Source organism: Nocardia sp. NPDC003963, from assembly GCF_053605105.1.
In genome coordinates this window covers 1-93,441 of the sequence record NZ_JBSGIP010000023.1, presented here as the reverse complement: position 1 = coordinate 93,441, position 93,441 = coordinate 1, and the positions used below count along the sequence as shown (strand labels likewise).

78 protein-coding genes and 1 pseudogene are annotated in these 93,441 nt (G+C 67.8%); 44 read left to right on the top strand and 35 right to left on the bottom strand.

Annotated elements, in window-relative coordinates:
* Nucleotides 1-567: 567 nt before the first annotated feature.
* The 3 genes from ACWEWT_RS26825 to ACWEWT_RS26815 form a co-directional block, all read right to left on the bottom strand.
* A complete protein-coding gene (locus tag ACWEWT_RS26825) occupies nt 568-1,338 on the bottom strand; it encodes an acyl-[acyl-carrier-protein] thioesterase (protein ID WP_452562986.1) in 771 nt (256 codons plus the stop codon).
* Between the two features lie 127 nt (nt 1,339-1,465).
* Complete coding sequence (locus ACWEWT_RS26820) at nt 1,466-2,599, bottom strand: transglycosylase SLT domain-containing protein (protein ID WP_452562984.1); 1,134 nt, start codon at nt 2,597-2,599, stop codon at nt 1,466-1,468.
* Nucleotides 2,596-2,928 carry a type VII secretion target gene (locus ACWEWT_RS26815; protein ID WP_452562983.1) on the bottom strand — a complete coding sequence of 111 codons (333 nt, stop codon included), beginning with the start codon at nt 2,926-2,928 and terminating at the stop codon, nt 2,596-2,598. Before ACWEWT_RS26815 ends, ACWEWT_RS26820 begins: the two co-directional genes overlap by 4 nt.
* Before the next feature lie 242 nt (nt 2,929-3,170).
* Between ACWEWT_RS26815 and ACWEWT_RS26810 the strand changes: the two genes are divergently transcribed.
* Nucleotides 3,171-4,145 carry an NADPH:quinone oxidoreductase family protein gene (locus ACWEWT_RS26810; protein ID WP_452562981.1) on the top strand — a complete coding sequence of 325 codons (975 nt, stop codon included), beginning with the start codon at nt 3,171-3,173 and terminating at the stop codon, nt 4,143-4,145.
* Between the two features lie 94 nt (nt 4,146-4,239).
* Here ACWEWT_RS26810 and ACWEWT_RS26805 read toward each other — a convergent pair whose 3' ends face one another.
* Nucleotides 4,240-4,491: a hypothetical protein gene (locus ACWEWT_RS26805; protein ID WP_452562980.1), complete on the bottom strand. Its 252-nt coding sequence runs from the start codon at nt 4,489-4,491 to the stop codon at nt 4,240-4,242.
* Between the two features lie 601 nt (nt 4,492-5,092).
* On the opposite strand from ACWEWT_RS26805, the gene ACWEWT_RS26800 reads away from it, so the two are divergent.
* The 7 genes from ACWEWT_RS26800 to ACWEWT_RS26770 all read left to right on the top strand — a co-directional run bounded on the left by ACWEWT_RS26800 (nt 5,093) and on the right by ACWEWT_RS26770 (nt 12,116).
* The gene (locus ACWEWT_RS26800; protein ID WP_452562978.1) at nt 5,093-5,623 is read left to right on the top strand and encodes a DUF3558 domain-containing protein; all 531 of its coding nucleotides are present in this window, start codon (nt 5,093-5,095) and stop codon (nt 5,621-5,623) included.
* 5 nt (nt 5,624-5,628) lie between these two features.
* Entirely contained in the window at nt 5,629-6,183 is a 555-nt protein-coding gene (locus ACWEWT_RS26795) for a DUF3558 domain-containing protein (protein ID WP_452562977.1), read from the top strand.
* Between the two features lie 448 nt (nt 6,184-6,631).
* On the top strand, nt 6,632-7,006 hold the full coding sequence (gene rpsL, locus ACWEWT_RS26790; RefSeq protein WP_030525247.1) for a 30S ribosomal protein S12: 375 nt from the start codon (nt 6,632-6,634) through the stop codon (nt 7,004-7,006).
* A 1-nt stretch (nt 7,007) separates the two neighbouring features.
* Complete coding sequence (gene rpsG, locus ACWEWT_RS26785; RefSeq protein WP_030525248.1) at nt 7,008-7,478, top strand: 30S ribosomal protein S7; 471 nt, start codon at nt 7,008-7,010, stop codon at nt 7,476-7,478.
* A 126-nt stretch (nt 7,479-7,604) separates the two neighbouring features.
* Nucleotides 7,605-9,707 (top strand): elongation factor G, encoded by a 2,103-nt coding sequence (gene fusA, locus ACWEWT_RS26780; protein WP_452562976.1) that lies wholly within the window; start codon nt 7,605-7,607, stop codon nt 9,705-9,707.
* Nucleotides 9,708-9,843: 136 nt separating this feature from the next.
* Nucleotides 9,844-11,034: an elongation factor Tu gene (gene tuf, locus ACWEWT_RS26775; RefSeq protein WP_452562974.1), complete on the top strand. Its 1,191-nt coding sequence runs from the start codon at nt 9,844-9,846 to the stop codon at nt 11,032-11,034.
* Between the two features lie 584 nt (nt 11,035-11,618).
* On the top strand, nt 11,619-12,116 hold the full coding sequence (locus ACWEWT_RS26770) for an LppP/LprE family lipoprotein (protein WP_452562993.1): 498 nt from the start codon (nt 11,619-11,621) through the stop codon (nt 12,114-12,116).
* A 196-nt stretch (nt 12,117-12,312) separates the two neighbouring features.
* On the opposite strand, the gene ACWEWT_RS26765 is transcribed toward ACWEWT_RS26770, so the two are convergent.
* The gene (locus ACWEWT_RS26765) at nt 12,313-13,557 is read right to left on the bottom strand and encodes an FAD-dependent oxidoreductase (RefSeq protein WP_452562972.1); all 1,245 of its coding nucleotides are present in this window, start codon (nt 13,555-13,557) and stop codon (nt 12,313-12,315) included.
* Between the two features lie 88 nt (nt 13,558-13,645).
* Here ACWEWT_RS26765 and ACWEWT_RS26760 point away from each other — a divergent pair, with 88 nt between their 5' ends.
* A complete protein-coding gene (locus tag ACWEWT_RS26760) occupies nt 13,646-14,707 on the top strand; it encodes a helix-turn-helix transcriptional regulator (RefSeq protein WP_452562971.1) in 1,062 nt (353 codons plus the stop codon).
* Nucleotides 14,708-14,859: 152 nt separating this feature from the next.
* Here the strand turns inward: ACWEWT_RS26760 and ACWEWT_RS26755 are convergent, their stop codons facing one another.
* Nucleotides 14,860-16,653, bottom strand: coding sequence for a hypothetical protein (locus ACWEWT_RS26755; protein ID WP_452562969.1), 1,794 nt, complete (start codon nt 16,651-16,653; stop codon nt 14,860-14,862).
* Nucleotides 16,654-17,248: 595 nt separating this feature from the next.
* Entirely contained in the window at nt 17,249-17,605 is a 357-nt protein-coding gene (locus ACWEWT_RS26750; protein ID WP_452562968.1) for an SPW repeat domain-containing protein, read from the bottom strand.
* Nucleotides 17,606-17,965: 360 nt separating this feature from the next.
* Here ACWEWT_RS26750 and ACWEWT_RS26745 point away from each other — a divergent pair, with 360 nt between their 5' ends.
* Both ACWEWT_RS26745 and ACWEWT_RS26740 read left to right on the top strand, forming a co-directional pair.
* Nucleotides 17,966-19,165: an NAD(P)/FAD-dependent oxidoreductase gene (locus ACWEWT_RS26745; RefSeq protein ID WP_452562967.1), complete on the top strand. Its 1,200-nt coding sequence runs from the start codon at nt 17,966-17,968 to the stop codon at nt 19,163-19,165.
* Between the two features lie 9 nt (nt 19,166-19,174).
* The gene (locus ACWEWT_RS26740; RefSeq protein ID WP_452562965.1) at nt 19,175-19,933 is read left to right on the top strand and encodes a glutamate racemase; all 759 of its coding nucleotides are present in this window, start codon (nt 19,175-19,177) and stop codon (nt 19,931-19,933) included.
* 7 nt (nt 19,934-19,940) lie between these two features.
* Here ACWEWT_RS26740 and ACWEWT_RS26735 read toward each other — a convergent pair whose 3' ends face one another.
* Nucleotides 19,941-20,834 carry a LysR family transcriptional regulator gene (locus ACWEWT_RS26735; RefSeq protein WP_452562964.1) on the bottom strand — a complete coding sequence of 298 codons (894 nt, stop codon included), beginning with the start codon at nt 20,832-20,834 and terminating at the stop codon, nt 19,941-19,943.
* Nucleotides 20,835-20,993: 159 nt separating this feature from the next.
* Between ACWEWT_RS26735 and ACWEWT_RS26730 the strand changes: the two genes are divergently transcribed.
* Together ACWEWT_RS26730 and ACWEWT_RS26725 are read left to right on the top strand one after the other, a co-directional pair.
* The gene (locus ACWEWT_RS26730) at nt 20,994-22,256 is read left to right on the top strand and encodes an MFS transporter (RefSeq protein WP_452562963.1); all 1,263 of its coding nucleotides are present in this window, start codon (nt 20,994-20,996) and stop codon (nt 22,254-22,256) included.
* Between the two features lie 7 nt (nt 22,257-22,263).
* Entirely contained in the window at nt 22,264-23,529 is a 1,266-nt protein-coding gene (locus ACWEWT_RS26725; protein WP_452562962.1) for an FAD-dependent oxidoreductase, read from the top strand.
* A gap of 98 nt (nt 23,530-23,627) precedes the next feature.
* Here the strand turns inward: ACWEWT_RS26725 and ACWEWT_RS26720 are convergent, their stop codons facing one another.
* Nucleotides 23,628-24,683, bottom strand: coding sequence for a 2Fe-2S iron-sulfur cluster-binding protein (locus ACWEWT_RS26720; RefSeq protein ID WP_452562961.1), 1,056 nt, complete (start codon nt 24,681-24,683; stop codon nt 23,628-23,630).
* Between the two features lie 67 nt (nt 24,684-24,750).
* A complete protein-coding gene (mftR2, locus tag ACWEWT_RS26715) occupies nt 24,751-25,401 on the bottom strand; it encodes a mycofactocin system transcriptional regulator MftR2 (protein ID WP_452562960.1) in 651 nt (216 codons plus the stop codon).
* 454 nt (nt 25,402-25,855) lie between these two features.
* Between mftR2 and mftA the strand changes: the two genes are divergently transcribed.
* The 4 genes from mftA to mftG all read left to right on the top strand — a co-directional run bounded on the left by mftA (nt 25,856) and on the right by mftG (nt 30,543).
* Nucleotides 25,856-25,954: a mycofactocin precursor MftA gene (gene mftA, locus ACWEWT_RS26710; protein WP_327152569.1), complete on the top strand. Its 99-nt coding sequence runs from the start codon at nt 25,856-25,858 to the stop codon at nt 25,952-25,954.
* Nucleotides 25,955-25,970: 16 nt separating this feature from the next.
* On the top strand, nt 25,971-27,476 hold the full coding sequence (gene mftC, locus ACWEWT_RS26705; protein ID WP_452562958.1) for a mycofactocin radical SAM maturase: 1,506 nt from the start codon (nt 25,971-25,973) through the stop codon (nt 27,474-27,476).
* A 193-nt stretch (nt 27,477-27,669) separates the two neighbouring features.
* The gene (mftF, locus tag ACWEWT_RS26700; RefSeq protein ID WP_452562957.1) at nt 27,670-29,070 is read left to right on the top strand and encodes a mycofactocin biosynthesis glycosyltransferase MftF; all 1,401 of its coding nucleotides are present in this window, start codon (nt 27,670-27,672) and stop codon (nt 29,068-29,070) included.
* A 15-nt stretch (nt 29,071-29,085) separates the two neighbouring features.
* The gene (gene mftG, locus ACWEWT_RS26695) at nt 29,086-30,543 is read left to right on the top strand and encodes a mycofactocin dehydrogenase MftG (RefSeq protein WP_452562955.1); all 1,458 of its coding nucleotides are present in this window, start codon (nt 29,086-29,088) and stop codon (nt 30,541-30,543) included.
* Between the two features lie 883 nt (nt 30,544-31,426).
* Here mftG and ACWEWT_RS26690 read toward each other — a convergent pair.
* From ACWEWT_RS26690 to ACWEWT_RS26670, 5 genes are all read right to left on the bottom strand, one after another.
* Nucleotides 31,427-32,278: a carbohydrate ABC transporter permease gene (locus ACWEWT_RS26690; RefSeq protein ID WP_452562953.1), complete on the bottom strand. Its 852-nt coding sequence runs from the start codon at nt 32,276-32,278 to the stop codon at nt 31,427-31,429.
* The gene (locus ACWEWT_RS26685) at nt 32,275-33,228 is read right to left on the bottom strand and encodes a carbohydrate ABC transporter permease (RefSeq protein WP_452562952.1); all 954 of its coding nucleotides are present in this window, start codon (nt 33,226-33,228) and stop codon (nt 32,275-32,277) included. The genes ACWEWT_RS26690 and ACWEWT_RS26685 overlap by 4 nt, the downstream gene beginning before the upstream one ends.
* Entirely contained in the window at nt 33,225-34,544 is a 1,320-nt protein-coding gene (locus ACWEWT_RS26680; protein ID WP_452562951.1) for an ABC transporter substrate-binding protein, read from the bottom strand. The genes ACWEWT_RS26685 and ACWEWT_RS26680 overlap by 4 nt, the downstream gene beginning before the upstream one ends.
* Nucleotides 34,545-35,014: 470 nt before the next feature.
* Nucleotides 35,015-36,229 (bottom strand): ATP-binding protein, encoded by a 1,215-nt coding sequence (locus ACWEWT_RS26675; RefSeq protein ID WP_452562949.1) that lies wholly within the window; start codon nt 36,227-36,229, stop codon nt 35,015-35,017.
* A gap of 293 nt (nt 36,230-36,522) precedes the next feature.
* On the bottom strand, nt 36,523-37,473 hold the full coding sequence (locus ACWEWT_RS26670) for an oxygenase MpaB family protein (protein ID WP_452562948.1): 951 nt from the start codon (nt 37,471-37,473) through the stop codon (nt 36,523-36,525).
* Nucleotides 37,474-37,749: 276 nt separating this feature from the next.
* Here ACWEWT_RS26670 and ACWEWT_RS26665 point away from each other — a divergent pair, with 276 nt between their 5' ends.
* From ACWEWT_RS26665 to ACWEWT_RS26615, 11 genes are read left to right on the top strand one after another with little or no spacing between them, the layout of a single operon-like run.
* Complete coding sequence (locus tag ACWEWT_RS26665; RefSeq protein WP_452562946.1) at nt 37,750-37,974, top strand: hypothetical protein; 225 nt, start codon at nt 37,750-37,752, stop codon at nt 37,972-37,974.
* Nucleotides 37,974-38,189: a hypothetical protein gene (locus tag ACWEWT_RS26660; RefSeq protein WP_452562945.1), complete on the top strand. Its 216-nt coding sequence runs from the start codon at nt 37,974-37,976 to the stop codon at nt 38,187-38,189. The genes ACWEWT_RS26665 and ACWEWT_RS26660 overlap by 1 nt, the downstream gene beginning before the upstream one ends.
* Nucleotides 38,183-39,043 carry an MlaE family ABC transporter permease gene (locus ACWEWT_RS26655; protein WP_452562944.1) on the top strand — a complete coding sequence of 287 codons (861 nt, stop codon included), beginning with the start codon at nt 38,183-38,185 and terminating at the stop codon, nt 39,041-39,043. The genes ACWEWT_RS26660 and ACWEWT_RS26655 overlap by 7 nt, the downstream gene beginning before the upstream one ends.
* Before the next feature lies 1 nt (nt 39,044).
* Entirely contained in the window at nt 39,045-39,908 is an 864-nt protein-coding gene (locus ACWEWT_RS26650; RefSeq protein ID WP_452562943.1) for an ABC transporter permease, read from the top strand.
* Nucleotides 39,909-39,915: 7 nt separating this feature from the next.
* Nucleotides 39,916-41,388 carry an MCE family protein gene (locus ACWEWT_RS26645; protein WP_452562942.1) on the top strand — a complete coding sequence of 491 codons (1,473 nt, stop codon included), beginning with the start codon at nt 39,916-39,918 and terminating at the stop codon, nt 41,386-41,388.
* Nucleotides 41,388-42,410 carry an MCE family protein gene (locus ACWEWT_RS26640; RefSeq protein ID WP_452562941.1) on the top strand — a complete coding sequence of 341 codons (1,023 nt, stop codon included), beginning with the start codon at nt 41,388-41,390 and terminating at the stop codon, nt 42,408-42,410. The genes ACWEWT_RS26645 and ACWEWT_RS26640 overlap by 1 nt, the downstream gene beginning before the upstream one ends.
* Complete coding sequence (locus ACWEWT_RS26635; protein WP_452562991.1) at nt 42,410-43,423, top strand: MCE family protein; 1,014 nt, start codon at nt 42,410-42,412, stop codon at nt 43,421-43,423. Before ACWEWT_RS26640 ends, ACWEWT_RS26635 begins: the two co-directional genes overlap by 1 nt.
* The gene (locus ACWEWT_RS26630) at nt 43,420-44,520 is read left to right on the top strand and encodes an MCE family protein (protein ID WP_452562939.1); all 1,101 of its coding nucleotides are present in this window, start codon (nt 43,420-43,422) and stop codon (nt 44,518-44,520) included. The genes ACWEWT_RS26635 and ACWEWT_RS26630 overlap by 4 nt, the downstream gene beginning before the upstream one ends.
* On the top strand, nt 44,517-45,644 hold the full coding sequence (locus ACWEWT_RS26625; RefSeq protein WP_452562938.1) for an MCE family protein: 1,128 nt from the start codon (nt 44,517-44,519) through the stop codon (nt 45,642-45,644). Before ACWEWT_RS26630 ends, ACWEWT_RS26625 begins: the two co-directional genes overlap by 4 nt.
* Complete coding sequence (locus tag ACWEWT_RS26620; protein WP_452562936.1) at nt 45,641-46,822, top strand: MCE family protein; 1,182 nt, start codon at nt 45,641-45,643, stop codon at nt 46,820-46,822. The genes ACWEWT_RS26625 and ACWEWT_RS26620 overlap by 4 nt, the downstream gene beginning before the upstream one ends.
* A 13-nt stretch (nt 46,823-46,835) precedes the next feature.
* A complete protein-coding gene (locus tag ACWEWT_RS26615) occupies nt 46,836-47,606 on the top strand; it encodes a hypothetical protein (RefSeq protein ID WP_452562935.1) in 771 nt (256 codons plus the stop codon).
* Nucleotides 47,607-47,646: 40 nt separating this feature from the next.
* On the opposite strand, the gene ACWEWT_RS26610 is transcribed toward ACWEWT_RS26615, so the two are convergent.
* Nucleotides 47,647-48,942 (bottom strand): TetR/AcrR family transcriptional regulator, encoded by a 1,296-nt coding sequence (locus ACWEWT_RS26610; RefSeq protein ID WP_452562934.1) that lies wholly within the window; start codon nt 48,940-48,942, stop codon nt 47,647-47,649.
* Between the two features lie 259 nt (nt 48,943-49,201).
* On the opposite strand from ACWEWT_RS26610, the gene ACWEWT_RS26605 reads away from it, so the two are divergent.
* The 4 genes from ACWEWT_RS26605 to ACWEWT_RS26590 all read left to right on the top strand — a co-directional run bounded on the left by ACWEWT_RS26605 (nt 49,202) and on the right by ACWEWT_RS26590 (nt 53,579).
* Complete coding sequence (locus ACWEWT_RS26605) at nt 49,202-50,377, top strand: Rieske 2Fe-2S domain-containing protein (RefSeq protein WP_452562933.1); 1,176 nt, start codon at nt 49,202-49,204, stop codon at nt 50,375-50,377.
* 63 nt (nt 50,378-50,440) lie between these two features.
* On the top strand, nt 50,441-51,619 hold the full coding sequence (locus ACWEWT_RS26600; protein ID WP_452562932.1) for an acyl-CoA dehydrogenase family protein: 1,179 nt from the start codon (nt 50,441-50,443) through the stop codon (nt 51,617-51,619).
* A gap of 31 nt (nt 51,620-51,650) precedes the next feature.
* Nucleotides 51,651-52,556, top strand: a complete 906-nt coding sequence (gene bphC / locus ACWEWT_RS26595) for a biphenyl-2,3-diol 1,2-dioxygenase (protein ID WP_452562930.1) — start codon at nt 51,651-51,653, stop codon at nt 52,554-52,556.
* A 183-nt stretch (nt 52,557-52,739) separates the two neighbouring features.
* On the top strand, nt 52,740-53,579 hold the full coding sequence (locus ACWEWT_RS26590) for an IclR family transcriptional regulator (protein WP_452562928.1): 840 nt from the start codon (nt 52,740-52,742) through the stop codon (nt 53,577-53,579).
* 45 nt (nt 53,580-53,624) lie between these two features.
* Here ACWEWT_RS26590 and ACWEWT_RS26585 read toward each other — a convergent pair whose 3' ends face one another.
* Nucleotides 53,625-54,416 carry an SDR family NAD(P)-dependent oxidoreductase gene (locus ACWEWT_RS26585; RefSeq protein ID WP_452562927.1) on the bottom strand — a complete coding sequence of 264 codons (792 nt, stop codon included), beginning with the start codon at nt 54,414-54,416 and terminating at the stop codon, nt 53,625-53,627.
* 252 nt (nt 54,417-54,668) lie between these two features.
* Complete coding sequence (locus tag ACWEWT_RS26580; RefSeq protein WP_452562926.1) at nt 54,669-55,625, bottom strand: alpha/beta hydrolase; 957 nt, start codon at nt 55,623-55,625, stop codon at nt 54,669-54,671.
* A 118-nt stretch (nt 55,626-55,743) separates the two neighbouring features.
* Here ACWEWT_RS26580 and ACWEWT_RS26575 point away from each other — a divergent pair.
* Nucleotides 55,744-55,878 (top strand): annotated as a pseudogene (locus tag ACWEWT_RS26575) (Dabb family protein); the annotation flags it as partial.
* A gap of 79 nt (nt 55,879-55,957) precedes the next feature.
* Here ACWEWT_RS26575 and ACWEWT_RS26570 read toward each other — a convergent pair.
* Both ACWEWT_RS26570 and ACWEWT_RS26565 read right to left on the bottom strand, forming a co-directional pair.
* On the bottom strand, nt 55,958-56,641 hold the full coding sequence (locus tag ACWEWT_RS26570) for a PadR family transcriptional regulator (RefSeq protein WP_452562925.1): 684 nt from the start codon (nt 56,639-56,641) through the stop codon (nt 55,958-55,960).
* A gap of 82 nt (nt 56,642-56,723) precedes the next feature.
* The gene (locus tag ACWEWT_RS26565; protein WP_452562924.1) at nt 56,724-58,346 is read right to left on the bottom strand and encodes a flavin-containing monooxygenase; all 1,623 of its coding nucleotides are present in this window, start codon (nt 58,344-58,346) and stop codon (nt 56,724-56,726) included.
* A 206-nt stretch (nt 58,347-58,552) separates the two neighbouring features.
* On the opposite strand from ACWEWT_RS26565, the gene ACWEWT_RS26560 reads away from it, so the two are divergent.
* The 5 genes from ACWEWT_RS26560 (at nt 58,553) to ACWEWT_RS26540 (ending at nt 63,430) form a co-directional block, all read left to right on the top strand.
* A complete protein-coding gene (locus ACWEWT_RS26560; protein WP_452562922.1) occupies nt 58,553-60,088 on the top strand; it encodes an FAD-binding protein in 1,536 nt (511 codons plus the stop codon).
* Nucleotides 60,089-60,144: 56 nt separating this feature from the next.
* A complete protein-coding gene (locus ACWEWT_RS26555; RefSeq protein WP_452562920.1) occupies nt 60,145-60,516 on the top strand; it encodes a nuclear transport factor 2 family protein in 372 nt (123 codons plus the stop codon).
* Nucleotides 60,517-60,545: 29 nt separating this feature from the next.
* Nucleotides 60,546-62,210 carry an FAD-dependent oxidoreductase gene (locus ACWEWT_RS26550; protein WP_452562918.1) on the top strand — a complete coding sequence of 555 codons (1,665 nt, stop codon included), beginning with the start codon at nt 60,546-60,548 and terminating at the stop codon, nt 62,208-62,210.
* A 2-nt stretch (nt 62,211-62,212) separates the two neighbouring features.
* On the top strand, nt 62,213-62,470 hold the full coding sequence (locus ACWEWT_RS26545) for a hypothetical protein (RefSeq protein ID WP_452562917.1): 258 nt from the start codon (nt 62,213-62,215) through the stop codon (nt 62,468-62,470).
* A gap of 96 nt (nt 62,471-62,566) precedes the next feature.
* Nucleotides 62,567-63,430 (top strand): alpha/beta fold hydrolase, encoded by an 864-nt coding sequence (locus tag ACWEWT_RS26540; RefSeq protein ID WP_452562916.1) that lies wholly within the window; start codon nt 62,567-62,569, stop codon nt 63,428-63,430.
* 70 nt (nt 63,431-63,500) lie between these two features.
* Here the strand turns inward: ACWEWT_RS26540 and ACWEWT_RS26535 are convergent, their stop codons facing one another.
* The 11 genes from ACWEWT_RS26535 to ACWEWT_RS26485 all read right to left on the bottom strand — a co-directional run bounded on the left by ACWEWT_RS26535 (nt 63,501) and on the right by ACWEWT_RS26485 (nt 77,117).
* On the bottom strand, nt 63,501-63,950 hold the full coding sequence (locus ACWEWT_RS26535; RefSeq protein WP_452562914.1) for a thioesterase family protein: 450 nt from the start codon (nt 63,948-63,950) through the stop codon (nt 63,501-63,503).
* Nucleotides 63,947-65,185, bottom strand: coding sequence for a methyltransferase domain-containing protein (locus ACWEWT_RS26530; protein ID WP_452562913.1), 1,239 nt, complete (start codon nt 65,183-65,185; stop codon nt 63,947-63,949). The genes ACWEWT_RS26535 and ACWEWT_RS26530 overlap by 4 nt, the downstream gene beginning before the upstream one ends.
* A 142-nt stretch (nt 65,186-65,327) precedes the next feature.
* Nucleotides 65,328-66,155, bottom strand: a complete 828-nt coding sequence (locus ACWEWT_RS26525) for a mycofactocin-coupled SDR family oxidoreductase (protein WP_452562912.1) — start codon at nt 66,153-66,155, stop codon at nt 65,328-65,330.
* A 1-nt stretch (nt 66,156) separates the two neighbouring features.
* Entirely contained in the window at nt 66,157-66,954 is a 798-nt protein-coding gene (locus ACWEWT_RS26520; protein WP_452562989.1) for a mycofactocin-coupled SDR family oxidoreductase, read from the bottom strand.
* 147 nt (nt 66,955-67,101) lie between these two features.
* Complete coding sequence (locus tag ACWEWT_RS26515; protein WP_452562911.1) at nt 67,102-68,142, bottom strand: NAD(P)-dependent alcohol dehydrogenase; 1,041 nt, start codon at nt 68,140-68,142, stop codon at nt 67,102-67,104.
* 266 nt (nt 68,143-68,408) lie between these two features.
* Nucleotides 68,409-70,355 (bottom strand): acetoacetate--CoA ligase, encoded by a 1,947-nt coding sequence (locus tag ACWEWT_RS26510; protein ID WP_452562910.1) that lies wholly within the window; start codon nt 70,353-70,355, stop codon nt 68,409-68,411.
* 445 nt (nt 70,356-70,800) lie between these two features.
* On the bottom strand, nt 70,801-71,634 hold the full coding sequence (locus tag ACWEWT_RS26505) for an HpcH/HpaI aldolase/citrate lyase family protein (RefSeq protein ID WP_452562909.1): 834 nt from the start codon (nt 71,632-71,634) through the stop codon (nt 70,801-70,803).
* Nucleotides 71,635-71,668: 34 nt separating this feature from the next.
* On the bottom strand, nt 71,669-72,151 hold the full coding sequence (locus ACWEWT_RS26500; protein ID WP_452562987.1) for a MaoC family dehydratase: 483 nt from the start codon (nt 72,149-72,151) through the stop codon (nt 71,669-71,671).
* Between the two features lie 44 nt (nt 72,152-72,195).
* The gene (locus ACWEWT_RS26495) at nt 72,196-73,356 is read right to left on the bottom strand and encodes an acyl-CoA dehydrogenase family protein (RefSeq protein ID WP_452562908.1); all 1,161 of its coding nucleotides are present in this window, start codon (nt 73,354-73,356) and stop codon (nt 72,196-72,198) included.
* Between the two features lie 51 nt (nt 73,357-73,407).
* On the bottom strand, nt 73,408-75,492 hold the full coding sequence (locus tag ACWEWT_RS26490) for an ATP-binding protein (RefSeq protein ID WP_452562907.1): 2,085 nt from the start codon (nt 75,490-75,492) through the stop codon (nt 73,408-73,410).
* Between the two features lie 5 nt (nt 75,493-75,497).
* On the bottom strand, nt 75,498-77,117 hold the full coding sequence (locus ACWEWT_RS26485) for a carboxyl transferase domain-containing protein (RefSeq protein WP_452562905.1): 1,620 nt from the start codon (nt 77,115-77,117) through the stop codon (nt 75,498-75,500).
* Between the two features lie 94 nt (nt 77,118-77,211).
* Between ACWEWT_RS26485 and ACWEWT_RS26480 the strand changes: the two genes are divergently transcribed.
* The 3 genes from ACWEWT_RS26480 to ACWEWT_RS26470 all read left to right on the top strand — a co-directional run bounded on the left by ACWEWT_RS26480 (nt 77,212) and on the right by ACWEWT_RS26470 (nt 79,353).
* Entirely contained in the window at nt 77,212-77,817 is a 606-nt protein-coding gene (locus tag ACWEWT_RS26480) for an SACE_7040 family transcriptional regulator (RefSeq protein ID WP_452562903.1), read from the top strand.
* A gap of 86 nt (nt 77,818-77,903) precedes the next feature.
* Nucleotides 77,904-78,911, top strand: coding sequence for an Rpn family recombination-promoting nuclease/putative transposase (locus tag ACWEWT_RS26475; protein WP_452562901.1), 1,008 nt, complete (start codon nt 77,904-77,906; stop codon nt 78,909-78,911).
* Nucleotides 78,912-79,131: 220 nt separating this feature from the next.
* Nucleotides 79,132-79,353, top strand: a complete 222-nt coding sequence (locus tag ACWEWT_RS26470) for a hypothetical protein (protein WP_452562899.1) — start codon at nt 79,132-79,134, stop codon at nt 79,351-79,353.
* Nucleotides 79,354-79,453: 100 nt separating this feature from the next.
* Here the strand turns inward: ACWEWT_RS26470 and ACWEWT_RS26465 are convergent, their stop codons facing one another.
* The 4 genes from ACWEWT_RS26465 to ACWEWT_RS26450 all read right to left on the bottom strand — a co-directional run bounded on the left by ACWEWT_RS26465 (nt 79,454) and on the right by ACWEWT_RS26450 (nt 83,739).
* Nucleotides 79,454-80,095 (bottom strand): HAD family hydrolase, encoded by a 642-nt coding sequence (locus ACWEWT_RS26465; RefSeq protein WP_452562898.1) that lies wholly within the window; start codon nt 80,093-80,095, stop codon nt 79,454-79,456.
* Nucleotides 80,089-81,279, bottom strand: a complete 1,191-nt coding sequence (locus ACWEWT_RS26460) for an MFS transporter (RefSeq protein WP_452562896.1) — start codon at nt 81,277-81,279, stop codon at nt 80,089-80,091. The genes ACWEWT_RS26465 and ACWEWT_RS26460 overlap by 7 nt, the downstream gene beginning before the upstream one ends.
* Nucleotides 81,280-81,758: 479 nt before the next feature.
* Nucleotides 81,759-83,138 (bottom strand): MFS transporter, encoded by a 1,380-nt coding sequence (locus tag ACWEWT_RS26455; RefSeq protein WP_452562894.1) that lies wholly within the window; start codon nt 83,136-83,138, stop codon nt 81,759-81,761.
* A gap of 253 nt (nt 83,139-83,391) precedes the next feature.
* Nucleotides 83,392-83,739: a DoxX family protein gene (locus ACWEWT_RS26450; RefSeq protein ID WP_452562892.1), complete on the bottom strand. Its 348-nt coding sequence runs from the start codon at nt 83,737-83,739 to the stop codon at nt 83,392-83,394.
* A 274-nt stretch (nt 83,740-84,013) separates the two neighbouring features.
* Between ACWEWT_RS26450 and ACWEWT_RS26445 the strand changes: the two genes are divergently transcribed.
* From ACWEWT_RS26445 to ACWEWT_RS26435, 3 genes are all read left to right on the top strand, one after another.
* A complete protein-coding gene (locus ACWEWT_RS26445; protein ID WP_452562891.1) occupies nt 84,014-84,439 on the top strand; it encodes a PPOX class F420-dependent oxidoreductase in 426 nt (141 codons plus the stop codon).
* Between the two features lie 37 nt (nt 84,440-84,476).
* A complete protein-coding gene (gene cobM, locus ACWEWT_RS26440; protein ID WP_452562890.1) occupies nt 84,477-85,235 on the top strand; it encodes a precorrin-4 C(11)-methyltransferase in 759 nt (252 codons plus the stop codon).
* A 350-nt stretch (nt 85,236-85,585) separates the two neighbouring features.
* Nucleotides 85,586-93,441: amino acid adenylation domain-containing protein (locus ACWEWT_RS26435; RefSeq protein WP_452562889.1), on the top strand; the 7,856-nt coding region annotated here is incomplete at its 3' end.

The following is a 93,441-nucleotide window of genomic DNA, read 5'->3' as shown; positions in this document are numbered from 1 at the left end:
TCGCGCTTCGCGCATGCGCTTCGAGGCCTGAACGGCGGGACGGGCCTCAACCCTTGGAGGTGTCTCGTAAGACTCGACTCGGGGGGTTGCGGGGGCATTGACGGCCTGGTCGGCATGCGGGCCTGCGGGTGGGGGTGTCGGCGTTCATGATCGAGGCTTGATTCATGATCGAGGCTCGCTCGTCCGCGAAGGTGGGGATGTGGGCCTGTTTGTGAAGGTGCTGTGTTTTTGGCGCGGTCTTCGGCGTCGCGGGGTTGGGGCCCCGTGGTGTCCCGCCGTTCAGGCCTCGAGACTCGCGTCTGCGGCGCATGCGATGTGCGGTGGGCCGTCCGCGGAAGGTGGCCTTTGAGCACCTTCGGCCAAGGGCGGGACGGGCCTCAACCCTTTGTGGGGTGTCTCGTAAGACTCGACTCGGGGGTGCGGGGCATTCGGGGCTGGTGACGGGTGTGGGCCGGTTCGGGTGCCCTCGTCGGACTCGACGCAGTGGGTTGCGGTGGTATTCGAGGTCCGTACCGGTTGTGGGTCGGTACGGCGGGGATCGAATAGAGGCGGCGGGACGGTTTTGTGCTACAGGGGTGCTACGCGGACGATGGTGGTGGTGATTCCGTCGACCACGAACCACAGTCGCAGCGTCGGCCGGCCGGTCGTCCGGTCGCCGGGTTCGTATCTGCTGCGCACACTGATGTGCTGGCGGGCCAGGACCGGGGCGACGTACTCGATGACCGCGCGATGCGGGCCGCTGACCAGTTTCGGGTAGTCGACCAGGTACTGCTCCACGGCCTGCCAGTAGCAGGTGTTGTTCACATGGTTGTACTGGTCGATATCGGTGGCCCGAAGCGGGAACGGCAGATCGGTATCGGATTCCGGTGGGGTGGAGTCGGTCAGCCAGGGGCGCCAGCGCAGGCGTTGTTCGGCTGTGGTCTGGGCGAGGTAGGCCAGGCCGGTATCGCTGATCCGGGCGGGCATATTGTTCGACTCGTTGATATTGATCCAGAAACCCTCGGTTTCGATCAGGCCGCCGCGGTCGCTGGTGATCCGGACCCGCATATTCGCCCAGCGGGTGGACATACTCGAACACCAGCGACGCAGGTGCACCTGATCGGGCCAGAGCACCGGCCGCACCACGTCGATGACCGTGCGCCGGATGATCCAGCTCGGGTCGCTGCGCTCCAGCACCGATTGATGGAGGTGTTCCCAGGCGATGTCCTGCAGGTAGCGGGCGACACCGTCGAGGCGTAGACGGTTGTACGGGTCCACGTCGCCGGCTCGCACCGGCCACGCCGTGACGAACCCCATGCCCTCCTGGGGAAGCGGGGCGAGCGGCTGATCGAGTGACACTTGTGCTCCTCGCGCGGCGGGCTGGGCCGCGGTACTTCTGCGTGTTTCCTGTGAGACGACTTTACGGGGCCTGTGTCACCGCGCCACGCCGAGCCGCCTGTTCGTGGTGTTCGGCGGGTGACGGTGGTCAGTATCCGACGTAACCGGAGCCGTCGGAGACGCCGACCACGCCGGGTACATTGCCGAGCGAACCGTATCGTTCGATGGCGTATCTCGTACCGGCGATGATGTTGTCCACCGGGTTCCAGATATCGCTGTGGCCGGGTAGCGAATAGGAGTCGAAGGTGGGGTCGATGGTCTGCATGAGACCCTTCGACGGGATCCCGGCCGCCGCGTTGCTGTCCCACAGGTTGATCGCGTTCGGATCGCCGCCGGATTCGCGTTCGATTATCAGCGCGATGGTGGCGGCTTCGGAATCGTCTATGTCGTAGCCGTTCTCGCGCAGCACCCGGATGGCTTCCTGGATCCATTCCGCCTGATCCCCGGTGGGCATGACGGTGGGGGCGGCGGTGCCGGTGGAGAGTGCGGGGCTGCCGGAGCCGGTGTCGGTGGAGGTGCCGCCCGTCAGGGAACTGGTCGGTGTGCCGCTGGTGACGGGATAACCGCTCGGTGGACTGTCGCCGGCCGCCGGTGCGCTGGTGACGGCGGGAGCCGGCGGCGCGGGGGCGGGGGCGGTGCCCGGATCACCCAGTCCGCCGTAGGCGCGCTCCAGTTCGGTGACCGCTCGCTGGACCTGGGTGGTCGCGCGGTTAGCCGTATCCTCCGCGGCTTGCAGGGCGTTGACGATATGCCACTGGTGGGAGGCCGCCACGAGTCGCTGGGCCAGTTCGATGCGCTGCATCTCGGGGGAGTCGGCGGTATCGCCGGCGGCCCGGCGCAGGTGGTCGATCCGTGCTCGGGCGCTGACGGTGCCGTCGTCGGCCACCTCGAAAGCGGGTAGCGGCGGTTGTGCGGTATCACGCGCGGTATCGCGCAGCAGCAGCACTCTGTTCTTCGCCTCGATCAGATCGGTGACTTCGGCGCGCAGCGCGGTATCGAGTTCCAGCAGGGCCGCGCTCACCGCTCCGGTCCGCGTGCGTTCGGTATCCATGCGGATGCCGGCTGCCGTACCGGCGGGCCCCGACCAGTTCATCGCCCGGGTATCGGTGACCGCGGTGCCGGTGAGTTGATCGAGACGGCCGGCCAGGGTGTTCGCGTGGGTGGCGGCCGCGGTCAGGTGGTCGGCCTGCCATTGTTCGACGTTGCCGATGGTGAGGGTCATACCGTGGGCTCCAGTCCGACGGTGGTGAGCGCTGCGGTGACCTCCGCTTCGGTCATTTCGTAGTCGCCCGCGCTCGTGCGCAGCGTATCCGCGACAGCGTTGAGACGGTCGGCGATACGGTGCAGGCAGGAGGCGGTGAGGTCGGCGGCGCGCTGGGCGGGCGGACCGAACCCGGTGCCGGGGAGCGCGGTGGTGACCGTGGCGAGAACCCCGGCGGTATCGAGCGCGGTGACCGCGTCCGCCTCGGTATCGAGCCGTCCGGCGAAACCGCGCAGCAGACCCGGGCCGACCCGTACCGTCGTACCCGGTGTGCTCGTTTCCTCGTTCATTCGTCCCCCATGGATTCCCACCCGTTCCCGATGTGGCCGAGCCTGACAAGATGGCGTATTTCCCGAGGTCGGCTCGACAGGCGCGAGCGATCGGAAGTCGGGCTCGTCCGGGCGGTCTCACCCCGCTCCGGGGATGGACTCGGACCGGTGGTGCCCATTAAGTTGGGGAAGACGGGTGGATTGGTACATGACGACTGGCACGTCTCTATAACCGCCGGTCGGCGAACACGAGAGGTCGGTATATGCGCGCAGCTCAGGTCAGCAAACTCGAGGGACCGGAAGCGATCGAGATCGTCGATATCCCGGAACCGAAGCCGCTGCCGGGAGGGGTGGTGATCGATGTACACGCCGCTGGTGTCGCCTTTCCCGACGTCCTGATGACCCGTGGGCTCTATCAGATGAAACCCCCGATGCCCTTCGTGGTCGGCGGCGAGGTCGCCGGGGTGGTGCGCGAGGCCCCCGAGGGATCGCATGTGAAACCCGGTGACCGCGTCTGCGCGTTGACCATGCTGGGTAATGCCATGGCGGAGGTCGCCACGACCACCGCCGAAATGGTCTTCCGGCTGCCGGACAACATCTCCTTCGAAGCCGGTGCCGGGATCCTGTTCAACGATCTCACCGTGCACTTCTGCCTGCGTAACCGCGGCCGCCTCGCCGAGGGGGAAACCGTGCTGGTGCACGGCGCGGCCGGCGGGATCGGCACCTCTACGCTGCGACTGGCGGGTGCGCTGGGCGCGGGCCGGGTTATCGCGGTGGTCAGCACCGAGGAGAAGGCCGAGATCGCCCGTGCGCACGGCGCCACCGATGTGGTGCTCACCGACGGATGGCTGGACCGGGTCAAGGAGCTCACCGACAACCGCGGTGTGGATATCGTGCTCGACCCGGTGGGCGGTGACCGTTTCACCGACAGCATCCGGTCGCTGGCCCGCGGCGGGCGTCTGCTGGTGGTCGGCTTCACCGGCGGTGATATCCCGACCGTGAAGGTGAACCGCCTGCTGCTGAAGAATGTCGAAGTCGTCGGTGCGGGCTGGGGTGAATGGGTGCTCTCGCATCCGGGTTATCTCCTCGAGCAGTGGGCCGAAGTGGAGCCGCTGTTCGCATCCGGGAAGATCGCCGCGCCGCAGGCGGTGCTTTTCCCGCTGGAACAGGCCGCGCAGGCGGTCGCTTCACTGGAGAACCGCGCCGCCACCGGCAAGGTCGTGGTGACACTGCGCTGAGGTGTGACACCGCGCTGAGGTAACGGAAGCGGGCCCGGCGGCCGGTGCACCGGCCCACCCGAACCGGGGTGAGACCGGTGCACCCCGGATCCGGCTACCGGCCGCGCCGTTGCCGATCGAGTGTGTTGACACCAGCGGGGTTGCGCCCATCGCGCGGGTAGCAGGCATAGACGCCGCGCACACCCTCCTGTTGTTCCATCGCTTCCAGCGCCTGCATGCACTCGGCGCCGCTGGGGAACACCTTGGGAAGGAGGGGTGCTTCGGACGCGGCGGCCGTACCGCCGGCGCCGAGCAGCGCGGCTCCGATGACTCCGGCGACGAATGCCGAACCGATAATGCGTTTCATGGCTTCTCCGTGAATTCGGTGGTGTGTGGATGCCCGGAGCCTGTGCGCCGGGCAGTTCGCAGGCGTCGCTGATCCGCGTGAAGGCGGACGCGAGCTCCTGCGTGATCTGTGTTCTCCGATGGACCGGTGACCCGGTCGCGCAACGGCGACTGCTACGAGGCGACGTGCCGGGCAGCCGTCCGGGGAAACCCCGGGAGTTGCTGCCACGCCCGGATATTCTCGATTGGAACCATCCCCCCTGTGAGCCCGTCGAACGAATCGGGAGCGCGACTCGCGCCGTCGGTCCCGAGAGGTTCGGTGATCGAGCAGGACTTCTGCCCGAAAACTGTTCTGTCACATCTACTGACGGGCCTCGGCCGGAAACGGTTCCACCGGATTCCACACTTCTGCGCGGATCGAATTCGCGGGGGCGGGCAACCCTTCCCGTCGAGGTATTCCGGCGCACTGCCGGGCCGACTGCCGACTCGGCCGCGCGACATTTCCCCGGCGATGGCGGAATACGGTGCCGCACGGGTTCGCCGGGCATATGCCCGCCGGTGCCGGAACCCCGGGCGACCTGCACCGCCGCCGGGCGCGATCTTTCGTCGGTATTGTGCACGGCATGCGGATCAGGTCGGCGATAGTCCTCGGGTTAACCGCGGCGTTTGCACTCACGGGGTGCGGGACCGACCAGGACGGCGAGGCCGCCGACGGACCGCGCGGCCCGGCTCCGAAGGTGGCTGCACTCGGTCCGTTCGTGGGGGAATGCGGGCATGTCACCGACGAGGAAGTCCGTGATCTCGGAGGTATCGGCCAGATCGCGCAGTCGTTCAAGAACGCGGTCGGCTGCAATTGGCAGGCCGGCGGGCTGGGCGGAACCTCGATAACCTTCGCCTCCTATCGCGGTAGCCCCTTGGAGCGAGAGAAGGCATGGGTCACCACGCGCGGCCGCCCGCCGGAACCGATCACCGTGGGTGGGCGCACCGGGTTCGCGGCACTGGATCCCACCGGGCGTGTCTGTGATCTGGCAGTGCAACTCGACGACGACTTCTTCGAATGGTCCACCGCGCTGGGTTCGTTCAGCGGTACCGGTACCAACCCGTGTGACAAGAGCCGCGCATTGGCCGAACTGACCGTCGAGCGGCTGGGGTGATGACGATGGCAGACCACCCGCGGGCCCGGCGCGGGCGGCGATTCCGCACCGCGGTCGCCGCCGCTGCGCTATCGGTGACGACGGTGCTCGGCGTCGGCTGCGGTAGCACCGTCGACGGGACCGCGCTGCCGGTCGGTGGCGGTGAATCGGTGAATACGGCCCAGATAGACAAACTGCTCCGCGAATGCGAGGTGGTCACCGAGCAGCAGATCGTCGATGTGCTCGGCGGCAACACCTATATCCGTGACTCCTTCTTCGGCGCGGTGTGCATGTGGGATATCGGCGGTGGCTCCGGAATGCTCACCTTGAACTGGTACGAGAACGGATCCCTGCGCAACGAGCAGGCGACGAACGACAAGCTGGGCTACATCACCACGAAGACCACGGTGCAGGGCACGATCGCCCTCGAGGTGCGGCGGCCCGGCGATCCGAATTCGTGCGGGATGACCGCGAGCGCCGCCGACTCCGGGGTGATCGGCTGGTGGGTGAACTCGGGGACACCCGATCCGTGCGCCGCCGCGAAGAAATTGCTCGAGCTCACCCTCAATATCGCTCGCTGACGGTTCGATACCCGCCGGGATCCCGGCGGGCGCACCGATGCCGGGTCGCCGGGCCCGGGATGGTCCGGGGAACAAGTCCGGGTCGGTGCCCGGAACAAGCGGCGGGGCCCGGCTGTTGACAGGTGGGCCAGAGACTGCCCGGGAGGGGTCGAGAGCCGGAAATCGAGGGGCCGCGGCCGGCCCGCCATATCACAACATCACCCCGGTTTTGACCCTATTCACTACGCCCGAGTACAGTGGACCGCTGTGCCCGGAAGGATACGGGCAAGTTCGAGCGTAGACGTAGGCCAGCGAAAGCGGCTGACGATTCCAGCGTGCCTGTAAATCGGGCCCTGAACTGCGTGCGACACGCCCGACCTCGGGACGCGAGAAACGTGGTTGGACGTGCGGGTGAAAGCTCGATGAACAGCCCTGACACCGCCATAACCGATAAAAGGAAAGCCGGTATATGCCAACCATCAACCAGCTGGTCCGCAAGGGTCGTCGCGACAAGGTCGCCAAGACCAAGACCGCGGCCCTGAAGGGGAGCCCGCAGCGTCGTGGCGTGTGCACCCGCGTGTACACCACCACCCCCAAGAAGCCGAACTCCGCGCTGCGGAAGGTCGCGCGTGTGAAGCTGACCAGCGCGGTCGAGGTCACGGCTTACATCCCGGGCGAAGGCCACAACCTGCAGGAGCACTCGATGGTGCTCGTGCGCGGCGGTCGTGTGAAGGACCTTCCCGGTGTGCGCTACAAGATCATCCGCGGCTCGCTCGACACCCAGGGTGTGAAGAACCGCAAGCAGGCCCGCAGCCGTTACGGCGCCAAGAAGGAGAAGAGCTGATATGCCTCGCAAGGGCCCCGCTCCCAAGCGTCCGCTGATCAACGACCCGGTCTACGGGTCGCCGCTGGTGACGCAACTGGTCAACAAGATTCTCCTGGACGGCAAGAAGTCCACTGCCGAGCGCATCGTGTACGGCGCGCTGGAGCAGGCGCGCGAGAAGACCGGCACCGATCCGGTCGTCACCCTCAAGCGCGCGCTGGACAACGTCAAGCCTGCCCTCGAGGTGAAGCCGCGCCGCGTCGGTGGCGCCACCTACCAGGTTCCGGTCGAGGTCCGTCCCGGCCGCTCCAATACTCTCGCGCTGCGCTGGCTGGTCAACTACTCGCGGGCGCGTCGTGAGAAGACCATGATCGAGCGCCTGGCCAACGAACTGCTGGATGCCAGCAACGGCCTCGGTGCTTCGGTCAAGCGTCGCGAGGACACCCACAAGATGGCCGAGTCGAACCGGGCCTTCGCGCACTACCGCTGGTGATGTCTGCCCGGCCCATCGCTCCTGGGCCGGGAGGCTTACGGAAGCTTCCGCTTCCGCTTTGACAGATATGACGACCGTACGGTCGTCGGCGAAAATCCCAACTAGCTACGAGCGGGGAAGATTTCCGTGGCACAGGACGTGCTCACCGACCTGAACAAGGTCCGCAACATCGGCATCATGGCCCACATCGATGCGGGCAAGACCACTACGACCGAACGCATCCTCTTCTACACCGGTGTGAACTACAAGATCGGCGAAACCCATGACGGGGCGTCGACCACCGACTGGATGGAGCAGGAGCAGGAGCGCGGCATCACCATCACCTCCGCGGCGGTGACCTGCTTCTGGAACCAGAACCAGATCAACATCATCGACACCCCCGGCCACGTCGACTTCACCGTCGAGGTGGAGCGCAGCCTGCGTGTGCTCGATGGCGCTGTCGCCGTCTTCGACGGCAAAGAGGGTGTGGAGCCGCAGTCCGAACAGGTGTGGCGGCAGGCCGACAAGTACGACGTGCCGCGGATCTGCTTCGTCAACAAGATGGACAAGCTCGGCGCGGACTTCTACTTCACCGTGCAGACCATCAAGGACCGCCTCGGCGCCAAGCCGCTGGTCATCCAGCTGCCGATCGGTGCCGAGGACACCTTCGAGGGCATCGTCGACCTGGTCGAGATGAACGCGAAGGTCTGGACCGGCGAAACCAAGCTCGGTGAGAAGTACGAGGTCCAGGAAATCCCGGCCGATCTCAAGGAGAAGGCCGAGCAGTACCGTCAGGAACTGCTCGAGACCGTCGCCGAATCGGACGAGGCCCTGCTGGAGAAGTTCTTCGGCGGCGAGGAGCTCTCGATCGACGAGATCAAGGGCGCCATCCGCAAGCTGACGGTCAACTCCGAGCTGTACCCGGTGCTGTGTGGTTCCGCGTTCAAGAACAAGGGCGTGCAGCCCATGCTCGACGCCGTGGTGGACTACCTGCCCTCGCCGCTGGATGTCGAATCCGTGCAGGGTCATGTGCCCGGCAAGGAAGACGAGGTCATCACCCGTAAGCCGAGCGCCGACGAGCCGTTCGCGGCCCTGGCGTTCAAGATCGCGGTGCACCCGTTCTTCGGCAAACTGACCTACGTCCGCGTCTACTCGGGCAAGGTCGACTCCGGTGCCCAGGTCATCAACGCGACCAAGGGCAAGAAGGAGCGGCTGGGCAAGCTGTTCCAGATGCACTCCAACAAGGAGAACCCGGTACCCCAGGTCAGCGCCGGCCATATCTACGCGGTCATCGGCCTGAAGGACACCACCACCGGCGATACCCTGTGCGATCCGAACAACCAGATCGTGCTGGAATCGATGACCTTCCCGGACCCGGTCATCGAGGTCTCCATCGAGCCCAAGACCAAGTCCGACCAGGAGAAGCTGGGCACCGCGATCCAGAAGCTCGCCGAAGAGGATCCGACCTTCACGGTGAAGCTGGACCAGGAGACCGGCCAGACCGTCATCGGCGGTATGGGCGAGCTGCACCTGGACATCCTGGTCGACCGGATGAAGCGCGAATTCAAGGTCGAGGCCAACGTCGGCAAGCCGCAGGTGGCCTACCGCGAGACCATCACCAAGAAGGTCGAGAAGCTCGAATACACCCATAAGAAGCAGACGGGTGGTTCGGGTCAGTTCGCGAAGGTCATCATCGCGCTGGAGCCGTTCGTCGGTGAAGACGGCGCCACCTACGAGTTCGAGAACAAGGTCACCGGTGGCCGTGTGCCGAAGGAATACATCCCTTCGGTCGACGCGGGCGCACAGGACGCCATGCAGTACGGTGTGCTCGCCGGTTACCCGCTGGTCAACCTGAAGGTGAGCCTGCTCGACGGTGCGTACCACGACGTCGACTCCTCGGAGATGGCGTTCAAGATCGCCGGCGCGCAGGCCATGAAGGAAGCGGCCCGTAAGGCCGGTCCGGTGATCCTCGAACCGCTGATGGCGGTCGAGGTCACCACGCCCGAGGAGTACATGGGCGATGTGATCGGCGACCTGAACTCCCGCCGTGGCCAGATCCAGGCCATGGAGGAACGCAGTGGTGCCCGTGTCGTCAAGGCGCTGGTTCCGCTCTCGGAGATGTTCGGTTACATCGGTGACCTGCGGTCGAAGACCCAGGGCCGGGCGAACTACTCCATGGTGTTCGATTCGTACGCGGAGGTTCCGGCCAACGTGTCGAAGGAGATCATCGCCAAGGCGACCGGCGAGTAAATACCCCTCCGGGGCAGGTAGCTCACCTGCCCCGGATCTCCCGGGAGTTTGTTCAACCGTTAGTTCCCCACGCGAGTGGGGATGACCCCCGCACTGCTGCAACTGCAAGCACCAACAAGTCCAGGAGGACCACACAGTGGCGAAGGCGAAGTTCGAGCGGACAAAGCCGCACGTCAACATCGGCACCATCGGTCACGTCGACCACGGCAAGACCACGCTGACCGCAGCGATCACCAAGGTGCTGGCGGAGAAGTACCCGGATCTGAACGAGAGCTTTGCCTTCGATCAGATCGACAAGGCGCCGGAGGAGAAGGCTCGTGGTATCACGATCAACATCTCCCACGTCGAGTACCAGACCGAGAAGCGCCACTACGCCCACGTCGACGCCCCGGGTCACGCCGACTACATCAAGAACATGATCACCGGTGCGGCGCAGATGGACGGCGCCATCCTGGTGGTCGCGGCCACCGACGGCCCGATGCCGCAGACCCGTGAGCACGTGCTGCTCGCCCGTCAGGTCGGCGTGCCCTACATCCTGGTCGCGCTGAACAAGTCGGATATGGTCGACGACGAGGAAATCCTCGAGCTCGTCGAGATGGAGGTCCGCGAGCTGCTGGCCTCGCAGGAGTTCGACGAGGACGCCCCCGTCGTGCGTGTTTCCGGCCTGAAGGCGCTGGAGGGCGACGAGAAGTGGAGCGAGTCCATCATCGAGCTGATGAACGCGGTCGACGAGTCGATCCCGGATCCGGTGCGTGAGACCGATCTGCCGTTCCTGATGCCGATCGAGGATGTCTTCACCATCACCGGTCGTGGCACCGTGGTCACCGGTCGTGTCGAGCGGGGCACCATCAACCTCAATGCCGAGGTCGAGATCGTCGGCATCCGCCCGGAGAAGACCAAGACCACCATCACCGGTATCGAGATGTTCCGCAAGATGCTGGACAGCGCCGAGGCCGGTGACAACGCGGGTCTGCTGATCCGTGGCATCAAGCGCGAGGACGTGGAGCGCGGCCAGGTCGTGGTCAAGCCGGGCACCACCACCCCGCACACCGAGTTCGAGGGGCAGGCCTACATCCTGTCCAAGGACGAGGGTGGCCGCCACACCCCGTTCTTCAACAACTACCGTCCGCAGTTCTACTTCCGTACGACTGACGTGACGGGCGTTGTGACCCTGCCCGAGGGCACCGAAATGGTTATGCCCGGCGACAACACCGAGATGTCGGTGAAGCTGATCCAGCCGGTCGCCATGGACGAGGGCCTGCGTTTCGCGATCCGTGAGGGTGGCCGCACCGTCGGTGCCGGTCGCGTCACCAAGATCGTCAAGTGATTCACTGAATCGCTGGAAACGGCGTCGCTCCGAAAGGAGCGGCGCCGTTCTCGTTATGTGCGACAGGGCGCACGGTATGAGTCGGGTCCGGAAGTAGCCGGGCGCGTGGAATTCCGGCGGCGATCGGTCTCGACTGTCAGAAGTACAGACCGGAACTTCCGGTCGCGTCCAAGAACGCGATCCACAGCCTGCCCACCGGCCCAGGATCGCTGCACGAGCCACCAACCGAAGAGAAGGTGCAACCGTCGTTCGCTACTGGTGCTGAACTGACTTCGGGGGTGAGGGGCAGTCCGCGGTCGGCCGATGCCGGGGCCGCCAGCCCGGTCAGAGCGCCGACAGCTACCGCGCCGACCAACACAGCGCTGCTGATGCCGCGTTTACATTTGATACTGCTGACCAATACTCGCACGACGGGCGAGGATACCATCTCGGTTCCCTCGGTGAATCTCGATACGGTCGGCCGGGTTCTGGATGGATGTTCTTCCGACCACCGCGTTTTCGTCGGTAACCGGCCGCTTCGATAACGCTCGAACTCCACGGCCGATGTTATGGGTATCCGACGTCGAACGAAGGAGCTCGGTTTGATGCGCAAAGCTGCCGCTGTCCTGTCACTCGTCTTTGCCGCCACGGCGGGCAGTGCCGGTGCTGTCGGCGCCACGCCGGAAAGCCCCGATACTTCCGAATCGTGCCCCGCCGTACCCGCCGAGCGCGTGGACGACGCCGTCGGCCGACTGCCGCAGGCTTTCCCGGATGTGCCGTGGGTAGTGACGGGCAGTGGTTCGTCCGTCGACTGCGCGCTGAACTGGGTGCAGGTCGACCCGGAGGGCGCGACCGGCAGCTCGCCCGGGCATATCCTGCTCTTCGACCACTTCAAATACGGGAGCACAGCTACCGCGGATCCCGAGGCATTCCTCACTGTCGCCGGCAGCGACGCTCCGGGGCAGATCACCATCACGTTCAGGTGGCTGAACCCCGGAGACCCCAACGCGAACCCCACCGGCCGGGCCGATGTGCGCTACCAGCTCTTCCCGCAATCACCGCCCGGACCGATCGATCCGATTCCGCCAGAGGTGACCGGCTGACAACTATTCCGTTGTCTGTGCTCGTCACGTCGCACGATCCGTGTGGGCGGGGGCGGGCGCCCATCGGCGCCGGTCGCTGTACCGAGATCACTGAGTCGTCGTTCTGCGTTTCCGGTGCCGAGAGCGCGGACTTCGGTCACCGTCGACCTGAGGCCGTTCCCCCTTGGGGAACGGCCTTTTCGTCCCACCGGTACGGTCAGCGCCTGCGCGCGAGCATATTTGCGGTGGCCAGTACCGGTGTCGCCAGCCCGATGACGGCCGCTCCGAGCCGAGTGTCGGTCGCGCGCATCCAGCGGACTGTGCGCATCGCCTGGGTGAGGATTTCGCTACCGCGCACCCGCATCTCCGCTTCGAAACCGCTCACGGCGACAGCCAGGGTGCTCGTGCCCGCAGCGACCGCGCGCAGGCCCGTCAGCAGGCTCGCCGCATCGCGTATGGCGGCCCCGGCGCCCATTCCCGCGGTCGGTGGTGTCGCGTGCACCGCATCACCCAGCGCGGTGACAGAACCCGCGGCCCAGGGCGCCAGATCCTGTGCCCGGGTCGACGAAGCATTGAAGCGGAAGGCCGCGATGCTGCCGGGTTCGGCTCGTTCGACGACTTCCAGGGTGGATCGGCGCCAGCCGGCGCGGCCGAAGCGGTCGGACAGCGCACTACGCAGTGCGTCGCCGCGCAGGCCGCGCAGCGAATCGGTCGCGGCCGATTCGGGGAACATGGCGCCCCAGATATAGGTGGGACCCGTCGTGATCGCCTCCCGCCGATCCGTCGCGTGCAGTACCGCGTTGCCCGTCGGGTCCAGGAATCCGGTGTAGAGGGCCGTGGCGCGCGGTCCGACCGCCATTCCCGAGCGGGTCCCGAGCCGTTGCCGCTCGACTGCGCCGAGGTCCTCGGCGGCGGTCCGGCCGGAGAAGCCGACGATACCGGCCGGACCGCTGGTGGGGCCCCCGGCCAGGTGGCGGGCGACCAGGGAATGAGCGCCGTCCGCGCCCACCAGCAGATCGCCGTGGCAGGAGGACTCGTCGGCGAAAACCGCCACCGGTTCGCCCGCCGCGGTGCGGGTGATATCGGTGACCGTCCGGCCCAGGTGGAGATCGGTACCGACCGCGTCGGCCAGGATTGTACGCAGCGTGATGCGGTCGATGTCCACACTCGGACTGTCGTCGAGTAGCGGCCCGTACCCCAGGAGGCGGCCACGCCGGTCCCAGAGCGCGTCCCGGCTCCGCAGGCGCAGTGCCGACGCCGATCTCAACAGCCGTTCGAAAACCTCCGGTGTCACGAGTTCCCGGAGCGCTGCCTGCGCCCGGCCGTCGAGCGTGATGTGGTAGCCGCCGGTCTCGGCGACATCGTGATCGCGGTCGAAGACCGATACGCCGAATCCGTGCCGGCGCAGACCCGCGGCCAGGGCCAGGCCGCCGATTCCGCCTCCGACGATGATGGTGTGCATTGTGTGCTGACTCCCGTAGCCGGTCGGACAATTCCGGGCGCGACAATGCCACCGGTAGTGGACATCGAATGTCCACTACCGTGGACCGGTGGCCGATACATCCCGGCGTGCTCTGCGCCTGCTGTCCTTGCTCGCCACCCGCCGGTGCTGGTCGCTCGGTGAGCTCGCCGTCCGGCTCGAGGTCAGCGAGCGAACGGTCCGGCGGGATATCGAAACGTTGCGCCTGCTCGACTATCCGGTCCTGACAGTGCGCGGCCCGGCGGGCGGGTATCGCCTCGGCGCGAGTCCTACGCTGCCACCGCTGCTGTTCGACGAGGAACAGGCGATGGCGGTCGCGGTGGCCCTGCAGACCGCTCCGAACACGGTGTTCGGCCTCGGCGCGGATACCGCGCGGGCCCTCGAAACCCTGGAACAGGCCATGCCCGCCAGACTGCGTGCGGCCGTGGAAACGTTACGACTCACCAGGTTGCAGAATTACTGGGAGTTCCCGGCGCCACCCATCGATGGGGCGGCATTGCAGATCGCGGGCAGCGCGGTACACCGCCATGAGGTACTCATCGTCGAAACGCTCGGGGCCGACGGCAACCGTCCGGTTCCCGGCACGGCCGGGTTCACTCCGGCTCATCGCTTCGAACCCCATCATCTGGTGGTCTGGGCGGGTCGGTGGTACCTGGTCGGATATCACCGGACCGAGCAGGATTGGCGCGTCCACCGCCTCGACCGTCTCCATCTGCGCGCGCCCACGGGAATCCGGTTCGCGCCGAGGGAACTACCCGGCGGCGATATCGCGCGCTTTGTCATGACCACCCACGACCGCGGGGATACTCCCGCCTCCTGGGAGTGCACCGGAAGCGCGCATCTGGACCTGGCAGCCGAGACGGTCGCGCGCTGGGCACCCGGCGGATCGGTCGTCGAACACCTCGGTCCCGGTCGGTGCCGCCTGATCATCGGCGCGTGGTCCTGGGCCGGTATCGCGGGATTGCTCGCCACCTTCGATGCCGATATCACGGCCGTGGAACCCCCTGAACTGGTCGAAGCCTGCCGTCGGCTCGTGTACCGGTGGCGATCGGTGGCCGGTGATATCGACCCGGCGGATACGTCGGCCGAACACCCCGTCGAACGGCCGGTGGGTACGGAGACCCGCAGTTGATACTCGCGCGGCCCGTCGCCGGGGCCGCACACGCGGGCAGGCGACGACCGAGGACCACGCCGGCCGGATCTTTCGGTGACCGCGCCGCTGGTCGCGGCCGCGCCGGGAGACCCGGCCGGGCCGCGATCGGGGAACCGGCGCGGACCGGTGGATCAGGATTCGCGGGCGGCCTGCAGCAGCGCGTTCGCGAACTTGACCATCTGGGCCGGTCCGCCGTACCAGGCGGTGACTGCCGAGAGGACTGCGGCCCGGGCCTCCCGCGCGGCGCGGGCCACCTCGGCGGCCGATACCTCGCCTGTCTCCGCCTGCCCGGCCAGGACTTCGAGATCATCGCTTGCCGTGAGCAAACGCATGATGAGGTGGATATCTATATCGGCGCCTTCCTCGCTGCGGCTGTGCCGGGATGCGGTGTCGTCCACCGGCGCCGGACGCCGGGCAGCGATCGGCTCCGGCGCCGGGTCCGGAACGGGATCGGAGAGCTCGGGCTCCGTCTGGTCCGGTAGCGCGGACCCGGAGGCCTCGGCCGCCTCGCGCGCCCGCCGTGAGCGCCGTGTCTCCAGGGGCGGGCGCGCATCGGGATCGTCGTCGCGAGTCTCGGAGGTGCTGTCGCTCGTCTCGTCGGGGACGAGAGTCAGGGGCGCGATTTCCGGAGTCTCGGCCGCGGCTTCCGGTGCGTCCGAGCCATCGGAGCCCGAGTGCCGGGCCGGGGCGGGCTCCTGTTCGGATTCCAGTATCCGGGTGAGTATCCGGGCCACCGGTGCCGCCCCGGATTCGTCGTCGGTATCGATACCGTGTGCCGGTTCGGGGTCGAGCAACCGGTCGAGGATCGGCGTGCCGTCACCGGGTGGAGCCAGCCGCGGGGGAGCCACGGTATGCGCACCGGCGTCGTCGGCGGGCGCGGTATCCGGTACCGGGTCCGCGATCCGCAGCGCGGCCGGTTCGTCAGCGCGGGCGACAGGGTGGTCGTCGTCGGTGTTGTACCGGGCCGCGGAGCGCGGCAACCGGCGCGGTGCCGGCAGCTCGTCGGCCGGGCTCTGCGGAGCCTCGGCGGACTCCGGTCCGCTCCCGGTGTCGGTGCGGGCCTCGTGCGCGTTTCCGGACCCGTTGTGCGCCTCCTCGCTCGGCGCCGGGGCGTGCCGGGCCGCCGAACGCGGCAGCCGTCGCGCGGTGATCGGCGCGGGCGCGGGTTCCTCGTCGGTCCCGGGCGCGTTGCGCGTGCGGGAGGCGCGGGTGGGCAGGCCGCGCGACGGGAGTTCGGGCGGGGCGGTGGGATCGCCCGCCGAGGTATCGGATTCGTGCTGCGGACTCGGAATGGCGGGCAGCTCATAGGGGTCGGACAGTCCGACCGCGGCACTTTCCACCGGGTCGGGCAGGTGCTGATCCTCGAACGGATTGAAAGCGTCGGCCGATTCCGCGGATTCGGTCAGATCGATCTTGCGGCGGCGCCCACCGGTTTCCAGCGGGTGCGGGGCCGGTTCCTCGCCGATCGAGCTGAGCCAGCTCGGCAGCGATCCGGTGTCCGCGGACGAGCCGTGGGAGTCGGCAGACCCCTGCGTCTCCGGCTCGGCCGAATAGGAGAAACCGGGGATCTCCGTGGCTCCCGAGGTGGGCAGCTGGGTCGTCGGAGCGGCGAGTGGATCGGGCCGGCCCCCCGACGAGGGGACGGTGGATTCGGTGGAGACCGGCGGTTGTTCGGCCGCATACGGCGAACCGGGTATGGGAATACGCGCCGAGGAGGCGAGTGACGCGGAGTGCCCGGCGGCCTGTCCCGGGATCGTATCCGGTCCGGCACTGCGCCGGGTGGACAGTGCCGCGGTATCGGGGCCGTTCGGGTCGTCGGGAGGTGCGGGATAGGGGGGCGGGTCCGACGGTGCGGTGCTGAAGCGGGAATCCGGTTCCTGTCCACCGGATGTCATGATCCCGACGGCGGACGCATCGCCTGTCACGCCGGGAGTGTTCCAGGCGGCGAACGGATCCAACGCTGCCGATCCGCCGGTGCTGTGCTGGCTCTGCGGGGGAGTGGACGGTGGTGCGGGGGTCCACGTGTAACCGTGATCCGGGATGGAATCGGATCGGTTCGTGGCGCCGTTCGAACCATTCGCCGAATCGAATTCGTTCGATCCGAAGCCGGCGAAGCCCCTCGACTCGGAGTTGTGCTGCGCGCGACCGTACTCCTCCTGGCGGCCGCGACGTCCGTCTCCGAGGCTGGCATTTTCGGCATCCATGGGCCCATTCTTACCCGCCGGGGTGGTCTTCGTTCTAGTGTGCGAAGCCCATGACCGCAGCATCGGCCGCCCCCGGTGATCGAGATTACATCCCGGCGGCGGTGAGCGCGCACGCGGATCCGTATCCGGTGTACCCGGATACGGACCTCTGACGTGCCCGGACGCCGAGATGTGCGGGTATTCGCCGGGATCGGCGCAGCCGGGCGCTGCTCGCGAGCCTCTTGTCGGGTCCCCTCGAAATTTTCCCGCTGGTGTCGATGGCGCAAATGCGCCCTACCGCCGGTCCCGGCCGGCGGGTACTGGTGGGCGGACGATGTCAGTGGTGCGGTGCGGCTCCGTGCATACGACCGGCCACTGCCGGCAGTGCCGCCACGGCGAGTACGACGGTGACGATCCCGACGACCCACGACGTCCACGACGCTCCGTTGTAGCTGGTGTAGTTCATGGCCCACGGTGCGATGAACAGCAGTGCGCCGAACAAGCCCATCCCGTAGTCGGCCGCCGCCATCGCGGGCCGGTACATCTGGGCGAGTCCGGTCAGTGCGATGAGCGCGCCGAGCACGATCATCGTCCACACTGCCCGGTTGTTGGTCGCCACCCAGATCGGAGACAGAGCGGTGAATACGCCGAGCACTACGGCCAGGAAATCCTGGGTCCGGCTTTCTGTGAACATAGTGGCCTCCTGAGACTGGAAACAGGTCCGTTGACAGGGCCTGATCTCGGTATAGCTGTCCCACAGTGACCGGTCGGTATCGCGACGGACACGATTACGCGGCGAAACGATGCGCAGGCGGCGCGCTTCCGCCGCGGCCCCGACGAGATGGGCGTACCTCCGCCTTCGCTCCGGCCGTGCGCGGATTGCGTACCTCCGCCTTCGCTCCGGCCGTGCGCGGATTGCGTACCTCCGCCTTCGCTCCGGCCGTGCGCGGATCGGGGATGGGCTTCGCCCAGTGGCACCAGTTAGGGTGGGCTACATAAATTTCTGTAACCTGTTCCAGGCGCGGCCACCGGGTGCCGCGGGAGGGAGTTCGGTATGTCCGCGCCGATCGTGATCGCCGGTGCCGGCCTGGCCGGGTTGCGCACCGCCGAGGAGTTGCGCCGCGCGGGGTACGAGGGCGAACTGGTGCTGCTCGGGGACGAGCCGCACGCGCCCTACGATCGCCCCCCACTGTCCAAGCAGTTCGTCCGTGGCGAAACCACCGCGACGCCGCTGCGGCCGGACGAGTTCTACGACGAGAAGAAGATCGATCTGCGCCTGGGTACGGCCGCGGTCGGCGTGGACACCGCGGCCAAACAGGTACGGCTCGCCGACGGATCGGTGGTGGACTACGAGCATCTGGTCATCGCCACCGGCCTGCGGCCCCGGCTGCTGCCCGGCACCGACGAGGTCGGCGGGGTCCATGTCCTGCGCAGTCACGACGATGCCGTCGCCATCCGGGACGGGCTGCGCGATACCGCCGCGGCCCTGGTGATCGGTGCCGGTTTCATCGGTTGTGAACTGGCTGCCAGTATGCGGGCGGAGAACGTGCCGGTGGTACTGGTGGAACCGCAGCCCGCGCCGCTGGCCGGGGTGCTCGGTGCGGAGCTGGGCGAACTCGTGGCCAGGTTGCATCGGGCCGAAGGGGTGGATCTGCGCTGCGGGGTCGGCGTCGACGAACTGCTGGCCGATCCGGCGGGCCGGGTGCGCGGTGCCCGGCTGGCCGACGGGTCCGAGGTGACCGCGGATCTGGTGGTGTCCGGGATCGGCTCGCGGCCGGTGACCGACTGGCTGACCGGATCCGGTATCGAACTGGCCGAACCGGCGGCCGGTGGCGGAGTCTTCGCCGACGAGGCGGGGCGGACCAGCGCACCCGGTGTCTGGGCGGTCGGCGATGTGGCGGCCTGGCGTACCCCCACCGGTGAACACCGCCGGATCGAGCACTGGACCAATGCCGGTGAACAGGCCAAACTGCTGACCTGCGCGCTGCTGGGGGTGGAAGCGCCGAGTACCGCGCAGGTCCCGTACTTCTGGAGCGACCAGTACGACCTGAAACTCCAGGCACTGGGGACTCCGCGCGCCACCGACGATATCCGGATCCTCGCCGACGACGGTCGTAAGTTCCTCGCGTACTACTTCCGTGACGGCCGGCTCGCCGGCGTGGTCGGGGCCGGGATGACCGGTCAGGTGATGAAGATGCGCGCGAAGATCGCCGCGGCCGCCCCGGTGGAGGAATTGCTCGGCGCGACTCAATAACCTGTCGGTGTGATCGTCGCGCTCATCGATTCCGGTTTCGGGCTGCTGCCCACCGCGGCGTGGCTGCGCAAGCTGCGTCCTGATGTGGATCTGCTGCTGCAACTGGATCCCGAAGGGGCGCCGTGGGGCCCCAAACCGCAGGACTGGGTGGTCGAACGGGTGGTTTCGGCCGGTCGCGTCGCGCGCGATCTGGGCGCCGAGGTGGTCGTGCTGCCGTGTAACACCGCCAGTGTGACCGCACTGGACCACGTCCGCGCCGATCTGGGTGCCGGGGTGCCGGTGGTGGGTACGGTTCCCGCGATCAAACCGGCGGCCGCGGCCTGCCGTTCGGTGGCCGTATGGGCGACCGCGGCGACCACGGCGAGTCCGTACCAGGCGGATCTGATCGCGCGGTTCGGTGGGGAGGCGAAGGTGACCGGGGTGGCCTGTCACGGGCTCGCGGAAGCGGTCGACCGCGGGGATATGGCCGGGGTGCGCGCCGCGGTGGCGGACGCGGCGTCGCGTACGCCCGCCGATGTCGAGGGCGTGGTGCTCGGCTGCACCCACTATCCGCTGATCGTGGACACCATCGTCGCCGCGCTGCCCGACGGTGTCCGCTTGTTCGACAGCGCGCAGGCCGTCGCCGCGCAGACGGTGCGGCGGATGGAAGCGCTCGGGGGGCCGGTGATCGGTGACGGGACGGTACAGGTGTATCTGAGCGGCCGTCCGGGGGTACTGCCGCCCGGCGCCGCCGCGTACGAGCCCGGACGCGTACTGGGTGCGGGATAGCAGCCGATCAGTCGATTCCGAAGGCGCCGGCGATGGTGTCGGCGACCGCGGTGACGATACTGCGGACCACGGGTTGCCGCACGATCCAGGTCTGCATGGTGATCGGTGGATCGACCAGCCGCCGCCACTCCCAGCCGGGCAGCAACCGTCCCGCGGTGGTGCGGCTCAGGATCGCCGCGCTCGCCCCGGTGGCGCGCAGGCAGGCCCGCGCGTTCTCGGTGTAGTTGGCGAAATGCCACCGTGGCGCGATACCCGCTTCGTGGGCCGCAGAGACGAGCCGGTCGTGCCCGATCGGGACCTGGTCACGGGCATGGGCGAGCACATCCATACCGTCGAGGGCGCGCAGCGGGCAGGTGGTGCCGCTGAACCCGGCATCCAGCCGCGGATCGACGACCAGGCCGAAGGGCTCTTCCAGAACGCGATGGCGGACGAGGTCCCCGGTGGGCGGCTCATGCACGAACGCTATGTCCAGGCGGCCCGCGCGCAGCTGCTGGAGCTGGACCGTGCTGATCGCGTCGGTCAGCGAAAGGTATGCCTGCGGTACGGCGGCGCGGACGGTGTCGATCAGTTGCTCGAGCCAGGTGGGTGGTAGACCCGGTGCCAGTCCGATCTGCACGATCTCGCGTACCGGGCCCGCATCGCGGGCGGCGTCCTTCGCCGTGTCGGCATAGCGGAGGATGGTGAGAACATGCTGGTAGAGGGCTGTTCCGGCCGGAGTGGGTACAATACCGGCCGGTACCCGTTCGAAGAGCGGTACACCGCATTCGCGTTCCAGTTGCTGGATCTGGCGTGTCAGGGCCGGTTGCGAGATCAGCAGCGCCTTCGCCGCCGAGGACAGTGAACCGCGATCGAAGACTTCGACGAAATACCGTAGCTGCCGTAGCTCCACTGTTGCTCCCATTTCACATACCGATCGGTATGCCATAACTTCAGGACATACCCGGGCCATCCAAGTGGCATTGGATCACGAGCCGCTCGCGCGGTTGCATTGTGGTGGGCACCACAGCCGCCGCGCGTTCCGTGGGCGCCGGTGCCCCGGTTTCGCTCGAAAGGACCTCCGGTGACCGTGCTCTCCTCCGCAACACCCGATACCCGATATCGCTGGGTGGTGCTGACCCTCTGCTGGGCCGCCTTCACGATGACCTCGGTCGACCGCGCCACCTGGGGCCCGGCGGCGGGTTCGGTCGGCGACGACCTCGGGGTGGCGGTCGCCGGCCTCGGGGTCTTCGCCACCACCTATTACATCGGGTACGTCGTCTCCAACGCGATCGGCGGTTTCATCGCCGACTGGATCGGTGCCCGGCTGACCGTCGGCGCGAGCATCCTGCTCTCCGGCTGTTTCATGCTCGCGTTCGGCGAAGCCGACAGCCATGCGATGGGACTGCTCTTCCAGGCGTGTATCGGCCTGTGTGCGGGCGCCGAGGTCGGTGGCGGCGTCAAACTCATCACCAGCTGGTTCGTCCCGCAGCGGCGTGGATTCGCGATGGGTGTCTTCATGACCGCGACCTCCCTCGGTCTGGTCGTCGCGAATGCCGTGGTCCCCAGGTTGATCGAATCGCACAGCTGGCGCAGCTCCTACCACCTGTTCGGGTTCATCTCGATCGCCGTCGGCGTGCTCTGCCTGATCCTGCTGCGCCCCGGCCCGCTGGTGGCCCGCGCCGCATCCGGCGGCTCCCCGAACCTGCGACCGCTCCTGGGCAACCGCGGCCTGCTGCTGCTCGCGCTCGCCGGATTCGGAGCGTTGTGGGGCACCTACGGGTTCATCACCTGGTCGAACCTGTTGATGGTCAAAGGAGTCGGTATCGATCCGGTCCGGGCCGGGACCGTCGTGGTCATCTTCGGCGCTGTCGCGGTCTTCTCCAAACCGCTCGTCGGCCTGCTGGGCGACGCACTCGGGCTGAGCCGCCGCCGGCTGACGATCGCGATCCTGGTGGCCTTCGCGACCTGCCTGATCGTTTTCAGTTTCGCGAATACCACTACCCAGTTCCTCTGGATCGCTCCGTTCCTCGGCATCACCGCCTACATCTACAGCCCGGTGATGATGGCGATGATCCCCACGCTGTCGGGCGCGGATCTCGCCGGGACGGCCACTGGCGGTGTGAACGCCTTCTGGCAGCTCGGCAGCACCATCGTGCCGGCCGTCGTCGGGCTGGTCTTCAGCACCAGTGGCTCGTTCCAGCTGGTCTTCCTCGTGCTCGCCGCCGGGCCGTGCCTGGCGATCGTCCCGATGTTCTTCATCCGCGACGCCGACAACCGTGAATCCGTATCCGCCGCCCGGCGCGACGGCGCTCCGGCGCTCCTCGCCACCGATGGAAAGGTCTGATCTTCGTATGACCCCGAGCAGTACGCACTACGACGTCATCGTCGCGGGCGGTGGTTCGGCCGGTATCGCGGCGGCGGTCGGTGCCGCCCGCACCGGCGCCCGCACCCTGCTGATCGAACGCGGTCCGTGCCTGGGCGGCGCGGCGACGCTGCGCAATGTTGTCACCTACTGCGGGCTGTACACCCGCGATGAGCAGGAGCAGGTCGTTTTCGGTATCGCCGAGGAGGTGGTCTCCGGGCTGAGGAGCCGCGGCGCGGTCAGTGAGCCGCGCAGATTCAACGCGGTCACCGTGGTCTTCGACCCGGAGAACGTGAAGGTCGTCCTCGACGAGCTCTGCCGGGAGGCGGGAGTCGATATCCGCCTGCACAGCCTGCTGATCGGCGCCCACACCGCCGGTACCAGCATCACCGCCGTCGAGGTCGCCGATCACGAAGGGGTGCATCGGTTCACGGCCGAGGCGTTCGTCGACGCGACCGGCGATGCCGATCTGGCGCACCGCGCGGGAGCCGAAATCCGCTACGGCACCGACGGGTGGGTACAGAACGGCAGCCTCGGTGTGCGCTTCGGCGGTATCGCACCCGAGGCCGAGGTCACCGTGCACACCGTCGGGGAGGCTGTGCGCGCGGCCAAAGCCGCGGGGGTGGCGGGGCTGCTCGCCGAATCCGGGCTGGTGGCCCGGATGCCGGTCTCCGGCGATGTCATCATGTACCTGGTGGACGAGGGGTACGACGCCCGTTCCGCGGCCGACACCACCCGGGCCGAGATCGGTGCGCGCCGGCAGGCCCAGGCCTACCTCCCGGTGGTGCGGACGATTCCCGGTGCCGAAGACGCTTATATCGTCACCACCGGACCCGAACTCGGTACCCGCGAATCCCGTCATATCGTCACGCGGTACCGCCTGCACGAGACGGATATCCTCCGCCCGGAGAGCGCCGAGAGCGCGGTTGCGATCGGGGCCTGGCCGATGGAGTACCACCCGGGCCCGGGGATCCCGTCCACCTGGAAGTTCATCGGAGACCCCGGCTTCTACCCGATTCCGCTCGACTGCCTGCGCAGTGACGGTACGGACAATCTCTACGCGGCCGGGCGCACCCTCGACGGCGACCGGCAGGCGGGTGCGTCACTGCGCGTGATGGGAACCGCGTTCGCCACCGGCCACGCGGCCGGGGTGGCCGCGGCGCAGCAGGCCCGCACCGGCACGGTCACCACGGCGAGCGTGCGCGCGGAACTGCAACGTCAGGGAGCCCGCCTACCCGAGCCCGTGCCCGTCTGAGCGATGGCCGCCGGGTCCCTCGAACGGGGATTCCGGGAGGGTCGAGGTGTTGTCCGCCGGGGGCGCCTCGACCCGCTGCCGGGTGCGGGACCGGAACGTCAGAACTGGATACGCAGGTGGTCGGTGACCGGCCGGGCCTGGCAGCCCAGGATGTAGCCGTTCTCGATATCCTCGGGGTCCAGGATCTCGGCGTTCTCCATCTCGACCTTGCCCTCGAGCACGGTGCAGGCACAGGAGCCGCATTCGCCCTCCTGACAGGAGTAGGGCACATCGAGGCCCTTGTCCAGCATGATGTCGACCAGCGTCTGTTTCCGCGGCCAGCTCAGGTTGTGCGTCTCACCGTCGAGTTCGACCTCCACGGTGGCCGCGTCCGCGGCTTCCTCGTCGGAGATCTCGACCGGGGCGGTATCGGCGAACGGATCACCGGCCAGCGAGTTGAAGACCTCGGCGTGGGTGCGGTTGCGCGGTACGCCCAACTGGGTGAGTGCGTCGTGCACGCCGTCCATGAACGGTTTCGGGCCGCACATGAACGCCGCGTACGCGGTGTAGGGCCGCAGCAGTTCGCTCAGCGCGGCCACGGTCGGCAGACCCTGCAGCGTCTCCAGCCAGTGCACCACCACCAGCCGCTGCGGGTTCTTCTCGGCCAGTTCGCGCAGTTCGGGCGCGAAGATGACGGATTCGGCGTCGCGGTTGGCGTAGAACAGCACGATATTGCCGCTGCCCCGGTCCAGGGCGGATTTGAGGATCGACATCACCGGGGTGATACCACTGCCCGCCGCGCACAGCAGCAGGTCCTCGTCGAGATTCTTCGGGGTGAACACCCCGGACGGCGGCAGGACCTCGAGCTGATCGCCCGGTTTGATGTTGTCGCAGAGCCAGTTGGAGCCGTAGCCGTCCCTGGTCCGTTTCACCGTGACCTTGGGCAGATCGTCGGTGAAGGGCGAACTCGCCAGCGAATAGCAGCGCGCCACCGAGCCGGTGCGATCGCTGGGGATACGCAGGGTGAGGAACTGGCCGGGCTGGTACGCGAACTTCTCCCGCGCCTGCTCGGGGACCTCGAAGACCAGCGAGCTCGCGTCGGTGGTTTCCGCGATGACCTGGGCGACCCGCAATACGACGGATCGCGAGCCATGGGGCACTTCGACGGTGGTCATCTCGTCCTCTCGACACTGGTAGCCGGTGGCATCCGAGCCTACGGCAAAACTAGAACGTGTTCCAATTTTACCCTATGCCGGCCGATTGTTGGCGGACGAGCTGTCCCTCCAGGCCGGAGACCAGTACGCCCACGCCGAAATCGTAGGAATACTTACCGCGCAGATCGGGCAGGTATTCCATTGCGCGGGCCACTCGTTCCGGCATCACCACATCGGGCGGGGTGTCGAGGTTGCGCGGATTCACCCGGCGGCGGCCGAACAGATAGGTGTGAATCGTGGCGTAACCGGCCAGGACATTGCGATCGTCGAACCCGGCCTCGTACAGGATCTCCATGATTCCGGCGATCAGATCGAGCTGTTTACCGAGCATCTGCTCGATGAGTACATCCCCCAGCCCGGGGTGCCGGCGCAGCCGTTCGTCGATCTGGGCCAGCAGATCGACCAGTCGATCCTGCCAGGGACCCGATTCGGGCGGTGGTTTGCGCACCCCGGTCAGCGCCGCGCTCGCCACCAGGTCCAACAGCTCCCGCTTATCGGCGACGTAGTAGTACGGCGCCATCGGAGAGACGCCGAGTTCGCGCGAGAGCCGCCGCATGGACAGCTTCTCCACTCCGTCGGCCCGGACGACACGGAGTGCCGCCTCGACGATCTCTGTCTCCGAGAGGGTGCTGCCGTTACCGCCCCCGCCCCCACTCGCCTGCATCCGCACGACTCCCATTGCCACCTCTGCACGTCGAGCGGCATCCGCCCGTCACGTTCTGTTCAGCTGCTTTGCCCCCGCAGTCTATGGCCACACCCGACAGCGTTGTGACCGGATCTGGGCATATGGACGCGCACGGCCGCAGCGAAGGCGGAGGTACGCCGAGGTGCGTCTTCAGGTGGGTGTGTGTTCGGACTGTGGGCTTGTGGACGCGTACGGCCGCAGCGATGGCGGAGGTACGCATTCGCGTGAAACTGTTCCATTTTGTCAGTGGATGACGTTATGGTGTGACGGCGGTCGCAGCGTGCGGCCGCGGCGCCGGCACTGTGCCAGGGCTCACCGGCGGTATCCACAGCGGTGCCGCCGCAGCGGCCCGCCCAGGGCATCGGACCGGCGCAGGCACCAATCTGTGGAGGCAGCCATGGCCGACAACCGTTCTTTCGGACAGACCGAAACCGATCACCGCGGCCCGATCGGAACCGTCGATACCCACGCCGCCGAAGAGGCGCCCGTGATCGAGGAATCCCTGATCGAAGAGGTGTCCATCGACGGTATGTGCGGCGTCTACTGATCGGCGGGAGCCAACCATGCTCGATCTGGAAACGCGCTGGCAGCTGCATCCCCGAGTGGCGCTGCGCCCGGAACCCTTCGGCGCGCTGCTCTACCACTTCGGGACCCGCAAACTGTCCTTCCTGAAGAATCCGCGGATCGTCGAGATCGTGCGCTCCCTGCCCGGGCACACCTCGGCCCGCGCGGCCATCCGGGCCGCCGGGATCGAGGACTCGGCCGCCGATCCGTACGTCCGGGCGCTGGGGGATCTGGCCGATTCGCAGATGATCCAGCACGCGCCGGAGACGGCCGTGCTCGGCGAACCCGCACCCTTCACCGGGGTGGGCCCGGCCGATCCGGCGGTACGGCTGGTGGACCGTTTCGAATCGGGACTGGCGGCTCCGATCTGCCTCACCTGGGAACTCACCTACGCGTGCAATCTCTCGTGCGTGCACTGCCTGTCCTCGTCGGGCCGGCGTGACCCGGGGGAACTCAGCACCGAACAGTGCAAAGCCCTGATCGACGAATTCCAGCGGATGCAGGTGTTCTACGTGAACATCGGTGGTGGCGAACCCACCGTGCGCCCGGATTTCTGGGAACTCGTCGATTACGCGACTTCGCATCAGGTCGGAGTGAAATTCTCCACCAACGGGGTTCGGATCACTCCCGAAGTCGCGCAACGGCTCGCCGCCAGCGATTATGTCGACGTACAGATCTCGCTGGACGGTGCCGACGCCGAGGTGAACGACGCGGTGCGCGGAGCGGGTAGCTACGACACGGCGATCCGGGCGCTGGAGAATCTCGCGAACGCCGGTTTCCGGGACGCGAAATTGTCTGTGGTGGCGACCCGGCACAATATCGATCAGCTCGACCAGTTCAAGGAGATCGCCGATCGGTACGGCGCCACCCTGCGGCTCACCCGGCTCCGGCCGTCGGGTCGCGGTGCCGACGTATGGGACGAGTTGCATCCGCTCCCGGAACAGCAGCGCACGCTCTACGAGTGGCTGGTCCGCAACGGGGACGGGGTGCTCACCGGAGATTCGTTCTTCCATCTCTCCGCCTACGGTCAGGCCCTGCCGGGACTGAACATGTGCGGGGCGGGCCGGGTGGTGTGCCTGGTGGATCCGCTCGGTGACGTCTACGCCTGCCCGTTCGCGATCCACGAGAAATTCCATGCCGGGAATGTGGTCACCGACGGCGGTTTCGCCACGGTCTGGCGCGAATCGGCGCTGTTCGAGGAGTTGCGGGAGCCCAGCGGTGGCGGAGCCTGCGCTTCGTGCGCCCATTACGACTCCTGCCGCGGCGGGTGTATGGCGGCGAAGTTCTTCACCGGACTGCCCGCCGACGGGCCCGATCCGGAGTGCGTGCAGGGTTACGGGGAAGCGGCGCTGGCCGCCACCGGGCGGGTCATCCCGCGTCCGGCGGTGGACCATTCCCGCAAGAGCACCCCTCGCAAGTCGCGTTCGGGCGGCCCGGTTCCGCTGACACTGCTGCCCCCGGCGCGGCGTCCGGCGCGCGCGTGTGACGAGAGTCCGCTCGTGTGAGGATCATCCGGGAGACCGCTCGGAGCGCCGGTAGCCAGACCGTTGCTCCGGGCGGTTTTTCATACCCGCGCAACGGTATCGGTGATCTATTTCATGTCCGCGCTCCCGGTGGTCCCGGCAAATTCTTCGGATCGAAACACTTTTTCCCGGACTGCTGATGTCTCGTATCGAATCGGCAGTTACCATCCGTGGAATGCGCAATGATCGCCTGCCCGACGGATTCGGGGTGCGGATCGACCCACGGGTACGCGCATACTCGGGGGGTCGAATCCTGATCGGAGGTTCACCTGCCCGGTTGCTGCGTCTGGCTCCCGAGGCCGCCGAAATGATCGGCGACGGCTATCTCGAGGTGAACGGACCGCAATCGGCGGTGGTTGCCAGACGGCTACTGGATTCCGGGGTGGCCAATCCGCGGCCGCGGTTGTTGCCGTCGCCGGAGGACGTGACGATCATCGTCCCGCTGCACAACAACCCGGTCGGCCTGGATCGGTTACTGGCCGCGCTGCGCGGGCATACGGTGATCGTCGTCGACGACGGATCCGACGAAGAGGTCCGGATCGCCGACGAGCACACCGATCGCTGCCGGGTGAAAGTGTTGCGCCACGAGCGCAGCCGCGGCCCGGCGGCGGCCCGTAATACCGGACTGCGTGCCGCGACAACCCAGTTCGTGGCCTTCCTCGATTCCGATGTGGTGCCGCGCAGCGGCTGGCTCGAAGTGATGCTCGGCCATTTCAGCGATCCCCAGGTCGCGCTGGTCGCGCCGCGGATCGTGGCGCTGGACCCGGAATCCAATACGCTGGCCCGCTACGAGCACACCCGATCCTCGCTGGACCTGGGCCGCCGTGAATCGGCGGTGCAATCGCGCGGGGTCGTCTCGTATGTCCCCAGCGCGGCTCTGCTGGTGCGCCGCTCGGTTCTGGAAGCCGAAGGTGGATTCGACGAAACCATGCAGGTCGCCGAGGATGTGGACCTGTGCTGGCGCCTCGAACAATCCGGTTGGCGGGCACGTTACGAACCGGCCGCCCATGTGGCCCACGACCATCGGGTCTCGTTCCGGGACTGGTTCCGGCGTAAACAGTTCTACGGAACGGGTGCGGCTCCGCTCAGTGAGCGGCACGCGGGTATGGTGTCGCCGCTGCAGGTCCCGAAATGGACGGTGGCGGCGGTGCTGCTGCTCGCGACCCGTACCCGGTGGGGTGCGCTCGGCGCGGGGCTCACCCTGCTGCTACCGCTGCGCCGGTTGCGGCGCGCGTTCGCCGGTGTCGACAACCCGACCGGTGTCGCGGCGATCTATGTGGCGCGTGGATTCTTCGCCGGTTTGTGGCGTATCGCCTCGGCCATGTGCCGCCACTACTGGCCGATAACCCTGGCCGCCATGTTGTTCTCCCGCCGGATCCGGCAGATAGCGCTGGCGCTGGCGGTGGCCGAGGGCGCGGTCGACTGGTACACCCATCGGGAACCGGGCGGTCTGGATCCGCTGCGGTATATCGCGTTCCGGCGGGTCGACGATATCGGCTACGGCACCGGTCTGTGGCTGGGCGCGTTCCGGGCCGGGAGCCTCGCGGCCCTGAAACCGACCGCCCCGCCCCGGTAGCCCGAGCGGTTATCCATGGTGGACACGCTGATCATCGGTGCCGGGACGGCCGGATGCGTCCTGGCCGCCCGGCTCAGCGAGGATCCCCGGCACACCGTACGGGTCGTCGAGGCGGGCAGTCACTGGGCGCGCTCCGATGATTTCCCGCCGGAACTGGCCGACAGCGCGGACCTGCCGCTGGGCGACCGGGCGTCCTGGTTGTGGCGGTACTCCGTGGCGCTCACATCGGACCGGCCGGGCACCATCGTGCGCGGGCGCGGTATCGGCGGTTCCGGATCGGTGAACGGCTCCTATTTCATCCGGGCCGCCGCCCGGGATTTCGCCGCATGGAGCCGGGAGACCGGTAGCCGGTCGTGGGATTTCGAGTCGGCGCTGCCCTACTTCCGCGCACTGGAGAACGATCACGACTTCGGGGACCATCCCGGGCACGGTCGCGCCGGGCCGGTTCCGGTACGCCGGACCACGCGGCCCACCCCGTTGGTGCAGGAGTTCGGCACGGCCTGCCGGGACCTCGGGTTCGGTGAGGTGGCCGACTGGAACGCACTGCCCGGCGGTCCGGAATCGGGTGTGGGTCCGGTCCCCTGCACAGTCGGGCACCCCGACGCGTCCGGACGGCGGCACCGGATAGGGCCCGCGCATTCCTATCTGCTGCCCGCGCTGGCCCGACCCAACCTCACCGTGCGCGGGGAGACGGTGGTGACCCGGCTGTGCTTCCAGGGCACCCGGGTGGTGGGCGTCGACTGTCGCACCGATGGGAAGCCGGAGACCATCCGAGCCGACCGGGTGGTGCTGTGCGCGGGTGCGATCGAATCGGCGGCGCTGCTGCTGCGTTCCGGTATCGGGCCGGTCGCGCAGTCGGCGGCACTGGATATCCCGGTGGTCGCCGAAGCGCCCGTCGGCCGCTGGTTCACCGATCATCCGGAGATCGGGATCGACTATCGGCATCCGGCACCCGATGGCCGTTCCGTACCGCTGGAATACGTCCTGGAATTCGACGATATCGAGATCCGGCCCTACACGATCGCGTTCACCCCGGGCGCGTACCGGATGGGCGTGGCGCTGATGCGGCCCACCAGCGCCGGCAGTATCCGGCTGACCACCGCCGATCCGCGCACCGCTCCACGGATCGAACACGGTTATCTCGAAACGGACAGCGACCGGGTCCGGTTGCACGGTGCGGTGGAACTGGCCGGGCAGATCCTCGAGAGCATGGATGCCGAACCGGTCGGGGGTACCGGCCCGGTCTCGGACCGGTGGCTGCTGGATCGGCTCGGCACCTCGCAACATCTCGCGGGGACCTGCCGGATGGGGCGCGCCGACGATCCGCGAGCGGTGGTAGACGAGCGGTTCCGGGTGCACGGTGTGGAGGGGTTGTCGGTCGTGGACCTCTCGGTGGTCCCGGTTCCGCTGAGCCGGGGTCCGCAGGCGACGGTCGTGTTGCTGGCGGAACGGGCCGTCACCGAACTGCGCTGAATTCATACCGGAAATACCGGTGGTGCCGGTGCCGCTGCGCCGGAACAATATTCGATACATGGAGCATTCTATGTGCGCTAATCAGTGGCGAACCGCTCGTGATTGGATACCCGATACTGTGCGGTGCCTGGTATTTCCCCACTGGCGCGCCCTCGGTGGGTGCGGTACTTTCCACCGGTGCGATTCGCCGCGAGCCTGTCCGGCCGCTCGTAACGGACCGTCCGGATACCGCCATCCGCCCGTTTGCGAATTGCCGGCACCGAGGTATAGCCGTCTGCTATCGGCTTGCCCCAACCGCCTGCGCCGGGACAACCGGTGTGGTAGGTGAGCTGTATCGGTCGGGGATACAGCTCACCGGGGTCGGCGGGACGAAATATCAAGCGGCACCGCGCAATATTGCATCTCCATTTTCGACACCCCGGGCCGATCTCCCGGGAATCGGGGCGCGAGCTTGTACTCTGTTCCCTCGGGTGGCCCGCTGCGGCAACGTGATCCGGCCACCCGGGAATCCGCACCCGGCGCCGGACACGGGGAAGGTACGGCGCCGGTGCGGAAGGCTCAGCGAACTCTCCGCGACCGCTGTCGCCGGGTGTGGTGACAGCGGATCCAGTACCATTTCTGTGGCATCGGTCAACATGACCAGGCCGGTTTCGCCGGGGACGTAGTCGGGCATCTGTGCCGCAGATTCGTGCAGGGCCGACATGTCGTGGTCGTCGAAATCTACGTAGCTGCTGTCTACATGGATTCTGGGCTGCTCGAGAGGGTGGCGGCACCTACTCGGGTACAGCTCGACACGAGCCGGACACTGCGAGCGTTTCCATACGGCAGCGAGCACCGGCCGTCGGTGCGGGTCAGCAGCGGAACCGGGTACTCGAGCGGATGTTCACCGCCCGCCGATACCGGACATGGTGATACCCCGGACGAATGCTTTCTGGGCGAGGGCGTAGACGATCACCAGGGGTAGCAGGATCAGCATGGACGCGGCCATCAGGACCGGCCAGTTCGAGACGTACTGGCCCTGCATCCACACCAGGCCCAGTGTGACAGTGGAAATATCCTGGCGCTGGATCATCACCAACGGCCACAGGAAGTCGTTCCACACATTGACCCAGGTGAGTACCGCCAGGACCATGACCGCCGGTTTCGCGTTCGGCAGCAGCACCCGCCGGTAGACCTGCCACGGCGAACAGCCGTCGACGATGGCGGCCTCTTCGAGTTCGACGGGCAGGGTCCGGAAGAACTGCCGCATCAGATACGTGCCGAACGCGCTGCCGAACAGACCGGGCACGATCAAGGCCCAGGGCGTATCCGTCCAGCCCAGGATCCGGATGAGGACGAACTGTGGAACAACGGTGACCGTGAGCGGGACCATGAGTGTGGCCAGGTAGGCGACGAAGAGGACGTCACGACCGGGAAAGCGCAGCCGGGCGAAGGCGTATCCGGCCAGCGAGCAGAAGAAGACCTGGCCCGCCGTGACACAGCCGGCGTAGAAGACGGTGTTGAGGAACATCCGGGCGAACGGCATCTCCTGGAAGACGGTGCTGTAGTTGGACCACTGGGGGTCGTCCGGGAGCAGCGTCGGTGTGGTCACCTCGGATTGTTTCTTCACCGAACCCGCCAGGGCCCACAGCACGGGCAGCAGCGCACACCACGCCATCGCGATGAGCGCGAGATAGAGCCCGAAGGCCCACAGGAATACGCGGACCTGGCGGCGCCGCACTGGTGGCCCGTTCATCGTTCGGGCGAGTTCTTCCGGGCGAACCACAGTTGCGCGACGGTGAGCGCCAGCAGAACCACGAAGATCAGCCAGGCGATGGCGGACGCATAACCGGCATCACCGAAGGCGAAGGCGTTCTGGAAGATCATGATGCCGAAGACGTAGGTCCCGGTCTCCGGTCCGCCGTGGCCGCCCGTGAGGACGTAGATCTGGTCGAATGCCTGGACCGAATCGATGATCGAGACGACGAAGACGAAGGACAGCGCACCCCGGATGAGGGGCACGGTGATCGATACGAAACGCCGCACGGCTCCGGCCCCATCGATCTTCGCCGCTTCGTACAGGTCTTCCGGGACCCCCTGCATCGCGGCGAGCAGGACGACCGTGGCGAACGGGACGCTCTTCCAGACGCTCACCAGACATACCGAAACCATCGCCCAGCGCGGGTCGACGAGCCAGGGGACGGGGCCGATGCCGATCGCACCGAGCATCGTATTGAGCAGTCCGTTGTTCGTATCGAAGACGAAACGCCAGATCACCGCCATCACCACGCTCGAAATCGCCAGTGGCAGGAACATGACCGTCCGGAAGAAACCCGTTCCGCGCACTCCCCGGTTCAGTGCGGCCGCCACGACGAGACTTATCGACACGGTGGGTATCAGAGTTCCGAGGGTGAAGACGACGGTGTTCCGCAGCGCGATGGCGAACAGCGGATCCGCGGTGAGCAGTCTGCGGAAATTTGCCAGGCCGGCGAACCGTATCGGACCGAACATATCCCACTGCTGGAAGCTCAGATAGAGGGAGAAACCCAGTGGGAACAGCAGGAACACCGCGACCGCCAGCAGGTTCGGCGCGATGAACAGCCGCGCCGCCCGCGCCTGCCGCCGGGCCAGTTCCGAGCGCGGCTGTGCGGCGGTGGCTTTCGTCCCCGCGGGGTCGCCGGTCGAGATCTCGTCGGCGGTCGTCATCGGCTGCACAACACCTCGTCGGCCGCGGGAGCGAGCCGGCTCGCCAGCGAGGTCGCGGGGGCAGCGCCGCGGAGTACGGGGCCGATGTACCGGTCCATCAGCGCATCGATACGTGCCCAATCGGCCGAGACCGGTAGCGGCGCGGAATTCGCCGGTCCATCGACGAGGATGTCCAGGTTCTCGATATCGCTGTGCGCTTCGGCGAACCCGGTGGACTGCACTGCTGATTCGAGGACCGGTACGAACAGTCCGGTCTCCGCGATGAGTGCCTGGCCCTCCGGACCGGCGGCGAATTTCAGGAACTCCCATGCCTGTTCCTGCCGCGGGCTGTCGGCGGATATCGCCAGGCCCGTGGTGCCGATATTCGACCGCGCCCCACGGATGGCGGGTCCGGCCGGCAGCGCGGTGACATCGAAATCCAGGTCTTCGGCGTCGGAGAAGGTGCGGTATCGCCAGTGCCCGCCCAGCGCCAGCGCGGCGCGGCCCCCGGTGAACAGATCCATGGCCGAGATCGACTGCTGATCCGCCGGTGTGGGCGCTACGCGATATCTGTTGGCCAGGTCCGCGTAGAACTGGACACCCTCGACGAAAGCATCGGTGCCGAAGCCCGACTGCTCGGGGCGGGTGCGCGGGCTCGCCCATTCGGCGCCGTTGTTGACGGCGAACAGGCCTGCCGAATAGTACGGAACCCAGGTATCCACGAACCCCCACTGCCGGACCTCGCCCGACCGGTCGCGTTCGGTGAGCACACTGCCGACCTCGCGGAATTCGGCGAAGCTCCACGCGTCCGCCCAGCGTGCGGGGGGACGCAGCCCGGCCGCGTCGAACAGCTTCCGGTTGTAGAACAGGAAATTTCCCGACCACTGTTCCGGAAGCGCGTATTGCCCGCCCGCGAAGGCGAAGGTGTCGAACAGCGGCGCGTCACCTCCTGCGGCCAGCTCGGCGGCGAACGACGGGTCCCGGTCGAGCATGGTGTTCAGATCCAGCAGTACGCCCCGTTCGGCGAATGCGGCGTAGGTCTGTTCCCACGCCATCAGCACATCGGGACATTTTCCGCCTGCGCAGAAGGTCGACATCTGCTGCATCGGATCGGGACCGGAGAGGACGGCACGCACCCGGATATCCGGGTGTCTGCGCGCGAATTCGTCGATTACGCGCCGGCGCCCGTCGGTTTCGGCGGGGTTGGCCTGGAAGAAGAACGTCAAGGCGTCGTCGTCGCCACATCCGCCCACTGCCGGTACTGCCAGCGCCGCGCCGATACCACCGGCGGCGCGGAGGAACTCGCGCCGCCGCAACGGTCCTCCTCGCGCACCCACGCCGCGATCACCTCCTGCGTCGCGCGCTCGCGCGCTGTCGTCCGGTACGGATCCGCGAATCGTGCTTCGACGCCGGGGACCGGCCGCCCGTCGCTGTCGGGCGCCGACATTCCGGCCCTGCGATTGTCCAACGCCGCCGGGCGAATCGACCCGAACGACTCGCCTGCTTCTCGCGGCGGCGGACGATCGACGGCCGACCTCGGTCGTCGATTCTCAGCAGCCGGCAATCATCCGCTGTTCCAGTGGCCGCCGGCCGAGTAACCCCGAGCTGGGCGGCGGTGCCGGAGACCATCGGCTTCCGCCTGGTCGAGGGCATCGCGCAGACCGGTCCGAAGTCCCGGGTGGATACGCCGCAGGGGACTTCGATCGCACATTTCCGAGGGGCGTGGGTCACCGAGTCGTCCCGCGATACAGCGCCGGTGGAGGTTGCGCGGGAATATTGGCGCCGTCGAATTCTGATCAGGGTCGGGTCAGCGGCCCAACTCCGCCACGACATCGGCGAATTCGCCGGCATCCACTACCGGGTTGCTCTCGACGCCTTCGTGGAGTTCGAACCACTGGGTGGCAGTCGAGCCCTCGGTGCCGAACCGGAGTTCCCGGCCACAGGCCGCGCTCAGTTCGTGTGCGAGTTGGGTACCTCGGCCGCCTTCGCGCTCCGGGGGCTGCTGGTCCGGAATCCACGGCGCCATTTTCTCGGCCCCGCCCGGCGCCAGGACATTCTCTATCGAGATCCGCACCTGGCCCTCCCGCGGCGCGGTGATCTCGATGTTCGCTCGATGGTCGGGTGAATAGGAGACCGCATTCGTGTACAGCTCCGAGGTGACCACTTTCGCATCGTAGATCTGGTCTTCCGTCAGCCACGGATACTCGGCGCTCAACTGTTCGGCCACACTGTTGCGGATCGGGCGGACGTCCTTCTGGTACTCCTGATCCACCGCCCGACCGTCCTGGCCCCACAACCCTCGGTCATCCCCGTCGACCCCTGTCTTCTTCTTCGGTGGCGGGTCGGAATGGGGCCCCCGTTCCACCGACCGCGGTGTCCGGTCCAAATCCCAGGTCGTGTGTACCTGGCTGGTGCCGTTGGTATGCGTGACCTCGATATCGAGTGTCCGGGACCCGTCCGGCAGGTCTACGGTATTCGCGGTGATCCGGGCTGTGCCGCGACCGTGCTGGACCGTGTATCCGACCGCGTTCGCGATATCGTCGATATGACCGGGCGAAGACCAGTCGCGCAGCATCGTGCTCAGTGCATCCCGCGTCCGGGCTCCGCTGACGGCGTTCGCGGGGACCGTCATATCCAGTCGACCGGAGGAGTCGCCGTCATCGGCTCCGGATCCGGCGCCCCTCGGCGGCCGCGGGGGCTCCCCCGTTCCGTCTCCGGAAGCAGTATGTGTGGCCCCGTCGGACGATCCTCTGTCCTGGGCGGTATCCGGGGTCGCGGCCCGGTCGCGGGATCCGGCCGTATCTCCCGGCCCGGGTGTCTGCTGGGTACCGTCGACGGCCGCCTTGCCTTTGCGGTCGTCGCTGACGGATCGGTCGGCGAATTGTTTCGCCTCGTCGAACATGGTGTGCTCTCTGCGCACGACATCCGAGCTGCACGTCGTCAGGGCGCGTACTGCCCGCTCGGCCACCTCTTGGGTAACCGCCGCCGGACCGGACGGATCCGGCATTCCTGCGTTGCGCATTTTCCTCTCGATCGCGATCGGCTCCAGGGTGCCCTGGACGCGATAACGATCAGGTCGACGGGCCGAGGAGGCCGGGTATCGGATCAGCTCCAACAGACACTCGGTGCCTCGATCGTCCCGCGATCGGAATCCTCGCAGGGGACTCCGCTGTCTCCCACTGCTGGAAACCTCGAACCACGCGTCAAGCCTATGTCAGCCGGTGTGCTGCTGCCCGGAATACGCCGATTCCGCCGTCTCGGCTCGGTCCGTCCAGCGAGCAGGGTGCACGGGCGCCACGCAGTGGGCCGGACCGGTCAGATGAGATTCTTCTGCTTCTCGATGCGGCGGCGGACGTCGGCCATCAGGGCGTGGCTTCCGCTGTGGCGGAGGAAACGAGGGATGAAGCGGTTCACGAACCCGACGAAGAGGAACAGATTCTCGAAACGCCGCTGATCGGCATCGGTCCATTCGACCCGCATCTGTTCGCGGAACCAGGGGCTCAGGAAGCCGATGGTGAGGAATTTCAGCAGATTGCGGAACGGAATGCGCAGGTACCAGTGGATCATCCGCAGGTTCAGCAGATCGTCGAGGTAGGCGCGGACGAAATCGTCGAGAACGGCCTGTTCGCAGGCGGTGTTCCAATAATTGTCGAACTCCGCCCGGGTGGCCGGCCACATATCCTCGGTGACCTGCAGGGTGGTCCCGAGCGAGGACGAGGACTGGTAGAAGGCTTCGTTCTGTTCGGGGCTCATCCGGCCCGACAGCAGCTGATAGGTGTCCTCGAAGCCGATGTAGAGGCAGGCGGCCACCCAGAGTTGCAGTTCGCGGTCGAAGGCGTTGTATTTCACCGGGGCGCCGGGTTCGGATCGCACCTGGCGGTGGGCGCCGTTCACGGCCTCCCGGAAGGCTTTCTTCTCCTCCGCGTCGCCGAGGATGGCCACGGCCAGGTACTGGGTGGTCGTGCGTGCGCGTTTCCACGGTCGCTTCAGCAGTGAACCCGATTCCACTTTGCTCTCGGCGACGCCGTATCCGACTCCGGGACGGGCCATCTGCATGATGACGTTCGCGGCCGCACCGGCGAACTGCCAGAAATCGAGGGCGTCGGTGAGTTTCAGAGGGCGTTTGGTGAAGGGGCGATGGGTGGTGTTGATCCGGATGCGCGTCTGCTCGGTGGTCAGCCGCGGCCGATCGGCGGGTCGCGACTCGGTCGCGGTGGCGGAGTCGTGCGCGGCGTCGGTTTGCCAGGAGTGTGCGGCGGCGGTCATGAGTGTCCTTCCCGAGGGATCCGGTGTGGTCTAAGTTACTCCAAATTCTTCCGACAGTCAGTTGGTATCAATGAACAGTCGCTAACTTAAGGCGATCGGATCGGGTTGGGAAACACACCTAGAACAGGTGTCGAGCGATGATCCCGGACCACGAATCTTCGCCAAAACCTTCCGGGGAAGCAGGAATCGTGCGTAACATACCGGTCCGACCCGACCGTCTCAGACGTTCCCCCGCGGGGAGGGTGCCTCAACGGCCGGCCAAGGAAGGATCGCACTATGCTCAAGCGGCTGGATCGCATATTCAGCTACGAGATGAAGGTGTCCGAATTTCTCGGGACCCTGATCATCCTCGGCATTCCCTACGGGCTCGTCGGGATCGTCTGGACACTCACCCACACTTCGCATCTGCGGGAGATGCACGGTCTGGATGTGATCATCTCGTTCCTCGGGTCCATCGTGTGCTGGCCCGTGCTCACCTTCGCGAACGTGACGATGACCTGATGATGGCGCTGGTATGGCTCATCGACATCCTGGTGATCGTCGTCGAGATCCTCGGTGGGCGGATGAAGGTCAACCCGATCCTGCGCTTCGGGCTGTGGCTGGCCCTGCTGTGCGTCCTCGCCGCCGGAATCGCGGCGGTGGGAGCCGGATTCGTACTGCTACAGCAGTACCTGACCGGTGACCTCGATACGAACGGCCCGGAACTGCCATGGTGACGACCGGACCGGAGAAACCCGCGGAACGCACTGATCTCGAGCAGGCGGTCGACGATCTGAAGGGCCTGTGGCAGCGGCACCCGCAACGCTCCCTCGAAACCCTCGGCCGGCAGGTGACCCTCGGCCGGGAAGCCGTGGCGGAAACGGTGAAATCCGTGGTCGCGCGGCGTTTCCCGTTCGAGGAGTTCGCCAAACAGTGCGCGTTCATGGCCAATGTGTCCGCCGCGCCCACCATCTTCGTGGCCATGCCCATCGCGGTGGTGGTGTCGATCCAGATCGGTGCCCTGGTGAACCAGGTGGGTGCCACCACCTTCATCGGCGCGGTGGCCGGGCTGGGCATCATCCGGCAGGGCGCACCCCTGGTGACCTCGCTGATGATCGCGGGCGCGGTGGGTTCGGCCATCTGCGCCGATCTCGGTTCCCGGACCATCCGGGAGGAGATCGACGCCATGATGGTGATGGGGGTCAACCCTGTTCGCAGACTCGTGGCACCACGGCTGGTGGCGGCCGTGGTGGTGAGCATGTTGTTGTGCGGGTTCATCGTCTTCGTCGGGTTCGCGACCGCCTATATGTTCAATGTCTACGCGCAGTCGGGGACACCGGGCTCGTTCATCGGTTCGTTCGCCTCGTTCGCGGTCGCCAACGATATGGCTGTCGCGCTGGTGAAATCGGCGATATTCGGGGTACTCACGGCGATCATCGCCTGCGATATCGGACTGCACGCGAAAGGCGGTCCGGGCGGTGTGGCCGATGCGGTGAACTCCGCGGTCGTCTCCTCGGCGCTGATGCTGTTCGCCACCAACATCATCATCACGCAGGTGTACAACACCGTCTTCCCGACGAAGGTGATCTGAGGTGGGCACTCCGTACACGCCACCGGCGCTCAAACCGGTCCGGATGGTGACCTCGGCGGCGGCGGTGCCGATGGAGGCCAACCGCCGTCTCGGCCACCAGGCCATCATCTTCGTCCAGGCGCTCGTCGCGGTCCCGTTCGTGCTCAAGCACTACCGCAAGGAAGTGCTCCGGCTGACCGCCGATGTGGGATGGGGTAACGGATCGCTCATCGTGGGTGGCGGCACGGTCGGTGTGGTGATCATTCTGTGCGGTTTCGGCGGGATCACCGTCGGTATGGAGGCCTTCAGCGCGCTGAACCTGCTGACCATGGGTCCGCTCACCGGTGCCATATCCGGCTTCGCGACAACACGAGAGTTAGCGCCGATTCTTGCCACTCTCGCCTTCGCGATCCAGGCTGGCTGCCGATTCACCGCACAACTGGGATCCATGCGGATCGCCGAGGAGATCGACGCGCTGGAATCCATCGCGATCCGGCCGCTGCCGTATCTGGTGAGCACCCGGATGATCGCGTCCACGCTCACCATCATCCCGCTGTACAGCGTCGGACTGGCAGTCGCGTATCTCGCGACGAAACTGTCGGTGCTGTTGCTCGGCGGTACCTCGGCGGGGACCTACGACCACTACTTCTTCCAGTTCCTCATCGGCCCGGATCTGTTCTTCTCGCTGCTCAAGGTCGTGGTGTTCGTCCTCCTGGCCACATTTATCCAGTGTTACTACGGATTCTTCGCCACCGGGGGCCCGGAAGGCGTGGGTGTGGCGGCCGGGCAGGCGATCAAGATGGTGATCGTCGTGATGGTCTTCGCGAATCTGTTCTTGACCTTGGCGATCTGGGGTATCGACCCCGGCTTCCGGATTTCGGGGTGACGCGGCGATGTTCGTAGACCACAGTGGCCGGGGGCCGCGGCCGTGGCAGATGTCGGTGGCAGGACTGGCGATGATCACCCTGGTGGCGGTGCTGCTGGGCCTGCTCGGGCTGCGCTACACCGGCCGTTTCGAGGATCGGGTGCCGGTGAACGCGGTACTCACCAGCACCGGTGACGGGCTGCCGGAGCGTGCGGATGTGAAGTTCCGCGGCATGGTCGTCGGCGCGGTGACCGCGGTGGATGTGGTGGCCGCCGGTAAACAGCAGCAGGTCCGCATCGATCTGGACCCCCGGATCGCACCGACCATCCCCGATACCGTGACCGCGCGGGTCGTCCCGAACAACCTGTTCGGCGTCACCGGTATCGAGCTGGTGGACAACGGTTCCGCGCCGGGCCGGTTGGCCGCGGGTGCGGAGATCGCGGAGGACACCAGTGCTGGGACGGTGCAGTTGCAGACGACGCTGACCGTGCTGCGCGATGTGCTGGACAATATCCAGCCGGAGAAACTGGGCCGCGTACTGGCGACCTTCGCCGAGGCACTGGACCCCGGCGCCCGGGCACCCGGATCGACGATCGAGCGACTGGACAAGTGGGTGACCGAAGTCCGGCAAATCGAGGGTGTGGGTGATCTGCTCGGCAATCTCGGGCGGGCGACCACCGCGCTGAGCCGGTCGGCACCCGAACTCGTCGGCGTGCTGTCCGAATCGGTGACCACCGCGCGCACGCTCACCGAGCGCCGCGAGAACCTGATCGCCATGCTCGCGGGCGCCGGTGGGGCGGTGGATTCGGTGAACGCGCTGTTCGCGCGGAACCCGGACGCGGCCAAGGAACTGGTACCCGGCCTCGACGGCCTCTTCGGATCGCTGGCGCAGGACCCGGAGGCCATTCCGACAGCGGTGGCGAACCTGAACGCGGCCCTGGGGAAGCTGTCGGGCGCGTTCGGCTGGGGCCGGCAGGGCCAGATGCGCTGGAGCCTGGATGTGTCGTTCACGCCGTTCCAGCAGTACACGGCGAAGGACTGCCCTCGCTACGGCGAGATGGCCGGACCGCGCTGTGGCGGGCCTTCGGTACCGCAGGTCGCGCCGCCGCAGGAGTACCCGCCGACACTGCTGCCCGGCTGGGTCGAGGGCGCGGGACCGAAACCGCAGCTGCCGGTTCCGGGCATACCCGCACCGGCGCAGACTCCGGCGATTCCGTTGCTACCCGGGCTGCCGGCGCTGCCCGGCCTGCCGGTGATCCCGGGTATCACCACCCCGCTGTTCCCCACGGCCCCCGCCGCTCCGGCGCCCCAGGGACAAGTGCCCGGACAGGCGGCGCCCGCCGCGGCGCCGACGCCGGCGGGCGGGCCGATCGCGCAGCTGCGCGGCCACGCCGCGGTCGCCGCGCTCCTCGGCAGGCAACCCACCACCGCTGAATTGCTCCTGCTCACACCGATCCTGGCGGGCGGCACGATCGACGTCTACTCCGACGGGGAGGCCTGATGCGCCTGGCGCGGACAATTGCCGGATTCAGTATCTTCGCCGTCGTCGCGATCGTGCTGACCTTCACCATCTGGTCCACCCTGCAGCGCTCGGTACCCGGGGAGACCGAGACCTATTCGGCCACCTTCACCGATGTGATGGGCGTGCGGGTCGGTGACGATGTACGGATGGCCGGGGTACGCGTGGGCCGGGTCGATTCGATCGAGTTCGAATCGGACTACAAGGCCCGGCTGGTCCTGCGGATCGAGGAACGACAGCGGCTCACCGACACCACGAAAGCGCTGGTGCGGTACCAGAACCTGATCGGTCAGCGCTATATCGCGTTGCTGCCGGGTGCGGAGAAGGGCGCGCGGCTACCGGCGGGGTCGCATATCCCGGTGGAGCGCACCGAACCGTCGTTCGACGTCTCGGCCCTGCTGTCCGGGTTCGAACCGCTGTTCAGCGTGCTCCAGCCCGATCAGGTCAATTCCCTCTCGGACACCCTGATCCAGGCCCTCCAGGGCGACGGCGTCTCGCTGAGCGCGCTCATCACCCAGGCGGCCGAACTGGCGAACACCTTCGGACAGCGCGACGAGATCCTGGGCGCGGTGATCACCAACCTCAGCAGTGTGCTCGCCGGGCTGGCCAATCGAAGCCAGGAGTTGGAGACACTGATCACCCAGACCAGAGGACTGATGGACGCGCTGTACGCCGAGGGCGAGACGCTGAAGAGTTCGGTGGATCAGGTGGCCCGTTCCACCGGTTCGCTCACTGCCCTGGTCGGTTCCGTCAAACCCGATGTCGTGGCGGCCCAGGACCAGGCCACCACCGCGGTGGAACTGCTGCTGCTCAACGGCACCGCGCTGGACCAGGCGGCGGTCGAACTGCCGAATGTGCTCAACGGCCTGGCACGGTTCACCGGTTACGGCGCCTACGGCAACGCCTATATCTGCAATCTGGACGTTTCACTGTGGGGTGTGCTGCTGCCGCCGGGTCTGTTCTCCCGGATCGGTGGCGATTCACAATCGGAGGTGTGCCGCTGATGGCCCGGTTGCGTCGTCCGGCTTTCACGAAGAACCGTTTCCTGTGGCAGGGACTGCTCGCGGCCGCCGCGGTGGCCGTGCTGGTCGTCGGGTCGAGTGTGCTCTCCCAGCTGCGGTTCGGGGACAAAACCGTGACCGCGGAGTTCGCGCAGGCCGCGGGAATGCGCCCGGGCGCGACGGTGGATGTCTCGGGTATCGAGGTCGGTGAGGTGCGCGCGGTACGGCTGGCCGGGGACAAGGTCGAGGTCGTGATGAAGATCAGCCGCGATATCCGGTTGGCCACCGATGCGCGGGCGGCTATAAAGATGTCCACCATTCTCGGCCGTATGCATATCGAACTGGTGCCCGGATCGGGAAAGGAATCCGACGACGACCGGATTCCGCTGGCCAACACTTCGGTCCCGTACAACCTGGCCAAGGTCATCCAGGACCCGAAGTACACCTCGTCGTTCGAGCGGATCGAGCGGATCGACCCGGACAAACTGCGGCAGGCACTGGACGCCTTTTCACAGCAGATGGGGGATTCACCGGAACTCGCGGTGACCGCGCTGGATTCGATCGGCGCGCTGGCGAAGGTGATCAACGCCCGCCGCGACGAGGTGGACACCCTGCTGCAGAGTATGGATCAGGTCTCGCAGCTGGTCGCCGATAATCAGAACAGTGTGCTGATGCTGCTCACCCGTGGTGAGGCGATCGGGAACGCGGTCGCGATGCGCCAGGATCTGCTGCGCCGGTTGCTGGACAATGTGGCCGCGCTGTCGGGCCTGCTGCGGGATATGGGCCTGGAGAACAACGGGCAGCTCGGCCCGCTGATCCAGAACCTGAACACGATGACCCAGGGGCTGGAGAAGAACCGGGACCACCTGGACCGGCTCTACGAGATCCTGCCGATCTCACTGCGGCAGTTCAATAATGTGATCGGTAACGGGCCCTACGCGGATGTGTGGGCGCCCTGGTTCCTGCCGGACAACTGGCTGTGCTTCGCGCAGGTCGTAGAGGGGTGTGGAAAGTGAACCTGCGCACTCTCGCGCGTGTGCTCGCGGCCGGTCTCGCCGGACTGTGCGCGGCGGGCTGTTCGGTACTGCCGGACAGTATCGCCGGATTGCCGGAACAATATCTGGGCGAACACGTCCGGATCAGCGCCGATTTCGAGAATGTGGCCGGGCTGTACGCCGGTAACGAGGTGGCGGTACTCGGGGTACCGGTCGGCCGGGTCGAGACCGTCACCCCGCGGGGCAGCTATGTCGAGGTCACCATGGCACTCGACAAGAGTGTCGATGTACCCGCCGATGCCATGGCCGCGCTGATCTCCCCCCAGCTGATCACCAACCGGCATGTGGAACTGGCTCCCGCCTATACCGGTAACGGGCCGAAACTCGAGGACGGGGCGCATATCCCGCTGGAGCGCACCCGCGTACCGGTGGAACTGGACCGGATCCTGGAGAACTTCGACCAGCTCGGCGCCGCGCTGAAGGGTGACAACGAGGCCGGTCCGCTGGCGAGCCGGGTACTGTTCCCGCTGCTAGAGGGCAACGGCGACCGGTTGCGCGAAACCCTCGACAACCTCTCCGCCGCGTTCGAGGTGACCTTCGCGAACAAGGACCAGATCGCCAACACCATCGTGAAGCTCAACGAGATCACCCAGGTCATCGCCCAGAACGACCAGACCGTCCGCGATTTCAGCGCCCGGCTCACCGAACTGCTCCAGCTGATGGGCGACCAGTCGCCGGGCCTGCAGGCGGTGCTCGTCCAGCTCAACGATTTCGTGAACAACACCTCGACACTGGTCGGGGAGAACCGCGACCAGCTCGCCGGGGCGCTCCAGCGCTTCGTCACCATCACCGCGCAGATGCGGGCCAATGCCCGCGGCCTGACCGAACTGGTGGATGTGGGTCCGCTGTTCTTCGAGAACCTCGCCAACGGGGTCAGTCACGAACACCAGGCGTTCCGGGTGCACGCGCTGCTGGACAAGGCGCTGCTGGACAACGAAGTGCTGTCGACCTTCTGTGAACGGATCCAACTGCGCTCCGACGGCTGCCGCACCGGCCGTGTCCAGGACTTCGGGCCGGATTTCGGGATCACCGCAGCACTGCTGGGGATGACCCGATGAGGGGTGGGAACCGGATGTACCGGAGATTGCTGGTCGTGGTGACGGCGGCCGTACTCGCCGTACCGGGATGCGGTGCACTGACCGTGCAGAACGTGCCGATGCCGGAACCGGGTATCGGCGGGCCGGGCTACACGCTGCGGGTGCGGTTCGAGGACGCGCTCAATCTGCCCGACCGTGCCCATGTGAAGATCGGCGGTACCGATATCGGGGTGGTCACCGATATCTCCACCACCGATTTCGTGGCCGATGTGGATATGCTCATCCGCCAGGACATCCGGCTGCCGCAGGGCACCACCGCGGAACTGCGCCAGGGCACGCCGCTCGGCGATATCTTCATCGCCATGACCCTTCCCCGGGAGGATCCGAACGCGGCCGGCCTCGCCGACGGCGATGTGATCGATACCGATCGCACCGGGGCCGGTGCCTCCGTGGAAGAGCTCATGGTCTCGGTATCGCTGCTGCTCAACGGCGGTGGATTGAATCAGGCCGCGCGGATCACCGCGGAAATGGATTCGATGTTCGCCGGGCGGGCACCGCAACTGGGGCATCTGATCACCGAGATGACCCAGGTGCTGAGCGCGCTGAACGCGCGCACCGCCGATATCGACAGTGTGCTGCACGGAGTGAACGTGCTCACCGGCGAACTCGCCGCCCGCAAACAGGAACTGGGCGAGGCCGCGGACACCTTCCCCGACCTGCTCGGACTGGTCGCGGAGAATAACCGGGATATCACCGGGCTGATCCAGAAGATCTCGGTGACCATGTCGGCGCTGGGCGATTTCAGCGATACCACCAGCCCGGAATTCATCAGCCTGTTCGACAGTATCCGGCGGCTGATGGGCGGTTTCACGGCGATGGGGGACAATCTGCGGCAGACGCTGGACGGTCTGCACACGCTGTACCCCTCCCTGGAACAGTCCTTCGAAGGCCCCACGCTGGCCGTCGCGGCCCGGGTCTCCTACCTGAGTGTGGGCGCGCTGACCGATCCGTCGCGCAGCCGGCTGCCCGACGGATCGGATGTGCCGGCCTTCATCGGCAGTCTCGCGCAGGTGTTGCAGAAGATCCAGGGCCGGTTGACCAGCCCGCCGCAGCCAGGCCCGGCTCCGCAGGAAGGCCCGCGATGAACATCCCGCTCTGGAACTGGCTGGTCCGGCATAGGATCGGTATCGCGAATATCGGCCTGGTCCTGGTCCTGGTCGTGGGCTGCGGCTATCTCGGCGCCGAGGTACTGCGGGTCAACCTGCTGCCGAACAGCACCTACCGGGTCACCGTGGAACTGGCCGGGTCCGGCGGGCTGCTCGCCGACAACGATGTGAACTTCCGCGGCACCCGGGTGGGTCGCGTCGCCGACGTCCGGGTATCGGATACCGGGATCGAGGCGGTCGCCGAAATCGACTCCGGAGTGCAGGTTCCGGCGGGCGGCACGGTGGTGGTCGGACGGTTGTCCGCGGTCGGCGAGCAGTACCTGGACTTCCGGCCGGACGCGGATACGGGCCCCTACCTGCGCGACGGTGACCGGGTGGCCGTGCAGCGCACCCGGATCCCGGTCACCGTGCATTCGCTGCTGTCGAATATGAGCGCCATGATCAGCGGCCTCAATCCGGAGCGGCTCACTGTGATCGTGGACGAACTGGACAGGGCACTGGCCGGCGGACCGGACCGGCTGCGCAATATGATCTCCGGTATCAGCCGGGCCATGGCCGGTCTCGAGGATCTGCTGCCGCAGACCCGGCAGCTCATCGAGAACCTCACGGTCATCGCCGACACCACCCAGTACGCCCAACCCGATCTGGGGACCCTGACCGGCTCCGCGGGCGCGCTGTTCCAGCAGCTCACCGCCGCCGACCAGGAAGTGCGCCGGTTACTGGACCTGGCGCCGGGACAGCTGGCCACCCTGGGTGGTTTCGTCGACGAGACCCAGGATCCGATCACGAACCTGGTGACCAACTTCGTCGCCATCACCCGGGCCGCGAAGCTGCGGCAACCGGCGATCGCGGCGCTGTTCCCGGCGCTGCGGGCGGGTACCGCGGCGCTGAACGTGCCGGTACACGACGGGATGTTCCATACGCTGGTGGATATCTGGCCGCGGCCGACCTGCGAATACAACACGATTCCGCTGGTCCCGACCGAGCGGACGGCCGATACCCGCGTCCCGCTGTACAACTACTGCGTCACCGACGATCCGGCCCTGCAGGTGCGCGGTTCCGCCAACGCGCCCAGACCGGATGTGCCCGACAACACCGCCGGACCACCCCCCGGCGTCAGCGGTGAAGAGCTGTCCCGCCCGATTCCGGGCCGTTGAGGAGTAGACGAGGATGAGTGAGGACAAGTCAGTGGAAGCCGGTACCGGGAAAACGGAGGAGGCCGTGAACTCGGCGGGGGCGGCGAGCGACGAGACAGCGGGCCCGACTGCCGCGGCGGCAACCGCTACCGTCACATCGGAAACCGGGTCGGCGGACACATCCGCGGTCGGGGACCGTGAGCCGAGCCAGAAGGCGACACCGGGCGGCGAGCGGTCCGAGGGCGATCCGGTCGGGTTCGAGAAGGAGACGGCCGGCCCCGGGGCACCGTGGACTCGCGGCGCCCGGCCGCTGATCATCGCGCTCGTCGCGGCCACGGTGCTGCTGCTCGGCGCGGTGGGGGTCGCCGGCTATCTGTACGTACAGGAGGCGGACAAGTCCGCGACCCTGGCCGCGTACGAGGAAGCACGGCAGGCGGCCTGCCGCTATGCCCCGGTGCTGGCCGACTACGACGCGCAGAACCTGGATCCCTACTTCGCCGCCGTGGCGGCGGGCGCCACCGGCGACTGGAAGAAGGAGTTCGAGACCACCACCGCCGAACTCCGGGAAGCTCTGGTCGCGGGGCAGGTGGTCTCCACCGCCGGCGATATCCAGTGCGCGGTGAAATCGGCGGACGAGAGTTCGGCGGAGGCCGTGGTGGTGATCGGGCAGACCATCAGCAGTCTCGGTACCCAGGGCCGGCCCGCACCGGGACAACTGAGCATGGTGATGCGGATGCAGAAGATCGACGGCAACTGGCTGGTCGATCAGATGATCACACCGTTGGCTCCCACTACGGCGCCCTGAGCGGTGCGGCCGTCGGTCCACCGGCGGCCGCGGCCGCGTGTCAGCGGTCGGGGTGACCGAACAGAACGGTGCGCATGAGCAGGGAGACCCGCTCCTGTGAGGCGGTCGAGACGGTGCCGAACGCCCGGCCCAGATCGACGACCAGGGCGAAGGCCGCGTGGACGAGGAAGCGCGCCTGCGGGCCGGACAGGTCCGGGCGGACCTGCCGGACCAGCCGCGCCCATTCCTCCACACTCAGCCGCTGCACATTGCGCAGGGCGGCACGTTCCTCGGCGGGCACGTGCTGGAACTCGGTGTAGTAGACGAAGGTGAGCTCACGTTCGGCGAACGAACCCTCGACGTACTGATGAATCAGTGAATCCAGTGCGTCACGTGGTCCGCTCGCGCCCGCGACGGCGGGACCGATCGCGCTGGACACCCGTTCGGCGGCCCGCCGGAACGCGGCCGCCAGCAGATCGCTCTTACCGCGGTAGAACCGGTACACCGCCGAGGCGGCGGACAGACCCGCCGCGGTGGCGATATCCTCCACGCTCACATTCGGATAACCGCGCGCGTGGAAGAGTTCCACCCCCTTGCGCAGCAGCAGTTCGTGTTTGAAGGATTCCGGAATCTCCACCGGCCGAGCGGGTTCGACGTCCCCGGGTGCGGGCAGCGAGACCGCGGCGAGGTCCATCGCGGTGGCGACGAGCAGACCCACCAGTGCTTTCGTGGGGAGCGTCGCATGATGGTCGGCGATACTGGTGATCACCGACAGCAGGGTCACGACCAGGACCTGCCGGTCCTGACCGCGTACCTCGGGCCGGTAGGCGGCGAGCCGGGTACCGAGCGCGTCCAGGACCGCGTTCTGCTGCTCGTCCCGGATCGCGCGGTCGTCCGGTTCCAGGTAGCGGCCCTCCCAGCGCACCAGCGCGACACTGGCCCGATTGGCCACGGTGACCGCGCACAGCGCCTCCAGGACCGCGCGCAATCGCTGTTCGGGTCCGGTCTCGGCCGCCTCCGGGGGGAGTCGCACCGCGTCGGCCATGGCCTGGCCGACGCGCAGCGATTCCTCCTGGAACAGCGCGTACTTACTGGGGTAGTGCCGATACAGCGCCGCGGAACTGATACCGAGCCCGCCGGCGATATCCTCCATGCTCACGCCGTGGTATCCGAGCGCACCGAACGCATTGGCCGCCGCGGCGGCGATCTGCGCCCGCCGGTTCTTGGGCCGGCGGCGCACGGGCCGGGCCGCCGCGGTGCTGTCTTTCTTCCCGGCGGCGTCGGCACCCGGATCGGCGCGCCCGTTCGCGCGAACCGGCGGCGCGGACGACCGGCCCCGGCGATTGTCGACGCTCATTCCGCAATCCTAACGTCGGGTAACCAGCGACAACGCCGCGCACCCCGCTCAGGGGCCGTTTTCGGCGGCGAACATCCGCGCCGGGGGACCGACCGCGGCCACGGTGCTCCGCCGTCGCCACTGCCACCACCGCGGGCCCGGGCCGTCCGCGATCGCATACCGAAACATTTCCACTGACCGGGAACGAACCGGAGCCGACCCCATGCTCCAGGTCACTATCGGCGCAGTTACTCAACTCCGCTGGAACATGGAGGTTCCGATGCCGGCTCATGCACCGAACGGGCGATCCCAGCACGGTACAGACGAATACAGGCAGATCGAAGCGGCGGCGGCCCCCACCCGGTTCGCGCGCGGCTGGCACTGCCTGGGCCTGGCGAAATCGTTCCGGGACGGGCAGCCGCACGAGGTCAAGGCCTTCGGTACCACCCTGGTGGTCTTCCGCTCCGAGACCGACGACACGCTGCACGTGCTCGACGCGTACTGCCGCCATATGGGCGGCAACCTCGCCCAGGGCACGGTCAAAGGCGATTCCATCGCCTGCCCGTTCCACGACTGGCGCTGGGGCGGGAACGGGAAATGCACCGGGATCCCCTATGCCCGGCGGGTACCGCCGCTGGCCCGGACCCGGGCGTGGCCGACACTGGAACGCAACGGTCAGCTGTTCGTCTGGCACGACCCGCAGGGCAGCAAACCCACCGACGAGGTGACCATTCCGCAGCTCGAGGGTTACGGCACCGCGGAATGGACCGACTGGACGTGGAACACGTTGTACGTCGAGGGGTCCAACTGTCGCGAGATCGTGGACAACGTCGTCGATATGGCGCACTTCTTCTACGTCCACTATTCCTTCCCACGCTATTTCAAGAACGTGTTCGAAGGTCATGTGGCGACCCAGTACATGCGGTCCACGCCGCGCGGCGATATCAATGTCGGCACCAGCTACGACGATCCGAACTCGTCGCTGCGGTCGGATGCCTCGTACTTCGGTCCCTCCTACATGATCGACTGGCTGTGGAACGAGGCGCAGGGGATGACGATCGAAACGGTCCTGATCAACTGCCACTATCCGGTGACCGCGAACTCCTTCGTGCTGCAGTACGGCGCGATGGTGAAGAAACCGCAGGGTATGTCGGACGCGGACGCCGAGGCGATGGCCGGGCAGTTCGCGCGCGGTGTCGAGGTGGGTTTCGAACAGGACGTCGAGATCTGGAAGAACAAGGCGCCCATCGACAATCCGCTGCTCTCCGAGGAGGACGGCCCGGTGTACCAGTTGCGCCGCTGGTACCAGCAGTTCTACGTGGATGTCGAGGACATCACCGAGGATATGACCAAACGGTTCGAGTTCGAGATCGATACCGAACGCGCGGTCACCAGCTGGGAGGCCGAGGTCGCGGACAATATCGCCCGCGGCGCGGTGCTCGACACCACCTCCTGACCCGAACCATCCCTTTCCCGCGCCGGGCGAGCACCGCGCGCGACCTCCCCAAGGAACCCCACCATGACCAGTGTCCTCGACAATCTCGCGGCGATCGCCGATCAACTACGCGAACAATCCGCGGAAGCCGAAGCTCTCGGCCGGCTCCCGGATTCGACCGCGAAACTGCTCGAGACCGCCGGTCCGATCCGGCTGCTGCAGCCGAAGAAGTACGGCGGGTTCGAAGCGCATCCACGGGAATTCGCCGAATCGGTGATGGCGGCGGCCGCGCTCGATCCGGCAACCGGCTGGATCTGCGGCATCGTCGGTGTCCATCCGTGGCAGCTCGCTTTCGCCGATCCGAAGGTGCAGGAAGAGGTGTGGGGCGAAGACAACGACACCTGGATGGCGTCGCCGTACGCGCCGACCGGTATCGCCCGCCCGGTGGACGGCGGCTATATCTTCAACGGCCGCTGGCAGTTCAGCTCGGGGACCGATCACTGCGACTGGATCTTCCTCGGTGCCATGCTCGGTGACGAGCAGGGCGGTATCGCCGATCCGCCCACCATGCTGCACATGATCCTGCCGCGGTCCGATTACGAGATCGTCGAGGATTCGTGGAATGTGGTGGGGCTCAAGGGCACCGGTTCCAAGGATATCGTCGTGCGCGATGCGTTCGTGCCCTCCTACCGGGTGATGAACGGTGATCACGTCATCGACGGCACCGCGCAGCGCGAGTACGGCGTCACCGAGACGCTGTACAAGATGCCGTGGTCGACGATGTTCCCGCTGGGGATCAGTTCCGCGGTCATCGGGATCGCCGAGGGCGCGCTGGCCGCGCATCTGGACTACCAGCGCGGCCGGGTGGGCGCTCAGGGCACGGCGATCAAGGACGATCCGTACGTGCTGTTCGCGATCAGTGAGGCGGCCGCCGATATCAACGCGGCACGCCAGGAACTGCTCGCCAATGTGGACCGTGTCTGGGGCATCGTCGAATCCGGCGGCGAGGTGGATTTCGCCGAGCGGGCGGCCGTGCGGCGTACGCAGGTGCGGGCCGCCTGGCGCGCGGTGACGGCGGTGGACCAGATCTTCGCGCGGTCGGGTGGTAACGCGCTGCGGATGGACAAACCGCTGCAGCGGTACTGGCGCGACGCGCACGCGGGCCTCAATCACGCCATCCACGTGCCCAGCACCGTGTACCACGCCGCGGCGCTGAGCTCGATGGGCTTCGACCCGGCCGAGCAACTGCGCTCGATGATCTGACGGCCGGAAAACGACAAGGACACAACGAACGATGACCGATATCAAAAGCCTCGGCTACGTACAGATCCAGACCACCGATATGCAGCGGTGGCGGCAGTTCGCCTTCGAAGTGCTCGGTTTCGCGGAGGGTTCGGGACCCGACGAGAACGCCCTCTACCTGCGGATGGACGAGCGGTCCGCGCGGATCGTGGTGGTCGCCGGCGAGACCGACGCGGTGGTGCGCATCGGCTGGGAGGTCCGCGACGGCGCGGCCCTGCGCCGAGTGCGTGAGACGGTGTCGAAGGCCGGGATCACGGTGGAGTCGCTGTCGCAGGCCGACGCCGACGCCCGCCGGGTGGAGGAGGCGATCACCTTCACCGATCCCGCCGGCGCCACGCTGGAGGTGTTCCACGGCCCGGTGCTCGACCACAGCCCGGTGGTGACGCCGTTCGGCGCCCGGTTCGTGACGGGCGCGCAGGGCCTCGGACATGTGGTGCTGCCGACCATGGACCTCAACGGCGCGTTCGAGTTCTACACCGAGGTGCTCGGCTTCCTGCCGCGTGGCGCCTTCCGGGTGCCGGCGCCGCCGGAGTTCGGGCCGGTGCGGATCCGCTTCCTCGGTGTGAACGAACGGCACCACAGCCTGGCGCTGTGCCCGGCTCCACACGGGGGTGCGCCCGGCCTCGTGCACATCATGGTGGAGGTCGATTCGCTGGACGCGGTGGGGCAGGCGCTGGACCGGGTCGCCAAGGACGGGTTCTCGGTCTCCTCGACGCTGGGCCGGCACACCAACGACAAGATGGTGTCGTTCTACGTGCGCGCGCCCGGCGGCTGGGATATCGAATTCGGGACCGAGGGGATGCGGGTGGACGAGAAGTACTACACGGCGGAGGAGATCACCGCCGACAGCTACTGGGGCCACGATTGGTCCGGTAGCGAACCCCTCGCGGCGATGTAGAACCCCGCGCCGGTGACGGCCCCCCGGACCGAGCATTTCGCTCGGTCCGGGGGGCCGTTCGTGATTTTCGGCCAACCTTTGCGATTCGTGTGACAGCTACCACAGGTAGATGGTACTAATAGGAATATGCCTATTCGGCATATCCGGTTGGGGGCATGACTTCGTAGACCCAATGGAGGGCTCATGACAATCCAGGCCGACGCCGCCACGCCGAGCGCTGTGCTCGACCGCGTCTCGCTCGTTCTCGACGCGTTCGAGGGCCCGGGGCGCCTCACGCTCGCGCAGATCGTGCGCCGTACCGGGCTACCCAGGTCCTCGGCGCACCGCATCCTGGAGCGGCTCGTCCAGTTGCGCTGGCTGCGCCGCGAGGGCCGCGATTACGAATTGGGGCTGCGTCTCATGGAGCTCGGTTCGCTGGCGGTGCACCAGGACCGGCTGCACCGCGCCGCGGTGCCGTTCCTGCACGAACTGCACCGCACCACCGGATATGTCGTGCACCTGGCCGTCCTCGACGGCAACGATGTGGTGTATCTGGACAAGATCGGCGGCCGGCTCGCGGGCGCGGTACCCACCCGGGTCGGCGGCCGTCAGCCCGCGCACTGTACGGCGGTGGGTAAAGCCATCCTCGCCTACGCCGACGGGAAGCGCGGCGATGTGTTCGCGGCGGGACCCGTCCGGCCGCGAACTCGCTATTCCATCGCCACGGCCGCGCAATTGCGGACCGAACTGGCCAAGGTCCGCGCGCACGGTATCGCCTTCGAACGCGAGGAATCGCTGGCCGGATTCGGGTGCGTGGCGGCGCCGGTCGGCGAGATCGGGCAGGCGGTGGCGGCGGTATCGATCTGCGGACCGGTCGACCGGATGGCTTTCGATCACCGCCTGGCGGCCCCGGTGCGGATGACGGCGCTGGGAATCTGGCGCAATGTCGAGGACGGCCGGATCCGGGTACATCCCACGCTGCAACAGTCCCGGCCACTCGGTTCGGTGCCGATGCCCCGCCCGGCGGCGTTGCAGTACGTATGACAGCAGCGTTGCCGTACGCGGCTGCCGTTCATCCGCAGAAACGAATCAGCTACGAGCCTGCCGGCGGTCCCCGAGTCTGCGCATCAGCGCGACCATCCGCAGGCCGGCCGCGGGCGCCAGATCGACGCCGCGGACCAGCGCACCGCGCCACCGCGGCATCACCCGGAAGATCTGACGGCTCTCCAGCAGCGCCAGGCCGGCGACCGCGACCGTATCGTCGTCCATCGGTTTCGGCCCGGCGAACAGCAGGGCGGCGCCGGGGTCCGCGGCGCGCGAGGTGACCATGTGGGTGTTCACCACATCGGGGCACAGGGCGCGGACCCGGATCGGTGATCCGGCGTGCTGGAGGTCGCCTTGGAGTGAGGTCGTATAGGAAAGGACCGCCGCTTTGGTCGCCGCGTAGAGCGCGAGGCCCGGTACCGGAGTGAGTGCCGACAGGGACGCGATATTGAGGACCGCCCCGCCGTCCGGCCCCATCCGCGCGATCGCGGCGGCGCAGCCCGCCACGACACCCCGGACGTTGACGTCGAGGATCGTGGCGATCTCCTCGTCCGGATGGGTCCAGGCGTCGCCCGCGAACAGCACCCCGGCGTTGTTCACCCAGACCCGCAACTGCCCCAGCGCCGCGGCCTGCTCGGCGATCTCGCGATGGGAGGCGATCTCGCGGACGTCCTGCTGGAGTCCGATCGCACCCCGGCCGATCTCCTCGGCGGACCGCCGGGCGGCCGCACCGTCGATATCGGTGAGTACGACCAGATGGCCGGCGTCGGCGAGGCGGCGGGCGAAGGCCAGACCGATACCGCGGCCGGCGCCGGTCACAACTGCTGTGGTGGTCATGGCGCGAGGCTAGGCCGCGGATGCCCTCGGCCGCCAGCCCTGTCGGCGACCGGCACGGCGGGTGGTGTTACGCCGTGGTGTCGCCGCCGGCCCGGTGTATCGGCGCCGGTTTCGTGCCGGGGCCGGAATCCGATACCGCCACAGTGGGACCGGCCACGAGCGACCCGGGCGCTCGAGTCCGGACCGGTCGCGAGGAGAAGGCGAACCGAACCACCGGCGGATATCGGGCAGTCGGTTCGATCGTGTTCCGTGCTATCCGGCCGGAAGTACGGCGCGCACCATCTCCCAGATCTCGGTGCGCGCGGTACGGGTGGCCGAGAGAGCCGGAATCGTGAGGAAACCGTGGAACAACCCGTCGTAACGGCGGTGTCGCACCGCGACACCGGCTTCGGTGAGCAGTTGGGCGTACGCGTCGCCGGACGCGCAGGGTGGGTCGAGTTCGGCGGTGACCACCACCGCGGGCGGTAACCCGGCCAGGGTGCCGGCGCGGGTCGGCACCAGGCGGGCGTCGTCGGTGCCGTGCGGTGCGTACTGCCGCCAGTACCAGCGCATCGCCGCCGCGGTGTTGTAGTAACCGCTGCCGAAGCGCCGGTAGGACTCGGTCTCGAAATCGTCGTCTATCACCGGATACAGCAGTAGCTGCGCGGCGATCGGGGGGCCGGACCGATCGCGGGCCGCCAATGCGACCGTGGCGGCGAGGTTTCCACCGGCGCTGTCCCCGGCGACCACGAGCGCGGCGGGATCGCCGCCGTATTCAGCGGCGTGCTCGGCCGCCCAGACGAGCGCGGTGTACATATCCTCGTGCGCGGCGGGGGCGGGATGCTCGGGAGCGAGCCGGTAGTCCACCGATACCACCACCGCGCCGATACCCTCGGCCATCGACCGGCAGAACTCGTCGTGGCTGTCCAGATCGCAGAACACGAATCCACCGCCGTGCGCGAAGACGACCACCGGGAGCGCCGACGCGTCGTGGCGGGGCCGGTAGATCCGGATCGGCAGGGCCCCGCGCGCGCCGGCGATGCTCAGGTTGTGCACATCGCGCATGGCCGGTAGCCACTGCAGCGGTGCCCGGCGGGCGCGGATCAGTGCCCGCAGCGCGGGTGCGGGCAGGGTGGTGACATCGGGGAACCCGCTGTCCAGTGTGGCCAGCATCGCGGCCACCTCGGGAAGCAGTTCGGGTTCGGTGTCGCGGACGGCTCCGGATTCCATCGGCGGCCTCCTCGGTCTCGTGGCCGGTGGGCACCGGCGTATCCCTGGTCGGGCCACCGTAGGGCCGCGGAAGCGCCCGCGGCGCCGGGTCTCCCGGAGAGTGGGCGGGTCCCGGCCGGGCGCCTACCTCCCCCATCCGGTGCACCGGGGTCCGGTGGACCGCTGGTTCGACCCGGAATGCCCCGAATCGATAGTTCGTGACCGTGTCTGCCACAGTTTCTGCCCGCGTACCGGGCCGGTACTCGCCGCCTGATCGCGGTTCGGGCTCTCCCGTGGTGCGCGGACCCGGCGCGGTCGGCCCCGGACCGCCCGACGGGCAGGTCCGTCGCGTCTCAGCGCCGTTCGGGGTCCTGTTCCTTGACCCGCCGCTCGACTTCGCGCCAGCTCCCCGGGGTGGGGTGCGGGTAGTCGATCTGGTCGTCGCGTGCGGCCGCGACCAGAGCTTTCTCGGCCGCGTCGATATCGTCGATCAGCTGCTGGGCGAGGTCGCGTTCGGCCGCGTAGTAGCGTTGCGCCCATTTCAGCACGATCTGCGAATACGCCCAGCCGGGTTCGGATCTCGCAGCTTCGGAATCCACCGCGGCGCTGCGCTCCAGCCGTTCGGCATCGGCGATGTGGTCGCGCAGGATCTCTTTCAGCCGGTCCGGTGAACTCAGGTGCCCGAACATGACCCGCAGCATCACATGGTGTTTCAGCATGGGCGGGTCGACCGGCGAACTGTTGGTCCACGCGGTGACCGCGGCGCGTCCGGCCGCAGTGATCCGGTACAGGCGCCGGCCGCGCATGGCGTTGTCCGCGTCCACCCGCGAATGCGCGAATCCGTGCCGTTCGAGCTTCTTCAGCTCCGAGTAGATCTGGCTGTAGGACGGACTCCAATAGAAGTAGCGGATACTCCAGTCGGCCCATTTCTTCAGGTCGTACCCGGAGATCTCCTCCTCGTAGGAGAGCATGGCGAGCACCGCCCAGCTGGTCGGCGGCAGGTTGATCCGCGCCTGGTCGGGTTCGCTCGTCGTCATTCGCCGAATGCTATCAGTGGTCATATTCCGGTCCGGCATATGACTGCCGCTGAGCGGGCGGGCTCGCTGGGTATTCGCCCCCTCAGTCCAGCAGGTCGAAGCCCCTGTACTCGGCCGCCGCGACCTCGGCGATGATCTGGCCGTACACCCCGAAACCGCTCACGAACGGCATGAACACCCGCGGTTTGCCCGGGATGTTGGCGCCCAGGTACCAGGAGTTCGCCCGGGTCATCAGCGTCCCGGATGCCCGTTCGGCGCATTCGGCGACCCAGGCCGCGGCCGCGTCGGCGCGGGCCTCGAGCGCGCGCGCCCCGCGGGCACCCACGAACCCGATCGCCTCGGCCACCCAATCCACGTGCAGCTCCGAATGCAGCACCATATTGGCCAGAACCGACGGGCTGCCCGGACCGGTGAGGTTGAACAGATTCGGGAACCCGGGGATACCGAGCCCCAGATAGGTCGCCGGGCCCTCCCGCCAGGTCTCGTTCAGCGTCCGGCCGTCGCGCCCGGTGATCTCGATTCTGGACACCGACCCGGTCATCGCGTCGAAACCGGTGGCCAGCACCAGCGTATCCAGCGGGAAATACGACTCCGTGGTGTGCAGCCCGCCCGCGTCGATACGGTCGATCGGTGTCGCGCGCAGGTCCACCAGCTGCACGTTCTCCCGGTTGTAGGTCCGGTAGTAGTTCGTATCGGTGCAGATGCGTTTGGTGCCGATGGGATGGTCGCGGGGGATGAGCAGTTCGGCTACCCGGGGATCGTCTATCTCGGCGCGGATCTTCTCCTCCCAGAACAGCCGGGCGGTGTCGTTGGCACCGGGATCGCTCAGCTGATCGGGGAAGGTCTTGCTGAACAGCACACCGCCGAGCCGCCAGCGCTGCTCGTAGGCGGCGTGCCGTTCCGCGTCGCTCACCTCCAGCGCCGACTTCGGATGCGCGCGATGCGGCGATCCGCCGCCGCTGGTCATCGACAGCCGTCGCCGGTGCGCGTAGTTCGCCTTCTGGTCGCGGCGGATACCGTCGTCGAGCGCGGTGTTCCCGGCGGGAACGCTGTAGTTGGCGCTGCGCTGGAATACGTGCAGCCGCGCGGCTTCTTCGGCGAGTACGGGAATCGCCTGGATACCGGAGGAACCGGTACCGATCACGCCGACCCGCTGCCCGGTGAGATCGACCCCTTCGTGCGGCCACGCCGATGTGTGCAGCAGCCGCCCGGCGAAGGTGTCCAGCCCGGCGATGGCCGGTGTGTTGGCGTTCGACAGCGGTCCGGTGGCCAGCACCACGAACCGGGCCGTGACGGCGCTCCCGGTATCGGTGTCCACCTGCCAGGTCAGCGTCGATTCGTCCAGCGAGACAGCGGTGACCCGGGTGCCGAATTCGATATCGCGGCGCAGATCGAAGCGATCCGCCACATGTTCGAGGTAGGCCAGGATCTCCGGCTGTGCCGCGTACTTCTCGCTCCAATCCCATTCCTGCTGGAGCGCCTCGTCGAAGGAATAGGAGTAGTCCACGCTCTCCACATCGCAGCGGGCGCCGGGATAGCGGTTCCAGTACCACACCCCGCCCACCCCGTCGGCGGCCTCGAACACCCGCACCGTGAGGCCGCTGCCGCGGAACCGGTGCAGCGCGTACAGGCCCGCGATACCCGCGCCGACGACCGCCACATCGATGCGGGTCCGGCCGGGTGACGAGGGGGTTCCGGGGTTCACAGTGCCTCCAGCTGCTCGGGTGTCCGGTGCTCTGCTGCGACGGTAGGGACCACCCGCGCGTCCGGGACGCCCTTCTCCCGCTGACCGGCACATTCACCGGAGGCCGCCGGTTCTCCCGGTGACCGGGAGAAGCGTTCGCCCGCGCCGGATACCGGCCCTACCGTCGGCCTCGGCAGGAGCCGGCAGCGCGAGGAGGCGGTGGAGCAGTGGTGGACTTCGACGACGAAGTGGATGTGCTGGTGGCGGGGTCCGGCGGCGGCCTGGCCGGCGCCTACACCGCGGCGCGAGAGGGATTGTCGGTCGCGGTGGTGGAGGCGACCGACAAATTCGGTGGGACCACCGCGTATTCGGGCGGCGGCGGGGTCTGGTTCCCGTGCAACCCCGTGCTCGAGCGCGCCGGAACCGACGACACCCTCGACGACGCACTCACCTACTACCGCGCGGTCGTGGGGGACCGTACACCGCGCGAACTCCAGGAAACCTATGTGCGCCGGGGCCGTGATCTCGTCGAATACCTGGAGAGCGACGAGCATTTCGAATTCCAGATGTACCCCTGGCCCGACTATTTCGGCGCGGCTCCCAAGGCGCGACTGGACGGGCAACGCCATATCGTCCCGGTACCGTTACCGGCCGCCGAACTCGGTGAGCTGCGCGAACATCTGCGCGGCCCGCTCGATACCGACCGGCTCGGTGCCGCACCGCCGGAGATCCTGATCGGCGGGCAGGCGCTGATCGGCCGCTTCCTGCGCGCCCTGTCGACCTACCCGGAGGTCCGGTTGTACCGGAACGCCGCGCTGGTGGAATTGATCGTCGAGGACGGCGCGGTGCTCGGCGCGCGGATCGAACGGCCCGACGGGACCATCGCGATCCGCGCCCGGCGTGGAGTGGTCCTGGCAGCGGGCGGGTTCGAGGGCAACGCGGAGATGCGCGGCCGCTACGGGGTGCCCGGCGCCGCCCGCGACACCATGGGACCGCCCGGAAACCAGGGCCGGGCGCATCAGGCGGGTATCGCCGCCGGCGCCGATACCGATCTGATGGATCAGGCGTGGTGGTCGCCCGGACTCACCCATCCGGACGGGCGATCGGCGTTCGCGCTGTGGTTCACCGGCGGGATCTTCGTCGACCAGGACGGTAGGCGGTTCGTCAACGAATCCGCGCCCTACGACCGGCTCGGCCGGGCGGCGATCGAACGGCTGCGCGCGGGCACCCTGACTCTTCCGTACTGGATGATCTACGACGACCGCGACGGCGCCCGGCCGCCGGTGCAGGCCACGAACGTATCGATGGTCGAAACCGAGAAGTACGTGGCCGCCGGGTTGTGGCATACCGCCGACACCCTGGCGGAATTGGCGGCGATCATCGGCGTACCGGCCGCGAACCTCGTCGAAACCGTCGAGCGGTACAACGCGATGGTCGCGGCGGGCGCCGATACCGATTTCGGCCGCGGCGACGAGGCCTACGATCGCGCGTTCTCCCAGGGCGAGCTGCCGCTGGTACCGATCGAGCGCGGCCCGTTCCACGCCGCCGCGTTCGGTCTGTCCGACCTGGGCACCAAGGGCGGATTGCGGACCGATACCGCGGCCCGCGTACTCGATCGCGATGGCACTCCGATTCCCGGTCTGTACGCCGCGGGTAACACCATGGCCGCGGTCAGCGGCACCGTCTACCCCGGCGGCGGCAATCCGATCGGCGCCTCCATGCTGTTCGGCCATCTCGCCGTACTCGACATCCTCGGCCGCTAGCGCCGCTCGTCACGGTGGTCGCACCGTGGAACCCCGACCGGAACAGGAATACCCCGATGCCCGAACCCGAACAGATCCGCGCGGCCGTCCGCCGCTACCTCGATACCGTCGCCACCGGAACGGCGGCCGATATCGCCGCCCTCTACGACGAGAACGCCACCCTGGAGGACCCGGTGGGCAGCCCGTCGCACACCGGCCGGGCGGCCATCGAGAAGTTCTACGGAAGCCTCGAATCCGCGCGCCGCAGTACCGAACTGCTCAGCCTCCGGGTGAGCGGTGACAATGCCGCGTTCGGTTTCCGGGTGGTCACCGAAACCGGTGATCAGACCATCACCGTCGAGCCCATCGACGTCATGACCTTCGACGAGAACGCGCGGATCACCAGTATGCGCGCGTTCTGGTCCGCCGCGGACATCAGCTTCGGCTGAGTACCGGCTCCACGAGAAAAGAGATATCCGTGTCCCCTACCGAACAGCACTGGGATCACGAGGTGGACTTCCTGGTCGTGGGCAGCGGCGCCGGTGGTCTGACCGCCGCGCTGGCCGCCGCCGATCGGGGCTCCGACACCCTGGTCATCGAGAAGGCCGCCTACTACGGCGGCAGTACGGCGCTGTCCGGCGGCGGGGTCTGGGTACCGAACAACCCGGTGCTGCTGCGCGAGGGGCTGGGTGATTCTCGCGCCGAGGTACGCGCCTACCTGGACGCGGTGGTCGGCGACCGAGTGCCCTCGGCCAATCTCGACGCGTTCATCGACGAGGGCCCGGCGATGCTCGATTTCCTGGAGAGCACCGGACCGCATATGCGTTTCCAGTGGTGCACCGGCTATTCCGACTACCACCCGGAGGCGCCCGGCGGACGTCCCGCCGGACGTTCGATCGAACCGCTGCCGGTGGATCTGAAGAAGCTCGGCGCCGAGGAGGCGTACCTGCGTCCGGCCGCGCTGGCCACCCCGCCCGGGTTGTTCATCACCTCCAAGGATTTCGTCCAGCTGAATATGGTGACCCGGACCTGGAAGGCGCGGTGGACCGCACTGCTCACCGGTCTGCGCGCGGTGAAAGCTGTGGTGCTGCGGCGGAATATGGATACGCTCGGCCGCGCCCTGATCGCCCGGTTGCGGCTGGCCCTGCGTGACGCCGGAGTACCGCTGTGGCTGAAGACCCCGATGCGTTCGCTGATCACCGACGAGGCGGGCACGGTGCTGGGCGTGGTGGCCGAACGGGACGGCCGCGAGATACGTATCCGGGCCCGCGCCGGAGTACTGCTCGCGACCGGCGGTTTCGAGTACAACCAGGCCCTGCGCGAACAGTATCTGCCCGCCGGGGGCCGCGATAATTTCAGCGCCGCCTCCGCCGACAACACCGGTGACGGGATCACGGCGGGCGAACGGGCCGGCGCCGCGGTGGATCTGATGGACGACGCCTGGTGGATGCCCTCGTTCCAGCGGCCCGACGGGATCAATCAGGTCCTGGTGTCGGAACGGTCGATCCCGCGGTCGATCATCGTCGACGGCTCCGGTGTCCGGTTCACCAACGAAGCCGCACCCTATGTCACGTTCGTCCACGCGCAGCTGGCCGGTGGCCACGATCCGGCCTGGCTGGTGTTCGACGGGAAGGCCAAGAGCCGCTACCCGATCGGCGGCCTGCTGCCCGGCCAGAAGTTCCCGGCCGACTGGCTCTCCGCCGGACTGGTGCGCAGCGCGGCCACCATCGGTGGACTCGCCGACGCGATCGGGGTTCCCGCGGCGGTATTCGAAGCGACCGTGCGCCGGTACAACGAATCCGTCCGGGGCGGCCGGGATACCGAGTTCGCGCGCGGGGAAAGCGCCTACGACAACTACTACGGCGACCCGAGCCTGCCGCACCCCACCCTCGACTTCCTCGACCACGGCCCGTTCTACGCATTGCGGATCCGCATCGGGGACCTGGGCACCAAGGGCGGTCTGGTGTACAACGAGAAGGCCCAGGTACTGCGTGCCGACGGTTCGGTGATCGACGGCCTGTACGCCGTCGGCAACACCTCGGCCGCGGTCATGGGCAACGACTACGCGGGCGCGGGCGCCACCATCGGCCCCGCGATGGTGTTCGGCTATATCGCCGCCCGCCACGCCGCGACGAAGGAGTGACCGTGCAGCCCGTACAGTGCGCCAACTGCGGTAACCGAGTGCTGGTGGAGAAGTTCAGCCCCAGCCACACCAGCGTGCAATGGCTCGACGACGCCGAATCCGCCTGTCCCGAATTCGCCCGCCGGGCGGCCCTGGGCGAGCCCAGCAAATGGATTCCGACCTGCCCGGCGCTGCGCGATTCGATCGAGCGGGCCGTCGCCGACGGTGCGCTGCCCACCGACGAACACCGCCGCGAGCCCGTGCCGGGCCGGCTCGGCTGAATCGGCGCGACGACCGCTCACCGGGAACACCGGGTGAGCGGTCGCCGCGCAACTGGCAGCGTGATCGGGAGAAGTACGCCGAGAGGGAGGTTGACGATGGCATCGGATTCCATTGCCGAGCACGAGTTGCGGGAAATACGTACCGACGCCGGGGTGCTGCGCTATTACGAGGCAGGCTCGGGAACACCACTGCTGCTGTTGCACGGTTCCGGACCGGGAGTCACCGGCTGGCGTAATTTCCGCGGCAATCTCGATTTCTTCGCCGAACGGTTCCGCACCCTGATCCTGGAATTCCCCGGGTTCGGCGTCAGCGACGATTTCGGTGGCCACCCGATGATCACCGCCCTGGACTCGGTGGTCCGGTTCGTCGACGCGCTCGGCCTCGACCGGGTCGATATCGTGGGCAACTCCATGGGCGGTGGGGTCGCGCTGAACTACGCGATCGCCCATCCCGACCGGGTCGGCAAGATCGTGACCATCGGCGGTATCGGCAAGAATCTCTTCAGCCCCGGTCCGGGCGAGGGGATCCGGCTGCTCCAGGAGTTCACCGAGAACCCCACCCGGGAACATCTGATCGCCTGGTTGCACTCGATGGTCTACGACCCGGCGCTGGTCACCGAGGAGATGATCGAGGAACGCTGGACCCAGGCCACCGACCCGGCCACGCTGGACAGCGCCCGCCGCATGTACAGCCGGGCCGCGTTCACGGCGATGGTGCGCGCCATGGACGCCGCGGACGCGCCGCCGCCCTGGGCGATGCTGCACCGGGTGAAGGCGCCGACGCTGGTGACCTGGGGCCGGGACGACCGGGTCAGCCCGCTCGATATGGCCCTGCTGCCGATGCGCACCATCCCGCGCGCCGAACTACACGTGTTCCCCGATTGCGGCCACTGGGCCATGATCGAGCAGAAGGCCGCCTTCGAATCCGCGGTCATGGCCTTCCTGACCCGCAAGGACTGAAGTCCCGGCCCGGCGCCGCGACGCGCGCCGACGATATCGATTCGCGCGTCGCGACCCCGAACCGTGTGCTTCACCGTGTCGTGGAATATCCGCCGGGCAGCTTTCTTTCGGCCAGGCGTGCGATGAAGGCGTCGGAGTCCACGACGGCTCGCCGGTGGGATCCCGCGCCGATCGGTCCGGATTCGTCGTGACAGGAGACCTCGAAGCGAAGGCTGCGGCCGGCTGCCTCGACCAGGGTGACGGTGGCGGTGACGGTCCTGCCCTCCGGGGTCGCCGCGGTATGGCCGATATCGACGTGGGTGCCGACGGTGCGCTGGTGACCGGGCAGGTAGGGCCGCAGTGCGGTGATGCAGGTCTGTTCGATGAATCCGATCATCATGGCTGTCGCGAACACCGGTGGCATATCGGCGAAACCCGGCCAGTCGGGGTCCACATGGGGCACGGTGTGGCGGGCGGTGACGACCATGGTCTCGCGATAGGTGAGACCGACGGGCGGGATGACAGGTTGTGGTGTGCTCACAGGATCCCCAATCGCATGACGACAGGCCAGCTGACCTGTCGGGTTGTCGTGGGATCGCCCCACAGTTCGGTCATTTCGGCGGCGAACGAGTGCAGGACCGCGGTATCGCCGGCGTCTCCGGCGCGCCGGACCGCCGACCAGGTCGAGATATAGCCCAGCATGTCGGGCAGGGTCCAGTTCTTCTCGATCCGCATGGGCGGTGCCGGGTATTCGTCGAACGGGAAATCGATCTCGGCGTATCCGGTGTCGACGAGCGCGCGCTCCGGCGGCCAGTAGGGTCCGATCTCGCTGCGGTAGAAGCGGTCGAATCGCGGCGCCAGATCGGGATCCGGGCGCATCACCCCGTAGCTGATCAACGCGAGCACCGCTTCCGGGGCCGCGATCCGGCGGGCCTCGGCGTAGAAGGCCGGCCGGTCGAACCAGTGCGCGGCCTGAGCGGCGGTGATCAGCGACGCGCTCCGGTCCGGGACCGGGAGGTCCTCGGCCGGGGCCCGCAGGTAGCGGACCCGTTCCCGGCGCCGGGCGTGCGCGATCTGATCGGCACTGGGATCGATACCGATCACGGCATCGAAGAAGGAGGCGAGCCGGGTGGTCAGCTGACCGCTGCCGCAGCCGATATCGACGGCGAGGTCGGTGGCCGGTGCCAGTGCGGCCAGCAACATCGCCAGCCGCGCCGGATACTCGGGCCGGAACCGCGCATACGCCTGCCCGCCGCGGTCGAACCAGTTCGCCACGGTCGTCGCCGCGTCACCCGGTGCGGTCTGCGCGCTGTCGCGGTGCCCGGCCGCGTGGATCCTGGCCGCGAAACCCTCGCTCTCCAGCGCGGTCGCGGTATCGGTGAGGACCCGCCGGATCGGGAATCCGGTATCGCGTTCCAGCTCGATCACCGCGGCGAAGGTCGCCGCCCAGTGCGGTGTCAACGCCTCGACCAGTTCCCGGCCCGCGGCGGTGAGCCGGATACCGCTCTTGCGTCCGTCCGGGAGTTGCTCGCGGACGACCAGTCCGTCGGCCACCATCTGGCCGACAGCCTGGCTGACCGCGCCTTGGGTCACCTGGGTCAGGGAGGTGATGCCGGTGACGGTCTCCGCGCCCGCGTTCATGGCCCGGAGGACCGGCGTGTACCGCGGCCGATACGACATGCCCAGCGACTCGTACACCTCCCCGGCGCCCCGGTCGATCAGTTCACCGACATATCGGAGCAGCTCGCCGAGCCCGGGTGGAGGTCGCACGATCATGAACCCATATTACATTAGCGCTAATGTACCTTCGGTCTCCGATCGCGGGCGCGCGGAACGGAACCGGCACCCACCACGGATATATCGAGCGATTCGCGCGGGAAGCGGTGACACGCGGCCTGCCGCCGGCGGCTCGGTTCCGCTAGCGCTGGGTGCTGCCGGCGTCGACCGGGAGGGTGATCGCGGTGATGTAGCGGGCCTCCTCCGAAGCCAGGAACAGCGACGCGTTCGCGATATCGACCGGTTCCACCCAGGGGATCGGCAGCAGGTTCATGGTTTTCGCGGCTTCCGCGAACTCCTCGCGGGTGGGGTTCTCCCGATCCGGCCGGAACGATCGGCGGACCATATCGTTCTGGATCATCGGGGTGTCCACATTGGTGGGGTGCACCGAGTTCACCCGGATTCCGTGCGGCGCCAGTTCCTGGGCCAGCGACCGCATCAACCCGACCACACCGTGTTTGGCGGCCGTATAGTGGGCCACCCCGACCAAACCGCGCAGGCCCGCGATCGAACTGGTGAGGATCATCGACCCGCTGCCGCGCGCGACGAGATGCGGCGCTGTCGCCTTGCAGGTCTGCCAGACGCCGGTCAGGTTGATATCCAGCATCGTCCGCCACTGCTCTTCGGTGAGTTGCAGACCGGGCGCGCTGGAAGTGATCCCGGCCGTCGCGCACACCACATCCAGGCCGCCGAATTCGTCCACCGCCCGGTCGGCCACCGCCCGCAGCGCCGCACCGTCGCGGACATCGGCGGTGGCGGCCACGATTCGCGCCCCGGTCTGCTCGACGGCGCGCACGGTCTGCTCGAGATCCGCCGGCGTCGCCGGTGGGACGACGACGGTCTCCACCGGTCCGCAGAGATCGAGCGCCACGATATCGGCGCCCTCCTCGGCCAGCCGGATCGCCTGTGCCCGGCCGATTCCCCGTGCCGCGCCGGTGACCAGCGCTACCTTGCCCGAAACCCGTCCCATCTCACACCTTCTGAGTAAGTCCGGCGTCCACGACGAGCTGGATCCCGGTGACGTACCGGGACTCGTCGGACGCGAGGAACAACACGGCATTGCTGATATCCACCGGCTCCACCCAGGGCACCGGCAGGATCGTCCGTTCCGCGAGGACCCGGGCCGCATCGTCACGGGTCGGATTCGGCAGGTCCGGCAGTAATTTCGCGTAGACGTCGTCGTTCAGGATCATCGGGGTCGCCACCGAACCCGGGTGCACGGTGTTCACCCGGATCCCCTGCGGGCCGAGTTCGTTGGCCAGGGTCCGGGCCAGGCCGACCACGGCGTGTTTGCTCGCCGAATAGTGCGCGGCCGAAGCACCACCCTTGACGCCGTTGGTGGAACCGACGATCACGATCGAAGCACCCGCGCCCAGATGCGGCCCGGCCGCCCGGACGGTATGCCAGACCCCGGTCAGATTGATATCGAGGGCGCGCTGCCAGGCATTGTCGGAAAGTTCCCAGGTCGGCGCCAGATCCGCGTACACCCCGGCGTTCGCGACCACCACATCGAGGCGGCCCAGATGTATCACGCCCGAATTGACGGCTTCCTCGACCGCCAGCGGATCGCGTACATCGGCGAAACCGGTGACGCACCGGCGGCCGAGTCCCGCCACCTCCTCGGCCACCGCGACCAGGCCGGCCGCGTTCTCCGCGAGGTCGAGCGCGATGATATCGGCGCCCTCCTCGGCCAGCCGCCGGCAATGGGCGCGACCCATCCCGCCGGCCGCCCCGGTCACCACAGCCACCCGGTTCTGCAAGCGCGTCATCGCGTGCCCGGCGGCGAATACCGTATCCATGCCGGCGACGGTAGGTCCGCCGGATTTCCCGCGGCCCCGCTCCTCCCGGTCACCGGACCGTGACCGAGGCCGCTCCCGCTGGGCGGGAACGGCCTCGTCGAGCAGGTCCGCCGCGGCTTAGGGGACGATGACCGCCCGGCCGCGTAGTGTTCCGGCGGCGAGCCGGCGGTACGCCTCGGGGCCGTCGTCCAGGCTGAACCGTTCGGTCGCGATATCGAGGACCCCGGCATGCGCGAGATCGATGAGTTCGATCAGTTCGGCGCGGGCGCCCCAGTACGGTGAAGTCGCGGCCGCCTCGTACGGGCTCACCCCGAACCCGACCCGCGCGGCGGATTTTCCGTCGCCGATACCGACGATGGTCACATCGGAATCCACTCCGGCCACCGCCATGGCGGTATCGATGGTCGGCTGGTAACCCACGAAATCCAGTACCAGGCTCGCCCCGCCCGGTCCGGTGATCTTCCGGACGTTCGCGGCGGCGTGCTCGTCGGAGAGCACGGCCTCGTGCGCCCCCACCGACCTGGCGAAATCGAGTTTCTCGTCGTTGACGTCCAAGGCGACGACGCGGGTGGAGGACAGATACCGCAGCAGTTGGATGGCCACATGACCGAGACCGCCGCTACCGATCACCACCGTCCACGAACCCGGGCGGAGCTTGTCCAGGGAACGTTTGATGGCGTGATAGGGGGTCAAGCCGGCATCGGTGAGCGGTACGGTCGCCACCGGGTCGAGATCGCCGATGGGCACCAGGTGGCGCGGTGAATCGACGATCAGGTATTCGGCGATGGCACCCGGTGAGCCCAGGCCGGGCGGCATGATGCCCAGCTCGGCGGCCCGGGAACAATAGTTCTCCAGACCCTGTGCGCAGAACCAGCAGTTCCCGCAGCCCCAGGGGCCGTAGACGACGACATTCGTGCCGATATCGATTCCGCGCACCCCTTCGCCGAGCGCGGCGACCTGCCCGGCACCCTCGTGCCCGAGGGTCAGGGGCAGCTCGATACCGAACTGTTCCGGCGGGTTGTTCATGACGAAATCGTCGGAATGGCAGACCCCCGCCGCAGTCACCCGGAGCAGGACCTCGCCGGGACCGGGTTCGGGGGTGGGGATCTCGCGGACCTCGGGTTCGGCCCCGACTGTCACGTATTGCAATGCCTTCATAGCGCCTGTCCTCTCCGAGCCGAGCGACTGGGTGCGTACTGGTGGAACGGCAGCGAACGTGCGGGTACAGCAACTGCGACCAGGCTAGCCGGGCCGCGCCGAACCGGGGGCTTCCACGCGCCCGGTCGAGCACGGCCGCGATATGAGCGCCAGGTGTTCCGGGTGGGTCGGAGCTTCCAGGAGCAGGCCGGCGTTGTGGAACGGCCGAACCGGCCGGTTACGGGCAGTGGTGCGGAGTCCGGCCGGAAGTCCCGGGCCGGGGCCGGTCAGCGCCGGCCCGGTGGGCGGATACCGGTGTACCAGTCGAGCAGGGCCGGGTCGTCGACGGCGCTGCGTTCGACCACGCGCGCCGGGTCGGCGCCCTGGAACAGGCGTTTGATCGGAACCTCGAGCTTTTTACCGGTACGGGTGTGCGGTACCGCCGGGGCGAGGATTATCTCGTCCGGGACGTGCCGCGGTGACACCTCGGTGCGGATCACCTCGTTGATCCGGCCGCGCAGTTCATCGGTCAGTTCGGCGCCGGGAACCGGCACGACGAACAGCGGCATCCAGTACCCGCCGTCGGGTTGTTCGGCGCCGATGATCAGGGCCTCGGCCACCTCCGGCAGCCGCTCGACCGCCTGATAGATATCGGCACTGCCCATACGGATCCCGTGCCGGTTCAGCGTGGAATCCGAACGGCCGTGCACCACCACGCTGCCGCGGCCGGTCAGCGTGATCCAGTCGCCGTGTCGCCACACGCCGGGATAGGTGTCGAAGTAGGCGTCGTGGTAGCGAGCGCCGTCGGGGTCGCGCCAGAAATAGATCGGCATCGACGGCATGGGGGTGGTGACGACCAGTTCGCCCACCTCGCCGCGGACCGGCTGCCCGACCTCGTCGTAGGCGTCCAGGGCGACACCCAGATAGGGCGCCGACAATTCGCCCGGCCAGACCGGTACGGTGCGCACCCCACCGGCGAACGCCGAAACGACATCGGTACCACCGCTGATGGAGGCGACCGGGACGTTCCCGGCATTGTCGCGCAGCCACAGCGCGGACGCCGCGGGCAGCGCGGAACCGGTGATCCCGATGAGCCGCAGGGCCGACAGATCGTGTTCGGTCCGCGGTACCGCGCCCGCCTTCATACAGCCCAGCACATAGCCCGGGCTGGTACCGAGCACCGTGGCGTGGGTGCGGGCGGTGATCTCCCAGAGCGTATCCGGCTCGGGGTGGGCGGGGCTGCCGTCGTAACAGACGATGGTCGCCCCGGCGAGCAGACCGGCCACCTGGAAGTTCCACATCATCCAGCTCGGGCTGGTGTACCAGAAGAACGTATCCTGGGGACCGATATCCGACTGTAGGACAATGGCTTTGAGATGTTCGAGCAGTACGCCGCCGTGCCCGTGCACGATCCCTTTGGGCAGGCCGGTGGTGCCGGAGGAGAAGACGATCCACAGCGGATGCGCGAAATCGAGGGTCTCGGTTTCCGGGAGCGGATCGCCACCGGCCGGGTCGGTCGCGACCGACCACGGTGTGCTGCCGGGGATCTCGACACCCAGTCGCGACACCACCACCGTGGCGCGGACCGTGTCCAGACCGGCGCGCAACGCGGCGATATCCGCGCTCTTGTCGTGCACCTTCCCGCCGTACCGATACCCGTCGGCGGTCACCAGGACCACGGGCTCCAACTGGCCCAGCCGATCCAGCGCCGCCTTGGCCGTATAGTCCTGCCCGCAGGCGCTCCAGACCGCGCCGATCGCCGCGGTACCCAGGAACGCCACGACTGTTTCGGTGATATCGGGCAGATAGCCGACCACTCGGTCACCGGGCCGGACACCGAGCCCGCGCAGGGTCCGGGCGAAAGCCGCCACCCGGGCCGTCAACTCCGCCCACGAAGTTTCGACGATCTCTCGGCTGCCCTCGGTGGCCTGCAGAATCGCCGGACGATCGGTGCGTGCCCGGGCGACCACCCGATCCACATAGTTCACAGTGGTCCCGGGAAACCAGCGCGTCCCCGGCATCTCGGGACACGGCAGCACCTCACCGGCGATCGGCCCGAGATCGAAATACTCCCAGACTGCCAGCCAGAACTCGGCCGTATTGTCCACCGACCACTGCCACAGCGTCCGGTAATCGGGCAGATCCACACCCGAACGTGTGGCGACGAAGCGGGCGAAATCGGTGACCCTGGCGTCGGCGATATCCCGATCGGTCGGTACCCACTGTGGTTCCACCGGCAGAAACCCTTCTGTGTTTATTTGCCCCGCCTTCGGCGGGGCGGGTGGGGCCCTATTAACCCCGGTTCTTCACTCCGCCGCTCAGTCGCTTCGCTCCTTCGCTCTGTCGCTCCAGGACCGGGGCGGGCCCCACCCACTGAGGTGGAGTGTTCGGAGTAAGGGGGAGGGGGTTTGCGGGTGGGGGTGCGGTCATCTGTGTGGTTCGTGTCGGGTGCTCGATGGTCGGGTCGGGTCTGTGCGGGCGAAGCCGTGTGTTCGGTTGTGCCGAACCTTGTTCCTTCGTTCGATAGCCGGCCCGGTCACGGATGTGGGGTAGCCCGGAACAGAGGGGAGGTGTGCTGTGTCCGGGCCTGGTGGGTTCATTTCACTGTAGGTGTTCGGTGCTCGCTGTTCTACGGACTGTTTCCGGGTGCGCACTTTCCGGTGGGGACTGCGCGGTTGTCTACCCTTGTGCCCGCTGCAGGAGTTGTTCGGCGTGACGCAGCAGGGGGGCATCCACCATCTTGCCCTCGTAGGTGAAGACTCCGCGGTGGTTCGGAGCCGCGGTCAATACGCCCCGCGCCCAGTCGAGTTCCGCGGGGGAGGGGGCGTAGGCGGCGCGGATGACCGGGATCTGGGCGGGATGGATGGCGACCTTGATATCGAAACCGACCGCCACCGCGTCCTCGGCCTCGGCACGCAGGCCGTCGAGGTCGCGGATGTTCAGGTACACCATGTCCAGGGCGAGTCGCTGGTGTGCCTTGGCGGCCAGCAGACCGGTGCTGCGCAGATGCAGTGCCACATCGCGATAGCTGCCGTCGGACCGGCGGGTGCCGGTGCCGCCCATGGCGGCCACCAGATCCTCCACTCCGCACATCACACCGCGGGTATTGGCGGCCGTGGCGATCTGCTGGATCTCCAGGGCACCCAGCGGCGTCTCGATCAGCGCGAGCACCTGGTACCCGGACAATCCGGTGACCTGATGGATGGACTCGGTCTTGGGCAGCATGACCAGGCGGTAGCCGGTGCGGCGCAGGGCTTCCAGGTCCGGTTCGTGGTCGGGGGTGCCCACCGGATTGACCCGGACCACGGTGGTCGCGGGGTCGAGCGGAGTGTCCACGAGGGCAGTGCGGGCGGCGGGTTTATCGGCCGGGGCCACGCCGTCCTCGAGATCGAGGATCACCACATCGGCGGCCGCGGCGGCCTTGCGGTAGCGCTCCGGGCGGTCGGCGGGGCAGAACAGCCACGCCGGTCCGGGGGATTGCCAGGCGGCGTCGGTGCTGGGCTGAGTGTTCACCGGTCGTACCTTCCCCGTTCGCCGGTCGCGGACCTCATACCGGCTCCCCGGCCGGGCGCAACCGGATCAGCGCGTTGCGGACGGCCACCCCGACCACCGTGCCGTGCTGATTCCGGGCCACATGACGGAAGGTGACCACACCTTGGCCGGGCCGGCTCTTCGATTCCCGTTTGTCGAGTACCACGGTCTCGGTGTACACGGTGTCGCCGTGGAACAGCGGCGCCGGGAACTTCACCTCTTCGAAGCCCAGGTTGGCGACCGTGGTGCCCTGGGTCAGATGCGCGACCGCCTGCCCGATCATGGTGCCCAGAGTGAACAGCGAATTGACCAGACGCTCGTGGAACGGCTCCTGGGCGTCACTGAAAGCCTTGTCGATATGCAGACCCTGAGTGTTCATGGTCAGCGTGCTGAACAGCACATTGTCGGTTTCGGTCATGGTCCGGCCGGGCCGGTGCTCGTAGAGCACCCCGGTCTCGAGTTCCTCGAACCACAGACCGGTCTGCACGACCCGTTTCAGGCCGGCGGTGTCGTGGTCGACATCCTTGGTGATCTTCTCGCCGCTCACAGGCCGAGCTCCCGTCCGATCAGCATGAGTTGTACTTCCGTGGTGCCCTCGCCGATTTCGAGGATCTTGCTGTCCCGGTAGTGCCGGGCCACCGGGTATTCGTTCATGAACCCGTAGCCGCCGAAGATCTGGGTGGCGTCGCGGGCGTTGTCCATGGCGGCCTCACTGGCCACCAGCTTGGCGATGGAAGCCTGCTTCTTGAAGGGCTTTCCGGAGAGCATGAGCGCGGCGGCGTCGTAGTAGGCGGTGCGGGCGGTATGGGCGCGCGTCTCCATCCGCGCGATCTTGAACGCGATCGCCTGGTTGCTGCCGATCGTCTTCCCGAAAGCTTCCCGCTCTCCGGCATAGCGCACACATTCGTCCACACAGCCCTGGGCGGCGCCGACCGACAGGGCCGCGATGGCGATCCGGCCCTCGTCGAGGATGCGCAGGAAGTTGGCGTAACCGCGGCCGCGTTCGCCGAGCAGGTTCTCCTGGGGCACCCGCACGTCGTCGAAGCTGAGCGGGTGGGTGTCCGAGGCGTTCCAGCCGACCTTGTTGTAGGCGGGTTCGGCGGTGAATCCGGGAGTATCCGCGGGGACCAGGATGGTGGAGATCTCCTTCTTGCCGCCGGTCTGCCCGGTCACCGCGGTCACGGTGACCAGGGCGGTGATATCGGTGCCGGAGTTGGTGATGAACTGTTTGTTGCCGTTGATCACCCAGCTGTCCCCGTCTTCGACGGCGGTGGTGCGGGTCCCGCCCGCGTCGCTGCCCGCGCCCGGCTCGGTGAGTCCGAACGCGCCGAGGTTCTGCCCGCTCGCCAGGCGCGGCAGCCACTCCTGTTTCTGTTTCTCGTCACCGAAGCGGTAGATCGGCATCGCACCGAGCGAAACGCCTGCCTCCAGGGTGATGGCCACGCTCTGATCGATTTTGCCGAGTTCCTCGAGGGCCAGGCAGAGCGCGAAATAGTCGCCGCCCATCCCGCCGTACTCCTCCGGGAACGGCAGCCCGAACAGGCCCATCCGCGCCATCCCCGCCACGACCTCGTACGGGAAACTGTGCTCGGCATCGTGTTTCGCCGCCACGGGGGCGACCACCTGGTTCGCGAAATCCCGCACGGTCAGCGCCAGGTCGCGGTAGTGCTCGGGCAGTGTGCCGGTGGAGAGGAAATCGGTCACCTGTGCCTCATCTCGTTCTCGGGGACGGTTTCGCCGGTGCGCGCACCGGAATCAGTTCGGGGCGGGTTCTTCGGCGGTCGCGGGCTCCGGCTCGGTGCCGGACGCCGGTTCCGGATGCACGCGCGCGAGGACCTCGTCGAGCCGCACCGAAGCGCCCGCGGTCACGAGTATCTCGACGGTGCCGGCCAGTGGCGCGGTGAGCGAATGCTCCATCTTCATGGCCTCGACCACCAGGATCGACTCGCCCGCGGCCACCGTTCTCCCGGATTCCGCCGATACGGCGAGCACCGTTCCCGGCATGGGGCTGCGGATCTCGGCGTCGTGCGCCGCGACGTCACCGGCGCGCACGGATTCCTCGGCGAGTTCGCGCAGCGACGCGATTCCGGAGTCACCGGCGACCCAGATCGCGGCATCGGATTCGGCGACCCGGTAGTCGCGACGGATACCGTCGAGGGTGAGGGTCACGGTATGCACCGCGGCGCCGGTGGGCAGCCCGTCCGTAGCCTCATCCGGACCGAGTACGGCTGTCGCGGAAGCGATTTCGCTGTCTTCGATCCGGATCCCGGCACTGCCGGGAGTGCCGGTGAGATGGACGTGCACCACCCGGTCCCCGCCCGCCAGCCGGATCCGGATCGGTGCCTGCGCCCCGACCCGCCAGCCGGTCGGATACGCCCACGGATCGGCCGGACCCACCGGCCAGCGGCGCAACCACCGGTAGACCGCCGCGGCAGCGAAGATATCGTCGGTGACCGGTGGCGCGCGGAAATCACCGGCCCGCCGGTCCAGCAACGCGGTGTCGAGCCGGCCCGCCGCCACATCCGGATCGGCCAGCAGGAACCGCAGGAAGTCGATATTGGTCCGGACCCCGAGCAGGACGGTATCGGCGAGCGCGCGGTCCAGGGTGGCCAGCGCGGCCGCGCGGTCGTGCCCGTGCGCGACGACCTTGGCGAGCATGGGGTCGTAGTCGCTGCCGACCACCGTGCCCACCGCCGATCCGGAATCCACCCGGACCCCGGGCCCGCCGGGTTCGGCCAGGTCCAGGACGGTACCGCCGGTCGGCAGGAAATCGCGGGTGGGATCCTCGGCGTACACCCGGGCCTCTACCGAATGCCCGTGCAGGCGGATATCGTCCTGGGCCGCCCGGATCTGCTGGCCGGCGGCGATCCGGACCTGGCATTCCACCAGATCGAATCCGGTGACCATCTCGGTGACCGGATGTTCCACCTGCAGGCGGGTGTTCATCTCCATGAAGAAGAATTCGCCGGGCCGATCGGCGGAGACGATGAATTCCACCGTCCCCGCCCCCACGTAGTCGACACTGCGCGCGGTGGCACAGGCCGCGGCCCCGATCCGGGCGCGGGTGGCGGGGTCGAGCAGGGGCGACGGCGCTTCCTCGATCACCTTCTGGTGCCGCCGTTGCAGACTGCATTCGCGTTCGCCCAGGTGCAGGACGGTGCCGTGGGTATCGGCCAGGATCTGTACCTCGATATGCCGGGGCCGGGTGACGAAGCGTTCCAGGAACAGGGTGTCGTCACCGAACGCCGACGCGGCCTCGCGCCGGGCGCTGACCAGCGCCGCGGGCAGATCGGCGGGATCGTCGACCCGGCGCATCCCTTTGCCGCCGCCGCCCGCGGACGGTTTGACCAGTACGGGATAACCGATATCGGTGGCCGCGGCGACCAGCGCGGCATCGGTCAGCCCGGGTTCGGCGATTCCCGGGACCACGGGCACCCCGGACGCGGCGACCGTGGTCTTCGCGGTGATCTTGTCGCCCATGATCTCGATCGCCTTCGCCGGAGGGCCCAGGAAAACGATCCCGGCCGCGTCCAGCGCGGCCGCGAAAGCAGCATTCTCGGAAAGGAATCCGTAGCCGGGGTGCACCGCGCCGGCGCCGGTGCGGCGCGCGGCCTCGACGACCCGGCCGATGTTCAGATAACTCTCCCGGGCGGGTGCCGCCCCCAGCCGCACGGCGGTATCGGCGGCGCGTACATGCGCGGCTCCGACATCGGCATCGCTGTACACAGCGACCGAGCGCAGGCCCATGGTCCGCAGCGTCCGGATGACCCGCACCGCGATCTCACCGCGATTGGCCACCAGCACCGTGTCGAAGGGCAGCGGGAGATTCGAGTTCAACATGGTGATCACATCCGGAAGACGCCGTAGGAGACCGGCTCGAGCGGTGCCTGCGCGCACACCGAGAGAGCCAGTCCGAGCACAGTGCGGGTATCGGCGGGATCGATGACGCCGTCGTCCCACAGCCGGGCCGTCGAATAGTAGGGGTTCCCCTGCGCCTCGTATTGCCGGCGGATCGGTTCCTTGAACGCCTCCTGATCGGCCTCGCTCCACGGTTGGCCGTTGCCGTCGAGCTGATCACCGCGCACCGTCGCCAGCACCGATGCCGCCTGCTCACCGCCCATCACCGAGATCCGGGCATTGGGCCACATCCACAGGAACCGCGGCGAGTAGGCCCGGCCGCACATCGAATAGTTCCCGGCCCCGTAGGAGCCGCCGATCACGACGGTCAGTTTGGGCACCCGAGCACAGGCCACGGCGGTCACCATCTTCGCACCGTGTTTGGCGATACCGCCGGCCTCGTAATCACGGCCGACCATGAAACCGGTGATGTTCTGCAGGAAGAGCAGCGGGATCTCGCGCTTATCGCAGAGTTCGATGAAATGCGCGCCCTTCATGGCGGATTCGCTGAACAGCACGCCGTTGTTCGCGACGATTCCCACCGGGTGGCCGTGGATATGCGCGAAACCGGTGACCAGGGTGGTGCCGTATTCGGCTTTGAACTCGTCGAATCCGGCCGCGCCGGCGGCGTCGGCGTCGACGACGCGGGCGATCACCTCGCGCACGTCGTAGGGGGTGCGCAGATCGCCGGGCACGATGTCGTAGAGCTCGCCGGCGGGAGCGGCGGGCTCGCGCGCGGGCCGCACCTCCCAGGCCGGTTCCGGCCGCGGGCCCAGGGTGGCGACGATCCGGCGCACCGTGCGCAGGGCGTCGCGGTCGTCGTCGGCCAGATGATCGGTGACGCCGGAGGTGCGGGAATGCAGCGCGCCGCCGCCCAGCTCCTCGGCGGTCACCACCTCGCCGGTGGCCGCTTTCACCAGGGGTGGTCCGCCGAGGAAGATCGTGCCCTGGTCGCGCACGATGACCGCCTCGTCGCTCATGGCCGGGACATACGCACCGCCCGCGGTGCACGAACCCAGGACCGCGGCGATCTGGGCGATCCCACGGGCACTCATGGTGGCCTGGTTGTAGAAGATCCGGCCGAAATGTTCGCGATCGGGGAAGACGTCGTCCTGTTCGGGCAGGTAGGCGCCGCCGGAATCGACCAGGTACACACACGGCAGGTTGTTGTGCAGCGCCACTTCCTGGGCGCGCAGATGCTTCTTCACCGTGACGGGGTAGTAGGTGCCGCCCTTGACCGTGGCGTCGTTGGCGACGATCACGCATTCGCGTCCGGAGACCCGGCCGATACCGGTGATGATGCCGGCGCCGGGGCAGTCGCCCCCGTACATTCCGTCGGCGGCCAGCGGCGACAGTTCCAGGAACGGGCTGCCGGGGTCGAGCAGTTGGTCCACCCGCTCGCGCGGCAGTAGTTTGCCGCGGGCGATATGGCGCTGCCGGGCCTTCTCCGGGCCGCCCCGGGCCGTTTCGGCGAGCCGGTGGCGTAATTGATCGGCCAGGGCGAGATTCGCCGTCCGGTTATCGGCATCGGACCGGGTGGCGGGCGCTGGGCTCGCGGTGCGGGTCATCGCGTCGTCCTGACGTCTGAGTTAATCGCTGATAACTGGAATTGAGGTTAATCTTGACTAACCGAGTTGTCCAGAGCGGGTGGAAGGAGTGCGGGTGACCAGTGCCGAGTCTGCCACTCCGACCCGCCGTGAACAGCTGAAACAGCAGCGGCGCGGCCAGTTGCTCATCGCGGGGGCGCGGCTCATCGCCGAACGCGGATACCTCGGTATGCGCCTGGACGACCTGGGTGCCGCGGTCGGAATCAGCGGCCCGGCGGTATACCGGCACTTCCCCAACAAGGAGGCACTGCTGGTCGAATTGCTGGTGGGAATCAGCCGCCGGCTGCTCGACGGCGGTAGCACCGTCGCCGCGGCGGCGGCCGGGCCACCGGAGGCGCTGGCCGCCCTGGTGGAATTCCACCTCGACTTCGCGCTCGGCGAACCCGAGCTCATCCGCATCCAGGACCGCGACCTCGACAATGTGCCGCCACCCGCTCGCCGCGAGATCAGACGCACTCAGCGCCGCTATGTGGAGATCTGGGTCGGGGTGCTGTGTGAGATGACACCCGGCCTCACCGAGGAGACCGCCCGGGTACAGGCCCATGCGGTGTTCGGGCTGCTCAACTCGACCCCGCACAGCGCCGGCCCGGCCCAGAACCGCAGCCGCGCGGTGCTGCGCTCGATGGCTCTGGCCGCGCTCACGGGCCCCCCGCCGCAGTGAAACCGCGGTGCTGAAGGCCGAAATCGTAAGTGCGAGAAGATTTGTCCGATTGGCTGCCTGCTGACCAGTGGTCATAGAGTCACCGCATGACCGAGCAGCGGTCCAACCCGCACGACGCGTACTTCCGCAAAGTGATGTCCCGCCCCACCAACGCCGCGTCCGAGCTACGCGCCGCACTACCCGAGTCGCTCAGCACCCGCCTGGACTGGGCCGATCTACAGCTACAACCGGGCAGCTTCGTGCACTCCGATCTCCGCAACCGTTTCAGCGATCTGCTGTTCCGTACCCGCCTCGACGGCCATCCCGCCTACGTGTACCTGCTGATGGAGCATCAATCCAGCAGCGATCGATTCATGGCCTTCCGCATGCTCGAATACATGGTCGCCATCTGGCGCCAGCATCTCATCGACAACGCCGGAGTCAGAACCCTGCCCGTGGTGATCCCGGTGGTCGTGCACAACACCGCCGACGGGACGCGTTGGTCGCCGTCGCACCCCACCGAACTCGCTGACCTGCTCGACCTCGACCCGGCCGCCCGCGAGGTCCTCGGTCCCCATCTCCCGCGGCTACGATTCCTCCTCGACGATATCGCCGTGCTCGATCTCGCCGCCCTGCGCGAACGCGACCTCACCCCCGCGGCCAGGGTCCTCCTGGTCCTGCAGCGCATCGCACCGAGAAACGGGCGGCTGGGACACGATATGCTGGACTGGCTCGAAGACCTCCGCGCCCTCGATACCGGCCCGGACGCACTCGGCGACTATCGGACCGTCCTGACCTACATCATGACGGTCGGCGAAACCGTCGAAGCCGACCTGGCGGCGGTTTTCGAACGGCTCGGCCCGCGAGCGAAGGAGGCCATTGTGACCACAGCAGAGATCATCGAAGCACGTGGTGAGGCACGTGGTGAGGCACGCGGTGAGGCACGCGGTGAGGCACGCGGTCGTGTGGAGGCGCTGCTCGAGTTGTTGGCCGCGAAGTTCGGGCCGGTGCCCGAGGCGGTGGCCGATCGTATCCGCTCGGCCGACCCCGGCCGGGTCCGCGTCTGGACAGCCCGGGTGCTGACCGCCGGCACTCTCGACGAACTGTTCGCCTGAACCTGCGCGCCGCTACCCGGCCCGGTCTGCACGAGCTGATGCCCCACCGGTGACCAGCTGATCCGAGTACGCGCAACGGCACGGGTACCCGTATGCGAGCTGATCGGTCTTTCCGGCTACGCCTGCTGAATGCCTCGGGGCGGATACGGTCGGCGAAACCGTCGAAGCCGACCTGGCGGCGGTTTTCGAACGGCTCGGCCCGCGAGCGAAGGAGGCCATTGTGACCACAGCAGAGATCATCGAAGCACGTGGTGAGGCACGCGGTGAGGCACGCGGTGAGGCACGCGGTCGTGTGGAGGCGCTGCTCGAGTTGTTGGCCGCGAAGTTCGGGCCGGTGCCCGAAGCAATGGCCGCCCGTGTCCGCTCGGCCGATCCCGCCCGGGTCCGGGTCTGGACAGCCGGGGTGCTGACGGCTACCAGCCTCGACGAACTGTTCACCTGAACTCGAGTGTCGTGCGGCCGTGCCACCAGCTCGGCGGGCGAGAGACCGCTACCGATCGGTAGCGGTCCCGGCCCAGCCGTATGCGCTGATACCAGAGTGTCTACGCGGCGGCCTCGAATCGGAGGTGTACCTCGATATCGGTCGGTGCGCCGGTGTAGTGGAGGGTCCGCAGGCCCAGATCGGCGGCCGCTCGGCAATTGTCGGCCCGGTCGTCGACGAACAGGACGCGGGCGGGATCGTCCACGCCGGTGGCGGCGAGCGCACTGCGGTAGGTGCCGGGGTGGGGTTTGTTCATACCGAGCCGGGCCGAGTAGAGGGCGTCGGTCATCGCGGAGCGCCAGTCGGAGTCGTCGAGCGCGTCACTCACCGGATGGGGTGCGTTGGAGAGCAGTACCAGCGGGATCTCCGACCGCCGGAACCGGTGCAGCAGGGCGACAACACGGTCGTCGGTCCGGGTCCACATGGCCGTGTCCGTTGTCCGCAACCGGGTGAGTAGTCCCGGGTCCGGACGCCGGCCGAGGACAGTGGTCCAGAACTCAGCGTCGTCGAAATCGCCGGAATCGTAGGGTTCGCGAGCGCTCCAGAAGACACTCTGGAAGTGTTCGAGCCGATCCGCGGGCCAACCGGCGAGTTCGGCGAGCCCGCGCCAGGCGAGCGCGGTCGGCTGTAGTCCGATGACGCCGTTGTAGTCGAAGATGACCGCGGCCGGCGACGGGGTCCGGGGTGCGAGTGTGGCTACCATTTGTTCTCCAGGGCTCGAGGGGCCAGTACGGCTACGCCTGCGGCGAGCAGGGCGGGTAGGACGAGGGCGACGGGCAGGGATGTGATCGCGGCCAGGGCGCCGATGAGCGCCGGTCCCGCGAGGAGGCCCAGGTAGCCGGTCACGGTCACGGTGGCGATGCCGCGCGGACCACCGGCTCCGGCGGCGCTGATCAGTGCAGGGATCGTGACGGACAGGCCGAGACCGAAGGCGGCCCAACCGGCGAGTGCGAACGGCACATCGGCGACCGCCAGGCCCGTGACGAGTCCGATCGAGGATACGATCGCGCCCGCCCGAACCACTGTCGCCGCACCGAAATACGCGATGAGCCGATCGCCGGCGAGACGCCCGGCGGCCATGGCCGCGCTGTATCCGGCGTACGCGGCCGCGCCGGTCGCGGCGGATGCGTGCAGCACGGTGAGATGGACTGCCGACCAGTCCGCGGCGGTACCTTCGCCCAGCAGGCATCCGGCGGCCAGCAAGCCCAGCAACCACAGCCGGCCCCGGGACAGTTCCGGCCGGGGTTCCCGCGCAGTCGTTTCCACCGGATCGGGGATCATCGCCGGTGATCCGATACAGCGCGTGGCCGGTGCCACCGCGACTGCGGCCACGATGACCGCGGCCGCGGTGACGCCGAAAACGTAGGTGTGTGAACAATGCGCGGCGAGTACGGCGAGTACCGCCCCGCCCAGTGCGCCGAGACTGTAGGCCGCGTGCAGGCCGGACATGATCGGGCGACCGTAAGCCTGCTGGCACCGGACCGCCGCGACATTCACGCCGACATCCAGCACACCGTGCGCTGCCCCGAAAAGTAATGCCGCGGTAGCGAGTACGATCGCGGATCGGCTGGTACCCAGCAGGGCGAGACTCGCGGCGAGGCAGATCGCGCCGCCGCTCAGCAGATGGGGGAGCCGGGTGGGCTCGGCGAGCAGACCGCCCGCGCGGAGGCCGGCGACCATGCCGACCGCGGATGCGAGCAGGACCGCGGCCAGCCCCGCGGTATCGAGCCCGGCGGCCTCCTGGACCGCCGGGATGCGGGTGCCCCAGACGGCCATCACCACACCGAGTGCGGCGAAGTATCCCGTCAGCAACCCGCGGCTGCGCGCGACGACGCCGGATATCTGTTCTCGGTTTTCCGAAACCGGTGGCGCGCTCGTATATGTCATGAGAACTCCATGAGAAATATCGCCGAATTCATCGGTCGGAAAAGACCGTGAATTCGGCTGCGGAGTATGCGAATTCCAGCCTCTTTCCACGACGAAAGAGACGGATGAACCGTGGATCAGCAGAATGTTCCGCGGGTACGAAGTCGAATGTATTGCGACGCTGCACGAACAAGCCGAAACATAGCAGTGGAAATGGTCGGCTACCACCCGGGGCGGGGCTCGGTGACCTGCTCCACAGCGCGCGGTCCGAAGCTCTCACCGGGGGCGGTACCGGAACCACGCACCGGTACCGTGTCGAGCGCCGAACCTATGCCCGGCCAGTCGGATCCGGTACCCGCCCACCTGACCGCCGGTGGTCCCGACCGCCCGTTGTCGATCCGATTGTGGCGAGGGCGCCCGAGAACGGAACCCGCGATCATCCCGACGGGTATTCCATTTCTCTTGTCAGGATATCGACCTTCTGTGCGGCCGGCCGATTCTCAGTTCCCCGCCGGTGCCCGAGCGGTGCGAGCCGCATCGGCCCGATCGAGATCGGTCAGGTCGAATCCCTTGGTCTCGCGGGCGACGAGCACCGCCACCGCGGTCACCGCGGTCGCCGCGGCGAGATACAGCGCGATGGGTACGGAGGAATCGAAGACCTCCAGTAGTTTCACCGCGATCACCGGCGCCAGTGATCCGGCGACGATCGAGGTCACCTGATAGCCCAGCGATACCCCGGAATAGCGCATCCGGGTCGGGAACATCTCCGCCATGATGGCCGGTTGCGGGGCGTACATACCCGCGTGCGCGATCAGGCCGAGCATGATCGCCGCGGTGATCACCCATCCGTTGCCGGTATCCATCATCGGGAAGGCGAAGAACCCCCACGCCCCGGCCGCGACGGTTCCGGCCAGGTACACCGGGCGCCGCCCGATCCGGTCGGCCAGCGCACCGGCGGCCGGGATCGCCGCGAAATGCACGGCGTGCGCGGCCAGCAGCCACCACAGGATGTCGTCGGTGGCCAGACCCTCACGCACCTTCAGATAGGTGATGGTGAACGTGACGACCAGGTAGTACATGATGTTCTCGCCGAACCGCAGGCCCATCGCGGTGAACACACCGCGCGGATACCGCTTCAGTACCTCCACGGCGCTGAACGACGAGGACCGTACCCGTTCGGCCTCCTGCCGAGCGGCGGTGAAGATCGGGGCGTCGCTCACCTTGGTGCGCACGTAGTAGCCGATCAGCACGACCACGGCCGAGAGCCAGAACGCGATCCGCCACCCCCACGACAGGAACGCGTCGTCGGACAGTGTCGCGGTCAGCGCCAGGAGGACCAGGGTGGCCAGCAGGTTTCCGCCCGGGACCCCGGACTGCGGCCAGCTCGCCCAGAAACCGCGGCTGCGGTCGGGGCTGTGCTCGGCCACCAGCAGGACCGCGCCACCCCATTCGCCGCCGACCGCGAAACCCTGCAGGAAGCGGAGCAGCACCAGCAGTACCGGGGCCAGGTAACCGATCTGCCCGTAGGTGGGCAGGCAGCCCATCAGGAAGGTCGACACACCCACCAGGATCAGGCTGAACTGCAGTAGCCGTTTGCGACCGTAGCGGTCGCCGAAATGCCCGAAGACGATCCCGCCGAGCGGCCGGGCGGCGAAACCCACGGCATAGGTGAGGAATGCCTTCAGGATCGCGTCGAGCTCGCTGTCGGAAGCCGGAAAGAAGATCTTGCTGAACACCAGCGTCGCGGCCGTGCCGTAGAGGAAGAACTCGTACCACTCGACCACGGTCCCCGCCATGGACGCGGCGACCACCCGGCGCAGCCCGGACCGATCGGGAGGAGGGGTCCCACCGGTCTTTTCCGACCCGTCCACCACACTCATCGCCGACTCCTCACACGCGGTGGCCCCCGATGACGGGCGCCACACGGAGTATCACCCGCGAGCGGTCGCGATTTCGGCGGTTTCGCGGGGACGGCCGGGGCCTTGCCCGGTCAGTGGGAGTCGTTCGTCCGCGGCGGCCCGCCGGGGCCGGGCAGCGTTGTCCACCGATGACGATCCCGACGCGATTCCCGCGTGGGCGGCCGCACCCGGCGATCCCGCCGAATGCGGCCCGCTATCCGCGACCGGGCCCTTCTCACCGGGCGAGTTGCAGCGCGAGGGTGGCGACGATCGGAACCAGATAGATCAGTGGGAACACCGCCGTCTTGTACGAGCGGGCCCGCAGGGCCGTCGCGGTCGCGCCGAGGAAATAGAGGATCAGTCCGATGGCGGCGGCCACGCCGAGCGCCGGAAGGACGAAGCCGGCGAGCAATCCCAGCGCTCCGGCGGTCTTGGCCAGGGCCAGCCAGTTCCACCACGACCGCGGCACACCGTACTGCTCGAGCGGTTCGACGACGAACTGCTGTTTCGTGAACAGCGCGTAACCCGAGAACCCGACCCACAGTGCGGTCAGGACCGCGACGATGTAATAGGCGACGTCCATGGCGAACCTCTATCTCTTCGGCCGGTGTGTTCCGGCGGATACACGATCGACGAGATAGCCCGCCCGGGTGTGACATCCCCGCCGCGAAACCCGCGGACGGCCGGTAGGCTGGCGGCCACCGAGCCCTTCCGCCATTGCGAGCCCACACGACCTGCCCGGCCGTCCCCGGTTGTCGTCTTCGCCGGATGATCCACCGCGGCGACCGGGGTTGATAGGGCCCCGACACGCGGCGCCGAAGGCGCCGCCGATAGATACAGCCCTAGGCTTGACGCTCATGGCCTCACTTTCCGATCCCAAGGTGCGTGAATTCCTCAGTTACGGAACCCGGACCGCGAAGGTCGCGTATACCGCGGCCGATGGGCGCCCACTGGTCACCCCGGTGTGGTTCCTGCTGGACGGCGACGAGATCGTGTTCAACACCGGCAAACAGACTGCGAAGGGGAGAGCATTGCAGCGTGACCCCCGGATCGCGATCGTGGTGGATCTGGAGGAGCCGCCGTTCGCCGCGGTGCAGATCCAGGGCACGGTCACCTTCTCCGAGGATCCGGCCGACCTGCTGCGTTCGGCGACCGCGATCGGCGGCCGCTATATGGGTACGGCCCGTGCCGACGAGTTCGGCCGTCGTAACGGAGTCCCCGGCGAACTGCTGGTGCGGGTACAGCCGACCAAGGTCATCGCCTTCTTCGACGCCGTCGGCTGATTCCGGCCCGGCCACGGCCGCTGCCTACACTCGACCCATGACGGTGCACTTCATCGGGGCCGGTCCCGGCGCCGCGGATCTGCTGACGGTGCGCGCGGTGGAGCTGCTGCGCCGGTGTTCGGTATGCCTGTATCCGGGGACCTATCTGGATCCCGAGGTGCTCGGCCACTGCGCACCGGCCACGGAACTCATCGACACCCAGCGGCTCGACCTGGACGAGATCACGGCCCATATGGTCCGCGCGACGGCGGCGGGCCGTGCGGTGGCGCGTCTGTGTTCGGGCGATCCGTCCCTCTATTCCGCTCTCACCGAGCAGACACGCAGACTCGACGCCGCCGGCGTGTCCTGGGATATCACCCCGGGCGTTCCCGCGTACGCCGCCGCCGCGGCGCTGCTGGGAGCCGAGTTGACCGTTCCCGAGGTCGTGCAGTCGGTGGTGCTGACCCGTACGCGGGCCCGGTCGACCGCGATGCCGGCGACCGAGGCGCTGCCGGAGTTCGCGCGGACACGCGCCACGCTGGTGTTGCATCTGGCGATCACCCGTATCCGGGAGCTGGCGCGGGAGCTCGTCGCGGATTACGGGCCGGGGTGCCCGGTGGCGGTGGTCTATCGCGCGAGCCAACCGGACCAGCTTGTGCTGCGCGGCACACTGGCCGATATCGCGGATCGGGTCGCGGCGGCGGGGCTGTCCCGGGCGGCGGTCGTGCTGGTCGGACGGGCCCTGGACCCCGGTGCCGATTGTGTGCAATCGCACCTTTACGACCCGGGCCGGGACCGCAGCCACCTGAGCGGATAGGCGCGGGGCGGTCGGGCGCGCGGGGTGTATCCGGAAACCGCCCGGTGACCGCTGGGCCCCTCGCCGAACCCGGTTGGTGACACGGCCGTGCTTCGGTAGATTGGATCGGTGGTCAGGAGTCGACGCCCGGGTGCGATGGCGCGGTGGCACGGGGCACCGGGCGTGCCGGGTGGTACGGGGCACCCGATGTAACGGTCCTGGCTTCACAAACGGATAACTCCGATGGACATTTCTGCCTGAGCAAACGAGAAGTGGGCCTGGGACCGCGGATGCCGAGCTGTCGGCGGTGCGCGTCGCAATCCGGGTGGTGACGGGAAGCGCACGCGTGCGTTCCGGAAGCGAGGTTACGGTTGGACCGGCTGGACAACGGCGGGAACGGTACGGACAGTGGCGCAGCAGCCACGGACGGGAGTCTGTTCCCCCTGTCGCCCGCGCAGCTGGGCATCTGGTACGCGCAGCATATGGACCCGCAGGTCCCGGTCAACATCGCGCAATACGTCGAACTGCGTGGTGAGCTCGATCTCGACCTGCTGAGCCGGGCCGTCCGGGACACCGCCCACGAGGTCGGTTCCCCCCTGCTACGGATCGTCGAACGCGACGGGGAACCGCTGCAGTGGGTCGATCACTCGATCGACGAGCGGGTCGGCTATGTCGATCTGCGCGACGCCGACGATCCGGCCGCGGCCGCCCGTGCGTGGATGCGTGCCGAGTACAGCCGGCCCCTGGAGCTGACCGAGGATCGGCTGTTCGCGACCTTCGCACTGCAGCTGGCCGACGACCGGTGGTACTGGTTCACCCGCGTCCACCACATCACCTTCGACGGTTTCAGCGCGATGAGCTCGGTGAACCGGGTCGCCGAGCTGTACACGGCATACCGGACGGGCGGCGAAGCGCCGCGTTCCCGGGCCGCGAGCCTGCGCACCCTCTACGACCAGGAGATCGCCTACCGCGACAGCGCCCGGTTCGAATCCGATAGGGAGTACTGGGCCGAACGGGTCACCGGGCTGGAGGAGGGCAACAGCCTGGTCGGCCGGACGGCCGGGCCCTCGCCGTGGAACGGTGTCCAGCAGGCGGCGCTGACCGATGCGCGGAGCGCGCTGCTCGAAGCGAGCGTGGCCCGGCGCGAGTCCACCCCGGCGCAGGAACTGCTGGCGGGATTCGCCGCGTACCTGGCGCAGTGGAACGGTGCCGCCGAGGTGATCCTGAGCCTGCCGGTGACCGGTCGTGTCACGGCGGCCATGCGCCGTTCCGGTGGCGCACTGTCGAATATCGTGCCGCTGCGGTTGCGGATCGACCCCGATACGACGGTGGGCGAACTGCTGCACCGGGTTCAGCTGGAGGTGGCCGGGGCACTGCGCCACCAGCGCTACCGCAGTGAGGACATCCGCCGCGATGTCGGCTCGAATGCCACCTCTTTCGGCCCGGCGGTCAATGTCATGCTGTTCGAGGACGAGATCGTTCTCGGCGATGTGGTGGGCACCCTGCAGGTGCTGACCACCGGCAGCATCACCGATCTGAGTGTCAATTTCTATCAGTCGATGCGCGGTACCCGGCTGCACATCGATTTCGAGACCAACCCGAATGTCTATTCCGCTGCCGAGGCCGAACGGCACCACACGCGTTTCCTCGAATTCTTCGACGGTTTCCTCGCCGCCGACGCGGCGACCGCGGTCTGGGATCTCGAACTCACCACCGCCACCGAACGTGATCTGACGACGGTCGAATACAACCGCCGGACGCTGGCGGTTTCGGCCGCCACCCTGCCCGAACTGCTCGACGAACAGGCAGTGGACCCGGCGAGCGTCGCCCTCGTCTCCGAAGACCTGACCCTGACCCGCGCCCAATTCGATGCGCGGGTCGATCGGCTCGCGCGCTATCTGATCGCCACCGGGGTCGGGCCGGAATCGCCGGTCGCCGTCGCGATGCCGCGGTCGGTCGAACAGATCGTGGCCGTCCACGCGGTCGTGCGGGCCGGTGGCGCGTACGTGCCGATCGATCCGGACCATCCGGCCGACCGGATCGAATATCTGCTGCACAGCGCCGTCCCGGAATGCGTCCTCACCCGGTCCGGCGACGAGATGACGCTTCCGGCGGATACGCGGCGGGTCGATATCGATACCCTCGACCTCGCCGATTTCCCGGATACACCGATCACCGACGCCGATCGGTTGCGGCCGCTGCGGCCGGAGAACCCCGCCTACATCCTCTTCACGTCGGGTTCCACCGGACGCCCCAAGGGGGTCGCGGTACCGCACGCCGCGATCGTCAACACCCTGGTGTGGACCCGCGAACAGTACGGCCTGACCGCCGCGGACAGCCTGCTGCAGAAGACCGCGGTGACCTTCGACGCGTCGGTCTGGGAACTCTTCCTGCCGTTCCAGCTGGGTGCGCGGATGGTGCTGGCGAAGCCGGACGGCCATCTCGACCCGGAATACATGGTGCGCACCATCATCGCCGAGCGGGTGACGATCGCGCAGTTCGTGCCCTCGGTACTGGCCTTGATCGCCGCCGACCCGCACTTCGCCGAATGTGTCTCACTGCGGCATGTTTTCGTCGGTGGTGAGGCGCTGACGGCCGATCTGGGCAACCGGGTCCGGGAACTGTCGGGTGCGCGGGTCCACAATGTGTACGGGCCCACCGAAGCCGCCGTGGACAGCACGTTCCACGAGGTGACCGACGCGGATGCGGATTCGGTGCCGATCGGTCTTCCGGTGCCGAACGTGCGGGCGTACGCGCTCGATTCGCGCTTGCGGCCGGTACCGGTCGGGGCGACCGGAGAGCTGTATCTGGCGGGCCCGCAGTTGGCGCGCGGGTACGCGGGCCGTCGCGGGTTGTCGGCCGAACGGTTCGTCGCCGACCCCTTCGTACCGGGCACGCGGATGTACCGCACCGGCGATCTCGTCGTCTGGCGGCAGAACGGCGAACTGGAGTACCGCGGCCGCGCCGACTTCCAGGTGAAGATCCGCGGTATGCGTATCGAACTCGGCGAGATCGAGGCCGAGCTGGTCGCGCATCCCGCCGTGGACCAGAGCGTGGCGCTGGTGGCCGAGACGGTGACCGGCCCGCAGCTGGTCGCCTACGTGGTCGCGCTGCCCGGCCGGACGGTCGAACCCGCGGAGCTCACCCGCTTCCTCGGGGCGAAACTGCCCGCGTACATGGTGCCCGCGGCGATCACGGTGCTGGCCGAGTTCCCGCTGAACACCAGTGGCAAGCTCGACCGCCGGGCACTGCCCGAGCCGGTGTTCGCCGCCGCGGACGAGGATTTCCGGGCACCGCGCAGCCAAGCCGAACAACTCGTGGCCGGGATCTTCGGCGAAGTGCTGGCCCACGAGCGGGTCGGCGCCGACGACAGCTTCTTCGACCTGGGCGGTAACTCGCTGATCGCCACCCAGGTGATGGCTCGGATCAATGCCGCCTTCGGCGTCCGGATCGGCGTCCGGATGCTGTTCGAGACGCCCACTGCCGCCGGTATCGCGGCTCGGTTGGAAGCCGCCGAATTCGCTGCGGTGGAACGGCTTCCGCTCGTGGCCCAGCCGCTGCCGGACCGGGTGCCGCTGGCGCTCGCGCAGCAGCGGATGTGGTTCATCAACCTGTTCGATCCGACCATCCCGGCCTACAACGTGCCCTTCGTGATCCGGATGAAGGGCCAGGTCGATCTGGCGGCGCTACAGGCCGCCGTGCGCGATGTGATGACGCGTCAGCAGTCGCTGCGGACGATCTACCCCGAATCGGAAGACGGCGGCTACCAGTTGGTGCTGCCGATGGACGAGCTCGAGACCGATGTCGAGGTCGAGCCGATCGACGCGGCGCGGCTGACCACCGAGCTGACCGAATTCGCCGCCGTCGGTTTCGATGTCACCCGGGAGCTGCCGTTCCGCTGGCGGATCTACGAGGTGACCGGTAGCCGCACCAACGGCACCGCGGAGTACGCCGTCGCGTTCGTGCTGCACCATATCTCCGCGGACGGATGGTCGATGGGTCCGTTGTCGCGCGATGTCGCGGCCACGTATCTGGCGCGGGCCGCGGGCGCGGAGCCGCAACTGCCGCCGCTGCCGGTGCAGTACCTGGACTACAGCATCTGGCAGCGCCGGATGCTCGGTTCGGAATCGGACCCGGATTCCGTTGCCGCACGCCAGATCGCCTATCACACCGAACAGCTGGAAGGCCTGCCCGAACAGCTGGAACTGCCCACCGACCGGCCGCGTCCGGCGGTGCAGAGCTTCCGCGGCAGCCGGGTCTCGGTCGATATCGACGCCGCGACGCACGGCCGGCTCGACGCCCTGGCCCGGCAGCAGGGCGCCACCCTGTTCATGCTGTTGCACGCCTCGCTGGCGGTGCTGCTCTCCCGGCTCTCGGGCGCCACCGATATCGGGGTCGGTACCCCGGTCGGTGGTCGTGGTGAGGCCGCGCTCGACGATCTGATCGGCATGTTCGTCAACACCCTGGTGTTGCGTTCGGAGATCGACGGCGCGCAGACCTTCACCGAACTGCTCGCCGAAACCCGCAAACGGGATCTGGCGGCGTTCTCGAACGCGGATGTGCCGTTCGAGCGGATCGCCGAGATCGTCAGCCCGGCCCGCTCTCAGGCCGCGCATCCGCTGGTCCAGGTGATGCTCTCGTTCCAGGAGCTCTCGCACGCCGCCCTGGAGATTCCCGGGCTGTCGATCAGCGCGGACGAGATCGAACTCGATATCGCCAAATTCGATCTGGTCTGGACGATCACCGAGCAGCGCGGTACCCGTGGCGAACCCACGGGTATGGGGCTCGTGCTCTCCTACGCCACCGATCTGTTCGACGAATCCACGGTGCAGTCGTTCGTGACCCGCTGGCAGCGGCTGCTCGATGTCATCGTCGACGATCCGCAGGCCCGTGTCGGGACGATCGAACTCCTCGACTCCGCCGAGCGCGCCGAACTGACCACCCGTAGCGGCGGCCCGGCCGAAACGCCGGATACCCTGGCTGGCCTGCTGAGCGCCGCGGCCCGGGTCGATCCCGCCGGGACCGCGGTGATCGCCGACGACGAGGCCTACACCTACGCGGAACTGGATACCGCGTCGAACCAGCTCGCCCGGGTCCTCATCGAGCGGGGCGCGGGCCCGGAAGTCTCCATCGCTCTGGCGCTGGGCCGTTCGTGGCGTTATCAGCTCGTCCTGTGGGCCATCGCCAAATCCGGCGCCGTGCTGGTGCCGGTCGATCCGGCCTATCCGGCCGACCGGATCATTCATATGGTCACCGATTCCGGTGCGGCACTCGGTATCACCGAGGCCGAGGAACTCCCGGATCTGCCGGAGCTGGCCGGCGGCTGGATCGACCTGGACGATCCGGAGTTCGCCGCCGAGATCATGGCCAGTTCGGCCGAGCCGGTCACCGACGCCGATCGGCGCGCACCACTGCGCACCTCGAATACCGCGTACATGATCTACACCTCGGGATCGACCGGCCGGCCCAAGGGCGTGGCGGTCACCCACGCGGGGTTGTGCAACTTCAGCACCGAGCAGGTGCAGCGGTTCGGGCTGGATTCCTCGACCCGGGCTCTGGCGTTCGCCTCGCCGTCGTTCGACGCCTCGGTGCTGGAACTCCTGCTGGCCGTCGGTGCGGGCGGCACGCTGGTCATCGTGCCGCAGATGATGTTCGGCGGCGCCGAACTGGCCGATCTGATCGAGACCACCGGGGTGACCCATGCCTTCTTGACCCCGTCGGTGCTGGCCTCGCTCGATCTCGAGGCGATGTCCGAAGTGCGGGTCGTCGTCACCGGTGGCGAGGCGGTCTCACCGGAACTCGCCGCGCGCTGGGCGGCGACACCGGATCGCCGTCTGTTCAACGCCTACGGCCCGACCGAGGCCACTGTCGCCACCAATATCAGCGACCGGCTCCGCCCGGGTGATCCGGTCACCATCGGTGGCCCGGTCCGGGGTATGCGGGCGCTGGTGCTCGACGGCCGGCTGAATCCGGTGCCCGAGGGTGTCACCGGCGAACTCTACGTCGGTGGTATCCAGCTGGCCCGCGGCTACCACGCCCGGCCGGCGCTCACCGCCGGCCGGTTCGTCGCCGATCCCTACGGGGCGCCGGGCGATCGCCTGTACCGCACCGGTGACGTCGTGCGCTGGCGCCGCGACGACACCGGCGCGCTGGTCGTGGAGTATGTGGGCCGTAACGACTTCCAGGTCAAGATCCGCGGTTTCCGTATCGAACTCGGTGAAATCGATTCCGCGCTGGCCGCGCACCGTACCGTCGACTTCGCGGTCACCATCGGGCACGAGAACGTCTCCGGCGCGATATCGCTGGTGTCCTATGTCGTCGCGGCACCCGGGGATTCGGTCGATATCGCGGCGTTGACCGCGCATGTCCAGGAACGGCTGCCCGCCTATATGGTGCCGTCCTCGATCATGGTGCTCGACGAGATCCCGCTGACCCCGGCCGGGAAGCTCGATCGCCGGGCGCTGCCCGTACCGCAGTTCCAGTCGCATACCTTCCGGGCCCCCGCCACTCCCATCGAGGAGATCGTGTCCCGGATCTTCGCCGATGTACTCGGCGTGGAGCGAGTCGGTATCGACGACGATTTCTTCGAACTCGGCGGTAACTCGCTGATCGCCACCCAGGTGGCCGCTCGGCTGGGTGCCGCGCTCGATACCCGGGTCCCGGTCCGCACGCTGTTCGAGGCCTCGACCGTGATGGCGCTGGCCACCCGGGTCGAATCGCATGTCGGTGAGGGCGCGCGCCAGGCGCTGGTCGCGCGCGGCCGGCAGGAGGAGATCCCGCTGTCGCTGGCGCAGCAGCGGATGTGGTTCCTCAACCGGTACGACACGGAATCGGCGGTCAACAACATCCCGATCGCCATCCGGATGTCCGGTGAGCTGGATGTGGCGGCCCTGCAGGTCGCCTTCATCGATGTGATCGACCGGCACGAATCCCTGCGGACGGTTTTCCCCGATACGGGTCGCGCACCCGTACAGGTGATTCTGGACGCGGCCCAGGTGGTTCCGGATCTGACACCGTTCCGGATCCGTGAGGACAAGCTCGTCGATCATCTGATCGATCTCGCGACCATGGCCTTCGACGTCACCGCCGAGGTCCCGCTGCACGCGCGCCTCTTCGAGATCAGCGACACCGAATACGTCCTCGGTATGGTCGTGCACCACATCTCCGCCGACGGCTGGTCGATGGGCCCGCTCGCCCGGGATGTGATGGCCGCCTACGCGGCGCGTATCAGCTGGGAGCCCCCGGCCTGGGTGAACCTGCCGGTGCAATACGCCGACTACGCGCTGTGGCAGCGCGAGGTGCTGGGTTCGGAGGACGATCCGGATTCGCTGATCTCCGGTCAGGTCCGGTACTGGCAACGGGAACTGGCCGGTTTGCCCGACGAGTTGGTGCTGCCCGCGGACCGCCCGCGTCCACAGGTGTCCTCCTTCGAGGGCGGTATCCATTCGTTCGTGATCAGCCCGGAGATCCAGCGCCGGATCGTGGAACTGGGCCGGCGGCACAATGCGTCACCGTTCATGGTCGTGCACAGTGCGCTGGCCGTACTGCTGGCGCGGACTACCGGGGAATCCGATATCGCTGTCGGTACGCCGGTGGCCGGCCGCGGTGATGCCGCGCTGGAGAATCTGGTCGGCATGTTCGTCAACACCCTGGTGTTGCGGACCCGGATCCGCGGCGAGATGACCTTCGCCGAATTGCTGGCAGAGGTCCGCAATACCGATCTGCAGGCGTTCGCGCACGCCGACGTACCGTTCGAACGTCTGGTGGAGGTGCTGAACCCGGCGCGTTCGCAGGCGCGGCACCCGATCTTCCAGGTCGCACTGTCGTTCGAGAACCTGCCCGACCGGCATTTCGAATTGCCGGAACTGCGGGTCGCGCCGGTCGATTTCGAGACCGGCCTGGAGAAGTTCGATCTCTCGCTCAATTTCCGCGGTATGGGCGAGGATACGGACGCCGGGATGCTCGGCGAACTCTCCTATTCCCGGGATCTGTTCGATCACGCCACTGTGGCGGGCCTCGCGGATCGGTTCGCGCGGTTGCTGCGGGAGGTCGTCGAAGCGCCGGAGACGGTGGTCGGGGATCTCGAAATGCTCGCCCCGGCCGAACGCAAACGCGTACTGACGCAGTGGAACGCGACCGAGCACGAAGTGCCCGGTGGTCTGCTGTTGGACGGCTTCAATGCTGCTGCCGCGGCGCATCCGGATCGGGTGGCGATTTCGTTCGAGGG

Coding starts and splice junctions, on each gene's coding strand:
- ACWEWT_RS26445 (WP_452562891.1), top strand. CDS start 84,014: ATGGCCTCACTTTCCGATCCCAAGGTGCGTGAATTCCTCAGTTACGGA.
- ACWEWT_RS26515 (WP_452562911.1), bottom strand. CDS start 68,142: ATGAAGGCATTGCAATACGTGACAGTCGGGGCCGAACCCGAGGTCCGC.
- ACWEWT_RS26745 (WP_452562967.1), top strand. CDS start 17,966: ATGTCCGCGCCGATCGTGATCGCCGGTGCCGGCCTGGCCGGGTTGCGC.
- mftC (WP_452562958.1), top strand. CDS start 25,971: ATGCTCGATCTGGAAACGCGCTGGCAGCTGCATCCCCGAGTGGCGCTG.
- mftG (WP_452562955.1), top strand. CDS start 29,086: ATGGTGGACACGCTGATCATCGGTGCCGGGACGGCCGGATGCGTCCTG.
- ACWEWT_RS26610 (WP_452562934.1), bottom strand. CDS start 48,942: ATGAGCGTCGACAATCGCCGGGGCCGGTCGTCCGCGCCGCCGGTTCGC.
- ACWEWT_RS26770 (WP_452562993.1), top strand. CDS start 11,619: ATGCGCAAAGCTGCCGCTGTCCTGTCACTCGTCTTTGCCGCCACGGCG.
- ACWEWT_RS26795 (WP_452562977.1), top strand. CDS start 5,629: ATGGCAGACCACCCGCGGGCCCGGCGCGGGCGGCGATTCCGCACCGCG.
- ACWEWT_RS26765 (WP_452562972.1), bottom strand. CDS start 13,557: ATGCACACCATCATCGTCGGAGGCGGAATCGGCGGCCTGGCCCTGGCC.
- ACWEWT_RS26525 (WP_452562912.1), bottom strand. CDS start 66,155: ATGGGACGGGTTTCGGGCAAGGTAGCGCTGGTCACCGGCGCGGCACGG.
- ACWEWT_RS26640 (WP_452562941.1), top strand. CDS start 41,388: ATGCGCCTGGCGCGGACAATTGCCGGATTCAGTATCTTCGCCGTCGTC.
- ACWEWT_RS26485 (WP_452562905.1), bottom strand. CDS start 77,117: ATGACCCGCACCGCGAGCCCAGCGCCCGCCACCCGGTCCGATGCCGAT.
- ACWEWT_RS26750 (WP_452562968.1), bottom strand. CDS start 17,605: ATGTTCACAGAAAGCCGGACCCAGGATTTCCTGGCCGTAGTGCTCGGC.
- cobM (WP_452562890.1), top strand. CDS start 84,477: ATGACGGTGCACTTCATCGGGGCCGGTCCCGGCGCCGCGGATCTGCTG.
- ACWEWT_RS26735 (WP_452562964.1), bottom strand. CDS start 20,834: ATGGGAGCAACAGTGGAGCTACGGCAGCTACGGTATTTCGTCGAAGTC.
- ACWEWT_RS26805 (WP_452562980.1), bottom strand. CDS start 4,491: ATGAAACGCATTATCGGTTCGGCATTCGTCGCCGGAGTCATCGGAGCC.
- ACWEWT_RS26655 (WP_452562944.1), top strand. CDS start 38,183: ATGGTGACGACCGGACCGGAGAAACCCGCGGAACGCACTGATCTCGAG.
- ACWEWT_RS26570 (WP_452562925.1), bottom strand. CDS start 56,641: ATGACGACGAGCGAACCCGACCAGGCGCGGATCAACCTGCCGCCGACC.
- ACWEWT_RS26660 (WP_452562945.1), top strand. CDS start 37,974: ATGATGGCGCTGGTATGGCTCATCGACATCCTGGTGATCGTCGTCGAG.
- ACWEWT_RS26725 (WP_452562962.1), top strand. CDS start 22,264: ATGACCCCGAGCAGTACGCACTACGACGTCATCGTCGCGGGCGGTGGT.
- ACWEWT_RS26720 (WP_452562961.1), bottom strand. CDS start 24,683: ATGACCACCGTCGAAGTGCCCCATGGCTCGCGATCCGTCGTATTGCGG.
- ACWEWT_RS26490 (WP_452562907.1), bottom strand. CDS start 75,492: ATGTTGAACTCGAATCTCCCGCTGCCCTTCGACACGGTGCTGGTGGCC.
- ACWEWT_RS26800 (WP_452562978.1), top strand. CDS start 5,093: ATGCGGATCAGGTCGGCGATAGTCCTCGGGTTAACCGCGGCGTTTGCA.
- ACWEWT_RS26645 (WP_452562942.1), top strand. CDS start 39,916: ATGTTCGTAGACCACAGTGGCCGGGGGCCGCGGCCGTGGCAGATGTCG.
- ACWEWT_RS26460 (WP_452562896.1), bottom strand. CDS start 81,279: ATGACATATACGAGCGCGCCACCGGTTTCGGAAAACCGAGAACAGATA.
- bphC (WP_452562930.1), top strand. CDS start 51,651: ATGACCGATATCAAAAGCCTCGGCTACGTACAGATCCAGACCACCGAT.
- ACWEWT_RS26690 (WP_452562953.1), bottom strand. CDS start 32,278: ATGAACGGGCCACCAGTGCGGCGCCGCCAGGTCCGCGTATTCCTGTGG.
- ACWEWT_RS26450 (WP_452562892.1), bottom strand. CDS start 83,739: ATGGACGTCGCCTATTACATCGTCGCGGTCCTGACCGCACTGTGGGTC.
- ACWEWT_RS26665 (WP_452562946.1), top strand. CDS start 37,750: ATGCTCAAGCGGCTGGATCGCATATTCAGCTACGAGATGAAGGTGTCC.
- ACWEWT_RS26585 (WP_452562927.1), bottom strand. CDS start 54,416: ATGACCACCACAGCAGTTGTGACCGGCGCCGGCCGCGGTATCGGTCTG.
- ACWEWT_RS26810 (WP_452562981.1), top strand. CDS start 3,171: ATGCGCGCAGCTCAGGTCAGCAAACTCGAGGGACCGGAAGCGATCGAG.
- ACWEWT_RS26465 (WP_452562898.1), bottom strand. CDS start 80,095: ATGGTAGCCACACTCGCACCCCGGACCCCGTCGCCGGCCGCGGTCATC.
- ACWEWT_RS26820 (WP_452562984.1), bottom strand. CDS start 2,599: ATGACCCTCACCATCGGCAACGTCGAACAATGGCAGGCCGACCACCTG.
- ACWEWT_RS26590 (WP_452562928.1), top strand. CDS start 52,740: ATGACAATCCAGGCCGACGCCGCCACGCCGAGCGCTGTGCTCGACCGC.
- ACWEWT_RS26625 (WP_452562938.1), top strand. CDS start 44,517: ATGAGGGGTGGGAACCGGATGTACCGGAGATTGCTGGTCGTGGTGACG.
- ACWEWT_RS26455 (WP_452562894.1), bottom strand. CDS start 83,138: ATGAGTGTGGTGGACGGGTCGGAAAAGACCGGTGGGACCCCTCCTCCC.
- ACWEWT_RS26670 (WP_452562948.1), bottom strand. CDS start 37,473: ATGACCGCCGCCGCACACTCCTGGCAAACCGACGCCGCGCACGACTCC.
- ACWEWT_RS26675 (WP_452562949.1), bottom strand. CDS start 36,229: ATGCGCAACGCAGGAATGCCGGATCCGTCCGGTCCGGCGGCGGTTACC.
- ACWEWT_RS26685 (WP_452562952.1), bottom strand. CDS start 33,228: ATGACGACCGCCGACGAGATCTCGACCGGCGACCCCGCGGGGACGAAA.
- rpsG (WP_030525248.1), top strand. CDS start 7,008: ATGCCTCGCAAGGGCCCCGCTCCCAAGCGTCCGCTGATCAACGACCCG.
- ACWEWT_RS26620 (WP_452562936.1), top strand. CDS start 45,641: ATGAACATCCCGCTCTGGAACTGGCTGGTCCGGCATAGGATCGGTATC.
- ACWEWT_RS26555 (WP_452562920.1), top strand. CDS start 60,145: ATGCCCGAACCCGAACAGATCCGCGCGGCCGTCCGCCGCTACCTCGAT.
- ACWEWT_RS26540 (WP_452562916.1), top strand. CDS start 62,567: ATGGCATCGGATTCCATTGCCGAGCACGAGTTGCGGGAAATACGTACC.
- ACWEWT_RS26520 (WP_452562989.1), bottom strand. CDS start 66,954: ATGACGCGCTTGCAGAACCGGGTGGCTGTGGTGACCGGGGCGGCCGGC.
- mftR2 (WP_452562960.1), bottom strand. CDS start 25,401: ATGGGAGTCGTGCGGATGCAGGCGAGTGGGGGCGGGGGCGGTAACGGC.
- ACWEWT_RS26530 (WP_452562913.1), bottom strand. CDS start 65,185: ATGATCGTGCGACCTCCACCCGGGCTCGGCGAGCTGCTCCGATATGTC.
- ACWEWT_RS26475 (WP_452562901.1), top strand. CDS start 77,904: ATGACCGAGCAGCGGTCCAACCCGCACGACGCGTACTTCCGCAAAGTG.
- ACWEWT_RS26815 (WP_452562983.1), bottom strand. CDS start 2,928: ATGAACGAGGAAACGAGCACACCGGGTACGACGGTACGGGTCGGCCCG.
- rpsL (WP_030525247.1), top strand. CDS start 6,632: ATGCCAACCATCAACCAGCTGGTCCGCAAGGGTCGTCGCGACAAGGTC.
- mftF (WP_452562957.1), top strand. CDS start 27,670: ATGCGCAATGATCGCCTGCCCGACGGATTCGGGGTGCGGATCGACCCA.
- ACWEWT_RS26615 (WP_452562935.1), top strand. CDS start 46,836: ATGAGTGAGGACAAGTCAGTGGAAGCCGGTACCGGGAAAACGGAGGAG.
- ACWEWT_RS26600 (WP_452562932.1), top strand. CDS start 50,441: ATGACCAGTGTCCTCGACAATCTCGCGGCGATCGCCGATCAACTACGC.
- ACWEWT_RS26605 (WP_452562933.1), top strand. CDS start 49,202: ATGCCGGCTCATGCACCGAACGGGCGATCCCAGCACGGTACAGACGAA.
- ACWEWT_RS26580 (WP_452562926.1), bottom strand. CDS start 55,625: ATGGAATCCGGAGCCGTCCGCGACACCGAACCCGAACTGCTTCCCGAG.
- ACWEWT_RS26635 (WP_452562991.1), top strand. CDS start 42,410: ATGGCCCGGTTGCGTCGTCCGGCTTTCACGAAGAACCGTTTCCTGTGG.